General features: G+C 64.0%; 120 protein-coding genes and 1 tRNA gene (1 of these 121 only partly in view). 60 read left to right on the top strand and 61 right to left on the bottom strand.

Annotated features, from left to right (window positions below):
* The first annotated feature begins 48 nt into the window (after window positions 1–48).
* Window positions 49–579 (top strand): multiprotein bridging factor aMBF1, encoded by a 531-nt coding sequence (locus HAH_RS05390; protein WP_023843198.1) that lies wholly within the window; start codon window positions 49–51, stop codon window positions 577–579.
* 1 nt (window position 580) lies between these two features.
* On the opposite strand, the gene HAH_RS05385 is transcribed toward HAH_RS05390, so the two are convergent.
* A complete protein-coding gene (locus HAH_RS05385; protein ID WP_023843197.1) occupies window positions 581–1,186 on the bottom strand; it encodes a response regulator in 606 nt (201 codons plus the stop codon).
* A gap of 98 nt (window positions 1,187–1,284) precedes the next feature.
* Between HAH_RS05385 and tpiA the strand changes: the two genes are divergently transcribed.
* The gene (gene tpiA / locus HAH_RS05380; protein ID WP_014040003.1) at window positions 1,285–1,932 is read left to right on the top strand and encodes a triose-phosphate isomerase; all 648 of its coding nucleotides are present in this window, start codon (window positions 1,285–1,287) and stop codon (window positions 1,930–1,932) included.
* Between the two features lie 27 nt (window positions 1,933–1,959).
* On the opposite strand, the gene HAH_RS05375 is transcribed toward tpiA, so the two are convergent.
* Window positions 1,960–3,897: a helicase HerA domain-containing protein gene (locus HAH_RS05375; RefSeq protein WP_014040002.1), complete on the bottom strand. Its 1,938-nt coding sequence runs from the start codon at window positions 3,895–3,897 to the stop codon at window positions 1,960–1,962.
* Between the two features lie 169 nt (window positions 3,898–4,066).
* On the bottom strand, window positions 4,067–4,738 hold the full coding sequence (bluB, locus tag HAH_RS05370; RefSeq protein WP_014040001.1) for a 5,6-dimethylbenzimidazole synthase: 672 nt from the start codon (window positions 4,736–4,738) through the stop codon (window positions 4,067–4,069).
* Window positions 4,739–4,907: 169 nt separating this feature from the next.
* Between bluB and HAH_RS05365 the strand changes: the two genes are divergently transcribed.
* Window positions 4,908–5,255 (top strand): hypothetical protein, encoded by a 348-nt coding sequence (locus tag HAH_RS05365; RefSeq protein WP_044952195.1) that lies wholly within the window; start codon window positions 4,908–4,910, stop codon window positions 5,253–5,255.
* On the opposite strand, the gene dinB is transcribed toward HAH_RS05365, so the two are convergent.
* The gene (dinB, locus tag HAH_RS05360) at window positions 5,256–6,605 is read right to left on the bottom strand and encodes a DNA polymerase IV (protein ID WP_014039999.1); all 1,350 of its coding nucleotides are present in this window, start codon (window positions 6,603–6,605) and stop codon (window positions 5,256–5,258) included.
* Between the two features lie 394 nt (window positions 6,606–6,999).
* Here dinB and HAH_RS05355 point away from each other — a divergent pair, with 394 nt between their 5' ends.
* On the top strand, window positions 7,000–7,314 hold the full coding sequence (locus HAH_RS05355) for a hypothetical protein (RefSeq protein WP_014039998.1): 315 nt from the start codon (window positions 7,000–7,002) through the stop codon (window positions 7,312–7,314).
* Between the two features lie 93 nt (window positions 7,315–7,407).
* Here HAH_RS05355 and HAH_RS05350 read toward each other — a convergent pair.
* From HAH_RS05350 to HAH_RS05340, 3 genes are all read right to left on the bottom strand, one after another.
* A tRNA-Gly gene (locus HAH_RS05350) sits at window positions 7,408–7,478 on the bottom strand.
* Between the two features lie 201 nt (window positions 7,479–7,679).
* The gene (locus tag HAH_RS05345) at window positions 7,680–8,369 is read right to left on the bottom strand and encodes a class I SAM-dependent methyltransferase (protein ID WP_014039997.1); all 690 of its coding nucleotides are present in this window, start codon (window positions 8,367–8,369) and stop codon (window positions 7,680–7,682) included.
* 12 nt (window positions 8,370–8,381) lie between these two features.
* Window positions 8,382–9,422 carry a tyrosine--tRNA ligase gene (locus HAH_RS05340; protein ID WP_014039996.1) on the bottom strand — a complete coding sequence of 347 codons (1,041 nt, stop codon included), beginning with the start codon at window positions 9,420–9,422 and terminating at the stop codon, window positions 8,382–8,384.
* A 104-nt stretch (window positions 9,423–9,526) separates the two neighbouring features.
* On the opposite strand from HAH_RS05340, the gene HAH_RS05335 reads away from it, so the two are divergent.
* From HAH_RS05335 to asd, 3 genes are all read left to right on the top strand, one after another.
* Window positions 9,527–11,752, top strand: coding sequence for an AAA domain-containing protein (locus tag HAH_RS05335; RefSeq protein WP_014039995.1), 2,226 nt, complete (start codon window positions 9,527–9,529; stop codon window positions 11,750–11,752).
* 58 nt (window positions 11,753–11,810) lie between these two features.
* Window positions 11,811–12,245: a hypothetical protein gene (locus tag HAH_RS05330; RefSeq protein WP_014039994.1), complete on the top strand. Its 435-nt coding sequence runs from the start codon at window positions 11,811–11,813 to the stop codon at window positions 12,243–12,245.
* A gap of 68 nt (window positions 12,246–12,313) precedes the next feature.
* Complete coding sequence (gene asd, locus HAH_RS05325; protein WP_023843196.1) at window positions 12,314–13,351, top strand: aspartate-semialdehyde dehydrogenase; 1,038 nt, start codon at window positions 12,314–12,316, stop codon at window positions 13,349–13,351.
* A 30-nt stretch (window positions 13,352–13,381) separates the two neighbouring features.
* On the opposite strand, the gene HAH_RS05320 is transcribed toward asd, so the two are convergent.
* Window positions 13,382–14,335, bottom strand: coding sequence for a D-2-hydroxyacid dehydrogenase (locus HAH_RS05320; protein WP_014039992.1), 954 nt, complete (start codon window positions 14,333–14,335; stop codon window positions 13,382–13,384).
* A gap of 216 nt (window positions 14,336–14,551) precedes the next feature.
* Here HAH_RS05320 and HAH_RS05315 point away from each other — a divergent pair, with 216 nt between their 5' ends.
* The 4 genes from HAH_RS05315 to HAH_RS05300 all read left to right on the top strand — a co-directional run bounded on the left by HAH_RS05315 (window position 14,552) and on the right by HAH_RS05300 (window position 20,464).
* On the top strand, window positions 14,552–15,073 hold the full coding sequence (locus tag HAH_RS05315) for a response regulator transcription factor (RefSeq protein ID WP_023843195.1): 522 nt from the start codon (window positions 14,552–14,554) through the stop codon (window positions 15,071–15,073).
* A gap of 96 nt (window positions 15,074–15,169) precedes the next feature.
* Complete coding sequence (locus HAH_RS05310; protein ID WP_014039990.1) at window positions 15,170–16,528, top strand: NAD(P)/FAD-dependent oxidoreductase; 1,359 nt, start codon at window positions 15,170–15,172, stop codon at window positions 16,526–16,528.
* Between the two features lie 663 nt (window positions 16,529–17,191).
* A complete protein-coding gene (locus HAH_RS05305) occupies window positions 17,192–18,358 on the top strand; it encodes a TAXI family TRAP transporter solute-binding subunit (RefSeq protein ID WP_014039989.1) in 1,167 nt (388 codons plus the stop codon).
* 45 nt (window positions 18,359–18,403) lie between these two features.
* On the top strand, window positions 18,404–20,464 hold the full coding sequence (locus tag HAH_RS05300; RefSeq protein WP_014039988.1) for a TRAP transporter permease: 2,061 nt from the start codon (window positions 18,404–18,406) through the stop codon (window positions 20,462–20,464).
* A gap of 68 nt (window positions 20,465–20,532) precedes the next feature.
* Here HAH_RS05300 and HAH_RS05295 read toward each other — a convergent pair whose 3' ends face one another.
* The 3 genes from HAH_RS05295 to HAH_RS05285 form a co-directional block, all read right to left on the bottom strand.
* The gene (locus tag HAH_RS05295) at window positions 20,533–22,182 is read right to left on the bottom strand and encodes a PAS domain S-box protein (RefSeq protein WP_023843194.1); all 1,650 of its coding nucleotides are present in this window, start codon (window positions 22,180–22,182) and stop codon (window positions 20,533–20,535) included.
* A gap of 264 nt (window positions 22,183–22,446) precedes the next feature.
* On the bottom strand, window positions 22,447–23,307 hold the full coding sequence (locus HAH_RS05290; protein WP_014039986.1) for a CPBP family intramembrane glutamic endopeptidase: 861 nt from the start codon (window positions 23,305–23,307) through the stop codon (window positions 22,447–22,449).
* Between the two features lie 70 nt (window positions 23,308–23,377).
* On the bottom strand, window positions 23,378–23,926 hold the full coding sequence (locus HAH_RS05285; RefSeq protein WP_008309944.1) for a DUF1684 domain-containing protein: 549 nt from the start codon (window positions 23,924–23,926) through the stop codon (window positions 23,378–23,380).
* Between the two features lie 127 nt (window positions 23,927–24,053).
* On the opposite strand from HAH_RS05285, the gene HAH_RS05280 reads away from it, so the two are divergent.
* On the top strand, window positions 24,054–24,713 hold the full coding sequence (locus HAH_RS05280; RefSeq protein ID WP_014039985.1) for a DnaJ domain-containing protein: 660 nt from the start codon (window positions 24,054–24,056) through the stop codon (window positions 24,711–24,713).
* Between the two features lie 72 nt (window positions 24,714–24,785).
* Here HAH_RS05280 and HAH_RS05275 read toward each other — a convergent pair whose 3' ends face one another.
* Together HAH_RS05275 and HAH_RS05270 are read right to left on the bottom strand one after the other, a co-directional pair.
* Window positions 24,786–25,640, bottom strand: coding sequence for a UbiA family prenyltransferase (locus tag HAH_RS05275; protein WP_023843193.1), 855 nt, complete (start codon window positions 25,638–25,640; stop codon window positions 24,786–24,788).
* A 52-nt stretch (window positions 25,641–25,692) separates the two neighbouring features.
* The gene (locus tag HAH_RS05270) at window positions 25,693–26,064 is read right to left on the bottom strand and encodes a hypothetical protein (RefSeq protein ID WP_014039983.1); all 372 of its coding nucleotides are present in this window, start codon (window positions 26,062–26,064) and stop codon (window positions 25,693–25,695) included.
* 104 nt (window positions 26,065–26,168) lie between these two features.
* Between HAH_RS05270 and HAH_RS05265 the strand changes: the two genes are divergently transcribed.
* Window positions 26,169–26,564, top strand: coding sequence for an OsmC family protein (locus tag HAH_RS05265; protein ID WP_004962584.1), 396 nt, complete (start codon window positions 26,169–26,171; stop codon window positions 26,562–26,564).
* Between the two features lie 53 nt (window positions 26,565–26,617).
* Here HAH_RS05265 and HAH_RS05260 read toward each other — a convergent pair whose 3' ends face one another.
* Window positions 26,618–27,901 carry an FIST signal transduction protein gene (locus tag HAH_RS05260; RefSeq protein WP_011222973.1) on the bottom strand — a complete coding sequence of 428 codons (1,284 nt, stop codon included), beginning with the start codon at window positions 27,899–27,901 and terminating at the stop codon, window positions 26,618–26,620.
* Window positions 27,902–28,077: 176 nt separating this feature from the next.
* On the opposite strand from HAH_RS05260, the gene HAH_RS05255 reads away from it, so the two are divergent.
* Window positions 28,078–28,527 (top strand): DUF5799 family protein, encoded by a 450-nt coding sequence (locus HAH_RS05255; protein WP_044952187.1) that lies wholly within the window; start codon window positions 28,078–28,080, stop codon window positions 28,525–28,527.
* Here HAH_RS05255 and HAH_RS19890 read toward each other — a convergent pair.
* Complete coding sequence (locus tag HAH_RS19890; RefSeq protein ID WP_004962590.1) at window positions 28,524–28,667, bottom strand: DUF7557 family protein; 144 nt, start codon at window positions 28,665–28,667, stop codon at window positions 28,524–28,526. The two genes, HAH_RS05255 and HAH_RS19890, sit on opposite strands and share 4 nt — an antisense overlap.
* Before the next feature lie 119 nt (window positions 28,668–28,786).
* Between HAH_RS19890 and HAH_RS05250 the strand changes: the two genes are divergently transcribed.
* On the top strand, window positions 28,787–29,569 hold the full coding sequence (locus HAH_RS05250) for a class I fructose-bisphosphate aldolase (protein WP_004962592.1): 783 nt from the start codon (window positions 28,787–28,789) through the stop codon (window positions 29,567–29,569).
* A gap of 3 nt (window positions 29,570–29,572) precedes the next feature.
* The gene (locus HAH_RS05245; protein WP_014039980.1) at window positions 29,573–30,700 is read left to right on the top strand and encodes a hypothetical protein; all 1,128 of its coding nucleotides are present in this window, start codon (window positions 29,573–29,575) and stop codon (window positions 30,698–30,700) included.
* 54 nt (window positions 30,701–30,754) lie between these two features.
* Here HAH_RS05245 and pfkB read toward each other — a convergent pair whose 3' ends face one another.
* The 11 genes from pfkB to HAH_RS05190 all read right to left on the bottom strand — a co-directional run bounded on the left by pfkB (window position 30,755) and on the right by HAH_RS05190 (window position 42,160).
* Window positions 30,755–31,663 carry a 1-phosphofructokinase gene (pfkB, locus tag HAH_RS05240; RefSeq protein ID WP_014039979.1) on the bottom strand — a complete coding sequence of 303 codons (909 nt, stop codon included), beginning with the start codon at window positions 31,661–31,663 and terminating at the stop codon, window positions 30,755–30,757.
* A complete protein-coding gene (gene glpR / locus HAH_RS05235) occupies window positions 31,660–32,421 on the bottom strand; it encodes an HTH-type transcriptional regulator GlpR (RefSeq protein ID WP_014039978.1) in 762 nt (253 codons plus the stop codon). Before glpR ends, pfkB begins: the two co-directional genes overlap by 4 nt.
* Before the next feature lie 88 nt (window positions 32,422–32,509).
* Window positions 32,510–33,493 (bottom strand): isocitrate/isopropylmalate dehydrogenase family protein, encoded by a 984-nt coding sequence (locus HAH_RS05230; RefSeq protein ID WP_014039977.1) that lies wholly within the window; start codon window positions 33,491–33,493, stop codon window positions 32,510–32,512.
* Window positions 33,494–33,962: 469 nt separating this feature from the next.
* Window positions 33,963–34,703 (bottom strand): HFX_2341 family transcriptional regulator domain-containing protein, encoded by a 741-nt coding sequence (locus HAH_RS05225; protein WP_014039976.1) that lies wholly within the window; start codon window positions 34,701–34,703, stop codon window positions 33,963–33,965.
* 165 nt (window positions 34,704–34,868) lie between these two features.
* Window positions 34,869–35,513 (bottom strand): 3-isopropylmalate dehydratase small subunit, encoded by a 645-nt coding sequence (leuD, locus tag HAH_RS05220; RefSeq protein ID WP_014039975.1) that lies wholly within the window; start codon window positions 35,511–35,513, stop codon window positions 34,869–34,871.
* Complete coding sequence (gene leuC, locus HAH_RS05215) at window positions 35,510–36,931, bottom strand: 3-isopropylmalate dehydratase large subunit (RefSeq protein ID WP_014039974.1); 1,422 nt, start codon at window positions 36,929–36,931, stop codon at window positions 35,510–35,512. Before leuC ends, leuD begins: the two co-directional genes overlap by 4 nt.
* Window positions 36,928–37,194, bottom strand: coding sequence for a hypothetical protein (locus HAH_RS05210; protein WP_023843192.1), 267 nt, complete (start codon window positions 37,192–37,194; stop codon window positions 36,928–36,930). The genes leuC and HAH_RS05210 overlap by 4 nt, the downstream gene beginning before the upstream one ends.
* Complete coding sequence (ilvC, locus tag HAH_RS05205; RefSeq protein ID WP_014039972.1) at window positions 37,187–38,218, bottom strand: ketol-acid reductoisomerase; 1,032 nt, start codon at window positions 38,216–38,218, stop codon at window positions 37,187–37,189. The genes HAH_RS05210 and ilvC overlap by 8 nt, the downstream gene beginning before the upstream one ends.
* Entirely contained in the window at window positions 38,211–38,798 is a 588-nt protein-coding gene (ilvN, locus tag HAH_RS05200; protein WP_005535182.1) for an acetolactate synthase small subunit, read from the bottom strand. Before ilvN ends, ilvC begins: the two co-directional genes overlap by 8 nt.
* A gap of 14 nt (window positions 38,799–38,812) precedes the next feature.
* Window positions 38,813–40,570 (bottom strand): biosynthetic-type acetolactate synthase large subunit, encoded by a 1,758-nt coding sequence (ilvB, locus tag HAH_RS05195; protein WP_014039971.1) that lies wholly within the window; start codon window positions 40,568–40,570, stop codon window positions 38,813–38,815.
* 345 nt (window positions 40,571–40,915) lie between these two features.
* The gene (locus tag HAH_RS05190; RefSeq protein ID WP_014039970.1) at window positions 40,916–42,160 is read right to left on the bottom strand and encodes a LeuA family protein; all 1,245 of its coding nucleotides are present in this window, start codon (window positions 42,158–42,160) and stop codon (window positions 40,916–40,918) included.
* A gap of 127 nt (window positions 42,161–42,287) precedes the next feature.
* On the opposite strand from HAH_RS05190, the gene HAH_RS05185 reads away from it, so the two are divergent.
* Window positions 42,288–42,590, top strand: coding sequence for a DUF5779 family protein (locus tag HAH_RS05185; RefSeq protein WP_044951757.1), 303 nt, complete (start codon window positions 42,288–42,290; stop codon window positions 42,588–42,590).
* A gap of 110 nt (window positions 42,591–42,700) precedes the next feature.
* Here the strand turns inward: HAH_RS05185 and HAH_RS05180 are convergent, their stop codons facing one another.
* Together HAH_RS05180 and HAH_RS05175 are read right to left on the bottom strand one after the other, a co-directional pair.
* Window positions 42,701–42,979: a hypothetical protein gene (locus tag HAH_RS05180; protein ID WP_014039968.1), complete on the bottom strand. Its 279-nt coding sequence runs from the start codon at window positions 42,977–42,979 to the stop codon at window positions 42,701–42,703.
* Between the two features lie 146 nt (window positions 42,980–43,125).
* Complete coding sequence (locus HAH_RS05175; RefSeq protein WP_044952185.1) at window positions 43,126–43,812, bottom strand: VOC family protein; 687 nt, start codon at window positions 43,810–43,812, stop codon at window positions 43,126–43,128.
* A 121-nt stretch (window positions 43,813–43,933) separates the two neighbouring features.
* Between HAH_RS05175 and HAH_RS05170 the strand changes: the two genes are divergently transcribed.
* Complete coding sequence (locus tag HAH_RS05170) at window positions 43,934–44,614, top strand: hypothetical protein (RefSeq protein ID WP_014039966.1); 681 nt, start codon at window positions 43,934–43,936, stop codon at window positions 44,612–44,614.
* A 47-nt stretch (window positions 44,615–44,661) separates the two neighbouring features.
* Window positions 44,662–45,072, top strand: coding sequence for a hypothetical protein (locus tag HAH_RS05165; protein ID WP_014039965.1), 411 nt, complete (start codon window positions 44,662–44,664; stop codon window positions 45,070–45,072).
* A gap of 19 nt (window positions 45,073–45,091) precedes the next feature.
* Here the strand turns inward: HAH_RS05165 and HAH_RS05160 are convergent, their stop codons facing one another.
* The 3 genes from HAH_RS05160 to HAH_RS05155 all read right to left on the bottom strand — a co-directional run bounded on the left by HAH_RS05160 (window position 45,092) and on the right by HAH_RS05155 (window position 46,976).
* On the bottom strand, window positions 45,092–45,301 hold the full coding sequence (locus HAH_RS05160; RefSeq protein WP_008309988.1) for a ribbon-helix-helix domain-containing protein: 210 nt from the start codon (window positions 45,299–45,301) through the stop codon (window positions 45,092–45,094).
* A gap of 44 nt (window positions 45,302–45,345) precedes the next feature.
* Window positions 45,346–45,510, bottom strand: a complete 165-nt coding sequence (locus HAH_RS19885; RefSeq protein WP_008309989.1) for a hypothetical protein — start codon at window positions 45,508–45,510, stop codon at window positions 45,346–45,348.
* Between the two features lie 290 nt (window positions 45,511–45,800).
* Window positions 45,801–46,976 (bottom strand): M24 family metallopeptidase, encoded by a 1,176-nt coding sequence (locus HAH_RS05155; protein WP_014039964.1) that lies wholly within the window; start codon window positions 46,974–46,976, stop codon window positions 45,801–45,803.
* 134 nt (window positions 46,977–47,110) lie between these two features.
* On the opposite strand from HAH_RS05155, the gene crtD reads away from it, so the two are divergent.
* From crtD to HAH_RS05120, 7 genes are all read left to right on the top strand, one after another.
* Entirely contained in the window at window positions 47,111–48,598 is a 1,488-nt protein-coding gene (gene crtD, locus HAH_RS05150) for a carotenoid 3,4-desaturase (RefSeq protein ID WP_014039963.1), read from the top strand.
* 3 nt (window positions 48,599–48,601) lie between these two features.
* Window positions 48,602–49,486 carry a prenyltransferase gene (locus tag HAH_RS05145; protein WP_014039962.1) on the top strand — a complete coding sequence of 295 codons (885 nt, stop codon included), beginning with the start codon at window positions 48,602–48,604 and terminating at the stop codon, window positions 49,484–49,486.
* A complete protein-coding gene (gene cruF, locus HAH_RS05140; RefSeq protein WP_014039961.1) occupies window positions 49,479–50,360 on the top strand; it encodes a bisanhydrobacterioruberin hydratase in 882 nt (293 codons plus the stop codon). Before HAH_RS05145 ends, cruF begins: the two co-directional genes overlap by 8 nt.
* Window positions 50,361–50,441: 81 nt before the next feature.
* A complete protein-coding gene (locus tag HAH_RS05135) occupies window positions 50,442–51,278 on the top strand; it encodes an RAD55 family ATPase (RefSeq protein ID WP_014039960.1) in 837 nt (278 codons plus the stop codon).
* A 133-nt stretch (window positions 51,279–51,411) separates the two neighbouring features.
* Window positions 51,412–52,284 (top strand): hypothetical protein, encoded by an 873-nt coding sequence (locus tag HAH_RS05130; protein ID WP_023843190.1) that lies wholly within the window; start codon window positions 51,412–51,414, stop codon window positions 52,282–52,284.
* Entirely contained in the window at window positions 52,277–52,912 is a 636-nt protein-coding gene (locus HAH_RS05125; RefSeq protein ID WP_014039958.1) for a hypothetical protein, read from the top strand. Before HAH_RS05130 ends, HAH_RS05125 begins: the two co-directional genes overlap by 8 nt.
* 32 nt (window positions 52,913–52,944) lie before the next feature.
* Window positions 52,945–53,268: a transcription factor S gene (locus tag HAH_RS05120; protein WP_014039957.1), complete on the top strand. Its 324-nt coding sequence runs from the start codon at window positions 52,945–52,947 to the stop codon at window positions 53,266–53,268.
* Here the strand turns inward: HAH_RS05120 and HAH_RS05115 are convergent.
* On the bottom strand, window positions 53,265–54,044 hold the full coding sequence (locus HAH_RS05115) for a winged helix-turn-helix domain-containing protein (RefSeq protein WP_014039956.1): 780 nt from the start codon (window positions 54,042–54,044) through the stop codon (window positions 53,265–53,267). The genes HAH_RS05120 and HAH_RS05115 overlap by 4 nt on opposite strands.
* A gap of 304 nt (window positions 54,045–54,348) precedes the next feature.
* On the opposite strand from HAH_RS05115, the gene HAH_RS05110 reads away from it, so the two are divergent.
* Window positions 54,349–55,176 (top strand): hypothetical protein, encoded by an 828-nt coding sequence (locus HAH_RS05110; RefSeq protein ID WP_014039955.1) that lies wholly within the window; start codon window positions 54,349–54,351, stop codon window positions 55,174–55,176.
* Between the two features lie 77 nt (window positions 55,177–55,253).
* Here HAH_RS05110 and HAH_RS05105 read toward each other — a convergent pair whose 3' ends face one another.
* Entirely contained in the window at window positions 55,254–55,526 is a 273-nt protein-coding gene (locus tag HAH_RS05105) for a DUF7553 family protein (RefSeq protein WP_008310011.1), read from the bottom strand.
* 180 nt (window positions 55,527–55,706) lie between these two features.
* Between HAH_RS05105 and HAH_RS05100 the strand changes: the two genes are divergently transcribed.
* The 3 genes from HAH_RS05100 (at window position 55,707) to HAH_RS05090 (ending at window position 58,525) form a co-directional block, all read left to right on the top strand.
* Complete coding sequence (locus HAH_RS05100) at window positions 55,707–57,074, top strand: phosphoribosylamine--glycine ligase (RefSeq protein WP_014039954.1); 1,368 nt, start codon at window positions 55,707–55,709, stop codon at window positions 57,072–57,074.
* Window positions 57,075–57,165: 91 nt separating this feature from the next.
* Window positions 57,166–57,417 (top strand): DUF7127 family protein, encoded by a 252-nt coding sequence (locus tag HAH_RS05095; RefSeq protein WP_014039953.1) that lies wholly within the window; start codon window positions 57,166–57,168, stop codon window positions 57,415–57,417.
* A 106-nt stretch (window positions 57,418–57,523) separates the two neighbouring features.
* Window positions 57,524–58,525, top strand: a complete 1,002-nt coding sequence (locus HAH_RS05090) for a DUF368 domain-containing protein (RefSeq protein WP_014039952.1) — start codon at window positions 57,524–57,526, stop codon at window positions 58,523–58,525.
* Between the two features lie 6 nt (window positions 58,526–58,531).
* Here HAH_RS05090 and HAH_RS05085 read toward each other — a convergent pair whose 3' ends face one another.
* Window positions 58,532–59,635, bottom strand: coding sequence for an NADH:flavin oxidoreductase/NADH oxidase (locus HAH_RS05085; protein ID WP_044952183.1), 1,104 nt, complete (start codon window positions 59,633–59,635; stop codon window positions 58,532–58,534).
* Window positions 59,636–59,733: 98 nt separating this feature from the next.
* On the bottom strand, window positions 59,734–60,699 hold the full coding sequence (locus HAH_RS05080; protein ID WP_014039950.1) for a beta-ribofuranosylaminobenzene 5'-phosphate synthase family protein: 966 nt from the start codon (window positions 60,697–60,699) through the stop codon (window positions 59,734–59,736).
* 120 nt (window positions 60,700–60,819) lie between these two features.
* Here HAH_RS05080 and ilvD point away from each other — a divergent pair, with 120 nt between their 5' ends.
* Complete coding sequence (gene ilvD, locus HAH_RS05075) at window positions 60,820–62,547, top strand: dihydroxy-acid dehydratase (RefSeq protein WP_014039949.1); 1,728 nt, start codon at window positions 60,820–60,822, stop codon at window positions 62,545–62,547.
* A 176-nt stretch (window positions 62,548–62,723) separates the two neighbouring features.
* On the opposite strand, the gene HAH_RS05070 is transcribed toward ilvD, so the two are convergent.
* Window positions 62,724–62,966 carry a hypothetical protein gene (locus HAH_RS05070; protein ID WP_023843189.1) on the bottom strand — a complete coding sequence of 81 codons (243 nt, stop codon included), beginning with the start codon at window positions 62,964–62,966 and terminating at the stop codon, window positions 62,724–62,726.
* A 326-nt stretch (window positions 62,967–63,292) separates the two neighbouring features.
* Here HAH_RS05070 and HAH_RS05065 point away from each other — a divergent pair, with 326 nt between their 5' ends.
* Entirely contained in the window at window positions 63,293–64,642 is a 1,350-nt protein-coding gene (locus HAH_RS05065; protein ID WP_044952180.1) for a hybrid sensor histidine kinase/response regulator, read from the top strand.
* Here HAH_RS05065 and HAH_RS05060 read toward each other — a convergent pair.
* The 3 genes from HAH_RS05060 to HAH_RS05050 form a co-directional block, all read right to left on the bottom strand.
* The gene (locus HAH_RS05060; RefSeq protein ID WP_014039946.1) at window positions 64,639–65,358 is read right to left on the bottom strand and encodes a metal-dependent hydrolase; all 720 of its coding nucleotides are present in this window, start codon (window positions 65,356–65,358) and stop codon (window positions 64,639–64,641) included. The two genes, HAH_RS05065 and HAH_RS05060, sit on opposite strands and share 4 nt — an antisense overlap.
* Before the next feature lie 50 nt (window positions 65,359–65,408).
* Window positions 65,409–67,994, bottom strand: coding sequence for a heavy metal translocating P-type ATPase (locus HAH_RS05055; RefSeq protein ID WP_014039945.1), 2,586 nt, complete (start codon window positions 67,992–67,994; stop codon window positions 65,409–65,411).
* Window positions 67,995–68,139: 145 nt separating this feature from the next.
* Window positions 68,140–68,403 (bottom strand): hypothetical protein, encoded by a 264-nt coding sequence (locus HAH_RS05050; RefSeq protein WP_014039944.1) that lies wholly within the window; start codon window positions 68,401–68,403, stop codon window positions 68,140–68,142.
* Between the two features lie 145 nt (window positions 68,404–68,548).
* On the opposite strand from HAH_RS05050, the gene HAH_RS05045 reads away from it, so the two are divergent.
* Window positions 68,549–69,634 carry a S1C family serine protease gene (locus HAH_RS05045; protein ID WP_014039943.1) on the top strand — a complete coding sequence of 362 codons (1,086 nt, stop codon included), beginning with the start codon at window positions 68,549–68,551 and terminating at the stop codon, window positions 69,632–69,634.
* A gap of 37 nt (window positions 69,635–69,671) precedes the next feature.
* Here HAH_RS05045 and HAH_RS05040 read toward each other — a convergent pair whose 3' ends face one another.
* The 4 genes from HAH_RS05040 to HAH_RS05025 form a co-directional block, all read right to left on the bottom strand.
* Window positions 69,672–70,103 carry a hypothetical protein gene (locus HAH_RS05040; protein WP_044951753.1) on the bottom strand — a complete coding sequence of 144 codons (432 nt, stop codon included), beginning with the start codon at window positions 70,101–70,103 and terminating at the stop codon, window positions 69,672–69,674.
* A gap of 103 nt (window positions 70,104–70,206) precedes the next feature.
* Window positions 70,207–71,172: a hypothetical protein gene (locus tag HAH_RS05035; RefSeq protein WP_014039941.1), complete on the bottom strand. Its 966-nt coding sequence runs from the start codon at window positions 71,170–71,172 to the stop codon at window positions 70,207–70,209.
* Window positions 71,169–72,347: a DNA primase small subunit PriS gene (gene priS / locus HAH_RS05030; RefSeq protein ID WP_014039940.1), complete on the bottom strand. Its 1,179-nt coding sequence runs from the start codon at window positions 72,345–72,347 to the stop codon at window positions 71,169–71,171. Before priS ends, HAH_RS05035 begins: the two co-directional genes overlap by 4 nt.
* 39 nt (window positions 72,348–72,386) lie before the next feature.
* Complete coding sequence (locus HAH_RS05025) at window positions 72,387–72,866, bottom strand: GNAT family N-acetyltransferase (RefSeq protein WP_014039939.1); 480 nt, start codon at window positions 72,864–72,866, stop codon at window positions 72,387–72,389.
* A 123-nt stretch (window positions 72,867–72,989) separates the two neighbouring features.
* On the opposite strand from HAH_RS05025, the gene HAH_RS05020 reads away from it, so the two are divergent.
* Complete coding sequence (locus HAH_RS05020) at window positions 72,990–74,084, top strand: DoxX family protein (protein WP_014039938.1); 1,095 nt, start codon at window positions 72,990–72,992, stop codon at window positions 74,082–74,084.
* 22 nt (window positions 74,085–74,106) lie between these two features.
* Here the strand turns inward: HAH_RS05020 and HAH_RS05015 are convergent, their stop codons facing one another.
* Window positions 74,107–74,538 carry a type IV pilin gene (locus HAH_RS05015; RefSeq protein WP_023843188.1) on the bottom strand — a complete coding sequence of 144 codons (432 nt, stop codon included), beginning with the start codon at window positions 74,536–74,538 and terminating at the stop codon, window positions 74,107–74,109.
* A gap of 90 nt (window positions 74,539–74,628) precedes the next feature.
* On the opposite strand from HAH_RS05015, the gene HAH_RS05010 reads away from it, so the two are divergent.
* Window positions 74,629–75,480, top strand: a complete 852-nt coding sequence (locus tag HAH_RS05010; protein ID WP_014039936.1) for a translation initiation factor eIF-2B — start codon at window positions 74,629–74,631, stop codon at window positions 75,478–75,480.
* Between the two features lie 174 nt (window positions 75,481–75,654).
* Window positions 75,655–75,876 carry a hypothetical protein gene (locus HAH_RS05005; protein WP_014039935.1) on the top strand — a complete coding sequence of 74 codons (222 nt, stop codon included), beginning with the start codon at window positions 75,655–75,657 and terminating at the stop codon, window positions 75,874–75,876.
* Between the two features lie 13 nt (window positions 75,877–75,889).
* Here HAH_RS05005 and HAH_RS05000 read toward each other — a convergent pair whose 3' ends face one another.
* The gene (locus HAH_RS05000; RefSeq protein ID WP_014039934.1) at window positions 75,890–76,084 is read right to left on the bottom strand and encodes a hypothetical protein; all 195 of its coding nucleotides are present in this window, start codon (window positions 76,082–76,084) and stop codon (window positions 75,890–75,892) included.
* Between the two features lie 125 nt (window positions 76,085–76,209).
* Window positions 76,210–76,944 carry a proteasome assembly chaperone family protein gene (locus tag HAH_RS04995; protein ID WP_023843187.1) on the bottom strand — a complete coding sequence of 245 codons (735 nt, stop codon included), beginning with the start codon at window positions 76,942–76,944 and terminating at the stop codon, window positions 76,210–76,212.
* A 158-nt stretch (window positions 76,945–77,102) separates the two neighbouring features.
* Here HAH_RS04995 and HAH_RS04990 point away from each other — a divergent pair, with 158 nt between their 5' ends.
* Window positions 77,103–78,152, top strand: a complete 1,050-nt coding sequence (locus tag HAH_RS04990; protein ID WP_023843186.1) for a mechanosensitive ion channel family protein — start codon at window positions 77,103–77,105, stop codon at window positions 78,150–78,152.
* On the opposite strand, the gene HAH_RS04985 is transcribed toward HAH_RS04990, so the two are convergent.
* Both HAH_RS04985 and HAH_RS04980 read right to left on the bottom strand, forming a co-directional pair.
* Window positions 78,122–78,568, bottom strand: coding sequence for a universal stress protein (locus tag HAH_RS04985; RefSeq protein WP_014039931.1), 447 nt, complete (start codon window positions 78,566–78,568; stop codon window positions 78,122–78,124). The genes HAH_RS04990 and HAH_RS04985 overlap by 31 nt on opposite strands.
* A 32-nt stretch (window positions 78,569–78,600) precedes the next feature.
* A complete protein-coding gene (locus HAH_RS04980) occupies window positions 78,601–79,959 on the bottom strand; it encodes a bifunctional metallophosphatase/5'-nucleotidase (RefSeq protein ID WP_014039930.1) in 1,359 nt (452 codons plus the stop codon).
* Window positions 79,960–80,031: 72 nt separating this feature from the next.
* On the opposite strand from HAH_RS04980, the gene HAH_RS04975 reads away from it, so the two are divergent.
* The 7 genes from HAH_RS04975 to HAH_RS04945 all read left to right on the top strand — a co-directional run bounded on the left by HAH_RS04975 (window position 80,032) and on the right by HAH_RS04945 (window position 83,852).
* Window positions 80,032–80,271: a DUF5816 domain-containing protein gene (locus tag HAH_RS04975; RefSeq protein ID WP_014039929.1), complete on the top strand. Its 240-nt coding sequence runs from the start codon at window positions 80,032–80,034 to the stop codon at window positions 80,269–80,271.
* A gap of 124 nt (window positions 80,272–80,395) precedes the next feature.
* Window positions 80,396–80,728 carry a DUF7116 family protein gene (locus tag HAH_RS04970; protein ID WP_014039928.1) on the top strand — a complete coding sequence of 111 codons (333 nt, stop codon included), beginning with the start codon at window positions 80,396–80,398 and terminating at the stop codon, window positions 80,726–80,728.
* A gap of 24 nt (window positions 80,729–80,752) precedes the next feature.
* Entirely contained in the window at window positions 80,753–81,286 is a 534-nt protein-coding gene (locus HAH_RS04965; RefSeq protein WP_014039927.1) for a mechanosensitive ion channel domain-containing protein, read from the top strand.
* A 66-nt stretch (window positions 81,287–81,352) separates the two neighbouring features.
* On the top strand, window positions 81,353–82,267 hold the full coding sequence (locus HAH_RS04960; RefSeq protein WP_014039926.1) for a metal-dependent hydrolase: 915 nt from the start codon (window positions 81,353–81,355) through the stop codon (window positions 82,265–82,267).
* Between the two features lie 60 nt (window positions 82,268–82,327).
* The gene (locus HAH_RS04955) at window positions 82,328–82,948 is read left to right on the top strand and encodes a hypothetical protein (protein WP_023843184.1); all 621 of its coding nucleotides are present in this window, start codon (window positions 82,328–82,330) and stop codon (window positions 82,946–82,948) included.
* Window positions 82,945–83,604, top strand: a complete 660-nt coding sequence (locus HAH_RS04950) for a hypothetical protein (RefSeq protein WP_014039924.1) — start codon at window positions 82,945–82,947, stop codon at window positions 83,602–83,604. The genes HAH_RS04955 and HAH_RS04950 overlap by 4 nt, the downstream gene beginning before the upstream one ends.
* Window positions 83,605–83,651: 47 nt before the next feature.
* On the top strand, window positions 83,652–83,852 hold the full coding sequence (locus HAH_RS04945; RefSeq protein ID WP_004593332.1) for a dodecin: 201 nt from the start codon (window positions 83,652–83,654) through the stop codon (window positions 83,850–83,852).
* Here HAH_RS04945 and HAH_RS04940 read toward each other — a convergent pair whose 3' ends face one another.
* A complete protein-coding gene (locus HAH_RS04940; protein ID WP_014039923.1) occupies window positions 83,853–84,227 on the bottom strand; it encodes a HesB/IscA family protein in 375 nt (124 codons plus the stop codon).
* Between the two features lie 100 nt (window positions 84,228–84,327).
* The gene (hisD, locus tag HAH_RS04935) at window positions 84,328–85,599 is read right to left on the bottom strand and encodes a histidinol dehydrogenase (protein ID WP_044951748.1); all 1,272 of its coding nucleotides are present in this window, start codon (window positions 85,597–85,599) and stop codon (window positions 84,328–84,330) included.
* A 77-nt stretch (window positions 85,600–85,676) separates the two neighbouring features.
* On the opposite strand from hisD, the gene HAH_RS04930 reads away from it, so the two are divergent.
* Window positions 85,677–86,603, top strand: a complete 927-nt coding sequence (locus HAH_RS04930; protein ID WP_014039921.1) for a hypothetical protein — start codon at window positions 85,677–85,679, stop codon at window positions 86,601–86,603.
* A 36-nt stretch (window positions 86,604–86,639) separates the two neighbouring features.
* On the opposite strand, the gene HAH_RS04925 is transcribed toward HAH_RS04930, so the two are convergent.
* Together HAH_RS04925 and HAH_RS04920 are read right to left on the bottom strand one after the other, a co-directional pair.
* Window positions 86,640–87,821, bottom strand: a complete 1,182-nt coding sequence (locus HAH_RS04925) for a redox-regulated ATPase YchF (protein WP_011222925.1) — start codon at window positions 87,819–87,821, stop codon at window positions 86,640–86,642.
* A gap of 47 nt (window positions 87,822–87,868) precedes the next feature.
* On the bottom strand, window positions 87,869–88,978 hold the full coding sequence (locus HAH_RS04920) for a Gfo/Idh/MocA family protein (protein ID WP_014039920.1): 1,110 nt from the start codon (window positions 88,976–88,978) through the stop codon (window positions 87,869–87,871).
* Between the two features lie 102 nt (window positions 88,979–89,080).
* Between HAH_RS04920 and HAH_RS04915 the strand changes: the two genes are divergently transcribed.
* Window positions 89,081–89,461, top strand: coding sequence for a CBS domain-containing protein (locus HAH_RS04915; protein ID WP_004962786.1), 381 nt, complete (start codon window positions 89,081–89,083; stop codon window positions 89,459–89,461).
* Between the two features lie 31 nt (window positions 89,462–89,492).
* Here the strand turns inward: HAH_RS04915 and HAH_RS04910 are convergent, their stop codons facing one another.
* Together HAH_RS04910 and HAH_RS04905 are read right to left on the bottom strand one after the other, a co-directional pair.
* Complete coding sequence (locus tag HAH_RS04910) at window positions 89,493–90,206, bottom strand: TIGR00266 family protein (protein ID WP_014039919.1); 714 nt, start codon at window positions 90,204–90,206, stop codon at window positions 89,493–89,495.
* Between the two features lie 93 nt (window positions 90,207–90,299).
* Window positions 90,300–91,268, bottom strand: a complete 969-nt coding sequence (locus HAH_RS04905) for a sugar phosphate isomerase/epimerase family protein (RefSeq protein WP_014039918.1) — start codon at window positions 91,266–91,268, stop codon at window positions 90,300–90,302.
* A gap of 145 nt (window positions 91,269–91,413) precedes the next feature.
* Between HAH_RS04905 and HAH_RS04900 the strand changes: the two genes are divergently transcribed.
* The 12 genes from HAH_RS04900 to HAH_RS04845 all read left to right on the top strand — a co-directional run bounded on the left by HAH_RS04900 (window position 91,414) and on the right by HAH_RS04845 (window position 99,902).
* Window positions 91,414–92,286 (top strand): 3-hydroxyacyl-CoA dehydrogenase family protein, encoded by an 873-nt coding sequence (locus HAH_RS04900; RefSeq protein ID WP_023843182.1) that lies wholly within the window; start codon window positions 91,414–91,416, stop codon window positions 92,284–92,286.
* The gene (locus tag HAH_RS04895) at window positions 92,283–92,882 is read left to right on the top strand and encodes a hypothetical protein (RefSeq protein ID WP_014039916.1); all 600 of its coding nucleotides are present in this window, start codon (window positions 92,283–92,285) and stop codon (window positions 92,880–92,882) included. Before HAH_RS04900 ends, HAH_RS04895 begins: the two co-directional genes overlap by 4 nt.
* A 72-nt stretch (window positions 92,883–92,954) precedes the next feature.
* Entirely contained in the window at window positions 92,955–93,134 is a 180-nt protein-coding gene (locus HAH_RS04890) for an HVO_2753 family zinc finger protein (protein ID WP_004516620.1), read from the top strand.
* A 2-nt stretch (window positions 93,135–93,136) separates the two neighbouring features.
* Window positions 93,137–93,403: an elongation factor 1-beta gene (locus HAH_RS04885; RefSeq protein WP_004593354.1), complete on the top strand. Its 267-nt coding sequence runs from the start codon at window positions 93,137–93,139 to the stop codon at window positions 93,401–93,403.
* 113 nt (window positions 93,404–93,516) lie between these two features.
* A complete protein-coding gene (locus HAH_RS04880; RefSeq protein ID WP_004593356.1) occupies window positions 93,517–93,807 on the top strand; it encodes a 50S ribosomal protein L21e in 291 nt (96 codons plus the stop codon).
* The gene (locus HAH_RS04875; protein WP_008310086.1) at window positions 93,804–94,160 is read left to right on the top strand and encodes an RNA polymerase Rpb4 family protein; all 357 of its coding nucleotides are present in this window, start codon (window positions 93,804–93,806) and stop codon (window positions 94,158–94,160) included. The genes HAH_RS04880 and HAH_RS04875 overlap by 4 nt, the downstream gene beginning before the upstream one ends.
* Before the next feature lie 179 nt (window positions 94,161–94,339).
* A complete protein-coding gene (locus tag HAH_RS04870; RefSeq protein WP_008310088.1) occupies window positions 94,340–94,912 on the top strand; it encodes a DUF655 domain-containing protein in 573 nt (190 codons plus the stop codon).
* A gap of 81 nt (window positions 94,913–94,993) precedes the next feature.
* A complete protein-coding gene (locus HAH_RS04865; protein ID WP_014039914.1) occupies window positions 94,994–95,851 on the top strand; it encodes a 16S ribosomal RNA methyltransferase A in 858 nt (285 codons plus the stop codon).
* 1 nt (window position 95,852) lies between these two features.
* Window positions 95,853–96,485, top strand: a complete 633-nt coding sequence (locus tag HAH_RS04860; RefSeq protein ID WP_014039913.1) for a HemK2/MTQ2 family protein methyltransferase — start codon at window positions 95,853–95,855, stop codon at window positions 96,483–96,485.
* A 62-nt stretch (window positions 96,486–96,547) separates the two neighbouring features.
* Window positions 96,548–97,546, top strand: a complete 999-nt coding sequence (locus HAH_RS04855; protein WP_014039912.1) for a methionine synthase vitamin-B12 independent — start codon at window positions 96,548–96,550, stop codon at window positions 97,544–97,546.
* A gap of 2 nt (window positions 97,547–97,548) precedes the next feature.
* Window positions 97,549–98,622, top strand: a complete 1,074-nt coding sequence (locus HAH_RS04850) for a methionine synthase (protein WP_014039911.1) — start codon at window positions 97,549–97,551, stop codon at window positions 98,620–98,622.
* Window positions 98,623–99,389: 767 nt separating this feature from the next.
* Window positions 99,390–99,902: an HTH domain-containing protein gene (locus tag HAH_RS04845; RefSeq protein WP_014039910.1), complete on the top strand. Its 513-nt coding sequence runs from the start codon at window positions 99,390–99,392 to the stop codon at window positions 99,900–99,902.
* On the opposite strand, the gene HAH_RS04840 is transcribed toward HAH_RS04845, so the two are convergent.
* From HAH_RS04840 to HAH_RS04830, 3 genes are read right to left on the bottom strand one after another with little or no spacing between them, the layout of a single operon-like run.
* Window positions 99,899–101,032, bottom strand: coding sequence for an ABC transporter permease (locus tag HAH_RS04840; protein ID WP_014039909.1), 1,134 nt, complete (start codon window positions 101,030–101,032; stop codon window positions 99,899–99,901). The genes HAH_RS04845 and HAH_RS04840 overlap by 4 nt on opposite strands.
* A complete protein-coding gene (locus HAH_RS04835; RefSeq protein ID WP_014039908.1) occupies window positions 101,022–101,705 on the bottom strand; it encodes an ABC transporter ATP-binding protein in 684 nt (227 codons plus the stop codon). The genes HAH_RS04840 and HAH_RS04835 overlap by 11 nt, the downstream gene beginning before the upstream one ends.
* Window positions 101,702–103,195, bottom strand: coding sequence for a COG1361 family protein (locus HAH_RS04830; protein ID WP_014039907.1), 1,494 nt, complete (start codon window positions 103,193–103,195; stop codon window positions 101,702–101,704). The genes HAH_RS04835 and HAH_RS04830 overlap by 4 nt, the downstream gene beginning before the upstream one ends.
* Before the next feature lie 229 nt (window positions 103,196–103,424).
* Here HAH_RS04830 and HAH_RS04825 point away from each other — a divergent pair, with 229 nt between their 5' ends.
* Window positions 103,425–104,303, top strand: a complete 879-nt coding sequence (locus HAH_RS04825; protein ID WP_044951743.1) for a carbohydrate kinase family protein — start codon at window positions 103,425–103,427, stop codon at window positions 104,301–104,303.
* On the opposite strand, the gene HAH_RS04820 is transcribed toward HAH_RS04825, so the two are convergent.
* Both HAH_RS04820 and HAH_RS04815 read right to left on the bottom strand, forming a co-directional pair.
* Window positions 104,300–105,316, bottom strand: a complete 1,017-nt coding sequence (locus tag HAH_RS04820) for a phosphotransferase family protein (RefSeq protein WP_014039905.1) — start codon at window positions 105,314–105,316, stop codon at window positions 104,300–104,302. The genes HAH_RS04825 and HAH_RS04820 overlap by 4 nt on opposite strands.
* Before the next feature lie 120 nt (window positions 105,317–105,436).
* Entirely contained in the window at window positions 105,437–106,609 is a 1,173-nt protein-coding gene (locus tag HAH_RS04815) for a sensor histidine kinase (RefSeq protein WP_014039904.1), read from the bottom strand.
* Between the two features lie 138 nt (window positions 106,610–106,747).
* Here HAH_RS04815 and HAH_RS04810 point away from each other — a divergent pair, with 138 nt between their 5' ends.
* Complete coding sequence (locus HAH_RS04810; RefSeq protein WP_014039903.1) at window positions 106,748–107,905, top strand: dihydropteroate synthase; 1,158 nt, start codon at window positions 106,748–106,750, stop codon at window positions 107,903–107,905.
* 132 nt (window positions 107,906–108,037) lie between these two features.
* Here the strand turns inward: HAH_RS04810 and HAH_RS04805 are convergent, their stop codons facing one another.
* Both HAH_RS04805 and HAH_RS04800 read right to left on the bottom strand, forming a co-directional pair.
* Window positions 108,038–108,691: a potassium channel family protein gene (locus tag HAH_RS04805; protein WP_014039902.1), complete on the bottom strand. Its 654-nt coding sequence runs from the start codon at window positions 108,689–108,691 to the stop codon at window positions 108,038–108,040.
* A gap of 2 nt (window positions 108,692–108,693) precedes the next feature.
* On the bottom strand, window positions 108,694–109,612 hold the 3' portion of the coding sequence (locus HAH_RS04800) for an APC family permease (protein ID WP_023843179.1). It continues 536 nt past the right edge of the window; the window shows 919 of its 1,455 coding nt (coding positions 537–1,455); the start codon falls outside the window, past its right edge; it ends in the stop codon at window positions 108,694–108,696.

The raw sequence follows: 109,612 nt of genomic DNA, 5'->3' as shown, positions 1-109,612 counted from the left end.
AGCGTGCGCAGGGCAACATTCAAACCGCGCCCCGTCCAAGCCGTCGGTATGGTTCAGTGCGAGATGTGCGGGACGGAGGTTTCGTCTCCGAACCGCGTCAAAATCGAGGGAGCCGAACTCGACGTCTGTGACGAGTGTACCGACTTCGGCACGGAGGTCAAGACGGAGGAGACGTCGTCCACGTCGACGAAGTACTCGACGTCGTCCTCCTCGTCATCGTCGTCGAGTTCGTCCTCCTCGTCGAGTTCCTCGGGTGGTGGCGGGTCCGGTGGCCGCCGTCGAGATATGTTCGACGAGATGGACGAGATCGCACAGGATTACCACGACCGGATCCGCAAGGGCCGGGAGTCCCAGGGACTCAGCCAGGAGGAACTCGCCAAGCAACTCAACGAGAAGGCGAGCCTGATCCGGAAGCTCGAACAGGGTAACTCCCTGCCCAGCGACGACGTCCAGAAGAAACTCGAAAGCGCGCTCGAGATCTCCCTGAGCGCCGGCGGCAGCGCCGACGAGACGGAGTGGTCCGGCGGCAGCAGCGACGGCGAGTACACGCTCGGCGACGTCGTGAAGCGGAAGGACTAGGTTACAACTGGAGGTCGTCTTTCTCGACGTCGAGTTCGTCCGCGAGCGACTCGACGTTCGACGAGATACGCTCGATCTCGTCCTGAAGTTCCTGATACCGGTCGCTGTCCTGCAGTTCCCGGTCGGTCTTCTCGACGCGGAGGACGTTGCGCTTGAGCTTTTTCGACGTGAGTGTCCGGAGTCTGTCGTTGTACTCCCGGATCTTGTACAGTCGGTCGACAACCTCTTGGAGGTCGTCGCGAGTAACGGGTTTGACGAGGTAGTCGTCGACGCGCATCTCGATGATGTCGAAGTCGGGGTCGATAGCGGTGACCATCGCGACGCGGCATCGAAGGCCTTTCTCCTCGATCTGTGCGAGTACTTCGTTGCCGGAGACGACCGGCATCCGGCGGTCGAGCAGCACCACGTCGATGTCGGGCGACAGCAGTTCCAGTCCTTCCTCGCCGCTGTAGGCCGTCTGCACGTGATACTGGTCGGATAAATAATCGGTGTACAGATCGGCCAGGTGTTGTTCGTCCTCGACTATCAGAACGGTCGGTGTGTCGTCATCCCCTGCTGTCACGGCTTGTCTCGTTTCTTGTCTCGGCCGAAGCGTAATAATTGTCATCCCCGAGCGGTGGACCGAGATGGAACGACGGCGCAGTAGTAGGCACGCCAAACGGCGGCTTCGCAACCTATTTCCCGACAGCAGCCGGTGCGTTTCGTATGTTCGTCCTTGTCAATCTGAAGGCGTACCCGTGTGACCCAGTCGAAGTAGCGACCGCCGCCGCTGACGTCAGCGACGACTCCGGCGTTCGCGTCGCCGTCGCGCCACAGGCCGCACAGATCGGCCCTGTTGCGGAGACCGGCGTCGAAACGTGGGCCCAGCACGTCAGCGCCGTCGAGCACGGCAGCCACACCGGCAGTACACTCGCCGAGGCCGCCGCGGACGCCGGGGCCGTCGGGACCCTCTTGAACCACTCCGAGAACCGACTCAAGCTTGCGGACATCGACGGTGCGCTCGACGCCGCCGACCGCGCGGACCTCGAAACCATCGTCTGTGCGAACAACCCCGCACAGATCGGCGCGGCCGCCGCGCTCGACCCCGACGGCGTCGCCGTCGAACCGCCGGAACTCATCGGCACCGGCACGCCCGTCAGCAAGGCCGATCCGGACATCGTGACCGGCGCAGTCGACGCCGCCGCCCGCGTCAACGGCGACGTGGACGTGCTCTGTGGGGCCGGCATCTCGACTGGTGAGGACCTCGTCTCAGCGAGCGATCTCGGCGCGAGCGGCGTCCTGCTAGCGAGTGGCGTCGCGAAGGCCGACGACCCGCGTGCGGCGCTCGAAGACCTCGTCGAACCGCTACTGTAAAATCGCCGTTATCGCGGTACTACCTTTTCAGTCGCCGTTGCCGTCCAGAAACGCCGATTCGAGTCGGGAGACGACCGACTCTACCTCATCGTCGTCGAGTCGGCGGTCGCTCTCTTCTCGAACCAGCGCCGCAATCCGGGAATCGTACTTCCCGCGGCCGACGTGTTCGACCAGTTCGCGGAGTCGGAGTTCCCTGTTTCGCGCGTAGGCCGCCGTCCGGTCGCCGGAGCCGCCAGCCGAGAAGTGGGCGTTCAGCGGCGTTCCAGGGCCCTGCTCGCGGTAGTACGCGAGCATTCGGCGGGTCTTTCGGTCTAACTCCTCGATGTCGGCTCGCAAGTCGCCGTAGACGGCGGGCCCCTCGGAGTCGGATGTGGACTCGTCTTCAGCGGACCCAGTTGCCCCGTTCGACTCCTCGGCTTCGACGGCTTCGGCGATGGCTGCTCTCAGGTCCTCGTCATCAGCCTCAGTAGCGCCGTCCGATTCGGTGTGGTCGTTCGCTGGCACGGCTACCGCACCGGTGTCCGCGCTGGCCCCGTTCGTCGCCGCAGCAGCGTTGTCGGCGTGACCGTTCGACACCGGTTCGGCGTCCGCAGTGCTGGCATTCGTCGCTGAGTCATCGCTGGTGCTGCCGTTCATCGCTGCTCCGGCGTCCGCACTGCTACCGTTCGTCTCCGCACCGTCACTGGCGCTGCCGCCGTTCATCGCGGCCCCGTCCTCGGCAAAGGCACTGAACGCGTCGCCGAACCCGCCGCCGGACGTGGCGTCGGCCGTCTCGTCCGGTTCCGGAGACTGCTCGTCGGGACTGTCAGTGTCCGCCTCACTGTTGGTGTCTGCGTCGCCGTCCGACGTGGGTTGCTCGGCGAACCGTTCGCGCTGGCGGCGCATCTCCTCCTGTGCCGTCCGGCCGGGGTTGTAGTCGTCGGCCTGGTTCAGCATCGCCTCGGTGAACTGCTCGGCCATCCGCGAGAGGTCCCGGGCATCCTGCAGTTCCGCCTCCAGTTCGGCGATGCGGGAGTTCTTCTTGTCCAGTTCCTCGCGGAGTTCCTTGATGCGGTTCTCCGTCGCCTGCTGTTCCTCGCTGATGGTCTCCAGTTCGGAGACGAGGTCGTCGCTGACGGACTTGAGTTCCGGGCGCTCGAAGTCGTCGAGGCCGGGCGTCGCGCCGGCGTCGAACGTCTGTTTGCGGTGGAACTGGACCCGGCTGACCTGCTCGGCCCAGTCGTTCATCATGAACGCTTCCCCGTCGTCCAGGTCTTCGACGGCGTCAGCGTACTTGTTGTCGAGGATACGCCCGACCACTTTCGTGTCGTTGTTCCAGGTCAGGCGGTGCCAGACGAGCCAGTCACACTGGGTGATGTAGTCTTTCTTCACGTCGGCCGGGCGCTGGCTGATGCCGACGATTCCCAGTCCGTGTTTCCGGCCACGCTTCCCGATCTTGATGAGCATCTTCCCGACCTCGCCCATCGACCCCTTTTCTGGCATCCACTCGTGGCACTCCTCGACGAGCATCAAGAACGGCTGTTTCTGCTTTTTCGCCTTCGCGAACAGTTGCTTGGCGACCTCGGTCAGTAGCGTCTCGGCCTCCTCCTCGTCGAGGAACGACGAGATATCCAGAATGATAGGGACGTTCTGTTCCAGCGCCAGCGAGGCGATCTTGCCGGCGTGGTCTTCCGTGACCTGAATGTCGCACTCCTCGTCACCGCCGACGTGGAGGATCTCGTACTCCTCTTTCAGGCCGTAGTACTCGCCGTCGATATCGACGATGAGCAGACCGAACCCGTTGTCCAGCAGCTTCTCGGCGATGACACTCGCCGTGTTGGATTTCCCTGACCCGCTCTTGCCGGTGATGAATCCCCGGCCGGTCAGCAGTTCCACTACCGGGAGATTGACGGTCTCGCCCGGCTCCCCGGTCCCACCCGGCCCTGCGCTCGTCGTCGCGACAGTTATCTGTTCGGTCTCTGCCATGCGTTTCTGTCACGAATGAGACGCGCAGGCCCCATAACTCTCCGTCAGACGCCCATCAGCTGTGGAACAGGTCTGGACGCAGCAAGCAGTTCGAAGCCAGTCCGAGGTTTCGCTCGCTCGGGCTTCAAATTCTCGTGTGCTACCGACGGGGCTTCGGTTACCGACGCCGCTATGACTTCGTTTCGGGCGTCCGACTGGGGTCCCACTCGTCGTAATGGACCAGTTCCGTTCTGTCGATGCGATTACGCCAGCCTTCCCGTTGCAGTACCGGTTCAGCAGGGAAGCCGTCTTCGGGGTAGCCGACACAGAGGTAGGCCACAGGCTGAACGTGGTGTGGAATGTTCAGCACCGCACGGAGTTCGTGGGGATACAGAAACGAGACCCAGCCGACACCGATGCCCTCGGCACGGGCAGCGAGCCAGAGGTTCTGTACGGCGAGACACGTCGAATAGACGTCCATTCGCCGCATCGTGTTCCGGCCGAGAACGTGTGGCGCAGCGCGAGTGGGGTCACAGGTAACACAGATATTCACCGGGGCATCGGTTATCCCCTCCAGTTTCAACTGGCCGAAATCCGATTTGCGCGGCTCCTCGTAGCCTTCGCGTGCGGCGGCTATCGCCCGTTCGGCAATCGCTGCGACCGCTGATTTCGTCTGCTCGTCCTCGATCACGACGAAATCCCACGGTTGCGAGAACCCGACGCTGGGCGCGTTGTGTGCAGCATCAAGGACCCGTGTCAGTACGTCCTCGGGAACGGAGTCCGCGGCAAATCGTCTAATGTCCCGTCGCGAGTAGATGGACTTGTAGACCGCCTCGCGGTCGCGTGGTCCGAACTCGACCATATCTTCCCTGACAAACGACAGTTGTAAACCGGTTGTGCTGACCGACAGTGTCCCGGGTACGACGGGATGCGAACGCGAAACGGACCGTGAGCGGTGCCAGTCAGCCCGAGACGGGGTAACGGCTATTGTGGTGGGACACCTTGACACACTCGTTCGGCTGGGGCTGTCCATGGACAGGTACGAGACGTTCGTCGAGGACGGAACGGTGTACGTCGGGAGTGACGACGGTCCACTCGAAGTGGCACCGCTCGAAGACATCGTCGCGGCTGCCGGCGGCCCGGCCTGGACGATCACCTACTCCGAGGCAGAGAAAGAGCGCTACGCCGGGATGGACACCAGCGACGAAGGACTGGTGGTCGACGTAGTCGATATGTTACACGCGATGACCCACAGCCAGCGGTTCGTCGACACGCTGGCCGCGCATCCGACAGCAGTCCCAGCAGACGACACTATTTCTCCGCGAGCAGGTCTGTTCGTCGGGAAACTGCTGGAGAATCTGGAACACGGTGTCGCCTAACTAGAAATCCGCGAGCGTGGTCTGGCCGGGCGGGAGTGAAATGTGAGTGTCAGCGGGGCCTCCATCTTCGTCCATCGTATCTCCGGCAGCCTCGCTCTCACCGAACGTTCCGAGACCGACCTGTCCTTCCTCGTCCTGTTCTTTAGCCGTCTCCGAGCTGTTGTCGGCGACGGAGCTATCGGTCGTCTCCTCGGTTCCGGAGCCACCGCCGAACCCGTCCAGATTGGCCTGCTCGCCGGCCGAGAAATCAAGGTTCGAGACGCGGACACCGACCTTCCGAACCGGGTCGTCGTCGAACTCGCCGAGCAGGTCGAGCGCGACGCGCCTGACAAGGTCGGGCTCCTCGACCGGGCCGGGGAGCGACCGGGCACGCGTGTTCACGTCGAACGGCGGCGTCACGACCTTGATGCCGATGGTCTGGTAGCGCGCGCCCTTTCGCTGTGCACGGTCGGCGACAGCGTCGGCGAGGGTGCGAACCTGCCGACACTTGGCCTCCATCTCGGCCGTCGCTTCGGTGAACGCGGACTCCCGCGAGAGGCTCTTGGGGTCGCCTTTCGGTGTCACCGACCGCTCGTCCTCGCCGCGGGCGTAGCGGCGTATCTCGCGGCCGCGCTCGCCGAAGCGCTCGGCAAGCAGTTCCGGGTCAGCGGCCGCCAGATCGCCCGCGGTTTCGATATCGAGCGAGGCGAGTTCCCTGGCGGTGACCGGGCCGACGCCGTGGACGTCCTCGACGGGGAGGTCATCGAAGAACTCTCGGACAGCCCCGGGTTCGACGACGATTAGGCCGTCCGGCTTGTCGCGGTCGCTGGCCACCTTCGCGGCGCTCATCGTCGGCGCGACGCCGACGCTCGCCGCCACGCCCACCTCCGATTCGATGGTGTCTTTCAGGTCTTGTGCCCACGACTCGACGGTCTCCCAGGAGACCTGTTCGGTCACATCCAGATACGCCTCGTCGATGCTCACCTCGCGGACGACGGCCGCTTCTGCATGGAGGATGTCCCGGACATCCGCGGCGACGGACTCGTAGAAGTCCATCTCGACCGGGCGGTAGAACCCAGCATCCTCGACATCGAGGGCCGGGTCGTCGACAGCGTCGACCTTCCGTGGGAGCCGTTCCAGCGCCTCAGAGATCGCCATCGCCGACTCGACACCGTACGCCCGGGCCTCGTAGCTCGCTGTCGCGACGGCCCCGTGGGTCGCGCCGTTCTCGTAGCCCATCCCCACGACGAGCGGCTCGCCTCTGAGTGCCGGCTCCCGCCGCTGTTCGCAGGCGGCGTAGAAACAGTCCATGTCGACGTGCGCGACTATTTGCTCGGGTCCGCTGGTTCCAGGGAGCCGCGCGGCGTCCATATCCGACGCTACACGTACTGGCAGAAAACCCCACCGGCCCTCGCCGGCCCTATCAGGTCAACGTTTGGACTACTGTATCGAAACCACCTCGAAAAACGGGAGCAGGGAAAGTGGTGGGGGTGGGGGTGAGGTGTCAGCTGCTCCGTCTGCCGTTAGTTTCAAAGCGATACGTGGCCGGTGGAGTGGCCAGTCTCCACCGGCGATGATCGTCCGCCGATGCCAATCCCGGATGGTACGACGGTCGTTCCCGCCGGGAGCGTAGGAAGCTCCATGTTAACAAAAGTCATGATAATACTTCAATGTTGGCCGAAGTTATGTCTGCCTCACACTTTGAGGTCCCCCGGCCGCGCCCCGCTCGAAACGCTTTCAGTCCTCTCCCCACGACTGCGACGTAATGACCGAACTGACTGACTCACTGCCGGACAGACCGCTCTCGACGAGCGAAATCTCTGCCCTCGAAGCCCAGCACGACGACTACGGGTTCGCGCCAGTCGGGTTCTTCCCCGACCTCGACGTGGTGGCCGCGTTCGTCGTCATCATCGACGGCGACCGCGGCTACAGCCTCGGCTACGACCGCGACGGCGACGGCTGGGTCGTCGTCGAGTCCTTCGAGGACGGCGAGGACTTCGCTGGCGTCACCGACCGCCTGCAGGAATGGATGGGCGACGACTGGCAAGAGTTCGAGCAGGCTGCGGTCGAACCGGAGTGACGGCGTCAGTTGGCTTCAAAGGCGGCTGAGAGACCTCGGCGACGTCCAAAACGTCTGATAACGCCTCGGCTGGTCGTTTTTGTTGCTGTAGAATGCGGCGACCGGGATTTGAACCCGGGCCATGAGCTTGGAAGGCTCAGGTCCTACCACTAGACCACCGCCGCGCATCGCTTCGCGTCTTCGCGGCGTGCCTCGCGATTCCGCTGGAATCGCTCGCCACCGTCGCGCTCTCACTGCGTTCGCGCGCGGCGTCGTTCGCAAATCCGTTGGATTTGCTCACCACCGCCACTCACTCGTGCGGACACAGACCAGATGGACTGTGTTTCGCCCGAGTGCGAACGTACACATCCATAGATGGAAGGCAATTAAGTGCGTTTCCCTTCTGGCTCGACGACCCCGTAACAGTTGCCGCTTGACAGCTCCATCGAGACGAGCCGGAGGTCGCTGTCGGCGACATCGCGCTCGAACTCGGCCGGCGCGTAGATGTGGTAGAACCGCGGGACCGTCTCGCCGCCGGGGAGCGTCCAGTCGACGGTCGTGTCAAAGCCCTCGTCCGCGTCGGGGTCGGCGTCGAAGCGGTCGTGGGCCGTGCTCCACGCGCTGACGAGCGCCCGAGCGCCCGGCGCGAGGACGCGGGCCAGTTCGTCCAGACTGGCGCGGCGGGCGGCCTGCGACGGGAGGTGATGCAGCGTCGCGACGTACACCGCGAGGTCAACGGACCCGGCTGTGAGCGGGAGCCGGGTCGCATCGCCCTGCAGCAGCGCAACGCTGTCGCCGACGCGGTCGGTCGCCGCCCGCAGGAGCGCGCGGCTGGCGTCGAGGCCGACGACGCGGTCAGCGACCCCAGCGAGCAGTTCCGCGTGGCGGCCGTTGCCACAGCCGACATCGAGCGCCGTCCCGACACTGCCGCACTCGTCGACGAACGATTCGACCTCCGGCCAGGCGTACTCGCGGGTCTTCGAGAAGTGGTCGCCGATGTCCTCGTAGGTCCGGCGGACGGCGGCCCGCGAGCGCGCCGGTTCGTCACTGTCGGCGCTTGGGTCGGCGGGTGGCATCGGTCGACCGCGTTACTCCGCGCCGTACTTTTCGGGGTAGGCCTCGGCGAGTAGCTCGTCCTCGTCGGCCAGTCGCTCCCGGACCGGGTCGATAACGTCCGAGATCGCGCTTGCGGCGGACGGCTTCAGGTCGGCAGGGTGGAGTTCGCCGCTGACGAAGTCTGCCTCGACCTCGTCGTAGCTCTCGTAGGTGAGGTCCCCGCCGTACTCCTCGGGGCGCTCGACGACGAAGGACTCACCGCGAACGTCCAGAATCGGGAAGACGAGGTGGTTGAGGTACTCCAGCACGCCGTTCTCCTCGACCTCGCCGGCTGGGCAGTACGCCTGATTGATTTTCTCGTCGACCTCATCGGGGCTGTCGGTGAGGTTGACCTTCGACGCTTCGTCCGAGGCGCTCATCTTGCCGCCGGACAGGCCCGACAGCAGCGGCGCGAACAGACAGATCGGCGACTCGCCGCCGTGGTCCGGGAGGATTTCGCGCGAGAGCATGTAGATGCCGCGCTGGTCGACGCCGCCGTAGGCGATGTCGGCGTCCAGCGCCTTCACGTCAAGCGTCTGCATCAGCGGGTAGATGAGTCCGCCGAGGTTCGGGCTCTCAGATTCGCGGACGACCTCGCTGGCCGCGCGCTGCGTACGAGAGATGGTCGTCTCGGCGGCCATCCGGTACATCTCCAGCGTGTACTCTTCGTCGAGCTGGAAGTCGGTCCCGCGGACGAAGGTCACGTCCTCGGGGTCCGCGCCGGCCGCTTCAATCATGCCCTCGATGGCCGTCTCGTAGTAGGCCGAGCGGGCGTCAAGTAGGTCGAACGGCGATTTGTTGTCGTCAAGATGGGCGTGCAGGTCCGCGATGAGGACCGTCACGTCGACGCCGGCCCGCAGGAAGTCCGCGAGCTTTCGCATCGTCGTGAAGTGGCCGATGTGCATCTCGCCGGTCGGCGCGTAGCCGATGTACGCCGACGGGTCGCTCTCCTCGAACAGCGTTCGCAGTTCGTCCTCGGTGACGACCTCTGTGGTGTGTTGCGTCACCAGATCGAGTCGCTCGGCGGTATCCATACCGATGTGTGGCCGGTCCGGCGATTAAAACGTTCCTGTCCGGTGTGACGGGCTGTCGGGGTGGGCCGTACTGTTTTACGACAGCGGGGCACAATCGGGGGTAGATGTCGCTCCTGTTCGACCACGTCATCGGGTCCTTCGACCTCGACGACGCCACGCTGTGTGTCCCCGATGACGACGCCCTCGACGACCGCGGCGATGTCATCCCCGCACGGCCCGTCGCCGAGTTCGCGAGCCACCACGACGGACTCGCCCACCCCGAGGAGGACTGGGTGTGCATCCCGCTGCACGAACCGGGTTCGGCGCGGCTCACCGGCGAGTTCGTCGCCTTCACCGACCACTCCCTTCACGGCGGAATATTCGTTTTCGAGCGCGACGGCGAACGTGACTTCGTCGACGCGGACGACTTCGGGGCCACGGGACTCGCCGACCGGATCCGCTTCTGGCACTCCGACTACGTCCCGGAGACGTACCCGCCCTCCTACGACTCACCGATAGACGACAGTGAGCCGCCGCGGAACCCGATACCGCGAGATGACCTGATTGCGGGCCTTCACGCACACGTCGAACGCGAACGCGAAGCGACTCGCCAGCACAACCGAGAACGGGCCGAGCGGCGCTCGCCGGGCGAGGTGTACGAGGCCGGTGGCGACGCGGTCCCCGAACTCCACGCACGGGGGAGGGACGACGGAACGTACCGGTTCCGCGTCGACCCGCCCGCCGACGTTGCCGCCGAATGGAGCGGCGACTGGGCCTTCGTCGTGGAATCCGTCTTCGGCATCCACCAGGGGAACGAGGTGCTGGTCCACGACGTGGACGGGTCCCGAGCGACCGGCCCGTTCCCGGTCGCGGCGACGGTCGAGCGTATCCGCGGGCGGTCGGTCTGGCTCGCGGTGAACTGGGCCGAGGTCGACGGGGCGACGACACTGGAAAGCGCGCTCACCGACGGTGACGCCACCTACGGACTCACAGCATTGCTCAACCCCGTTCCGTTCGACCGCGAACGGGAGGCGGTCGAGGCCTTGTCTGACCACCGCTTCCGGGACGTGCTCGCCGGCGACCGGCCGATAACTTTCTCGAACGGGGCGGCCGCCCGGAGCGACCAGTTCGACGCGGAACTGAATCAGGAGCAGCAACTGGCCGTCGAGCACGCGCTCCTTGCCGACGACCTGTTCTGTATTCACGGCCCGCCGGGGACCGGAAAGACGCGGACGCTGGTCGAAATCGTCCGACGGGCCGCACAGGCTGGTGAGGACGTGCTAGTGTGTGCCGACTCGAACCAGGCCGTCGACAACCTCGTTGCGGGGGCGTCGACGCGCGAGGCGGCGGACCCGCAGTCGCTGCACGCGTACGGCCAGCACGGCGACGGCGACTACACCCTCGACCGCGTGAACGCGGGCCAGTCGTCGAACGGCGTCGTCCGGCGGGCCTACGGCGACGTACCCGGGCGGGCCGACGTGGTAGCGGTGACGAACAACAGCGCCGCCACGCTCGCCCGGGAGTTCGATCTGGTCGTGCTCGACGAGGCGACGCAGTCGACCTGTGCGGCGTCGTGTATCCCGCTGGTCCGGGCCGACCGCGCCGTGCTCGCCGGCGACCACCGACAGCTCCCGCCCTACAGCGCGAGCGACGAACCGCCGGCGTCGAGCTACGGCCACTCGCTGTTCGAGCATCTCTACGCTGACGGCGGCGTCTACGATGGTGTCGGCCTCCAGCTCCAGACCCAGTACCGGATGCACCGGGACATCGCGTACTTCCCGAACCGGCGGTTCTACGACCGAACGCTGCGGAACGGGCGGGCCGTCAACCCGCTCTCCGACCGACCAGCGATAGAGGGGTACAACGTCGGCGGCCGGGTCGAGACCGTCGGGCACTCCAGGACGAATCCCACCGAAGCCCGCCTCGTCGCGCATCTCGTTCAGGATCTGTTGTCGGACGTGCCCGCCGAGGAGATCGGCGTCATCACGCCCTACAGCGCGCAGGTGTCGAAGATCCGTGAAATACTTACCGAGCGTACTGACGCCGCTGACGGCGTCACCGTCGACACCATCGACTCGTTTCAGGGCGGCGAACGGACGGCCATCGTGCTGTCGCTCGTCCGGAGCAACGCAGACGGGAACGTCGGGTTCCTCGGGCGACCGGTCGACGGCCCCCGGCGGTTGAACGTCGCGCTCACGCGGGCGAAGCGCTACTGCGCCGTTGTCGCCGACTGGCACACGCTCCGCTACGACGCCGACGGGAAGTGCACGGACCTCTACAGCGACCTGTATCAGTTCGTCTCGAACACCGACCGCCTGAACGACGTTGACCCCGAGTTCATCCCGGTATAGCCGGCCAGCTACGGTCCGACTGCGATGGGTCCAAATACGTCCGGCCCAACTGTCTCACATGTACACGGGGAAGACGGAGAAGGCCTGCTGTCTGTGCGGGAATCCCGACACCGCGACCCGTCTGGACCTGCCGCCGCGGGCGGTCCCACTGCTCAAGCACGCCGACCCCATCGCCTGGCAGGACATCGTCGGCGAGGTGTCCATCTACTTCTGTGACTCCGATTGGGAGACGGTACGTGACCTCGTGTTAGAGACCGGGATGAGCCCGCTGTCCCGGTGTAACGCCGCTCGCGCTTCCTTCGACCTCCGGGAAGACTTCGAAGCGCTGCTGAACGACATCCGGGACGAGCCGGACCACACGGAGATCGAATCGGAGATGCGCGCCGAAGCCGAGGAGACGCTGGCGAACCGCGACGACCCCTACGTCGAAGAGCGGGACCTCGTGGAGGCTCGCGTCATCGAGTGGGTCTTCGAGGACACCGAGGGTGAGTAATCCTACGAAGGCAGCGGTATCGCTCCGTATCCAAACTGTTTTGACCACCCACAGCCGTGTGTCAAGCGATGACTGTACGCGTAGGTGTGCTCGGTGCGACTGGCGCAGTCGGGCAGCGACTGATCCAACTGCTCGACCCCCACTCCGAGTTCGAGATTGCAGCACTGACGGCCAGCGACGCAAGCGTTGGCGAGACATACAAGGACGCCGCCAAGTGGCGCGTCGACTCCCCGATTCCCGAGGACGTGGCCGGGTTAGAGGTCCGCGCCACCGACCCTGATTCGGTACCCGACGACGTCGATCTCATCTTTTCTTCGCTCCCGTCGAGCGTCGGCGCGGAGGTCGAACCGGAGTTCTGCGAGGCCGGCTACACTGTCTCCTCGAACTCCTCGAACGGCCGGATGGACGAGGACGTGCCGCTCATCATCCCCGAGGTCAACGCCGACCACGTCGACCTCCTCGAAGTCCAGCGCGACGAACGTGGCTGGGACGGCGCGCTCCTGAAGAACCCGAACTGCTCGACGATTACGATGGTCCCGCCGCTGGCCACCCTCGACCGAGAGTTCGACCTGACCGACGTACGTGTCTCGACGCTTCAGGCCGTCTCCGGCGCGGGCTACTCCGGCGTCTCGTCGATGGAGATCATCGACAACGCCATCCCGCACATCGGTGGCGAAGAGCAGAAGATGGAGACCGAATCGCGCAAGCTCCTGGGTTCGTTCGACGGCGCGGAAGTCCATCTCAACGAGATGGACGTGGCAGCCTCCTGTAACCGCATCCCGACGCTCGACGGCCACCTCGAAAACGTTTGGGCCGACACCACGGAGGACATCTCCACGGCTGATGCCGAGGCCGCGATGGAGTCGGCTACCGGTATCGACCTGCCGTCCTCGCCGGAGAAACTCATCACGGTGTTCGAGGAACCCGACCGCCCACAGCCGCGACTGGACCGCAACGTCGAGGACGGCATGGGCGTCGCAGTCGGTGGGTTCCGCGAGACGACCGACGGCGTCCAGTTCAACTGCCTCGCGCACAACACGATGCGCGGTGCTGCCGGTGCGAGCGTGCTGAACGGCGAACTGCTGAACAAGCGCGGCTATCTGTAAGGGCTATCGCGTTCGGTTCAGCGATAGCCCTCACAGCGCAATCTGGTTCCTGAGCCCGTCCCACTCGCCGGTTCGCTCGGCCCGCTGGACGTTCTCGGCGACGATATCGGCCAGCCGCTCGTAGTAGCTCGGCGTGTGGCCGGCGTTGTGGGGCGTGATGAGGACGTTCTCGAAGTCCCACAGCGGATGGCCGCTGGGCAGCGGTTCGGGGTCGGTCACGTCCAGCGCCGCGCCGTCGATGTGGTTTCGCTGGAGCGCACTGACCAGCGCGTCGGTGTCGACCACCGGGCCGCGAGCGACGTTGGTGAGCACCGCGTCGGGAGGCATCGTCTGGAACGCCTCCTCGTCGATGAGGTGGCGCGTCTCGTCCGTGAGCGGGCAGGCGAGCCCGATGTACTCCGCGTCGGCGACCGCCTCGTGAATTTCGTCGAAGCCGTACACCTCGTCGGTCGGCCCACCCTTTTCGGGCGAGTAGCGGACACCGACGGTCTCCACGTCGAACCCGGAAAGCCGGTCGACGATGGCCTCCCCGATCTCGCCGAGGCCGACGACACAGGCGCGGCTGCCGGCGAAATCGTCGGTCTGGAACGACTGCCAGACGTGGTCGCGCTGGTGGCGGCGAGCGGTGAAAAAGCCCCTAGCGAAGGCGAGCCACGACCCGACGACGTTCTCAGCGACGTTCGGACCGTGGACGCCGGAGGCCGTGGTAAGCGCGATGTCGCGGTCGGCCAGTTCCGAGAGCGGGAGGTGGTCGTATCCAGCGTATGTCCCTGCAAACAGCTTCAGCGAGTCGGCAGTATCGACCAGGTCCGGCGAGACATCGTTGCCGGTCAGAACCGTTGCGTTCGCAATCAGGTCGCGCTCGGCTTCGGGCGTCTCCGCGATGGCGATGTCCCACTCCGGCAGTCGCTCCCGGAGCGCTGCCGCGTACTGGTCGACCGGCATTCCGTGAACGTCGTATCGGGTCACGACGATGTCGGCCATTGAACCCCTCCTGTGACGTGCGGAGTCATACCGGCTGTTCCACGCGGGGGCCTCAAAACGGTGCCGGCAGTCCGTCGATCGCATGCCGAGAATAGTATTGGTTTAACAATAGTTAGAGAACAGGAGAAATACCATCCTGAATTAGTAAAATTTGTAGTAATAGTACGCCGATATCTTAGCATATTTGTAGGATGACCAACGTAGAACTTCGAAGGAATGGGGAGACCGACGAGCGTTGCGGTGATCGATGACGATACGGACTATAGACAGCTCTACAAACTTTGGCTTCCGGAAGAATACGAGGTTATAGAGGCCGGTGACGGCCGTACAGGGTTACAGCGGATTGACGACTCAATCGATGCGGTACTGCTGGACCGGCAGATGCCGAAACTGAGCGGCGAAACGGTCGCCGAAAAGCTCCGACAGCGGTCAGTTACCCCTGCGGTCGTAATGATCAGTAGCGTCAAGCCGGACGTGGATATTCTGGACATTCCCGTCGATTCGTATCTCAGAAAGCCTGCCGACCGGGATACCCTGGTGTCGGTACTCTCGGCAGTTCAGCGCCGGTGCGAATACGAGACGGAGCGTCGGGAACTCCTGGGACTTGCCGACCGACGAGACACAGTCGCTGACGCTGTCCGAGCGACAGCGCTCGCGGAGAGCGACGCGTACAAGCGGGCCGTCGAACGGCTGGAACAACACGACGTGTCACTCGCCGACGCAGCGTCCGAACCGTAGCGCGCAGTGCATTCCAGTTCAGACACAGAGGGTCGTCAGACCGCGGATTCGATGCAAGACAATAGGTTTTAGCGGGCGCGGGACACCGTAGCGGGTATGGAACACGTAGACGTCGCCATTGTGGGTGGTGGCCCGGCCGGGTCGTCGGCGGCCGAGGCTGCAGCCGACCACGGGGCCGACGCCGTCCTTCTCGAAAAGGGGGTCCCCAGAGCCGACCGCGAGGGGGCGGGGCCGGACTCGACTGATGCCGCCGGGCTGCTCGATTACTGGTTCGACATCATGGACATTCCACGGTCGGAGTTCCCCGAGGATGTTGTGCTGAGCGAACTCGACGGGGCGAAGTTCTACGGCCCCTCGACGGAGATGACGCTCACGGAGACCGGTATCAGCGCCAGCGCCGACGGCTTCGGCATCACGTTCCACCGGGCGCGGTTCGACGACTGGCTCCGCGAACGGGCGACGGAAGCGGGCGCGGACTACCGCGTCGGCGTCAGCGTCACCGGCGTCGAGACCGACCTGGGGAGTTCGCCACGACACACCGTTCGGCTGGCCAACGGTGAAGATATCGCCGCTGAGTACGTGATCCTCGCGGATGGCCCACAGCGGACCGTCACTGGCGGGACGCTCGACCAGGTCCTCCCGGCCGGACAGACGATGGCCGACATCATGCCCTCGAACAAGGCCAACCACATCGCCTATCAGGAGCACCGACGGATGCCCGAGGAACTGTTCACGCCGGAGTTCATCGAGTTCTGGTGGGGCATCATGCCCGGCCACACGGCGTATCCGTGGATTTTCCCGAACGACGCCCCCGTCGCCCGCATCGGCCTCACGATGCCCATCGGGTTGGACATCGACGCCTACGACCGCAGCGAGTGGGACCTGCTCAGAGAGAGCGACGAGAGCATCCCGCAGGGCCGGCAGTACATCGAGCGACTGCTCGAACAGGAGTTCCAGGCGTACGATCTCGAGGACTTCCCGCTCGTCGAGGACCGCGGGAAATCGAAAGGGACGGAGACGTACCCGATCTCCTCGACCCGACCGATAGAGTCCCCGGTGGGTGCCGGCATCGCTGTGGCCGGCGGGGCAATGGGGACCACCTCGGCGTTCCACGAGGGCGGCGACCACGTCGCCGTTCGCACCGGGAAGATAGCCGGTCGCCTCGCCGCGAACGACCGCCTCGAACGGTACAACGACGCCTGGCACGACGCCATCGGCGACGAAATCCTCCGGAACGTTACCTTCGCGGACATGGTCCGGGACTGGCGGCCCGGCGACTGGGACCGGGCCTTTACCACCGCCAACGACCTGATGGACGCCCGTGGCATCAAGGCCGACGCGGCGCTCCGTGGCGGCCTCAACGGCATTAAGATGGTCCTCGGGTACAAGTGGGGGAAGTTCTCCTACCGCAACGGCAAGTACGTCCAACTGCGCGAGGACGACTACGCCGTCTGAACGTCACCCTTAGGTGTGCGACCGGCGAACTGCTAGTGCGTGCCTTCAATCCCCGACAGAGACCCGTCACCGGGACGATGACGACCCGGAGAACCCGGGCACGCGACATGACCGCGGTTCATACCGCACTTGGTCGTCTATCGACGACCCGCCAGACGGTTGCACCGTCTGGGCGTTCGGTGATTACGCCATAATCACCCGCGCTCGCGGCTACCACCGCTCGCGCAATCGGTCGCCGTATCCGGCGACCCGCCCGGCACGAGGGTTTGCCGGCTGACGTGGCACACCGCCGAGGATGATGCCGGACGTTAGTGTTCCGGGCGTACATTTCGAGTCTACTAGTGGCAATATTTGACATGATACGGACAGAGCCACAGTGGCTCTGCTGTGTCACTGAGACGAATTTCTCCGTGATGGTACCCTGTTAGCCGGATCTTCGGGAACCGTTGATAGTGGTATTCCCAACAGTAGGGCTGTCGAGTTGAGTCACATCTCTCAGATTTTCACAGTCTCGATAATGCGGCTGAGTGGCCACTATTGCCCGAGATTTGAAAATTTGCTCGGGGTGCGTTGTCTGTTTCCGCAGCCGATGTCTGTATGATAAAGATATTTGCAGTAACATTTAAATATAGATTGGTTGACAGCATAGTTGTAGCTTAGATAATGTTCAGAAACGATCAGGATGGTTCGATTTCCGAGCGGCGTAGCTTCTTGAAAACGGTCAGTGCCGCTGGCCTCGCATGTCTCGCTGGCTGTAGTGGAGACGGCGGTAGCGGCGCTGGTGGTGACGGGGATAGTGGCAGCGACGGCAGTGGCAGCGACGGCAGTGGTGGAGACAGCGGCGGCAGCGACGGCAGTGGCGGCAGTACAAATTGGACAGTTGGAACGTCAGGGCCGGAGACGGCGACTCACGCGTCGGGGGTAGCGATGGCACAGCTGCTCTCGGAAAAGTCCGACGACATCAGCATGAGCGCCCAGACGACCGGCGGGACCGCCGCAAACCCTCGGTTGATCGCTCAGGGAGACATCGATATCGCCCAGAGTACCGACTGGGCAGTCGCGCGCTCAAACAGCGGCGGAGACCCGTACGGGGAACCGGTCGGGAAGACGATGACGCAGGTGTTACCGTTCATGACTCTGGAGTACTACCTCGTCAGGCGGACTGACGATGCACTCGAAGGCATCGAGTCGGTGTCGGACATTCCCCAAGACGGGTCGGTCTCGATGGCGTTCGGTCAGCGCGGCGGGACGAACTACTTCGCGGGCCTTGACGGGTTCCGACTGTCCGGGATCGACAACGTCGAGGACAAGTACGACCTCCAGTCGATGAGCTGGGGAGACCAGGGGGCACAGTTCGCTGACGGCCGTCTCGATATGATGATGGTCTACGGAGTCAGCCGTGAAGTACTGACCGGGTGGGCGCAGGAGGCCGGCGCACAGGCCGACGTCGCGGTCGTCAACTGGGAGTTCGACGAGTCAGATTTAGCCAACTCCGATCTGCCCTACACGTACATCGAAACGCCGGCCGGCCTCTGGGACGGGCAGGACATTCGAATGGACTCCATTCCGGCAGTTGGCGTCGGCTATGAAACTATCTTCCCGGCCGAGGTATCTGAGGAGTTGGGCTATGAGTTCGTCCGTACCGTCATGGAGGACATCGACGCGGTCCGTGAGGCGAGTTCAGTGCTCTCTCGCGCCGGTCCGGACTTCGCGCAGGAATTCATACTCCCCTCGCCGAACGCACCCGTCCATCCCGGCGCTGAGAAGTATTACAAGGAGCAGGACCTCTGGAAGGACGGACTGACCACACTTGAGGAGTATGAGGGGTAACGCGAGCGACCCGTCTCTCGTCCGCCCACCCCATCAACGCCAGCCATGACGGGGGAACACACAACCGGGAGCTGGGTCGACCCGTCCCGGGTACGCATGGCCAAGTACGGGTTCCTGATAGCCTTGGGAGTCGCCTCGACGGTCTATCACCTCTGGTTCACCCAGCTGTTCCCGTTCGAACAGGACCAACACAAGATCGCCCACCTCGGATTCATGCTCGTCGGGGCGGCTGTCCTCGCGTATACCCCCGAACCCGAGACGCGCCGGGAGCGGTTCGGAAACTACGCGACGCTATTTGAGGCCGCTCTCTCGGCCGTCGTCGCCGTCTACCTCTTTACGGCCTTCAACCGCATCGTCTACGAGCAACTCGGGATATACACCGACCTCGACTTGTTCATGGGGCTGTTGATCATCCTGCTGTTGTTGGATGTCTGCAGGCGGGTTTACGGTCCGATGCTGTCGCTGGTCGGCGTAGCTGGCCTTGTCTATGCGCTGTATGGCCCGTATTTCCCGGGTATTTTGAACCACAATGGAGTTCAGGCCGAACGACTGGTGCAGGGTCTGACAGTTGAGTTCGGCAGCGGCGTCTTCGGCGTCATTGTCGAGGTTTCGGGGACGTTTATTATTATCTTCATGATCCTCGCGGGGCTGTTGGAAGCGTACGGCGCGCTGGAGTATTTCGTCCAGGTCGGAACGCTGATCGGCAAACGGGTCCGGTCCGGATTGGCGCAGATGACGACGGTCGCGAGCATGGGTATGGGGTCGGTCAACGGCAGCGCGGCCGCCAACGCGGCGACGACGGGCGCGTTTACCATCCCGTTGCTCAAGCGTCACGGGCTCGATAGAGATACCGCAGCGGCCTACGAGGCGGTGGCCTCCAGCGGCGGCCAGATTATGCCACCGATCATGGGTGCAGCGGCATTCATAATGGCCGAGATCACCGGGACGAGCTACCTGAAGATCATCGTCATCGGGTTCCTGCCGGCACTCCTGTTCTACGGAACGGTCGCTATCGGTGTTCATCTGACAACCGTCAAAGAAGGGCTCACGAGCGAGATTGACGAGGAAGAACTGACCGACGTAGAGACGGTCGACAGGGATCGGAAAAACGCACTCGATAGGATCTTCGGCCGAACGACAACCGCTGTTTCCTTCGGTCAGATATCGGTTCGTAACCTGCTCGTCGAGGGGCTCGCGCTGTGGGTCCCGCTGGCCGTTCTCCTGTACGCACTGGTCGTTCTCCTGTACGATCCGCTGTACGCAGGGTTCCTCTCGATAATGTCCGCGTTCCCGGCCGCGTTCGTCCAGGGGATCTTTTTTCGCGATGGCTACGGAATCCGCGACTTCTTCGTGGACACTATGGACGGCCTGGGCCGCGGGATGGAAAACGCAGCCCCGATTGCGGTGTCGCTGGGCGTCATGAACATCTTCGTCGGTGTGTTGAACCTCACCGGGTTCACGCAGGTGTTCGCCTCCAGCCTCGTTGAACTCTCGGGAGGCGTGCTCGCGCTGTTGCTCATGTTCGCGATGATCGCGGCGCTTCTCTTTGGTCTCGGGATGCCGACCGTCGCGGCCTACATCACGGCCGTGCTGCTGATCGCACCGGCACTGACCGAGGCCGGTGTCGACCTGCTCGCCGCGCACTTCTTCGTGTTCTACTTCGCGATTCTCTCGGCGCTGACGCCGCCGGTTGCCATCGCCTGCCTCGTCACAGCCAGGGTCGCAGGCGGGAATTTCTGGCGGACTGCCGGAAAGTCGCTCGTGCTCGGGGCGCCGCTGTTTGTTCTTCCGTACATCTTCGTCGTCAACGATAGCCTGTTGTTCTGGTCGGTTCCGGCGACACCGATTACGTTCGTCGTCGTGGGAATCGGTCTCGTCGCCGCCGTGGCAGCCATTGTCAACTACTTCTCTGGCCAACTCAGGATTCCGAGTCGCGCCGGGCTACTGGTGGCTGCGGGAGCAGCGATGTTCGCTCCGCTGGCGCCGATGACCGCTGCCGTACAGACCGTCGCAACACTCACCATCTTCGCGTTGCTGTACATGGAGGTGAGATACGATTCCGGATCCGAAACCGGACAGTCCGAACAGGCCTCAGTCGACGACTGACCTGCCCGCCATAGGTCAGGTCTTAGGTCAGCCCGAGACGCTGACCGACACGGTATCGTTCCCAGATTCTAGGGTTTTAGCGGCCACTGAATCTGTCCGTCGCGTCGGCTCAGTTCGTACTTGAGCCAGCGGGTGAGTAGTTCGACGAAGGCCTGTTCGTCCTGTCTGAACTGGCCCGACCGGGAGTCACGAGCAACGAAACAGACCGTCCCGAACAGCTCACCGTCGACTTCGATTTTCGCACCGAGGTAACAGCCGATACCGTACCGCTGGTATGCGGGGTCGTCACCCAGACCCTGCTGCTCGGCGTTGTAGACTGAGAGAATCCCGTCGGATTCGACGGTTCGTCGGCAGTAGGTCTCGGAAAGCGATGTGATGTCGCCGGGGGCGGTGAGAGACGGTTCGCCGCTGGTAGCGATTATTTCATGCGTGCCCGCCTTGGGATCGATTGCGACGAGATGGCCCTGATCGACGGCAAGATACTCGACACCGAGTTCCAGTACGTCGACTAACCGCTGTTCGAACCGGCGGTCTGTATCGTTCGTGACCTCGTAGAGTTTCTCTCGGTAGCGTTCGGCCGTCGCCTGTAGCCGCTCCCGTTCGATCTCCTCCGTGATGTCCTTGACCACTTTCGCAAAGCCACGGGAGTCGCCGTTTTCCCGGAGTTCAGTGATGGCCACATCTGCCCAGAATGTGCTCCCGTCCTTCCGAACGCGGAGCCCGCGGTCGGTGGCCTTGCCGCATTCCCCGGCTTCTCGCAGCAGTTGGTCGGGAATGCCGTCGGCCACCTGTTTCTCTGTGTGAAACGTCGAGAAGTGCTCGCCGAGGATATCAGATTCCTCGTACTGCATGAGCTGTTTCGCACCGGCGTTCCACGACTGGATGAGGCCGTCGGGGTCGAGCAGAAACATCGCGTAATTCTCGACCGCATCGACGAGTAGCCGGAACCGCTCGCGCTCGTGTCGCAGTTGTTTGTCGAGTTCTTCGCGGTCAGTCCGGTCACGGACTACGCAGACGGAGCCGTCATTTGCGATACTCGCGACGGTGTGCTCGCCGATGAACTGTGTCCCGTCGGCGCGTTCGAGCAGTGTCTCACCCGTCCACGTCCCGTTCTCGTTGACAGCCGGGAGTATTTCATCATCGACCGTTTTGAGGCTCTCTGCCGAGTGGATTTTCTGCCAGTGTTCGCCCAGAAGCTCGTCGCGCTCGTAGCCGAACGTGGCTGCGTAGGCGTCGTTCAAATAGGTGAACCGACCCTCGTCGTCCAGTGTGCTGATGCCGTCCCAGGCCGCGTTCATTGCGCGGTGACCACGCGTGACTTGCAGTTCGTCTCTGCGGGCTTCGACCGCGTTTTGCACCCTGTTCGCTAGCACCGTGTACTGGGACGTTCCCGGTTCCTTCTGGATATAGTCCGTGACACCTGCGGAGATTGCCTCGGCCGCGATCTCTTCGCTGCCCTTCCCAGTGTAGAGGATGAACGGAAGCTTCGGTGCGTCCTCGCGAATCCGTTCGAGGAACTCCAGCCCGTTCATGCCAGGCATATCGTAGTCGCTGATAATACAGTCATACGTGTCCTGCGGGCGGTCCGTGATGACCTCGTCGACCCGCATCGCGGTGTCGACGCTGAATGAATCCATGGCCCGCTCGAGATATGCCGCAGTTAGATCGGCAAAGTCCGGTTCGTCATCGATATGTAAGACGCGCACTGAACCAACCATCTGTTTGAATGTTGTACAAAAACGCTAATAAGACGTTTGTCATTTCAAAGTAATATCTCCGATTCAGGTTCTGCTACTGGGTAAAAAGTCGAGAGCGTGATAAAGTGGTAGTTCGGACATAACGCCACTGTAAGCCCCGTTAGCACTGCTTTAGAGTTCACACGATCATAAAAAAACACCAGCTCCCTTGCGTGTGCAAGCCAGGCAACCAATCACATGATTTACAAACGTACTATAGTATGGGCCTGCTGGGGCAGGGGCCGGTCAGAACCCGCTGTTACTGAGGACACCCGCGGCGGACGAGAGTTCACCACTGAACTTCACGGTGACGTAGAGGCCAGTAAACAGCGTGGCGTTGTACGCGCCGTGGATGAGTGACGGAACGACGATGTTGTCTGTGTACTCGTAGGTTGCACCGAGGATGAGCGACGGAATGAGGAGGGCACACACCCCGACAAGTTTGCCCGTGACCGATCCGCCGCTGAGGGCGGGGTAGTGAATGCCGGCGAAGATGACGCTCGCGATGGTGACGCCCGAAATCGGGCCGAAGTAGTCCCGAATGCGGCCCTGAACGACCCCGCGGAACAGCAGTTCCTCGCCCGGACCGATGAGGAGGAACGAGGCGGGAATCAACAGGAGGAGGACATCGGGGTTCTCCATGCCGATCTCCGCGGCCTGATTGGTTGCCGTTTCGATTCCGAACATCGAGACGAGCGTCGTGATGATGACGGCTACTACCACGAGTCCGACCATCGCGCTGGCGTAGCCCAGCACGACGATGGCGGCCTCGCGGAAACTCGGCACAGAAACACCGATATCGAACTCGCCGCTGTCCGCAGAGTAAGAGAACACCTCGCGGAGCTTCGTTCTGATCACCGGTCTGAGCTTGATGTACGTGTACGCGATGACCGGGCAGCCGATTCCCTGGACCGTTATCAGCCCGAGAACCAGCGTCTGTACTTGCGTTATCTGTACTCCTGCACCGAGTGACAGCGAAAATGCGATGGTGAGAAGCAGGATCGATCCGAATCCCAGGCCAATCACCCCCAGCGAGAGCGCAGAGAAGAGCGTAAACCCGTACTGGAAGGCCTGCAGAATCGGACTGTCGCGGGTCGCGGTTGCCATACACTGCTTTGGTCGTGGCGATGTGTAAACAATTCGTTTGGTGTTGGTCGTGACTGCCGGCGGAGATGCCTCAGTCGATCCGCTCTCCGGCCGTCACCGCGGTGTCGAGCCAGTTCGACTCCGGCGGGAGCGGACAGGAGAAGGTGTCGCTATAGGCACAGAACGGCGAGTACGCGAGGTTGAAATCCAGCGTAATCTCGTCGCCGTCGCTCAGGTCGCGGTCGGGTTCCAGTTCCATGTATCGGCCGCCGTCGTAGCTCTGCTGTCCGGTGGTCTTGTCCCGGAACGGAACAAAGAGCGTCCGGGACTCGTCGGCGGCCTGCCGGAACGCGTGGAGTTCGCGGGACTCGCCGTCGAGGTCGAACGACAGCGTCGCGACGTGGAGATAGCGCACCGTTCGGTCGTCGCTCGTCTCCAGATCGACTGACTCCGGCGTCTCGTGGACCGTAACCGTCGCCTCGACCCGATAGTCGTGGTCCGGGTCGAAGTAGCTGAGTCCGTCGAAGTCGTCGCGGTCTTCCGGCGGAATCGGGGATTGGCGGTGCTCCGCGAAGAACCGGTCTTTCTCGTCCCGATTCGCTTGCAACTGTGTCTCCCAGTCTTTGGTGTCTTCGTCCATACAGAGACGGTGGCGGCCACGCAGTTTCAGTCCGGCGACTCGGCGACAGACGAGCGATATCGCAGCGTGAGGGAGTGGGTACCTTATTATACGCCTAGTCCAACTGGATAAATACACAGGGGTGTGTATGGAAGCGACGTTCTACGGTATTCTGGGGGTGGACCCAGATGCCACCGAGGAGACGATAGTCCGCGCCTACCGGGAACAGACGAAAGCGCATCACCCGGACGTGAGTGACGACCCCGCCGCGGGAGAACGGTTCAAGCGACTCACGCAGGCGAAGAACGTGCTCACGGACGAGGCCGAGCGAGCGCGATACGACCGGCTCGGTCACGACGCATACGTCAACAGGCACGTCGACAGCGGCGCGGACGGCGGAACAGCCACGGGCGGTGTCAGTGACATCGCACAGCAGTACGTCGACCAGCGGGTCGACACAGGGACGACGGGCGGGGCAACGGCGAAAGCGACACAGCGGCCCACCCAGACTCGTGGCGGAAGCACGGGCTACGGGACTGCCACAGAGTACTACAAGCCCGGCCAGCGAGTCCGGCCGACACAGCCGTCGGGAGTCGAGACGCTGCTCGATTCACTGCGACGTATCGGTCCGTGGCTATTCGTCCATCTGGCCCTGCTGGTCTGTACGATCATTGCCGCCGTGCTGCTCGCAGTCGGTGGCCTCACCGGGGACCTCTCGCCGGTTGTCGCCAGCGTCATGGCCGTCTCGATGGTGACGATATCGCTGGTCGTCTCAGCGACCCACATGCTCACACACATTTCAGGCTGACCGACGAGGTGTGGTTCGAGCGAGTGCAGTTGCGGCTAGCTGCGAGGCGAGCGACTTGCAGAACAGCCACACTCACGCTAGCGGTCGGAACCAGACAGCAGTGACGAGGACGGCCAACAGGAGATACGACCCGCGAATCAGCAGCATCGTCGCGGTTTCGGGGTCGCCTCGTTGGGCGATAGCCGCAACCGTCCCGAAGACGAGCGCAGCCGCCGCGGCGCTCGGCGGAACCCCGGGCAATGCCACGGACAGCCCGACAATTCCAAGGAGGCCCGCGCCGAACAGGCCGAACGCGAGCCGCCGGGCGCGTTGGTGGCCCAGGACAACGGCGACGGTCCGTTTCTGTATCGACCGGTCGTAGTCGTAGTCCTGCTCGTCGTCGATAATCTTGATGCCGGTCAACAGCAGGAGGAACACGGCCGCGAGACCGAGTGCTCGCGGTGTCAGCGTCGTCACCTGAGCGTAGTAGCCGCCTAGCAACGCCAGCGCGATGCCCGTCGGGTAGCCCATCGTCGCGCCGACGGGGTTCATGTCCAACTGCGGCGCGTGGGTGTACCCGATGACCCAGGTCGGAAGCGTCAACAGCGCCGCGCCGGGACCGACCAGCAGCCAGATGGCCGCCGTACAGAGCGCGAAGCCGAGGGCTGCGCCGATCAGCGCCATGCGACAGCCCGAACCAGTGAGCGGGTGGTCGTCGTCCTCGCCGCGGACGTGGAAATCGACGTAACCGTCCTTGACGTGAGCCGTGTAGACGGCGAAGAACATCGCACCCGCGTGGAGCGCGGCCACCGGCGGCCAGAACCCACCGGAGAGCAACCCACCGAACAGCGAGGTCGCGAGTGGTGGCAGCATAAACACCGGATGGACCTGCGAAGCAAGGGCACTCACGGCCGCGAACGGACCGGTTTCGTGTCGGGCGACTGCCATACGAACTCAAGGCACGGCTGTGGGAAAAATCCCCATCCGCGTTGTTTCGGTACTACCGCCAGTTCGACCGGTCCAGCACGAACCCCGAGATGTGCGAGGCCAATTCTCTGGCAGCCCGTTCGGTACCCGCGTGGAGTTCGCCGGACACCGGGCCGGCCTCGCCGCCGACGCCCTCCGTCTCCGAGATCGGGTCCGTCGTCGTCGGGTACGGTCGGCGGGACCGCACACGGTCCCGAAGCGCCTGAACGGTGGCGTCAGAGAGCTCATAGGACAGGTGCTGGAGGTCGTACCGGACGATGAATCCCCGCGTCGCCTCTCTGACGGCGAGGACCGGGTGTCCACGGTCCCGACAGCGCTCCCAGATCTCGCGCTGGTGTTCCCGCGTCGCGTACACCGGCACGTTCGACGGTGCGAGGTGTTCCATTGCCTCTTTGTACGGGCTGGAAGTGTATTATCCTTCGGCAGTGCCCCGCACAGAAATGCCATGCAGGAAACGTTTAGGGGGAGGGCCGTGTCCACAGGATTGCTATGGCAGATATCGAAGTCGAGAGCACCTGCGAGGAAGGATACACAGTAGAGAGTATTATCAACGGCGAGTGGGAGCTTATCGTCGATGCGCTGAGCGAGAACGGCCCGTCGCCGAACGAGATTCTGGCCGCCGACTACGCCTCCTGTTATATCCCGGCACTGCGCGTCGCCGCCGACAAGTACGGCCACGAGGACATCGGCAGCGTCGATGTCGAGGTCGCTGCGGGTCTCGATGAGGACGACGACTTGGAATACATTGACTTCCACGTCGAGGTCGAGGCGTCACTCGCCGACGAAGAGCAGGATATCGTGGAACTCGCCGAGGACATCTGTCACGTCCACTCGGCGCTGCAGGATGAGCTACACGCCGAAATCACCATCGAGTCCGGCGTCTGAGGGACAGGAACAAGAGTGGCGTTTATTCTTCGCTGGTCGCAGTCCCGTAGTCGTCACTCCGGGAACAGCAGGATGACTGAGGAAGTGTTGTGATAGCCAGTGTAATCCTCGTCGGCCGAGCAGACTTCACCGTAGGTTTCGAAGCCGGCGAAGGGCGCGTCGATAGCGCTGTGAATCGTGTCGACGGCGTCATCGAAATCCTCGCCGAGAATCATCGCACGGCAGGCACAGTCGTAGACGAACCCACCCGCGACGCTTCCGCCGCGGAGTTCATTGACAGCGTTGTTGGCGGCGTTCCGGACCGCATACACCTGGTCGGATTTATTGCTATGTGTCACCACCACTTCCGTTCCTTCGGAGACAGTGACAGCGAAGTCCAGCGGCCCCTCGGTGTCGGTTGTATGGCCCGGCCATCGGATGTTGTATCCCGTCGTCGAGATGAGTTTACTCTCGATGAAGGTCTTGATTCGGGAAGCGAGTCCGTCCGCGTCAGATTCTGGCTCCGACTCGATACCGAGCTCGTAGCGACCGAGCAACATGACAAGGTCTTCCGACCCCGCCTCCAGCTCGTCGACATCGATATCGTATGTCTCCATCGCGTCCTCCCGAATCGCGTCCCGCCAGGCTTCGAAGGCAGGTCTGCCGTCGAGTTCGTACACAGTGCTTCCCTCTGCACGGGTTACCGTCATCGCCTCGGAGATCGGTTCGTGGCCGTGATTGACGGTCACCGGGAGCGCGTCCTCTGCGGCGATGAGCGTGAGGACGACGGCGTCCGTCTCGACGCGGTCGTTCCGGAAGACGTGGGTCTGCTGTAACTGGAGGTCGTCACCCGCAGACCCGCCGACGACCGGCGTCTCCTCGTCGTCGAGGTACTGCTCGGTGAGTCGCGTGACCTTGTTTCCGATTCCGGCCATGCCGTCGTGGAGGTTGATGATCGTCCGATGCGGATACCCATCGACAGCAGGGTCGCCGCTCGCGGGGAGGTCATGAACGGCTTCGAACAGACAGCGTTCGGGATCAGCACTGAGTTCAGTCGAAATGCTGGAGAAGAACCGCATCGAGTCCGACGAAACGACGCCGACTGTAACAGTTCCGTTCCCCGAGCCGGTTTCAGTGAACTCCCCGGAAGACGAACAGCCAACGATTTCGGTATCTGAACCGACAACACTTCGCGCACCCCACAGTACCGCATCGTAATCATATGCCGGGGAGCAGAAAATCTGACAGAAGTCCGGTTCGCTGGCCGAGATGTCGGCCATAGCTTCCCGTATGGCGTCCATCGCTGCTGCATCTCCCGAGTCCCCCGTCGCCTGCCCTGTCCCAAACTCAGTAGTCATTGAGATACAAGTATATCGTGAGCTAACTTAACATATTGGAACCGTTTTGGAGACAATAATACGTAGCGGTCGCGGCAGTCAGCGCCGTAACAGTCGGCCCGGACACGATACTTTTTACCGTAGAACACCGCATGGAGCAGGAAACGCTCATACCGCCGGCCCGCAAACACCAGTTTATGAGCGATTCAAACTGGACCGACCGCATCGCCGGCGAACGGATGGCGGTCGACCAGCGGTTCAACGAACAGGTCAAAGCGTCGTCGTTCTCAAGCCAGCAGTGGGGGCTGGTGATGACTGCCGTTGAGTTCGAGATCGAGAACCCGGGTGACCCAGACGCCGCTCGAATCGTCGCCGATACGTCGAAGCTCTCTAGCGTCATGCCCGAGATGGAACGGGTCGCCAATCAAGGGCCGATGGGCGGTCCCGGCGGTGACAAGTCCGGAGGCTCAGGCGGCGGTCTCCTCTCAGGTGTCAAGGACGCGCTTGGAATAGGTGGGTCCAGTGGCGGGAACAAACAACAGGAGGAAGAGGCGGCACGGCTCGCACAGGCGTACGCTGAGCAACTGCAGGAGAAACTGGAGTCGAACGGGCGCTGGAAGTCCGTCTGTGAGCAGGCCCAGGGTTAGTCGCCGCTGTGAAACAGTGTTAGCTCCTCGGCCTCGTAGATGTTGATGAGTTCCGTCACGATTTCGTCGTACGACTCGTCCTCGACACGGAGGTCGTCAAGGCGCGCCACTGTTTCGGCGTCCAGTTCCACGGATGGCATACCTGAACCTTTCACTGGAACACACTTAATTCCCGCCCTCGGTCAAAAACAAACGCGAACAGTAGTAACAAATCAGAACCGAAAACGGTTAATGGTCGTTCTGGGTAGAAACATGACACATGCGACCACTGGGTGACTCACCGCTCGTACGGAACGACAAGACGCTGGTGCTAGCACACGACCACGGGCTGGAACACGGTCCCAAGCAGTTCAGCGGCGTCGAGGAGCGCCTCGACCCGCGTGAGGTGTTCGAGATGGCGACCCACGACGCCGTGACGGCGCTAGCTGTCGGGAAGGGCCTCGCCGAAACGTACTACCCGAGCTACGAAGACGACGTGAACCTGCTGGCGAAGCTCAACGGCGGTTCGGACCTCTGGATGGGCGACCCGTACTCGCCCCAGAACTGGTCGGTCGACTACGCGGCCGAACTCGGTGCTGACGCCATCGGCTACACCGTCTACCCGGGTGTCAACCGCGAGACCGATATGTTCGAGGACTTCCGCCCGGTGCAGGAGAACGCCCGCGACCACGACCTGCCGATTGCGATGTGGTCGTACCCGCGCGGACAGGCCATCAAGGAGCACCGCAGTCCGTCGACCATCGCCTACGCGGCCCGAATCGGGCTCGAACTCGGGGCTGACTTCACGAAGGTCAAGTACCCGCGCGACAAGGAAGCGATGGCCCACGCCGTCCGCTCGGCCGCAGACAACCGCGTCCTGCTCTCCGGCGGGTCGAAGACCTCGGACCGCGACTTCCTCGAACTCGTCGAGGACTGCATGGACGTCGGCGTCGCCGGCCTCGCGGTCGGCCGCAACGTCTGGCAGCGCGACGACCCCTACGACATTCTGGACAAACTCGAAGGCGTCATCTTCGAGGACGCGACAGCCGACGACGTCCTGTAGGCCATGGACGAGGAGACGCGCCGAGCCGTCGCCACAGCGGATGAGGCGTTGCCCACCAGCGACGCGCTCCCCGACGCTATCGATACCGGGCGGGTCGTCTTCGGTTTCGACGGCTACCTCGACCGCGTCCGAGAGGTCGTCGCTGACCGCATCGACCCCGAGAGCCACGAGCGCCTCGCTACACTGGAGAGTTTCGGCGACCGTATCGACCGCTCCGTTGCCGCCGACAGTTCGCTCTCCTTCGAGTGGCTCCAGCAGGGCAGCCGAACCGGCGGCCACACCAGCCACCTCGCGCGGGCCTTCGGCGGCTGGTCGTTCGACCCCGTGATGGTCGGGATGTACGGCGACCCGGTCCACGACGCATTCGAGACGGAGTTCGGCGAGTACGAACTCCATTCGCTGGGTGAACCCGGCGTCACCGACGCTGTCGAGTTCGACGACGGGAAGCTCATGCTCACGGAAATCGGCGACACGATGTCGCTTGACTGGGCCGAACTCGACGCGGCCTTCGGCCACGACCGATTGGCCGAGAAACTCGACGGCGCGAGCCTGTTAGGAACTGGCTACTGGTCAGAGACGCCAGACCTGCCGACGGTCTTCGACGGCCTCCGTACCCTGTGGGATGGTATTGACGACCCGCCCAAGACCGTGCTGGTCGACCCCGGTGACGTACGAAAACTCGACGCCGACCGGCTGCGCGCCGGTCGGGAGGCCATCGGCCGGCTGGACGAAGTGACCGACGTGGTGGTCACGTCGAACCGTGCCGAAACGGGTGTCCTCGCGGACGCCTACGCCGGCGACGCCGAGCGGTCGTTCGCCGACGACGCCGAGGCAGTGTTCGAGGCGCTGGAACCGACCTGGTTCGTCGGCCACGGTGTCGAGCAGTCGGTCGTCGTCACCGCCGCGGGCACCGACAGCGTGGCCGTGCCTTCGGTCTCGGACCCGGAGCTGACGACCAGCTCCGGCGACCACTTCAACGCCGGACTGGGGCTGGCCCGCATCGCCGACCTCTCGCCTGCGGCCGCCGTCGTCGTCGGCAACGCCGTCGCCGGCTACTTCGTCCGGACCGCGGACCAGCCGTCGCTGGCCGACGTGCGCGCGTTCGTCGACGAGTATCTGGAGAAGTTCTGAGCGGTCCGCACCGTTTCTGATTTTTCGACTGCCGCCAAAACCAGTTTCCGCCTGCTACAGCTGTCGGACCGTCACGCCATCCCGGAGTGAGCCGATATCGTTCAGGTCCGGAACGGCCGTGCCGGCCCGCTGGACGACCTGCGATGAGACGGCCACGCCGGTCCGGAGCGCCGTCTCGTCGTCCGCGCCGGCTTCCCAGGCGCTCAGGACGCCAGAGAGGAGCGCGTCGCCGGCCCCGACGGTGTCGACAACATTGATGTCGAGCGCCTCCGCGTACAGTCGGCCTGTGTCGCCGACAAGGACCGCGCCGTCCGCGCCGAGGGAGGCCAGCACCCGGTCGAAGCCCCGGTCCCGGAACGCGTCCGCCGCGTCCGCACACCCCTCGACGGTAGAGACGTCGGCCCCGGTCGCGTCCCCGAGTTCGGCGCGGTTCGGCTTGCAAAGTCCATACTGCGCGTCGAGCTCTCGAAGGACATCGCCGCCGGTGTCGACGATGGTCTCCCAGTCGCCACCGGCCGCAATGCGGTCGATAGCGTTGGGGGACAGCCCCGGCGGCAGGCTCCCACCGATGAGTACGCGGTCGGGGGACTGCGCTCGCACCTGTTCGAGCAGCGCGTCGACAACCGACTCGCCGACAGTCGGTCCGGCCTGATTTAGCTTGTACTCCCCCGCGGCTGCGATAGCGGTGGTGTTGAGCCGCGTTGTCCCGTCCACGTCGACGAAGGCTGTCTCGACGCCGTCGTCTTGCAGCGTCTCTCTGATGAACGACCCCGTGAACCCACCTAGCAGTCCCGTCGCAACGCAGGGCCGGTCCATCGCGGTGAGGAACTGCGCGGCGTTGATGCCCTTCCCGCCCGCGTCGAACTGCGCCTCGTCGGCCCGCATCACACGGTCGGGAGCCATCTGCTCGTCGAACTGAATCGTCTGGTCGACGGCGGGGTTGTAGGTGACGGTGACGATCATGTGCTGACCTCCTCGACGGTCACGTCGGCGTCCGCGAGTGCCGTGGCGAGCGCCCCTGACGGGCTGGCGTCAGTGACCAGCAGGTCGACCTGGTCCAGATCGGCGAAGCTGACGAAGCTCCGGTCGCCGAACTTCGACGCGTCGGCGACCAGCACGACCCGGCGGGCGCGCTCGACCATGATTTCCTTGACGGCCGCCTCGTCTTCATTTGGCGTCGACAGCCCGGCGGCGCTGTCGAGGGCGTTCGTCCCCAGAAACAACAGGTCGAAGTTCATTCGCCCGATGGCTCGCTCGGCCATCGGGCCGACGAGCGCCCGGGTCCGCGGTCGGAGACTTCCACCGGTGAGTTTCGCATCGACGTCTCGCTCGGCCACCTCGGTGGCGAGTTCCGGCATATTCGTCGCCGCGACGTAGTCGGTGTCCGGAATCGCACGAGCGACTTCCATCGTCGTCGAGCCCGCATCGAAACAGACCACATGGCCCTCACGGACTTCCTGTGCGGCTCGCTCGCCGATGGCCTGTTTCTCCGCGTAGTGGTCAACCTCGCGCTGGCCGTACGGTCGTTCGGTCCCGGCGGAGGACGCCGGTACTGCGCCGCCGTGGGACCGCTTGATGCGGCCTTGCGACTCCAGGTCCCGGAGGTCACGGCGGATCGTCGCCTTCGAAAACTCGAGTTCCGCGGCCAGTTCCGACACTGAACAGCCGTCTCGCTCTGTCACCAACTGGACGATAGTGCGCTTTCGCTCGGCCGGGAGCATTCTCTCTGCTGTGATTGTTTCGCTTCGGTTTTACCTCTTTCTATCGGACCGTGCTTGTTTCTGCCCGGATAGAACGCGAGAAAACTGCCTACAGCTCGTCGATTACCGCGGCGGTCACGTCCTCAGTGGATGCGTCGCCGCCCAGATCCGGCGTTCGGGGACCCGAGTCGAGCACGGACTCGACGGCCGACCGGACAGCATCGCCCTGCTCGTCGTATCCGAGGTGGTCGAGCAGCATCGCGGCGGAGAGAATCATCGCCGAGGGGTTTGCGATACCCTCGCCGGCGATGTCCGGCGCGGAGCCGTGAACTGGCTCGAACAGCGCGTTCTCCTCGCCGATGTTGGCCGAGGGCAGCAGGCCGAGGCCACCGACGAGGCCCGCGGCGAGGTCCGACAGCATGTCGCCGGCGAGGTTCGGACAGATGACGACGCCGTAGTCCTGCGGGTTCATCACGAGGTGCATCGCGAGCGCGTCCATCAGCGCGGTGTCGTAGGACGCGTCCCGGTCCTCGCCGACCGCCGAGGCCGTATCGAGGAACAGGCCGTCCGTGGTGCGCATGACGTTGGCTTTGTGGGCAATCGTCACGTCGTCGTACCCGTTCCCCTTCGCGTAGCTGAAGCCGTACTCGGCGATTTTCTCGGAAGCGTCCTCGGTGATGACCCGGGTGCAGGTGGTGACGCCCTCGGAGATTTCGCTCTCGATGCCCTTGTAGACGCCCTCGGTGTTCTCCCGGATGAACACGATATCGGTGTCGGGCTGGACGGCGTCAAGCCCCGGATACGAGCGGGCCGGGCGGACGTTGGCAAAGGAGCCGACGACCTGCCGGAGGGGCAAGATGACGTCGGCCGCCGTCTCGCCGGCCGCGCCGAACAGCGTCGCGTCGGCGTCGGCCGCCAGATCGCGCGTTTCTTCGGGCAGCGCCTCGCCGGTTTCTGCCTTCACTGCGTCGCCGGCCGCACCTTCGACGAAGTCGAAGTCGACGGCGTCGATGGCCTCAAGCACTTCGACCGCGGCGGGTGTGACCTCCTGTCCGATCCCGTCGCCGGGAATAACGGCTATCTCGTGTGTCATAGCAGGAGGCACGTAGTCGGCCGGTGAAAGTGGTTCGGTTCGCCGTCTCACACGTAGCGCTCGGGCGGTGGCAGCGTCCGTCGAGCGGGAGTTTCCGGAGCGGATCCGAAGCGGTTGACTCCGGGGTCCGCCATACTCGTGGAACGCGTCAGCGGTGGACCGTCTCGACCCGGCGAGCCGGACGATGGCTCGGGGCCGAGACAGGGATGGCAGCGCGGTGGCACGGCTCCCCAGCGAGCGCATCGAACTGCTGGAGGGCCGAAGCGACGGGAACAGCGCGTCGCCAGGGACCGTGCGCACCCGAGTATTGTGGTGGTTAATATGTATTTACTACCACAACACTATGGAAACTACTGATACCGTAGATACTACAGATACAAAGTATACTATCGATACTATCGGTCCAGCAGGGACCACTACTGTCGAAACAACGATACCAAGCGCCGGTCACGGCAGAGGGTGGCTTAGCTCAGAGTTTGTGTCGGAAGGCGTGGAGGACGTTCTCGCCAGTCTCGGTCAGTTCCACCTGTTTCGTCCGGCCGACATCGTTGACTTCGATGTAGCCGTCCTCGACCAGTGGGTCGACGATGTTGGCGTTCAGCAACGCGAACTTCGCCTTCTCGTTTGCCGGGTCCGCGTCGTCGATGAACGAAAGCCCGGCGTCCTCGGCGAACCCGATGAGGTCCGATTTCTTGGCGGTGTAGGTGTCCGTGTTGGTCCGCTTGAGATAGTCCAGTACTGCAACCTGGTCACGGGAGATCGCTTCGATGGGGTACGACGGGAGGACCTCCGCGCGCTCCATGCCGCGAGTGAGTGGCTCTGCTGAAATCGGCGGGACGTGTTCCTCGGGATGGACGTAGTAGGCCGTCGCCGCCGTCGCCATACACGCGATAGCGCTTCCGATAGCCGCCACTTTCGGCCCGCTGGAGACGTTGACGCGCACGATATCTTCCGGATGGTCGGCGGTCAGCGTCGTCACGACCGCCAGCACGTCGTAGAGGTCGTGTAGATCCGCGCAGTGCAGGTCGACACTGACGCCGTTGGCGTCCAGTTCTTCGACGAGTGCCTGCTGGTACGGCGTCAGCCGTGACGGCTCCGTCGTCGCTGTGAGGAGGTACACGTCGTCAGCGTTGTGCTGGTGAATCGGTTCGGCGATCCGGTCGCGTTCGTGCCCCAGCGGCGCGATGTGTATCTCCCGAATCTGGTCCATGCAGGAAGAACGCGCCCCGCACAGCTATTGGTCTTGCCATCTCCGGGACAGACCTCTCCTGTGGCACGACCGTCGGATTACCGACCTGGCCGTGAACGGAAAATGATCGCGCTGCGCTCACGGCACTGCCGTTCGCGCATACCGAGGTCGCGGGGCGACCTCGCGTTAATCGTCCGCTTCGATATCTGACCGCGTCTGGTCGAGGTACGGCAACTGCGAGGCCGTCTCCTCGATAGCGTTCCGGTTGGCCTTCATCAGCGCCGTCGTGTCCCAGTTGCCCTCGACGAGGGCTTCGCGCTGGGCGCGGTCGACGCTGACGTTGATCTCGTTGTCGCCGTAGGTGACTGTCTCCGCCCGCACGTCGACCTCAATCTCGCCGTCGGGGTTGTCATCAACCCATTGCTGGAGCGCGTTGATCGTCTCGTGGTCGGCAGTGACCGTCGGGATGCCAAGCGCCAGACAGTTCCCGGCGAAAATCTCGGCGAAGCCCTCACCGATGATCGCGTCGATGCCCCAGCGCATCAGGGCCTGGGGCGCGTGTTCGCGCGAGGAGCCACAGCCGAAGTTGTTGTTGACGACCATCACGTTCGAGTCCTGGAACCGCTCCTCGTTGAACGGGTGGTCCTTCTCGTTGTCCTCGTCGTCGAACCGCAGGTCGAAGAAGGCGAACTCGCCCAGCCCGTCGAAGGTGACGACCTTCATGAACCGCGCCGGGATGATCTGGTCCGTGTCGATGTCGTTCCCGCGAATCGGGATGCCAGACCCCTCGACGTAGTCGACCGACGGGATGTCTTCAGTGGGGTCGCTCATGCCAGAGCCACCTCCTCTAGGTCGCGCACGTCAGACACTTCGCCGGTGATGGCCGCAGCGGCCACCATCCGTGGGTTCATCAGGACGGTCCGGCCGTCCTTGCTGCCCTGTCGGCCGACGAAGTTCCGGTTGGAGGAGGAGGCACAGGCCTCGTCGCCCTCCAGTTGGTCCTCGTTCATGCCCAGACACATCGAACAGCCGGCGTTTCGCCACTCGAAGCCGGCTTCCTCGAAGATGTCCTTCAGGCCTTCTTCCTCGGCGGCGCGCTGGACGCGCTGGCTGCCGGGGACGACGAACGCTCGCACGTCGTCGGCGACCTCGCGGCCCTTGACGATGCGGGCCGCCCGTCGCAGGTCAGGCAGCCGAGCGTTGGTACAGGAGCCAAGGAAGGCAACGTCGATGTCGTAGCCCTCCATCGTCTCGCCGGGCTCGACGCGCATGTGTTCCTGAGCGCGACGGGCGGTGTCGACCTTGTCGTCGGCCAGCGACTCGGGTTCCGGGATCGGATCGTCGATACCGATGCCCTGACCGGGCGTGGTTCCCCATGTGACGACGGGGTCCAGTTCGCTCGCGTCGATCTCGACGACGTCGTCGTATTCGGCGTCGTCGTCCGAGCGGATAGACTCCCAGTACGGCTTGAGTTCCTCGAACTTCTCGGGGTGCTCCTGGAAGTAGTCCGTGCCTTCGAGCCACTCGTAGGTGGTCTCGTCGGGGTTGACGTAGCCCGCGCGAGCGCCGCCCTCGATGGACATGTTACAGATGGACATCCGGCCTTCCATGTCGAGGTTCTCGATGGTCTCGCCGGCGTACTCGTAGACGTAGCCGACGCCGCCCTCGGTCCCGAGCCGACGGATGATCTCGAGGATGATGTCCTTGGCCTCGACGCCCTCGTCGAGTTCGCCGGTGACCTCGATCTTGCGGACCTTCTGTTTCTCCATCGCGATGGTCTGGGTCGCCAGCACGTCCCGAATCTGGCTGGTCCCGATACCGAACGCGAGCGCGCCGAAGGCCCCGTGGGTGGAGGTGTGGCTGTCGCCACAGACGATGGTCTTGCCGGGCTGGGTGATACCCTGCTCCGGGCCGATGACGTGGACGATACCCTGGTCGCCCGTCGTTGGGTCAGAGAACTGGATACCGGCGTCCCGGACGTTCTCTTCGAGTTCGGCCATCATCGTCTCGGCCGCGTCGTCGCTGTAGGGCCGGTCCTGATTGGCGGTCGGCACGATGTGGTCGACCGTCGCGTGAGTCAGGTCCGGGCGCGCGACCTCAAGCCCGCGCTCTTTGAGCATCCCGAAGGCCTGCGGGCTGGTGACCTCGTGGATGAGGTGCAGGCCGACGAACAGCTGGTCCTGGCCGTTCGGCAGGGTCGTGACCTTGTGCTGGTCCCATACCTTGTCGTACAGCGTTCCCTGGCTCATACTGTCTCGTCCCGTCCTTCCGTTCCGCGCTCGTACGCCCGGGTGACACCCTCGTCGGGTGCTTCGTGGTCGATGTCTTCCATCGTCTCGTCAGTCTCCTCCTCCGCGTCGCGTTCGCCGCCGTCGGCGGCCACGACCGGGCCGCGGCGAAACACCGCGCCGAAGGTCCCGTTCGTCTCGGGGTGGGTGTGCTCGATGCTGCCCATCGTCGTACGCGATTCGCTCTGTTCGCCGTCCATCGTATCCGTGTGTTCCTTAGTCATCTGCTGGGGCTTCTGTCTTCTCTGCGTCGGCGTCCTCTCCCCACGCGAACAGGTCGCGCAGGTTCTCGCCGACGGCTTCGATCTGGTGGTTCTGTTCTGCGTCGCGGTACTGCTTGTAGGCGGGCCGGTTGGCCTGGTTCTCGTTGATCCACTCGCGAGCGAACTCGCCGTTCTGGATCTCTTCGAGGATTTTCTCCATCCCTTCGCGGTCGATGACCTCTTCACCGCGGGTGAGACCGCCGTACTCGGCGGTATCGGAGACGGAGTTCCACATGCCCATGTGGCCGCCCTCGTACATGAGGTCGACAATGAGCTTCAGCTCGTTCAGACACTCGAAGTAGGCCATCTCCGGCGCGTAGCCGGCGTCGACCAGCGTCTCGAAGCCGGCCTTGACCATCTCGGTGACGCCGCCACAGAGGACAGCCTGCTCGCCGAAGAGGTCCGTCTCGACCTCTTCCTGGAAGGAGGTCTCGATGACGCCAGCGCGGGTACAGCCGATGCCCTTCGCGTAGGCCAGCGACTCTTGCTTGGCGTTGCCGGTCGCGTCCTGATAGACCGCGATGAGACCGGGCGTCCCCTCGCCGCGCTCGTAGGTCCGGCGCACGAGGTGGCCGGGCGACTTCGGCGCGACCATCGTCACGTCGACATCCTCCGGCGGTTCGATCTGGCCGTAGTGGATGTTGAAGCCGTGTGCGAACTGGAGCGTGTCTCCGGCGTCCAGTTCGTCCTCGATGGCCTCGTAGACGGCCGGCTGAATCGTGTCCGGGACGAGCATCACGACGCGGTCCGCCTCGGCAGCGGCCACGTCGGGCGTCTCGACGCGGAGACCCGCGTCCTCGGCGTCCGCCCAAGACGACGAGTCCTCGCGGAGGCCGACAATTACGTCGACGCCGGACTCGTGGAGGTTCAGCGCGTGGGCATGGCCCTGTGAGCCGTAGCCCAGCACGGCTACGGTCTCATTGTCGATAGTCGATACGTCAGCGTCCTCGTCGTAGTAGACTGTTGTGGTAAGTTCGTCAGACATCTTTCTCTAGTGTTTTCGGGCCGCGTTCCAGTGCGGCGGCCCCGGTTCGCACGATCTCCTGCACATCGAACTGCTTGAACGCCTCGATGGCGGCGTCGATCTTCTGCTTGCTGCCCGTGATCTCGACGGTGACCGAGTCGGTCGACGCGTCGACGGCCTGGCCGTCGTACATGTCGGCAACGGCGTTGACGTCGTCTGGCTTCTCGCCGCTGACTTTCACCAGTGCGAGCTCCCGACGGACGGCCTCGCCTTCGAGTTCCCTGACCGAGACGACGGGCACGAGCTTCCGCAGTTGCTTTTTCGCCTGATCGATTCCCGGTTCCGGTTCCTCGATGAGAATCGTCATCCGGGCTGTGTCGTCGTCGACCGTTGGCCCGACGGTGAGGCTTTCGATGTTGAACTGCCGTCGGCTGAACAGCGCTGACACTTCCGACAGCACGCCCGGTCGGTGCTTGACCAGCGCGGACAGCACCGCCTGGCGCGGTTCGTGGGTCACTTCGGCCTCGGGATCGACGCGGATTCCCTGCGTGTTGCGTCGGCCCTTCGGGCGCATCCGTTCGTCCGGCGCGGGGCCTGGCATTCCTCCAGTCATTGTTAGATCATGTCCAGCTGGTCTTCGTTGAGCGCGAACAGGCCGTTGTCACCGCCGCTGGGGACCATCGGGAAGACGTTCTCCCCGGGGTCGATGTGGGCGTCGATGACGCTCGGGCCGTCGTAGTCGCGTGCTTCCTGTATCGTTTCCTCGACGTTGTCGTAGGATTCGAGCGTGAACCCGCGCGCGCCGAAGGCCTCGGCGAGCTTGTCGAACTGCGGGATCCACGGGTACTCGGAGGCCATCCGGCGGCCCTCGTAGAAGCCGTCCTGCCACTGGCGGACCATCCCGACCGCCTCGTTGTTCAGGACGACGTAGGTGATATCGAGTTGCTCCCGAACGGCGACCGAGAGGCCCTGAACGGTCATCAGGAACGAGCCGTCGCCGTCGAAGCAGACGACCTCCTGGTCCGGCGCGGCGAGTTTGGCACCGATGGCGGCTGGCACGCCGTACCCCATCGTCCCGAGACCGTGGGACGACACCCACGTCCGGGGCTCGGTGTACTCCCAGAACTGGGAGGCCCACATCTGGTGCTGGCCGACGCCGGTACAGACAATAGTGTCGTCCGGCGTCATCTCCGAGAACTGCTCGACGACGTACTGCGGCTTCAGCGGCTCGTCGTCGGGCGTGTCGTAGTCCATCGGGTACTCATCTTTCCAGGTCTGGCACTGGTCGCGCCACTCGTCGGCGTCCGGCGCACGCGGCATCGCGTCGAACAGCTGCCGGAGCACGTTCCGGGCGTCTCCGATGAGTGGGTAGTCAGCGTAGACGTTCTTGCTGATTTCGGCCGGGTCGATGTCGACGTGGATGACCTCCGCGTCGGGGGCGAAGGAGTCGACGCCGCCGGTCAGGCGGTCGTCGAAGCGCGTCCCGATGGCCAGCATGCAGTCGGTGTTGCTAATCGCCATGTTGGCGTAGCCGGTGCCGTGCATCCCGGCCCACTCAAGCGAGAGTTCGTGGTCCTCGGGGAAGCTCCCGATGCCGGGCATCGTCGTGATAACCGGGATCTCGTACTCCTTGGCGAACTCCCGGAGCGCGCTCGACGCGTTCGCCTTGATGACGCCGCCGCCCGAGAGGATGACCGGACGGTCGGCCTCGGCCAGCGCCTCGACGGCCTCCTGGACGTCCTCGTCGTCGGCTTCCTCGGGCACCTCGTAGGTCTCCGGCGTCTCCGGCCTGCCGGGTTCGACCTCGGTTTCGCCCTGGGTCACGTCCTTCGGGAGGTCGACCAGCGTCGGCCCCTGCCGGCCGGCGTCGGCGAGCGCGAACGCTTCGCTGACGTCGTCGCCGACGGTGTCGGAGTCGGCGGCGAAGTAGCTCTCCTTCGTGATCGGCTGGGTGATGCCGACCGTGTCCGTCTCCTGGAAGGCGTCGTTGCCGACGAACTCCGTCGGGACCTGGCCGGTTAGTGCGATGACGGGGTCCGAGTCCATGTTGGCGTCGGCGATGCCGGTCACGAGGTTCGTCGCACCGGGGCCGGAGGTGGCGAAACAGACGCCGGGGTCGCCGGTGACGATTCCGTACGCGTCCGCCGCGTGTGAGGCCCCCTGTTCGTGGGCCATCGTGACGTGGTTGATGTCGGAGTCGTACAGCGCGTCGTAGACGGGCATGATCGCGCCGCCCTGGACGCCGAAGACGTAGTCTGTCCCGGCGTTTTCAAGCGCACGGATGACCGATTGCGCGCCCGTCGTGACCGGCTCCTGTTCTGTTTCTGACTCCGTTTCTTCCGCTTCCTTGGGGACGGATGCACGTTCGCTCATCGTGTCATCCCTCCGTCTGTTCGTGTTCGGGGTCGATACCGCGGTGATGTGTATGCTGCGTGCATGACTGGTGACTCTGTGGTGTTCAGGCGAATCGATTCGGACGGGGGTGAAAATGTGAAATGAGGGGCTATAGTGCCCCTACAATACGCACGCCGAGAATAGCGGTCGCGGTGCTGGCGGGTGGTCGAACCTGACGCCCAGCAGCCGCGGTCATCACATCCAAATGCAGTTCGTCCCGAATAATAAACGTTCTGTGATAGCTGTTGGCGGACAGCCACTCGGAACCGGGTACTCACCGGTAGCTGCTCACTCGTAGTGACGGCCGGAAGCGAGGTCATCGGCCTACGCCCGGACCTCCTCGCTTTCCTCGGTCACGCCGATCTCCTCGGCGAACCGTTCGAGCACCGACATGGTGACCTGTTCCTCCGCGCCGTACTCCTTGACGCGGCGGGTCACTTCTCTGACCTCCGCCTCGGTCGGGTCGTAGCCCGCGTCGACGAGCCGTTCCCGGACCGAGTGGGCCCCGGTGTGCTTGCCGAGCACGAGTTCGCGGGTGGCCCCGACCATCTCGGGGGTCATGACGCCCGGCTCGAACGTGTCGGAGTTCTCGATGACACCGGCGGCGTGGATACCGCTCTCGTGGGAGAAGGCGTTGCGCCCGACGACGGGCTTGTTCGCCGGCACCCCGATGTCGGATTTCTCCTCGACGATCCGCGATAGCTCCGTGATGCGGGTGGTGTCAATTCCGGTGTCGACGTCGTAGAGCGACTCCAGCGCCATCACGACCTCTTCGTAGGCCGCGTTGCCGGCGCGTTCGCCGATCCCGTTGACCGACACCTGCGCCTGGCTGGCTCCGGCCTCGAAGCCGGAGATGGCGTTGGCCGACGCCAGCCCGAAGTCGTCGTGCGTGTGCACGTCGATGTAGGCGTCGGTGCAGTCGTCGACGATCTCGATGAGGTCGTAGAACCGCCGCGGCGTGGCGACCCCACAAGTGTCCGGAATGTTGATCCAGTCCGCCCCCGCCGCGGACGTAGCCTCGATGACTTCGACGAGGAAGTCCTCGTCAGTCCGAGTCGCGTCCATCGGGGAGAACATGCACTCGACGCCCGCGTCTTTGATCATCTCGACACAGTCGACTGCAGTGTCGAGTGCCTCCTGACGGGTCGCATGCATGGAATCCTGCAACTGTACGTCCGACGTCGAGACGAAGGTGTGGACCATGTCCACACCAGAATCCAGAGCCGCCTCGATGTCTTTCTCGACCACACGCGCCAGTCCGCAGGTCGTCACTCGCGTGGACTCGGCGATGTCGCGCACTGCCTCGAACTCTGCATCGGAGTTGACGGGGAACCCGGCCTCGATGACGTGGGTGCCCATCTCGTCGAGCAGCGCAGCTATCTCGCGTTTGTCCTCGTAGTTGAACGACGTACGTGGTGACTGCTCACCATCGCGCAGCGTGGTGTCGAAAATCCGTGCGTCTGTTATCTCAGACGTGGAATCCAGTGTGCCCTGGAAGAACTCGATCCGCCGGAGATTCCGACGTGCCCTCGTTGTTGGACATAAGCACCCGTAACTGGATGCTTCCACTATTTATACTTGTCCATAGGGCGGTGATATGTGCACACGACACACGGTCACGGCCGCCGCCGGTGCGACTGCCGCGCGTCAGACGGTTTGGGGAGGATTTTTGCTCCGTCCGCGCATGGATGTGGCTATGAGCGATTTCGAGGGGCTGGACCTGCAGGCCGTGGAGGACCAGATGGACGAGGACCGTGACGGGGCCGGCAGCAACCGCGTCGTGCTGGGCGTCCTCGACGGGTCGGAACCGCCCGAGCAGTGGATCAACACCATCGAAAACGGGTCGGTCCTGGTTCTCAACGTCGAAGGCGACCTGAACGAACTCGCCGCCGGGTTCGCCCGGCCGGTCCGGGAGGCCGGCGGCGAACTGATGCACTTCCGCGGCTTTCTGGTTGTGACGCCGCCGGGCGTCAGTATCGACTCCGAGCGGCTGGATTGAGCCGCAGAACGCGCTGTGGCCTCTGGACAGCCCTATTCTGGGCGATACGGTTCTATGGGAAATAGCGGGAGGAACGGTTTTCCTGACGCCGCAATATCTGGCCAGGCCGCTCACGGAGGGAGAAATCGCTGCAGCAGTCCATGCCACACGCGGATACCCCGGTCCCACGCTTGCCAGTAGGTGTCGAAGAACCGGGGCGAACCCCTGTCAGTGTGGCTCGGTCGGGTCGTGATCTGGGCGTGGCAGTCCGGACAGCGGTAGTGCGTGCCGCCGTGGTGCTCGACCACCATCCAGTCGCCGTCGTACCTGCTCCGGTGCCCACAGTCCGGACAGAACAGCGTCGCCTTCGCAGGGGCTTCCTGTTCGGCCCGGGAGTCAGTCGGGGACATCCTCGGGTGAAACGTGGCCGCCGACACGAAAAGAACCTGCCTATGAGGTGTCTATACAGCTACTAATACGGGGGTGGTCATTATATTCGCTTCCGGCGGATTCACCCCCGGTACCACTGGCCCGCTACGCCGACACCGGCGGTTGTCTACGCCGACACCAGCGTCAGGTAGTGGCCGTCCCGGTCTCTGATTCGGACGCCGTCCTCGACCGAGGTGACCGAAAGCGCGTCGTCAGCGACTTCCCTGGCCGTCGATTTCGGGTCTTCGGCGACGACGCCGAAGTCGACGTGAACGCCGCCGCGGGCGTCAGCGATGCCGAGCCGCGGTGACCACAGTTCCAGGTCGAGGTCGCCGGTCGAGAGCCGAACGCGGCCTTCGTCGCGGCCGTCGTCGACCATGTCGAACCCCAGCGAGGTGTAGAACGCCACGGCCGAGGACAGGTCCTCGACTTCGAGGACGAGTTCGAACAGGCCGGTGACGCCATCGCCGTCGACCGCCCGCTCGCCGAGTTCCACGCAGTTGCCCTGCGGGTCGTAGAAGTACAGCGAGCGCGCGTCCCCGAAGGTGTGTTCGACCAGGTCGAAGCGCTCGTCCAGCCGGCCGTACCAGTCGTCGTACTCCCGCTCGGGAATGGTCAGTGCGTAGTGGGTGTGGAGCCCGCCGCGCGGAACCGTCCCCGGCGCGCGGAGCCTGAGTTCGGTGTCGCCGGCCGCGAGCACGGCCTCGTCTGGGCTCTCTGAGAGTACGTCGAGTTCCAGAAAGGCCTCGTAGAACGCCGTTGCACGGTCCGGATACTTCACCTCCAGTGTGAGCCAGGCGGGCGAGGAGAGCATATCGGCACTTCGGTCGCCACCGACAAAGCCGCTGTGGACGACGTTTCGGAGGCGAAACAACCCCAGCACGCGAGTTTCCCGTTCTCGACCATTTATTCACGTCAGGCCCGTACTGAGGCGTATGCCAACCAACACGCAGGACGAAACGGCGGCGTGGCTGGAGACGAACCGCTGGGAGCGCGGCGTGAGCTACATTCCGTATCCCGACGAAATGATGGTCCGGGCGAGTCACGTCCTCAAGACGGATGCCGGCGTGTTCGTCGTCGACCCGATAGACGTCGACGGTATCGACGACCTGTTCGCCGAGTTCGGCGACGTGGCCGGCGTCGTCATCCTGTTAGACCGGCACAAACGCGACAGCGCCGCCGTTGCGAACCGACACGACGTGTCGGTGTACATCCCCGAGTGGATGTCGGGTGTCGAGGAAGACATCGACGCGCCGGTCGAACGCATGCACCGACAACTGCCGGGCACGGACTACGGCGTCCACAAGATTATCAAGAACACGTTCTGGCAAGAGGCCGCGCTGTATGGCGACGAGGACGATACGCTGGTCGTTCCAGAAGCGGTCGGGGCGGCGGACTACTTCCTCGCCGGTGACGAGCGACTCGGTGTCCACCCAATGTTGCGCCTGTTCCCCCCGAAGAAGCTCTCTCGGCTGGACCCCGAGCGGGTCCTGGTCGGACACGGGGAGGGCGTGATGGAAGGTGCCGCCGAGGACATCGCGTACGCGCTCCGCGGGTCGCGAGGCCGGACGCCGGGCCTGTACGCGAAGAACCTCAAGTCGCTCGTGCTCGGCTAAACCGACGGAAGCGACGCTGTTTTACCCGGCCCGTGCGAAGGTGTGGCGTGGTCTACGTCACACGCGGACTCGTCGAGACGCTGTTACGGCTCGCCAGCGAGGCCGAACCTGACGACGTGACGATTTCGCTGGCCGTCACGCCGGCCGGAGAACTCCCGGATGCTGACTTACCGGACGAGACACCGGTGTTCACTGACTTCTATCTCCCCTCAGCCGGGGCCTCGGTGAAGGCGGTGTTCGGCGTCGACCTTGGAACGCCGGCCGGCCAGACACAGGGCCGATTCGTTTCCCACCCCGACGGGTACATGGGCGTCAGCAAGACCGACGACCTGCACGAGGTGATCTTCGTCGGCATCCCGCCGTGGGATATCGACGCCTTCGGAGCCTTCGACAGATCCGGGCAGGAACAGGAGGTCACGGTTCTCGACGTCGAGCCTCCGGAAAAGTATCCGCAGTAGCGTTCCGTCTCCGGAGCGGTTACTCCAAGTAGCCCAGGTCCCGCAACTGGTCGGTGATATCCTGGAACTGCGCTTCGGTCAGTTCGCCTTCCCGCTGGTGCTGGACGACGATACTCCGGAGCAGGAACCGAACGAGGTCAGAGGTGCTGGAGAAACTCGTCCCTTCGATTGTCTCTTCGACGCGCTCCGCGAGGTCCTTCGGAATCGATACTGTGGTGTAATCGGACATATCGGCACGGAAGCGTGCCGGCGGGATATGCGTTGTGTCCCAGCTTACCGCGGGTCCGTGGCCTCAGTGTCGAACTGGCCCATCGTGGCGTGATTGGTCGGCGAGAACATCTTCGGCGCGCGGCGGGACTTGCTCTCCGCGTCGTCGAAGGGCAGCGTGGTTGTCGGGTACGAGTCGTCGTTTCGGGGGGTCGTGATTCGTGTTGTCATCCTGGGGGTCGTGTCGGCCGGCGTCTGTGGTTTGTGGGCAGTGCAGTGTGAGGGTCGCGTGAGGGGCGTACATCGGATACAAGCATTGAGTATCACCACCTTTTGCCCCATCCATAATAAATGTTCATGATGGAGCCGCGGAATATAATGTGTCATGGTAACGAACATCTTGATAGAAGATAACGCAGTCACCAACGGAGGCCAGGATAAAACTGCTTCCCAGACTGGAGACGCTAACATGGCCTGTCTGTCCTGTGGCGGCCAGATGGAACGGCGCTGAAACGACCGGCTCAGACGACGAACTGAATCTCGTACTCAGTCAGGTTCTCGTAGCCATCGGCAGTGACGACGGCGATATCTTCGATTCTGACCCCGCCGACATCGGGGTCATAGAGGCCGGGCTCGATAGTGACGATGTGTCCCGGTTCGAGTTCGCCGCCATTCGGTGCCAGCCGTGGAAGCTCGTGGACGTCCAGCCCGACGCCGTGGCCCGTGCTGTGGATGAACCCTGTCTCCGTTCGGTCGTCGTCACGCAACGTCGGCTCGCCGGCGTCCTCGTACACGTCACAGACAGCGTCGTGTACGTCTTTGCCGGTCGCACCGGGTTCCAGCGCATCGAACGCCGCTTCCATCGCCCGCTCGGTGAGGTCGTACCACTCCCGCACCGTCTCGCTTGGCTCGCCTTTGACGAACGTCCGCGTCATGTCGGCGTGGTACTTCGTCGCCTTGTCCTTCGGGAAGATGTCGATGATAACCGGCTCGTGGGCGACGAGCGGCCCGCTCCCAGAGTCGTGAGGGTCCGCAGCGTCCGCCCCGCAGGCGACGATAGTCTCGTCCAGTGAACAGCCGTGCCGGAGCAGCGTCACCTCGATCTCCTCTTTCACCCGCTCGCTCGTCAGCGTCTCGCCGTCAATTTCGAGCGTGTCGTCCTCGGCAATCTCTGACGCCTCAAGCAGCGATTCGGCCGCCTGCATCGCCGCCTCGTTGGCCCGCTGTGCCGTCCGGACGTAGTCGACTTCGGTCTCGGTCTTCGTCGCGCGGATCTCCGTGACGATGCCGTCGGTGTCGGCCGTCACGTCGACACCACGTTCGCGCAGGCCGTCCGCAGTCCGGAGCGGGAACCGCGGGGGTACGGCCACGCTGTCCACATCGTAGGACGCGAGGAAATCCGCGAGGACGTGCGAGACTGCCTCCTCGGGACCGTACTCCTCGACCTTCTTCTGGTGGTCGAAGTCCACGTACCGTTCGACGGTCTCGGCTCGCGATTCACGCTTGGCGCGACCGAACTCCAGACTCCGCGGGAAGAGGAGATGTGTGTCGCCGTCGTACAGCGTGATGAACGGGTCCGGCGCGTCGAAGCCAGAGAGGTAGTACTGGTCTGACACCTCGGAATCCGCATCGAGGAGGTAGCCGTCGACGCCGGCGTCATCGAGATATGCGTCCAGTGCTGCGAGGTCAGGTTCCATACGTGTCAGTCTGGCCCCCATCCCCATATACGTCTCCCACTGAGCCGCTCGGCGGCCCGACATATGGCCACGAATGGCATACCGATGCAGTTTGGCCGCTCATTTATTGACGGTCCAGCCCCTCAATACTAGTAATGAGTGACTTGTCCGGTGAAGACGTAACTGTCGTCGGTGGCGGCATCGGTGGCCTCTCCGCCGCGTGCTATCTGGCGGACGCAGGCGCGGACGTCTCGCTACTGGAGAAAAACGAGCAACTCGGGGGCCGCGCCTCCCGGCTGGAGGTGGACGGGTTCCGGTTCGACATGGGTCCGTCGTGGTATCTGATGCCCGACGTGTTCGAGCGGTTCTTCGCGTACTTCGGGAAAGAGCCACGCGATTACTACGACCTCCAGCGGCTCGACCCGCACTACCGCATCTTCTTCAAGGACGGCGACCGGATCGACGTGACCGGCGACAACGCCGAGATGGCCCGGAAGTTCGAGGAGTACGAGCCCGGCGCGGGCGAGGCGTTCGAAGACTACCTCGCGACGAGCGAACGTCACTACGAGACGGCGATGAACAAGTTCGTCTACGAGGACCGCTCGGAGCTGCGCGACTGGATTGACCTCGATGTGATGACTGCCGCGCCGGTCGGCCTCCAGCTCATCGGCACGATGCAGAGCCACGTCGAGGACTACTTCGAGCACCCGAAGCTCCAGCAAATAATGCAGTACACGCTCGTCTTCCTCGGCGGTTCGCCCCGGACGACGCCAGCGCTGTACAACATGATGAGCCACGTCGATTTCAACCTCGGCGTCTACTACCCCGACGGCGGCGTCGGCGCGGTCGTCGACGGCCTCGTCGAACTCGGCGAGGAACTCGGCGTCACCTACGAGACCGACGCCGAAGTCGACGAGATTTCCCGGCGGAAGGATGGATTCCTCGTGGAGACAGTCCACGGCGACACGACCCACCCCGACGAAGTGGTCGTCAACGCCGACTACGGCCACGCCGAACGGGAACTCCTGCCCGACCACGAGCGCCAGTACGACGACGATTACTGGGACGACAAAACGTACGCACCGTCCGCTTTCCTCATGTACATGGGTGTCGAGGGCGACGTGGAGCCCCTGAAGCACCACACGCTCGTCCTGCCGACGGACTGGGACCCCCACTTCGACGACATCTTCGACGAGCCCGCGTGGCCCGATGACCCGGCGTACTACCTCTGTGTGCCCTCGAAAACCGACGACACCGTCGCCCCAGACGGGCACTCGAACCTGTTCGTTCTGGTCCCAATCGCGCCGGGCCTGCACGACGGCGACGAGATCCGCGAGGAGTACCGCGAGAAGGTGCTTGCCGACATCGCTGACAACACCGGCGTCGACCTGCGCGACCGCATCGTCTACGAGAAGCAGTTCGCCGTCTCCGACTTCGGCGAGCGGTACAACGCCACGGAGGGCACAGCTCTCGGGCTGGCACACACACTCCGCCAGACCGCCCTGCTGCGACCCAACAACCGCTCGTCGGCCGTCGACGGCCTCTACTTCACGGGGTCGTTCACGACGCCCGGCATCGGCGTGCCGATGTGTCTCATCAGCGGCGAACACACCGCAGAGGCGCTCATCGAGGATATCGCCTGAGTAATGCCCGAACTCCCGACCGACCGCATCACCGCCGTCATTCCGCCGGAGGAGACGCTGGTGGGGTACCTGTTGCGGCTCTCCCGGCCGCGGTTCTGGCTGTACCTCGGCGGCCCGGTCATCGTCGGCGTCAGCTACGCGGCCGACGGCCCGGGCGAACTGTTCTCGCCGCTGGCTATCGCGCTGTTTCTGTACTTCACCATTCCCGGGAACGTGTTTCTCTACGGGGTCAACGACATCTTCGATGCCGACATCGACGAACACAATCCCAAGAAAGACGAGGGCCGAGAGGTCAGCTACCGCGGTGACAGCGCCGTCACAGCCATCGTCGTCGCAAGCGGCGCGCTCGCGTTGGTGTTCGTCCTCGGGCTGCCGATGCTCGGGGTCGTGGCCCTGCTCGCCTGGGTTGCGCTCTCTGTCGAGTACTCGGCCCCGCCGCTGCGGTTCAAGACGACGCCGTTCCTTGATTCCATCTCGAACGGGCTGTACATCCTGCCGGGCGTCATCGGCTACGCCGCTATCGAAGGAGCGGCCCCGCCAGCGACCGCCGTCGCCGGCGCGTGGCTCTGGGCGATGGGGATGCACACCTTCTCGGCGATTCCGGACATCGAACCCGACCGTGAGGCCGGTATCCAGACGACGGCGACGTTCCTCGGGGAGTCAAACACCTACTACTACTGCGTGATGTGCTGGCTCACGGCCGCGTTCGTATTCACCTACACGCACTGGGTATTCGGCCTGCTACTGCTCGTCTACCCCGGCCTCGTCTTCGGGATTCTCGGCATCGGCGTCGACATCGACGAGGCGTACTGGTGGTATCCTGCGATCAACACCGTCGTCGGCATGGTGTTCACACTCATCGCGCTGTGGGTGATGCTGTATGGGTAGCGGCGAGGACCGGACCATAGCGGGCTGGACGCTCCCCGAGACAAGGACCGACGCGACCGCGCAGTTCGACCAGTTCGTCACCGAGAACCGCTTTACCATCGCCGTCGTTTTCCCGCTCGTCGGCGCTGTCACCCTGCTTGCCAGCGCCGAGGGACTGTTGCCCGACCCGCTCGCGTTCAACCCCTACTTCGTCCTGTTCGGAACGTTCGTGATGCGGTTGCCTCTCGTGGCCGGTGTCTTTCCGCTCGTGGACCGCCGGGCCGGGCTGGCGCTGGTCGCGCTGACGCTCTACTCCTACGGCATCGAACTCGTCGGTGTCCGGACCGGCTGGCCCTACGGCGAGTTCACGTACGGCGTCGACCTTGGCCCGATGCTGCTGGGCGAGGTGCCGTTCGGGCTCCCGGTCTTCTTCTTCCCGCTGGTCCTGAACGCCTACCTGCTCGTCCTGCTGTTGCTCGGCAACAGGGCGGCGTCAACCGCGGTTCGGCTGCTGGCGACGCTGGCGACGGTCATGCTCGTCGACCTCGTGCTCGATCCGGGTGCCGTGGCAATCGGTTTCTGGACCTACGAGATGCCCCAGTTCTACGGCGTCCCGTGGCAGAACTACACCGGCTGGCTCCTCTCTGGATCGGTCGCCGTCCTGCTGTTCGACCTCGGGTTCGACCGTGCGGGGCTCCGACAGCGACTCCGGGATTGCCCGTTCATGCTCGATGACCTGGTGAGCTTCGTCCTGCTGTGGGGCGGTATCAACCTCTTTTATGCGAACTGGGTGCCTGTCGGCCTGGCCGCGCTGCTGGGGGCCGGCCTGCTGTGGACGGACCGCTTCGACTTCGACCTCTCGGAGACGCGGCTCGGTCGGGCCGTCTGGCGGTAACCTCCGGGCTCGCTGTCGCTCTCCCGACCACGATAGTGAGACAGGCCAAGCGTTTAAGCGACCGCGTAGGTAGGTGGACGTATGGAGCGAATCCCGTTCGGAATCCGGCAGCTCGACTCCATCATCAACGGTGGAGCGCCCGCCGGGAGCGTCGTCCTGCTGTCCGGCGAGGCCGGCGCTGGCTCCCGGGAGTTCATGCATACGAGCGCACTCATCAACGGGCTCGAACAGGTGGACGGGGAGTTGCACGACCTCTACTACGGCGACCGCTCGGCCGACGCTGTTGCCCCGGACGAAGTCCACTACATCTCCTTTACAACAAGCGAGTCGCAACTGGTCAGCGAGATGCGGCTGGCGATGGACGACGACGTGGTCGACAAGGGAAGCCAGGCGGTCGAGTTTCACGACCTCTCGGAGCGGTACTTCCACATCAGTCCGGTGCCGCGAGAGTGGTACGCCAGGGAGACCGCGTCAATCACCGACCTCCGGGCGCGCCACGAGCGGGATGACCTGCTCGGCACGCTCGGGATGGTATTGAACGACGTGGCGGCGAACAATCTCGTCGTCATCGACTCGCTGTCTGACCTCGTTAGCGCGACGGACGAGGAAGTCAGCTGGTCGGACGTCAGCTCGCTCGTCCAGGGAATCCAGAAGGCAGCCCACCAGTGGGGGGGCCTTATCCTCTTGCACGTCAATCCGGAGACGATATCGTCGACCCGACACGGGCAGCTCGTCGACGCATCCCACGGCACGATGGAGTTCGCGTGGGAGTCCGGCGGTTCCACCCGGGCCCGGACCCTCGTCGTCCAGCAGTTCCGCGGCGTTCTCTCGCAGATAGAGGACGAGGACATCGTGCAGTTCGAGACCGAACTGGGCGATGCCGGCTTCGATATCAGCGACGTGCGCAAGATTCGGTAGCGATAGTCGGCAGCAGAGATGCCCGTAACTGTCGGAAAAGGACAACGAGCCGCGTGCTGACGGTTCGCTCCCGCTCTCGGTATCTGAAATCGGCGACAAACCCTTATCAGTCTTGTTCGTCAAGGGTGTCGTAATGTCCTCCGAGTCGACTGATGACGGAGGAGTGTACGTCGAGCTATCTGCAGATCTAGACGAGTGGCTGACCGAGCAGGCCGAGACGCTCGGCGTGCCTCGCGACGCCGTCATGGAGCAACTGCTGGCCGCATATATGACAGCGGCCGACTCGGACGATGGGATGGACGACCTCATTCAGCCATCGGCGGACGAGTTGGATGCCGTCGTCGCCGCAACCGTGGACGAGAAGCTGAACGGCTCAGTCGAAGCAGCGACCGAGAGCGCTGTCAGTTCCCAGCTCCCCGATATCGTCGACACGGTGGAACGCCAACTCGCAGAGCGGTTCGACGCGCTCGAAGCGGACTTTCAGACGAAGATCGAAGACGTCCGCGAGCGCGTCGTGCAGGTCAAACGGGAGGCCGACGCGAAAGCGCCGGCCGACCACGGCCACGAAGAGTTCGACCGCATCGATGCACTCACACAAGAGATCGAAGATATCGAGGCGGAACTCGCCGCGCTTCGGGGCGACGTGACCGAGTCGCTCGAAACAGAGAACGAGCGAGTCGCTGACATCGACAGCCGACTCGACGATGTCGAAGACAAACTCACCCGCGTCGCCTGGGTCGTCAGCGACCTCCGCGACGACCAGGGCGGCCGGGACCAGAATCAGAAAGCGGTCGACCGACTGAAACGCGCCGCGGCCCAGGAGAACATCTCGACGGCACGCTGTTCGAACTGTGACAAGCAGGTCGAGATCGGACTGTTGACCGAACCCCAGTGTCCACACTGCAACACGACGGTGTCGGACGTCCGGCCTGAGGGCGGCATTATCCGCTCGAAGGCGCGGCTAGTGGCCGCAGCACAGCTTGAACCGGGAGAGACCAATGAGTGACGACGAGCGAGACCCCTTCGAAGAGCTCGACCCGGATGACGACCGCGAGGGCGACCCGTTCGAGCGCCTCGGTGCGGGGCCTGACGACGCGGACGGCTCGGCAAACGCACGCCAGCCACCCGACGACGGTTGGCCGGGCAGCGAATCGAGCGACGAACCGGCCGACGGTGCGTCCGAGGCGGAACCCGATGCAACCGATGCTGACGACCTGCTCTCGGCTGTCGACACGGAAGAGTTCCGTTCAGATTCGGCACCTGAATCGGACAGTCACCTTTCGGGGTCATCACCCGACCCGGACGACCCCTTCTCGGGAATGGACGAGCGCGGCGAGGACCCCTTCGGGAGCGGCGAGAGCGCGTTCGAGCGGGTCGACGTCGATCACATCGACGCGGACAAGGTGTGGGCGGAAATCGCCGAGGACGGCGACGACAAGACTTCACCCGAGAGCCGCTACGCGGAGGTATCGAAACACCGCTACTGTGAGCAGTGTGAACACTTCTCCGCACCGCCGAACGCGCACTGCACGAACGAGGGGACCGAGATCATGGAGTTCCTCGACATGGAGACGGTCCGGCTACTGGACTGTCCGGTCGTCGCCGAGCAACACGAGATCGAGGACGAGCAGTAACGGCTTTTTGCCTCGGTGTCCGACGGGCGTGTATGCAGTTCTGCGACGACTGTGGTTCGATGATGCACGCCGACGGTGACGAGATGGTCTGTCAGTCCTGTGGTGCGCGAGTTACCAAAGACGAGGACCGCGCGGCCGAGTTCGTCAGCACGGACGAACAGAGCGGCGACGAACTGATAGAGACCGAGGAGGGCTCGAACTTCGAAGGGAAGCCCACGGCTGACGACGTGACCTGTGAGGAATGCGGACACGGGAAAGCGTGGTACACCATCAAACAGACCGGGTCGGCCGACGAACCGCCGACGCGCTTTTTCAAGTGCCAGGAGTGTGGCCACCGGTGGCGGGAGTACAACTAGAGCAGCGAATCCAGAATCCGGAGCTCTTCCTCCTCGGATATCTTGTCGGAGTCCATACACGCGTGGACGACCTTGTGAACGAGTTCGGGCTCCTGAAACGGCTCTGGCGAGCCGCCGCCGTCCGTGACGGTTTCGACCTGTCCTTCGAGTTCAGCCAACTGTGCGGAGAGGTCCTCGACGGTTGACTGGAACGTAGTCAGCGTGGTGTTCACCTCGCCGGCCGCTGTCTCGACTTCCGTTGGCGAGCGGTCGCCGTCGTCGGGCGCAGTATCAGGGCCTGACGCTTGACTGTCGGCTCCGTCGGGGTTGTCTGTTGACTCCGGCGATTGGGTATCGGGTGTCTGGGTTTCTGCCTCGTCCGAGATCGTCGCTGATTCGGCTTCTCCGTCGCTGAACACGGCGTTTGCGAACGCTTCTCGGTTCGCCCAGTCGAACCCGTCGATCCCGTTGACGCGGTTGCTCACCGTCGAGGCAGTGACGCCGAGCTTCTCCGCGAGGTCCCGCTGGGACGCGGTGGGGTGTTTCTGGATTGCGCGGATCGTCTCACGTTCTGTCGACGAGAGGTCCGCAGGGGCTGGATATGACTGTGACTCCGTCGACGGTTCACTCTCTGACTGGGCGGCCGTTTCCGTCTCGTCGGCCTCAGCCGGGTCGCCGTGTTCCTCAAGAACTCGCTCGACCAGTTCCGCTGTTGCACTCGGTACTTCGGCCGCAAGCTCTGCGATGGATGCCTCGGGGTTCTCAGCCGCTACATCGAGTATTTGCTTGTGACGCATCGATTTAGGGGCCGTTCGGCCATTCGTTGATTTGCTCATTGATATCACCACGTAGGGATGGTACCGCCACCCGATCCCCCAACCTGATACACATTTGACTGAAACCAATGGAATTGTCAAAAGCTTTTGGTTAGTCACAAACATTAATTAAGATGTTATTTAATCTGACATCACCTGCCTCATCAGCGACACAGACTACCCAGATCGAGGAGACAGGTCTATTCCGGCCGAACTGGAATCAGTCGGTCAAAACTGAACCCGTACCTTCTGAAAGCATTTATCCGGGGCAGGGCAACGCAGAGCCATGTACCGCCGTCGCGTTCTGGCACTCTGCGGACTGGCTATCACCGGTGCAGGATGTCAGGGTGAAACCGAGGACACCGGGACAGTGACGCCGATGCCGTCACCAAGCGGTAGCGAAACCGACATTGGGTCGCCGCCCAGTGTGACCGTCACGGACGCCGTGGTGGCGCCAGGCGTCGTGATTCCTCGCACTGACTCTATCAGCGTTGAACCGACAGGCGGCCAGTTTCTCGTGCTCACGACGACCATCGAGGGCTCGGGAGTGGACCGGGGCGCGTTCTCGCTCAGATTCGATGGGTCGACGTACAGCCCCGAGACGTTCAGGAACGGTCTGTATCGCGACGGCGAGTGGGGCCGACAGTTCACCGAGGCCGGTGGGCCGCTGGTCTTCGACCTGCCCGAAACCGGCTCAGCTAGCGACGCCCGACTGTCTTGGCCCGGCGGGGAGTGGACGATGCCGAAGACAGTTCAGAACAGACTCGAAGCACCGTTGCCGTCGTTCGACGTTACTCTCGACGGACCGGAGCGTGTCACTGAGCCAGCCATGCCGACGCTTGAGATAACAGTCACGAACACGGGCGACACCGCAGGTCGGTACGTCCTCGCACTCAACCGAACCGGCCCACGCGTCGCCTACGCGCCTGTCGGCCGATTTGATAGGGTACTGGAGCCAGGAGAAACAGCGGGTATCACGCACGACGCTAAGACACCGTACGTCGACGATACGGAGCCGCGTGAAGTCACGTATCATCTGCGGGCCCCGGACGATAACAACGACGCGACACACCGGATCAAGCCGGTCGACGAGGAAACCGCGACCGAGTCGTAGCGACTCATCGGTTCGAAAGCCGTCTTTCCGTCGCAGAAAGTCACCGGACAGCCGTGTGTTGGCGCAGGAGCGCCGCCTCAGACCCCTTCGAGGTCGGACCGGTACTCGTTGATCTGGTCGTCGGCGTCGTCGATGGCTTCGGTCACGTCTTCCGCGTCGCCACTGCTGAGGTCGTTGAGCGCCGACTGGATGCGGGCGAGTCGGCCGTGGTCCGGGCCGCGTTCGTCGGTCGCGAGGGAGTCGAGCTGGGCAGCGAGTTCGGCGAGGCGCTCGCTCGCCTCGTCGCTGTCAGTGTCTTCGGCCGCTGATTCGAGCAGTTCACTCGCGGACGCGAGTTCGTCGCGTGTCATACGTGGGGATTTACAGATGGGGACTAAAACGGTTCGGCTTACGGAAGTGGGTTTATTTAAATAGATCAGTGGGCATCGAGCAACCGGGCATGACTGGCCGGTTCGCTGCCATCGCGATAGCGATGACCTGTGGTCGACAGGACAGGAAACGTTTACCCCGCACCCGCCCGCAGACGCGCCATGGCGAATTTCCTCTTTTGTTCGTTAGACGCGGCGCTCATCGGTGACATCGCCTGGCAGGTCAGCCGGGAGGGACACGACGTCCGGTACTACATCGAAGCCGACAGCGATCAGGAGATCGCCGACGGGTTCGTACCGAAGACCGACGACTGGCGGGGCGACCTCGGCTGGGCCGATGTCGTCGTCTTCGACGACATCTGGGTCGGCGGCGACATCGGCACCGGCGAACTCGCACAGGAACTCCGGGCCGAAGGCCACGCCGTCGTTGGCGGGACACCCAACACAGATGCGCTCGAAGAGGACCGCGGCTACGCGATGGAGGTCCTCGAAGACCACGGTGTCAACACTATCGAGCATCACGTCTTCGAGGACTTCGACGCCGGCATCAAGCACGTCCAGGAGAACCCTGCGCCGTACGTCATCAAACCGCTCGGGGAAGTCCAGAACGTCAAGCGACTGCTCTACGTCGGGAACGAGGATGACGGCAGCGACATCGTCGATGTGCTTCGAGCGTACAAGAAGGCGTGGGGTCACCGGATGAAAGGGTTCCAGCTCCAGCGGAAGGTCGAGGGCGTCGAAATCGCCGTCTGTGGTTTCTTCAACGGCGAGTCGTTCGTCGAACCGATCAACTTCAACTTCGAGCACAAGAAGCTGTTTCCGGGCAACATCGGTCCCTCGACCGGCGAGATGGGTACTTCGATGTTCTGGGCCGGCCGGAACGAACTGTTCGCGGAGACACTCGGCAAGGTGGAAGGCTGGCTCGCCGACGAGGGGTACGTCGGCAGCATCGACATCAACTGCATCGTCAACGAGGACGGTATCTATCCGCTGGAGTTCACGCCGCGGTTCGGGTACCCCACAATCACGCTCCAAGAGGAGTCGTTCGAATCAGAAACAGGCCAGTTCTTCCTCGATCTGGCGAACGGGCGCGACCCCGAACTGGAGGTCCACCGCGGGTATCAGGTCGCGGTTCGGGTCGTCCTCCCGCCGTTCCCGTTCGACGACCAGAAGACGTACGACGAGAACTCCCGCAACGCCGCGGTCGTCTTCGGATCCGACAGCCGCGAGGGCATCCACATCGAGGACGCGAAGCGCGTGCCCGTCGAGGGCACGGACCGCGCGACCGGCGAGAGAAGCGAGTCAGGAGCGGCGGTCGACGGGCAGTGGCGCGTGGCTGGCGAGAGCGGGATGCCGCTGGTCGTCACGGGCAAAGGCGATACGATGCAGGGGGCGCGGGAGCAGGCTTACGGGCGCGTCGACGATATCCTCATTCCGAACTGTTACTACCGCGACGACATCGGCGAGCGGTGGATAGAGGGCGACGGGGACCGCCTGCAGGCATGGGGCTATCTCGGCCCTGCTGTGTAGCGACGTGCAGGATAGCGTTCCTGTCTGACCGAGCTTTGGCACGCGCCGAACGTGGACCTTTATGTGTGTAACACATACCCATGATTGACGAATGGACGCACAAACTGAACGGTCGCCGCTACACGTCTCGCACACCGACCACGACGACGGCTGGACGGTCGCCGTCGACCTCGACTCGCTTCAGGTCAGCGACGAGCATGTGACAGTCGATATCATCGGGACGGAAGCCATCGTTGCCGTCGACGCCCCGCACCTCCAGACGGAGTTCGACGTCGACCTGCCGGCCGCCGGCGCGGTCCAGACACTCAGAAACGGCGTGCTCACGCTATCGAAGCGGAGCTAGCGCTGTCGCGGACCACTTGTTCAGCCGCAGTCTCGCAGTTGTGACAGCAGCACAATACGACGTGACTCCACAAGGAATTTGAGCGTGATGCTGGAAGCGTTCAGTGATGACCACCCCTCCCGACCAGGACCCGCCGACGGTTCTGGGCTCGGTGCCACCGCTTCGTGCGTGGATTCGAACGTTTCTCATCGGCCTCTGTATGGGCAGCGCGGACGGGGTCCCCGGTGTTTCCGGGGGCACAATCGCGCTCATCGCCGGGGTCTACGAGCGACTCATCGCCGCGATTACCGCCGTTACGCCGGGCCGCGTAATACGGTTCGTTCGCGCTCTCACACCGCTAGACGGCGGTGTTGATTTGCGCGGTGCGTTTGCCGAACTCCTCGAACTCGACATCTGGTTCCTCCTCGCGCTGGTCGCCGGCGTCGGTACCGCCGTCGTCATCGTAACACACATCGTCACCGTCGCCAGCCAGGAGACGCCGGCGTTGCTTTTCGGCTTCTTCTTCGGCCTCATCGCCGCCTCCGCGGTGGTGTTGCTGCGCAGTCTCACGGTCGAGTCGCCGTTCCAGATAGGGGCCGGCGTCCTCGGGTTTCTGCTTGCGTTCTACGTGTCCGGCGTCTCGAACACCGCCGCCGACGGCGGCAGTCTCGCACTCGTCTTCATCGCCGGCATGATCGGCGTCAGCGCGATGATTCTGCCCGGCATCTCGGGATCGCTGTTGCTCGTCATCCTCGGGCAGTACGACAGGATGTCAATGGCGCTCGCCGACTTCGTGGACGCGCTCATTGCGCTCGCCACCGGCGGGCCAGCCGAAGACGTGACAACGACCGCCGTGCCGGTCGTGACGTTCATCGTCGGCGGGCTGGTCGGCCTGTTCACCATCGCACGCGTCGTCCGTCGGGCACTGGAGTACAACCGCCGGGCAACGCTGGCCTTCCTCGTCGCGCTCGTCGTCGGCGCACTCCGCGCTCCGGTCGTGAAGGTCCGGAGTGAAGTCGGCTTCTCGACGGACGTTCTCATCGCGTTCGTCGCTGCCGCCGCTATCGGCGCGGCCTTCCTGCTCGCGCTCGACTGGTACGCCGTCGACCTCGACCTGGATAAGATCTAAACAGGTTCAGAAGCCCCAGGCACGGCGGTACTGCGGCGGCCCCTCTATCTCGTCGGTCGCGTCGAGTTCCCTCGCGGCATTCATCGTGAAGTACGGGTCCCGGAGGTGTTCGCGGCCGACGATAGCCATATCGGCCCGGTCGTTGGCGATAACGGCTTCGGCCTGTTCGGGGGTCGTGATGCCGCCGACAGCGCCGACGGCGATGTCCGACTTCGTTTCCTCGCGAATCCGCTCGGCGTACCGGAGCTGGTAGTTCGGGCCGGCGTAGTCGGGGCGGGATTCGGGGTGGATGCCGCCGCCGCTCACGTCGATGAGGTCCACGCCGATGTCGGCGAGTCGGTCCGACAGTCGCACGGAGTCCTCGACGGTCCAGGAATTGCGGTCGGGAAGCCAGTCCGTCGCGGAAATACGGACGAACACCGGCTTGTCGTCGGGCCAGACCTCGCGGACGGCGGTCGTGATTTCACGGACCAGTCGCGTGCGGCCCTCGAAGTCGCCGCCGTAGTCGTCCTCGCGGTGGTTCGTCACCGGCGAGAGGAACTGATGCAAGAGGTAGCCGTGGGCGGCGTGGACCTCTGCGACCTCGAAGCCGGCGTCGAGCGCGTGCTCGGCGGCGGCGCGGAACGAATCGATGACTGCCTCGATGCCGTCCTGATCGAGCGCTGTTGTCGGCGGAGCCTCACCGTCTTCGTACGGCCAGGGGTCGTCACTCGGTCCGACGACTTCCCAGCCGCCGTCGTCGGGTTGGAGCGGGTCGTGGCCGTCCCACGGTCGTTCGATAGAGGCTTTCCGCCCGGCGTGGGCCAACTGGATGCCCGGCACGCTGTCCTGTTCAGTGATGAACTCTGTAATCGGTTCCAGCGCCGCCGCGTGCTCGTCGCTCCAGATACCCAGGTCCTCCGGCGAGATACGGCCGCGAGCTTCGACGGCGGTCGCTTCAGTCATGACCAGACCTGCACCGCCGACGGCACGAGAGCCGAGGTGGGTGCGGTGCCAGTCGGTGGCGAGGCCGTCGCGGGCCTCACAGGAGTACTGGCACATTGGAGAGACCATGACGCGATTCGGGACTGTCGTCTCACGGAGTTCCAGCGGTGAGAACAGTGCAGTCATCGACGGGGGTTTGCTGCCGAGACTGATAACCGCACTGGCGGCTGCAAGCATCGTCGTTAGTTCTGGCGACTGGTACTGAACGGCCCGCCGCTTGGTCCCTATTCAGTCAGCGACGCACCGGTGTTCCGGGGCGCGACAACGCGAACCGTTCCGTCGACATCGGCCGCATCGAGTGCCAGCACACCCGCGTCACGGGCCTCCGATTCGTAGTCCGCTGTCGTCAGTCCCCAGACGGTTGGCCCCCAAGAGCTCTGGCCGGCCCCGGAGATGACCGGGGCGCTCGCCAGTGACTCGACGAGTGCGCCGGCTGGCGGGCGGTAGACGCCGCCCTGTTCGTCAGCGTACCACGCGCCGTTGAGTCGGCCCAGCCGCGCCGCGGCCTGCCCGAAGTCGTCGTGGTCTCTGGTGGCAATCGCGGGGAGCAGCCGCCGGGTCAACAGCGTCGAGATCTCGTCGGCGATGCCGGGGTCGGCGCGCTCGACGGCCTGCCGCATGCTCTGGTCCTCTGCTGCTCCGCTCTGGCCGGGGTCGGTGTCCGGGACGACGATAACAAAACGCCAGTGTGCGGGGACGTGGTGATGGGCCAGCACTGGCGGCACATCCCAGTCGCCTTCCGCTGGGGGTTCGGCCGTGAACCGCTCCGTTGGGTGACCGCCGTCAACGATGAATCCGCCCGACTCGAACGCGGCTACGCCGACGCCGCTTCGGCCGCCCCGTCCCAGTTGCGGCGCGTAGGTCCGTGCGTCAGCGGTCCGGTCGTAGGCCCGAACGACGGCGATGAGCGTCGCCAGTGAGAGCTGCGTGCCGCTCCCGAGGCCGACGTGTCGCGGGAAGCGCTCCTCGACGGTGACGGCCGCGCCGGGTACGTCGAGTGCGTCGACGACGCGCCGGACGTACGGTTCGGTCGCCGGGTCGTCACACTGGACCGTCTCGGCCCGTGTCGCTTCGACGGTCAGCCGCGGCTCGTCGAGTGCGAGCCCGACGCCGCCGTAGAGGCGCTCGTGGGCGAGCGAGAGGTTCTGAAACCCGAAATGGAGTCGCGCGGCGGTCGTGACCGTCGGCATACGGCGGCGGAAGTCCCCGACGGAAAAGAACCTGCTGTCACCGGTGGGTTTCGCCGTGCTCCACGTGGGACGTTACCGCGAGTACAAGTTATTTAAGGTTGCTCACGGCGTCGCTCACATATGAGCAAGCAGGAACGGCAAGAACGGCCGGAGAAGGACCCGGACCTCCGGAGTACCGAGGTGACGGAGGGATACGAGAAGGCACCCCACCGCGCGATGTTCCGCGCGATGGGCTACGACGACGAGGACCTGTCCTCGCCGATGATCGGCATCGCCAATCCAGCGGCCGACATCACGCCGTGTAACGTCCATCTCGACGACGTTGCGGACGCCGCCTACGACGGCATAGACGACACCGAAGGGATGCCAATCGAGTTCGGGACCATCACCATCTCCGACGCCATCTCGATGGGGACCGAGGGGATGAAGGCGTCGCTCATCTCCCGCGAGATAATCGCCGACTCGGTCGAACTCGTCACCTTCGGCGAGCGCATGGACGGCATCGTCACCATCGGCGGCTGTGACAAGAACATGCCCGGGATGATGATGGCCGCCATCCGGACGGACCTGCCAAGCGTCTTCCTCTATGGCGGGTCGATCATGCCCGGCGAGCACGACGGCCGCGAGGTCACCATCCAGAACGTCTTCGAGGGCGTCGGCGCGGTCGCCGACGGCGAGATGAGCGAGGGCGAACTCGACGAGATGGAACGCCACGCCTGCCCCGGTGCGGGCTCCTGTGGCGGGATGTTCACCGCCAACACGATGGCGTCTATCTCCGAAGCGCTCGGCTTCGCGCCGCTGGGGTCGGCCTCTCCGCCGGCCGAACACGAGTCCCGCTACGAGGAGGCCCGCCGGGCCGGCGAACTCGCCGTCGAGGTGGTGCAGGAACGCCGCAGCCCCTCGGATTTCCTCACCCGCGAATCGTTCGAGAACGCCATCGCCCTGCAGGTCGCGGTCGGCGGGTCGACCAACGCCGTTCTCCACCTGCTCGCGCTCGCGGCGGAGGCCGGCATCGACCTCGATATCGAGACGTTCAACGAGATCAGCGCCCGCACGCCCAAGATCGCCGACCTCCAGCCCGGCGGCGAGCGAGTCATGAACGACCTCCACGAGGTCGGCGGCGTCCCGGTCGTGTTGCGGGCGCTGCACGACGCCGGCCTGCTCCACGGTGACGCGCTCACCGTCACGGGCAACACCATCGCGGAGGAACTTGAACAGATCGACCCGCCAACGGTCGAAGACCTCGACGTGGACTATCTCAACACGGTCGACGACCCGATCCACGAGCGCGGCGCGATCCGCATCCTTTCGGGCAACCTCGCGCCCGACGGCTCGGTCATCAAGATCACGGGTGAGGACCACCTCCATCACGAGGGTCCGGTCCGCGTGTTCGAACAGGAGGAGGGGGCTATGGAGTACGTGCAGGAAGGCCGCGTCAAGTCCGGCGACGTGATCTGTATCCGCAACGAGGGGCCACAGGGCGGCCCCGGCATGCGCGAGATGCTGGGCGTGACCTCGGCCGTCGCCGGCCAGGGTCACGCCGAAGACGTGGCGCTGTTCACCGACGGCCGCTTCTCCGGCGCGACTCGGGGCTTCTCTATCGGCCACGTCGCCCCCGAGGCGTTCGTCGGCGGCCCCATCGCCGCGCTGGAGGACGGCGATACCGTCACCATCGACATCGACGACCACGAACTGTCGGTCGACCTCACCGACGAGGAGATCGAGCAGCGCCTCGAAGACTACGACCCTGAACCGACGTACGACAGCGGCGTGCTGGCGAAGTACCACAGCGACTTCGGCTCCGCGGCGAACGGCGCGGTGACGAACCCCGGCGCGAAGTGGGACTGAGACTGTCCCGAATTTTTCCACCACGAACATCGTACAGTAGTCACAGCCAACAGTGTGAGAAACCGACGACAGTGACGTCGGGTAGCGGGTCGACTGACGAACGCCGCCGAAGCAGGTCGCTGGCAGAACTAGGCGCCGTCAGAACCGAACGGAGTCGTCAGCGTGGCGGCACAGACTTACGTCCGTGTGACCGTGATGAGCCCCTCTTTGAGCGCCGCTTCGAACCGCTCGTCCAGTGTCATCTGATCCCAGCCGTCCGGCTGGTCCTCTGTGGCGATCTCGGAAAGTGACTCGACCAGCGACCTGTGGAGGAACCGACCGTTCTCGCCGCACTCGCTGCAGGTCCTGATGATCGACCGAACCTCGAAGTTCCGCTCGACGGCGTCCTGGCATCGGGCGCACACGTACGTTTCGGACACACCTGACTATACGCCGCCCGGATACTCGGATGTTGTGAATCCTTTCAAGTGTGTGTCAGTATTGACTATCGACTGCCCCGTCAACGGCCCGTTGTCTCGAATATCACGCCACTGTTCTCTGGTCGGGAGACAACCATCGTGACATGAGATGGGCCTATAGCGAGCATTTCAGTTCACGTAACGGGGCAATCCGGAAGTCGGCTGGTTGCTTCGGGCAGCGGTGTCCAGTATCGGCCGGAGGGGTCGTTCCGCTGTTGTATCCTGTTTTATTTTCAACATGACTGCTAAACTTATTTACAATCCCGGGACAAATCATGGGCGTGTTGATGTCCCCGCCGACAGTCCTCCTCATCGCTGCCGAGACTACTGCCGGAGAGCAGTTACGGGCGGCACTTGAACAGGCAGCAATCGACGCAACGGTCGAGACGACAGAGCCCGAATGCGTCGATACGACACTGCTACGTACCGCGGTTGACTGCCTCGTCGTCCCGGTGACGTGTGGAGGGATGGCGGGCGGTCATCTGGCGGCGGCAGCCACCGGGCTCTACCCGAACCTCCCGGTGATCATGTACGGCAGTGAGGCGGACCGTGGTGACCACATTCGGACGGTCGACGGCGATCTTGGGTCGCCGGAACTGGCAGCCGCAGTCGGTGCAGCACTCGAAGACAGTGAGACGATGGCCGCCCGACCGGCTTCCCGGCCGGAGACGATTCTCGCCACGATGTTCGAACGGTACTCCGAGCACCTGTACGTGAAAGACGATGACCGGCACTATCTGTTGCTCAACGATTCGTCGTACGCCCCGCCGGAACTGCTCGGCCGGCGGGACGAAGACGGACTCCCCGCCGGGGCGACGTATCTGGATGCAGCACGCGGCGACGACCTGCAAGTCATCAACGACGGGGCCGACGTCCTCGACGTCCACGAGTTCTCGCCGTCGATGGGGAAACACCTCCAAACGTCGAAGATCCCCTGGTACGACGAGACCGACGAGCTAATCGGCCTCATCGGTATCACGCAGGATATCACCGACCAGAAAGAGCGCGAACGTCTCCTCAGACAACAGAACGAACGTCTCCGGAAGGTGGCGCTGCTGGCCGCACACGAACTCCGAAACGAACTCCAGGTGTCGACCGGCCATCTCTCGCAGGTCGAGGCCGACGACGAACACATCGACGCTGTGGAGCGTTCTATCGACCAGCTCTCCGGTATCGTCGACAAGGTCGTCTCGCTGGCGTCGAGCGACTCGCCAGCGTTCGAGCCCGAACAACAGTGGCTCTCGACGGTCGTCTGGGACGTGTGGAGTTCGCTATCGCTCGAAGCCGCATCGCTCGAAGTGACATCGGACAGGAGACTGCTGGCGGACGCGGAGTCGATGCGCCTGTTTCTCGAGATTCTGCTCTCGAACGCCGTCGAACACGGCGGCCCCGACGTCGCGATTCGCGTCGGTGCCACGTCTTCGGGCTTTTTCGTCGCGGACGACGGGCCTGGTGTCGACGTCTCGCCACCGGAGCGGGTGCTCGAAGCGGGGTACGCATCAGAGAAACAAAACAGCGGGTTCGGGCTCTACATCGCCAACCGGATCGCGAAAGAACACGGCTGGTCGCTGTCCGTCGATGACAGCGAGGCGGGCGGCGCGCGGTTTACCGTGACCGACGTGGAACGACCGGACTAGAGTTCGAACGTTTCGTCGCCGTCGAGGACGTGGACCTCGGCGTCGCTACCGGTGCCTTTGACCTCGTTCACGAAGTCTTGCGTTTCGATTTCGATTGGTGGGAACGTGTCGTAGTGCATCGGGAACGCGTGGTCGACGTCCAGCCAGTCGACGGCGACGGCGGCCTGCATCGGCCCCATCGTGAAGTGGTCGCCGACCGGCACCGCCGCAGCGTCCGGTTCGAGGAACGGCCCGATGACGTCGCGCATCTCCGTCATGAGACCGGTGTCGCCGGCGTGGTAGAACGTCGTCGACTCTGCGTCGCTGACCTGTGTCGGCTTCGTATCGGAGATGATGAACCCGCCCGGCATCCCGCCGCTCGCGCCGTAGCTGGTTTCCATGCCGTTCGTGTGGTCAGCCCGGTGCATCGTGACGAACGCGTCGCCGATTTCGACGGTGCCGCCGAGGTTCATTCCCATGCCACCGACGGCGTCGAAGTCACCGAAGTTGTCTTCGCAGTACTCGACGATTTCCGGCGTGGCCACGAGCCCACAGCCCTCGTAGCGGTCCACGTCGCCGATGTGGTCGGCGTGGCCGTGGGTCAGCAACACGTAGTCCGGGTCCAGTTCCTCGGGGTCCGTGTCCGTCTTGGGGTTATCGAAGAACGGGTCGATGAGCAACTCGGTGTCGTCGACTGTTACGTGCCACGTCGAATGGCCGTACCATGTGAGTTCCATGTCGGATGCACGCTACTCCCGGCGCATACTTAATAGTACACCGGGCCGGGTTAGGATTCGTCGTTTTCGTCCGGGCGGATTCGCGAGAGCCGCATCGCGTTCCCGGTCACGGCCGTCGTCATGCCGGCGTCGCCCGCGAGCACGGCGACCCAGATGGGGACGAGGCCGAACGGTACAGCGAGTGCAAGGCCGGCCTTGACCGCGAGACTGGCCCAGATGTTCTGGCGGATGACGCCGTTGGCGTCGTTGGCCAGTTTGTACAGGTACGGGAGCTTCGAGAGGTCGTCGCTCATGAGGGCGATATCAGCCGTTTCGAGGGCCGTGTCTGTTCCGGCGGCCCCCATCGCGACGCCGACGGTCGCGCTCGCCAGCGCCGGGGCGTCGTTGATACCGTCTCCGATCATCGCTACCCCCTCCTCGTACTCCTCGACGAGGCCGTCGATAGCGGCGACTTTCTCGTCCGGCAGGAGTTCCGCCCGGTAGTCGTCGACACCCACTTCCCGAGCGATAGCCCCAGCAGTGCGCTCGTTGTCGCCGGTGAGCATCACCGTCCGTTCGACGCCCAGGTCGCGGAGCCGGGAGACTGTGGCCTCCGCTTCCGGGCGCACCTCGTCGGCGACGGCGATGATCCCCTCGATCTCGTCTTCCGTGCCAACGATGACGACCGTCTTCCCCTCGGCCTGGAGTTCGGGAACAGTGTCTTCCAGCAAGTCTATGCAGTTGTTGCGCTCACAGAGCTGCTGGGCCGTTTTCGTGACGACACCGCCATCGGTAGTGGCGTGGACGTGTGAGAGATCGAAGCCGAGGTCGTCAAACAGCCCCGGCTTCCCGGCGTAGTGGGGCGTCCCGTCGAGGTCTGCCCGGACGCCCTTGCCAGTGATACTCTCGAAGTCATCGACCTCGGCGCTTTCGACGCCGGTCGCTCCCGCCTCCGCGACGATGGCCTCGCCGATGGGATGTTCGCTCCGCTGTTCGAGCCCACGGGCACACTGCAGGACTTCATCCTCGGTGTTCCCGTTCAGCGGAATCACGTCGGTGACGGTCAGTTCGCCTTTCGTCAGCGTGCCCGTCTTGTCGAACGCGACCACGTCGACCGCGCCCATCGCTTCGAGGTGATTGCCGCCCTTGATGAGCACGCCGTTCTTCGCGGCGCTGGTGATGCCCGAGACGACCGAAACGGGCGTCGAGATGACGAACGCGCAGGGACAGGCCAGCACAAGCAGGGTCAGGCCGTACACGACGGCGGTCGGCCACGCCACGCCGAGCACGGCGGGGGTCGTCAGCGTCACGAGGACGGCGAAGGCGACGACGACTGGCGTGTAGTACGCCGAGAAGCGCTCGACGAACTGCTCGCGCTCGGTCTTGTTCGACTGGGCGTCCTCGACCATCTGGACGATGCGTGAGAGGGTATTGTCGCTGGCCGCCGCCGTGACCTGTACTTCCAGATATCCCTCCTCGTTGATTGTCCCGGCGTACACCTCGTCGCCCTCGGTCTTGTCGACTGGGACGCTCTCGCCGGTGATCGGAGCCTGATTGACCGCGCTGGTCCCGTCGATGACCTCGCCGTCCATCGGTATCTTCTCGCCGGGCCTGATGACGACGACATCGCCGACCCGCACCTCGTCGACGGAGACCGTCACCTCCTCGCCGTCCCGCAGGACCGTCGCCTCGTCGGGCGAGAGATCCATCAGTTCCGCAAGCGAGTTTCGGGCGCGGTCCATCGAGTAGCGCTCCAGCAGTTCCGCGACGCTGAACAGGAACGCAAGCGTCGCGGCCTCGAAGTACAGCGCCTCGCCGAAGGCCAGACTGGCGGTGAGCGCGCCCAGGATGGCGATGGACATCAGCAGGTCGATGTCCAGGTTCCGGTTTTTCAGGGAGTAGTAGCCGCCACGCAGGATTTCCTGGCCGCCCGTCGCGACTGCGATGAGAAACAGAATGTCGGCGACGTGCAGTGGCGACCCGAAGACGCTTCCGACCTGCGTGTTCGCGCCGGCCAGCAGGAACTCGAAGAGGAGGCCGACGGCGACGAACACGCCGCTGACCCACGTCTTCAGCGCCCGCGAACTGGTCCAGAGCGAGCCGTTTTCGTCCGTCTGCCCGGTCGCCGTGTCGTCCTCGCCTGTCGTCTCCGTGACCTCGTACCCGGCGCTCTCGATTGCCGCCACGAGGTCGCCCTCCGTCGTCGCGTTCCGGTCGTACGTGACGACGGCCGTCCCGGTAGTCGGACGCGTTTCGACGGCTCTGAGACCGTCAACCCTCCCCAGCGCGCTTTCGACCTTGCCGGCACAGGATGCACAGTCCATCTCCGGGACGCCGAACCGGAGCGTCTCGCCGCCGTCGTCTGCGACGCTGTAGCCCGCCGCCTCGACGCGCGCCGCTATCGCGTCCACGTCCGTCTCGGCCTCGTCGTACTCGACGGTGAGCCGACCCGTCGCTACCTGCGGGTCGACGGCCTCGATGCCCGCCAGTTCGCGGACGCTCGACTCCACCTTTCCCGCACAGGAGGGACAGTCCATCTCCGGGACGGACAGCTGTGCGATGTGGCCCCCATCGTGCGAGTCCGTTGCTGTCGGGTGATTATCGGCATTTGAGCAACTACATCCATCGCCATCCGAACAGCCGCCGGACTCCGTCATTACCGGTGCTAGGCTACCCGTTCTTATTAATTCAACTGCTAAAACCTACGCTCTAAGTGGGATTGATTAATAAATAAATTCGGTTTTGTTATTAATCCGGCCGGCATCGACCGCACTGTTGGCCGGCCTGGCTCAGACACTTCCCTCAGTCGAACGGCGTCGTCCGGGTCGGCTTTCCCTGTGCGTAGCGGATCCAGCGTCGCATATGTCGGCCGACCGCCCAGAACAGTACCACAGTCATCGCCAGTAGGGCCGACAGGAAGACGATTCCCAGCCGTATCGGCTCCTCGGTCGGGAGGCCGATGAGCAGTACGATTGTCCCGACGAGTGCCATCTCGACACCACATCGCAGACCGGGCAACACGAACCCCGGCGTCGGCGTTTTCGTTCCCGATGAATCCTCTGCCATGCCCCCCCGTATGCTATCGGGACGATTGTAGTTTGTGCCCGTCTTCGGGGCCGAACTGAAAGTCACGACACACCGCAATCGAGCACCCGGGTGCGGTAGAGAGACCTGACCGTGCCTTTTTCGCAGCCCAGGCCTACGCCCCAGTATGAAACAGTCTTTCACGCGCCGGGCGATGTTAGGGGCCCTCGGGACGGCCGTCGCGGCCACGGCTGGCTGTCAGAGCCCCGGAACCAGCAGCAATTCGGACGGTACCGCCCCCGACCAGTCGGGGTCGGCCGACGCGGTCGTGCAGTCCGACAGCGTCTACACCGACGTCTATCAAGAGGTCGCTGATGCCGTCGTCTCGATCAGGGTGTACGCCGAAGACTCGCGTGGTGGGCAGGGGAGCGGCTTCCTCATCGACGACGAACACATCGTCACAAACGAACACGTCGTCGCGGGCGGGGACGAGTACTACGTCCGCTTTGCCGACACCGGCTGGCGTTCCGCTTCCGTCGTCGGCGCGGACGTGTACAGCGACCTGGCGGTCCTCCGCATCGGCGCGACACCGGACGTGACACCTCTCTCGTTTGTGGAGACCGAGCCGACGGTCGGGACCGAAGTCGTCGCTATCGGGAACCCGTTTGGCCTCTCCGGCTCGGTGTCCGCGGGCATCGTCAGCGGCGTCGACCGCACGCTCCAGAGCGCGAACAACTTCTCCATCGCGGACGCGGTCCAGACCGACGCACCGGTCAACCCGGGGAACAGCGGCGGGCCGCTGGTCACGCTTGAGGGCGACGTGGTCGGTGTCATCAACTCCGGCGGCGGCGACAACGTCGCCTTTGCCATCTCGGCCCCGCTCGCCCAGCGTGTCGTGCCGTCGCTCATCCAGACCGGCGACTACGACCATCCGTACATGGGTGTTGGCCTCCAGAGCGTGTCGCCGCGGATCGCCGAGGCGAACAACTTAGACCCCGGGTCCGGGGTGTACATCACCCGTGTCGTCAGTGGTGGGCCAGCGGCGGGCGTCCTACAGGGAAGCGACGGGGAGACGACGATTTCGGGGACGGAGATTCCCACTGGCGGTGACGTGGTCAGACAGATGAACGACACGCCGACGCCGACGCGGCAGGCGCTGGGGAGCTTCTTGGCGCTGGAGACCAGTCCCGACGAGACCGTCGACGTGCTGGTCGAGCGCGACGGGACACAGGAAACAGTCGAACTCACGCTCGGCTCGCGCCCGGAGCCGTAACGAGCGTCGGCGGCCGAATCTGCTGCTCCGACCGTGGTTACCGCGTCCGGAGCCCGCCCTGTTCGTTACGGCTGCCACCGGCCAGGACGTAGCTGACGGCGGCAGCGAGGGGCAGTGTCACCGGGAGCCCCGCGACGAGCAGGCTGATACCGAGGCCCCTATTGCCGAACACGTAGAGCGCAACGCCGGCCGCAGTGACCACGACGAAGTCCGCGATGGTCGCCAACGCGGCCAGTCGGAGGCGGGCCGCGCGGTCGGAGAGTTCGCCCGCCGCCGCTCGGTCGCGGTGCCACAGCAGGACGTAGCCGGCGAACAGTCCGGTCAGACCGGCCGACACGCCTACCGGGAGGCCGATGAGCAGTGAGAACTCTATCTGCGGTTCGAAGCCGGCGGTCACCGAGACGGTCGTGACGGCAAACGCAAGGACGCCGAGGAGCAGCGCGACGACGATGCGGACGTGCGTGTTCATACGTATCAACTGCACGACTGTCCACAAATAGTCCATCGCTGTCACAGAACAGAGTGTCGGGCGGTACTTCGCACAGCGGCCTGTTCCAGCCCATCGCGTCGGCTTATTCTAACGGTTCGGCGGCGTCCTGTTCGACCAGCGGGTCGGCGTTGTCGGCCGGCAGCGTCACCACGTCGTCCGTCGAGAGGTCGTACTCACGCTGGTCGACGCCGAATATCTCGCCCACGTCGTCCGTGATGCGGACCGTCCGTCGGTCCACGTCGGCGGTCCCAGCGGTGTCTGAACCGGCTGGTGACTGCGGTCCGCTGTCGGCGTGCGCCGGGTCCGCCGCCGGGCCGGGGTCGGACTCAACGCCGGGCTCGGCCGGAGGAACCGGCACGTCGTCACCGGCGGCCGGCACGTCTGCTTGGTCGGGCTGACTGTCGGCAGTGGGATTGCTGCCCGTATCCAGGTCGGGCGGCGGCGTCGGTGTGTCGGGTTCCTCCGCGGGCTCCGACTGGTCCCCGCCGCTGCCCATCATGTCAGCCGCGTCGACACCCGTGTCTGGCGTCGATGGCGGCTCGGGCGGGTCGGCCGTGTCGGCCGTGTCGGCTGCCGGTTCGTTCGCCGTTTGGCGTGGCTCCGGGTCGGGGGCCTGTCGCTCGTCGGATTTCGGCTCGTCGCCGACCGCGCCGGTCGGGGCCTCTCCCGCGATGACGTCAAGGACGTGGCCCCGGTTGGACTCGATAGCCTCGACCATCGTCTCGAACAGGTCCCGCTCCTCGCGTGTGAGGCCGTCGTCCTCGGTCGGCATGTCCGCCGCGGCCAGCGACGCCATCTTCACGATCTTGCCGACGCGCCGTTCGTAGACGGCTTCGACGGTCTGTTCGGCAGTCTTAATATCGTCAGTCAGGCGGTTGACCTCGGGCGAGTCGAACGGGTCCTCGGCGCGCTCGGCCGCGCGGTCGCGCTCCGACCGGAGCTGTTGAATGAACTGGCCGGCGTCCTCGTAGAACGTCTCGCGCAGCTGCTGGAGCTGGTCGGTCTGGCGTTCCCGCGATTGGACGGACTGGAGTTCGTCTACGTTCATTCTTTCCCCTTCTCGGCGCGGCCACGGGCCATGAGAAACACGCCCACGTGCTCTGGTACAGTCTGATTACCCGCCTCCAGTGTAAAGCTATCGCCATCCAGTTCGACGAGGCCGCCGTCGGTCACCTCGACGGTGATGTCGTGGCCCCGGAACGTCTCCGGGACAGTGTCGACCAGCGGGTCGAACGCGTCGATATCCCCGCGGTCGATGCGCTGGACTTCCAGCCCGCTGCCGCCGTGCAGCGAGCCGGGCAGGCGAATGAGCCGGTTCGTGTCCGTCGTCACCGGTTCGTCTATCGGCGCGTTGTCCGCCGCGACAACTTCGTGCAGGAGAATCTTCGCCAGCTGGTAGAACGCGGGGTGGACGTCGATGTTGCCGGCTTCCAGCTGTTCGTAGTTCGACCGGGCCGCGTTCAGCGCCGCGGTCGCCTTCCCCTCGCCGATGCCGTCGTACTCCTGCAGTTGTTCGAGGGCGTCCGCCTCGTCCATCTCGAGCAGGTCGTCGACGACGGCAAGCATATGCCGGTGCGCGCGGGCGCTCCAGCCGCCCTCCGTCGAGAGCGTCCGCTTCTGTGCCGGACTGGACCGGCCGGCCGTGCCGGCGACGGACTCCTCGTCGACCAGTTCGTCGAACTCCAGGCCGATACCGCGGACGTAGTCGACGATCTCCCGGCGCGCGTCCCGTTCGAGGTGACGGATGCGCTCGTCGCGGACGTGGACGTGGTAGCCACGACCGCCGGAGAACACGACCGTCAGGTCTTCAAACCCGAAATCGTCCTCCAGAAAGTCGAGCAGCCTGAGTAGTGCGTCCTTGCACTTAGCGAGCATCTCGGCGTAGCTGTCCTCGCCAAGCACCACGGAGGGCAGGTGGTCGGCGTCGAGGTCGAACACGAGGTCCGAGGAGCGCCAGCCCTTGTCCGACATCGTCGAGGCGCTCGGTTCGTCGTAGCGGCCCGCGGAGAAGTAGACGTGGCGGGGCTTCCGGCGACCGAGGAAGTCCTCGATCTCGCCGAGGTCCAGCAGCGAGCGATGGCGGACCATCGTCTCGCCGGGGCCGTCGGTCCAGGGAATGAACCCCCATTCACGTTCGTTCGCGGCCGGCGGCGGCGTTACGGACGCCTGTCGGTAGTGATCGCCGAACCGGCCACGGAGGTACGCGCGGGTCCGCTCTTCCATCGGCTACCTCGTTGGGGAGGTCCCTTGAAAAGCGTTCGCTTAGCTACGCAGGAACTTCGACAGTTTGTCCGTAATCGAGTCCTCGCCGAGCTTGAGGTAGTAGGCGTCGCCGCCGTCCTCGTAGTAGTTGTCGATGCGCCGCCGGATCTCGAAGCCGATGTGTTTGTAGAAGCCGATAGCCTCCCGATTCGTCGCCCGGGCGTGGCAGGTCACGCTGCCGTAGTCCTCGGCGACGCGGGCGACGAGTCGCTTGCCGAAGCCGTGGCCCCTGTACTCCTCGTCGACTGCGAGAAAGAGAATGTAGCCGTCGCGTCGAACCGCGGCGAAGCCGATGAGGCGGTCCTTGGACCGGTCGATGTAGAGATAGGTGGTCGACCGTCGGTAGGCGTCGCGAAAGAACCCCCGCCGCTGTCGCAGGACCCCGTCGGATTCGCGGATGTTTTCCTTGAGCCGCCACGCCGCGTCGACGTGTTCGTCGTCCCCGCGTTCGACGATCTGTGTCTCGATGTTGACGCTCACTGCCGTATAAGTAGTGGAGGCGTAGATATAATTCCACCGCCTACAGAGATGGGCCACCAGTGAGTTGTCGGAGCGGCAGGGACCGGACGAAGGATTAGGTAGCTAGCCCACGAATTGTCAGGTATGAAGACGCGTATTCCGAGTGTCGTCGGAACTGCCGCGCTCGTTCTCACTCTCTTTCCGCGACCGGCGGCGGCACACGTCGACTACGTGACCGAGGGGCCGGGAGAGGCCCTCAATGCGGTGGCGTTTGCGATATCTGTGCTGTCGAACCCGGTGAACGCGGCCGTTTTCGGCGTCTCGGGGTTGGCCGTGACTGTCGGCCTCGCGGCATATCTCTGGGTCCGACCCACGATTGCGGACATCGTTATCCTCCGGAACGTACTCGCCGGGTACGCGGACCTCGTCCCGTGGATGCTCCGACTCAGCGTGGGGCTGCCGCTCGTCGGCGCTGGCTTCCAGGGATACCTGTTCGCCCCGACGGTGACGTTTGACCCCGCAACAAGCCCGGTCGTCCGCATCCTGTTTATCGGGCTGGGGTTCACACTCCTGTTCGGGCTCGCGACCCGTATCGTCACGACTATCGGGCTATTGACTTACGGGTGGGCACTGACCGTCGACCCGGGCGTCGTTCTCGCTATGGAGTACGTCCCGGCCTTTCTGGCACTGTTGATTCTGGGCGGTGGTCGCCCGAGCGCCGACCACATGCTCCAGCAGGTCGCCAGCACCGACGGGACCTACTACGGCCGTGTCGACCCGGTCCACTATCTCAAGGGCTTTCTCGACTCGGCGACGGCACCGTACCGCGAGTACGTCCCGGTCATCGTCCGGGTCGGCATGGGTGTGACGTTCATCTACCTCGGACTGTTCCAGAAACTCGCCGACCCCGGCCAGGCGCTCTTGGTCGTCGAAAAGTACGACCTCACCGCCGTCGTCCCCGTCGACCCCGGGATGTGGGTGCTCGGGGCCGGCCTGACCGAGATGCTGGTCGGTCTGGTCTTGATCTTCGGGTTCATGACTCGCGGGGCCGCGGCCGTCTCCTTTGTCCTGTTCACCACGACGCTGTTCGGCCTGCCGGACGACCCGGTACTCGCGCACATCACGCTGTTCGGAATGGCCTCGGCGGTGTTCACAATGGGCGCCGGGCCGCTCTCCTTCGACGACTGGTTCGGTCGGCCGGCACAGAGCGACCGTGAGACCGTCGCTTCGGCGGACTGACTGGTCTACAGCAGTACCGCCGTCAGTTCGCGCCGTCCCACTGGTCTAGCTGGGTCCGGTTCCCGCTCGCGTTGTGGTATATCGTAATCGTGTCCCGGGCACCCACCCGCCGCTCGTAGGCGTTCCCGCTGCTTAACTGTGCGATATCGCCCCGGCCAATCATCGCGTCGGGCTCCCGGTTCGCCACCTGCGCCCAGGTGACCGTTCTGCTCGGCCCTTCGAATTCGACGTTCCCCGCCTCGAACTCGTCGCCGCGAGCGTGTGTGACGATGAGCAGTTCGTTGTCCTCGACGTAGTCGTAGCTGAAATTCGCCTGCGGGCCACCGCTGTCGTCGTCCTCGATGACGAGGACGTTCAGCCCGACGATAGCCGTCACGAGTAGTGTCAGTCCGATGAGTACGGCGACGCCGATGCCCTCTGTCATTCCGGCTGTGTCAGTGCTGAACCGTCCCATGACCGTCTATCACCCCTAATGTGAGACGGCGTTAAATGCTGTTCGACGGCGAGGGGAAGACACATATCGGTTCAACTCACAGCCACCGGTATGATAGACGAGACTGTCGAGGAGATCTCGGAGATGCAGACCCACAGTTCCTCCGTGGTCGCAGTCAAAGCCGCCCAGGCGCTCCGGGACCTGACTGACAGGGAGTACCCGACGGTCGAGGACTACCTCCGCTCGCTCGACCGGAACAGCAGCGCCCTCCGGCGGGCGAACCCCTCCCATGCCTCCCTCCATACCACTCAGCACAAAATCGTGACCACTGTCTCGGATGCGGACCCCGACGATGTGGCGACTGCCAAGGAACTGACTACCGAGGCTATCGACGACGTTGTCGAGTCGGTGGAGTCGTCGAAAGACCGCGCCGCTGCACGCGCCGTGTCGGAGATCGCTGACGACGACGTGCTGTTGACCCACGACTTCTCCTCGACGGTCCTTGCGGCCATCGACGACGCCATCGAGGCCGGCCACAGCTTCGAGGTGTACGTGACGGAGTCGCGACCACGCTTCCTCGGTCGAAAGATGACCCGCCACCTCTCTGACCGGGACGGCGTCGACATCACGCTCATCGTCGACAGCGCCGCCGGGCACTTCATGCCAGAGGTCGACCGCGTGCTCGTCGGCATGGACTGCATCGTCGACGACACGCTGTACAACCGCATCGGCACCTATCCGATTGCGACGGCGGCGGCGGACAACGACGTGCCGGTGACGGTCGTCGGGGCCGCCGCGAAGTACGTCGACGGGGCCTTCGCCTTCGAAAACGAGATCCGGTCACCATCTGAGGTACTCCGGGAACCCGCGGAGGGGTTCGAGGTCGCAAACCCGGCCTACGACGCCACGCCGACGCACCTGCTTGATACGGTCGTCACTGACGACGGAATCCACGAGTACTGATACTGTCGGCTGTAAGTCTGTGAAGAATTTCGCCACCCGGGGTGGCGAATATCTTAAAATAGTCACAGCCAACAGTATGAGGCGGACTACTGTTTTCCGCATCCGGCAAGGCGAGTCCCCGGCAACGGAAATCGGGGTCGAAGGTTCTTGTTGCTGGCAGTGAAGAAGCCACGTATGGACGACACTGCCCTCCTCCGCCAGACGATCCGTCGGTGTACCGCCGTACTCGTTGCAACGCTCGCCACCCTTGGAGTGAGTCTGCAGAGTTCTTCAGAAGCGGGTTTCTTGCTCATACTGGCCGTCGTCTCAGTGGTGTATCTCGTCGTTGAGTTCATCAAAGTGAATCCGCCCGCTGAGAGTCTTGACGGCTCCTCGTCTACAGAGGATGAGGAGTAATTACGTAGTGGTCCTACCGCTGTTGGACGACGGTGTCACAGTCCGGACACCGGAGCTGTAGACTGTGTTCCGTTGCTTCGGCTGTCCAGTCGCCCGTTACTGCGCTCTCGTGGCCGCAGTTGGGGCAAAACAGCGATGTCTTGGACCGCGTCTGTGGCGGTGGGTCTGAGTCGACCGCGCTAGTGGTATAGATTTCGGTGGAGGTCATCAAGGAAAGGAACGCGCTGTACGCTGAAAAAGGTGTCGGCGAAATGTTTTATTGTTCACGCACAATGTGGAATTGATATAGTTTTAATCCATAGGAATATGGACGAACGTTCCAAATTTTAGCAATTACATATACATTCGGTCATCCGGCAGTAGGTCGGTATCGGCAGCGTCCAGCCGTTCTGCGAGCGCCTGGTAGTGGGCCTCGATGTTTGCGGCGAAGGCCTCCAGCGGACCGGTGTCGATCTGGATTGCATGGGTCTCTTTCAGCGCGGTGAGCAGTCTGATCGCGGCCGCGGCGTCGGGCGCTTGCGGATGCGTCGGCGTCGTGAACACGCCTGTCGGAAACGACTCATCGATACCTCGGGTGACAAGCTCCGCACTCAATCCGTCGAGGAACCCGTTCCCCATCGGTCTGATGGCGGTGTCGTCGAGATACGTTTCCTGGTACGCCGGCGTTGCGATGTAGAATGGGGCGTGGTCGTCCGGGCCGTGTGCGATGGGGACACCGGTGAGCATCGTCATGTTCGAAGCGTCCAGTTTTTGCCCAGCCGTCACGATTGCCTCAGCGAGCGACACAGCCTGGGCCGGCGGCACGAACCGCTCACCGACTAAGACGGCAAACGACGCTGCTTCGTCGACATACAGCCGCGTGTGATGTCTCGGCGTTCCGTTCTCGAATGGGGTGATGAACGGCGGTCCCGGCGTCCGCAGATGGCCGACTTCGCGCATCGAATGCTGGTCGGCGAGATAATCGACGGCTGTGAGGCCGGCCAGACCGTACTCCGAGACGCCGACTGCCAGCGTATCGACCGGTGGTCGGTCGTCCGAGAGGACCACCGAGATGTCATCGGAAGACATGTTTTTTCAGACGGGCCGCGCGGGGTAACACTGTCGGCTGTACGTCTGTGAAGAATTTCGCCACCTCGGGGTAGCGGATGTCTTGAAATAGTTACAGCTGACAGTATACGTAGTTCGGGAGGGGAACCCTTTTCTCGGGGCGGTGTCGATTCCATGGCATGCGTTTTGGCCCTGTCTGGCCCTTGCAGACACCCACTCCGACACCGACCGAAACCGCGACCGAAGTGGCTACCGACATCGGTGGGCTGTTGCCCTTCGATATTCCGATGTGGGTGGTGAACATCGGGGAGTCCCTGATCGTCGTCGGGCTGGCAATCGTCGTTTCAAGGCTTCTCGTCCGCCTACTCGGGCGACGTGTCGCCCAGCAGTTCCGGCGGCCAAGTCTCACCCGAACGGCACTGCGCGGCATCCGTGCCAGTGTGTATATCTTCGCGTTGTTGACCATTCTGAACATCTACGGCTTACGGCTAACGGATATCGGTCTGTCCGTCGCTATCTTCTCGGCCGTGGTTGGTGTCGTGCTCGCCCCGATCCTCGGCAGTTACATCTCCGGCATGTTCCTGCTGGCCGACCAGCCCTACGAGATCGGTGATATGATCGAACTCGCCGACACTGGCCAGCGAGGCTTCGTCGAGGACATCACGCTCAGACACACGAAGATGTTCACGCTCGACAATACGTTTCTCGTCATCCCCAACGGGGAGATCCGCCAGCGGGACGTTATCAATTACTCGGCGGAGGACTCACGGACACGGCTGTCACTCGACGTCCTGGTCACGTACGAGAGTGACATCGCCGCCGCGCGGACCCTCATCGAAGCGGCGGCTCGGGAAGTTGACAACGTTATCTCCGGCGGGCCGGACATCCGCGTCGGCGCGGCTCGATACCCCGCCTCGCCGACTGTGTACATCAACAACTTCGCCGACCACGGCGTGTTGCTGACGCTCCGGTACTGGGTGACTGAACCGTACAAACTGCTCGCTGCCCGCTCGAAAGTCCAAACGAACGTCTGGCGACGGCTCGAAGACGCAAGCGTCGAAATCGCCTACCCGCACTCGCACCTGTACTTCGACGACACCAGCGGGGAGATGAACGTCTCACTCAACGACGGACTGAGCGGACTGAACAACGGTGGCCGGAGCCACACGGCCACTGGTGACTCTCCCGTCCCGCCGCGTCAGGACCCCGACGACCTCGCCGACGAGTGACGGCTAGACGGGGTATCCGGCTCGACGGTGACGATTTCGCAGTCGAGTTCCTCGCGAAGGAACTGTTCGACATCGGGGTCGTCAACCAACCGACGGATCATCTGTCGCCAGCGACTCGCCTGTTTGCTCCCGATGACGACAATGTCGGCGTCCTGTGCGGCGACCTCATCGAGAATCGTCTCTTCGACGAGCATCCCCGACCGGACGACGTACCGCGTCCGCGGGACGTGGCCGAACGACTGCTCGACGGCACGTTTGAGTTCCGTCCGGTCGACCCGGTGGCTGTTCTGGTAGAGATTAACGTGTAAGACGGTGAGGTCCGCGTCCTCCTCGTCGGCGATCTGAATGGCCTCCGCAAGCGTGGCTCGGGAGTTCTCCGAGAGCGGGTATCTGACTGGGACGACGACCTGTGGCATCGGCGAGATGTACCGTGCCGAGGTTTAAATCGCTAGCGACGAGTGAGTCGCCCGTCGACGGTCGGGGCGATATCCGTCTGGCGGACGTAATCGGCCAGCGCCTCGTACTGCACGTCGGCGACGCTGACACGGTGGGACTCGGTCAGGACCGGGAACTCCCGCTCAGTGTAGTAGAGGTAGTTGCTCGTCGCGAGCGTGTACGTCTCGGCCTCGCGGACCGGTCGCCCGTCCACCCGCAGTCGCTCGATAGTCTGCGTGTCGTCGTTCCAGATCAGTTCGACGCCGCTGAGGTGGGCGTGCCACCAGTCCGGTTCTCCGAACTCGACCTGTCTCCCGCTGCCCTGTCGACACAGCGTCCGGAGTTCCGAACCCGTCAGTTCAGCGACTGTCAGGGGTTCCTCGAAGGGGACGACCGAGACCATATCGCCGACCGTCAGCGCCCCGTCCAGCGGGACCGTGTCGTTCCGGAGGCCGCCGCTGTTCTGGAGGCCAACGTCCGCGCCCGTCGCCCATCGGTACGCGTCCGCGACGAGGTTGCCGAGGCGGCACTCGCCGCCGTAGGTCGTCGCCCTGCTCCGGTCCAGCGGTTCCTCGACGTGCCCGACGACCTCGTCGAGTCCTGCCGCAGAGAGTCTGTCCTCGATAGCCTCCGCGACGCGGTCGTCGACGGGACCGTCGGCAGTCTCGCGGAACTGCGCAGTCGGTTCCGGCCCACCGAGGTCGACCTCGACGACGGTCTTGCCGTTGGCTCCCGGTCTGGTGAGCAGCGTGCCGGCGACGCGGTCGATGCGGCGCTCGTGGACGTGCCCGCCGAGGATGACGTCCACGTCGCAGGTGCGGGCCAGTTCCTCGTCGGTCCGGCCTAGGTGTGAGAGCACGACAATAACGTCGGCCCCGTCCGCTCGAAGCGCGGTGGCCGCCTCGGCGACGGCTTCGAGCGGGTCCGTGAACGTCAGCGTCGTCGCCTGTGGATTAGCTGCGGCCGTGTCGGGGTCGGTCACGCCGACGAAGCCGAGCTGTTTCCCGTCGACGGTCCGGCTCGCCCACGGCCGGGTCAGTCGTCGGGCGAACCGCTCGCCGTCCTGTTCGACGTTCGCAGTCAGCCACGTCTGGGGCGACCTGGCGATGATGTCCCGCGTCGCGTCGAGCCCGTGGTCGAAGTCGTGGTTGCCAAGCGTCTCGAACGCGGGTGTCAGCGCAGTAAAGAGGTCCAGCGACTGCTCGCCATCGGTGACCAGCGATAGCACCCCCGGACCGGTGTTGTCCCCAGTGCCGACCACCAGCGCATCCGGGCCGTCAGCGGCGGCCACTGTCCCCGCAAATCGCCCGATTCGCTCGGGTGTATCGTACGCTTTCTCCACGTCGGAGTACTGGATGATCCGGGGACTCACACCCACAGTTCAGGGGAACCAGTCATTAATGGTTTCCGCAGTGATTTAGCCGCTGGCCCGTCATGCGTACGTATGGACGCACTCGAAGGTCCCGACGGCGAGACGCTGTACGTCGACAGGAGCGACGGCGACATCGGCACGAAAGGCGCGTTTCACGTCGTCTACCGCGACGCCGACCGCGAGCGGCGCTGGGGCTACTTCTGTAGCAACTGTGAGACGTTCAACAACGCGATGGACTCGATGGGCCGCATCCGCTGTAACGACTGCTCGAACCTCCGCAAGGCTGAGGAGTGGGACGCGGCCCACGAGTAACAGTCGGGTCCGGGTGACAGACCCGTGCTGTTCCGCGTTTTTCGACGGCTGTGTCGCCGGCCGAACTGTCAGCCACATAGCTAGTGGGAACGTTTATCAGATAGCCGGTGGTACTGACTCTCAGATGGGGGCCGTTACCACATCACTCGACGAGCAGGCCCGGTCGATATTCGACGACCTCGGATACACCGTGTCGCGCACTGGCACCGAACTGCGAGCGGAACGCGACTGGCGCGTCGTCACTATCTCAGTGCTCGACTCGCAGGACCCGATACCCGAGAGCGGCGATTTGCGCTGTTTCGTCACACGAACGGGCGAGGCAACGCACCTCAGCCGCCGTCTCACTCGACGAGACGTATCCTATGACTGGGCCGTCATCGGTATTACCGAGGACGGTGACTACGAGGTGGTCCGTCACCCCGGCGACACAACAATGTCGGCTGACGCCAACACTTAGGGGGCTCTCCGTCCACCATCCGGCGTGCAAGTCGGTGTCATCAATCGAGCGCTCGAACAGCTAGTCACGAATGTCGTCGACGCGCTCCCGCGTCTCATAACTGGGTTCGTCTTTCTCGTAATCGCCGCAGTGGGCATCAAAGCCATCATGGTCGTCGTCCGGGCGGTTCTGAAGCGGTCGCTGCCCGGCGAGTCACCCGTCTATCGACAGTTTCTCGGGGTCATCGTGCTCGTGTTCCTGTGGTTCGGCGTGGCGCTATCCTTCCTCTCTATCGTCGGCCTGACCGCCATCGCCGCGTCGCTGGGCACGGCGACCGGCTTCCTCGCGCTCGGCGTCTCCTACGCGCTCTCGGAGATGATCAAGGACGCCGTCGCTGGCGTCTACCTCCTCCGCGACCCCGACTTCAACCCCGGCGACACGATCACAGCCGGCGACACCACCGGTGAGGTGGCCGCCATCGAACTCCGGAAGACGCGGTTCCGGGTCGACGGCGATACTGTCGTCAGGGCTAACGCGGCCATCGAAGAACGCTGGACGAAAGTCGATTCCGAGGCCTGAGCGGGCCGAGGCCCGCGCTATCCCGTCACACATGGAGTTTAAGCGTATTGCCGTCGTACTCGGCGTATGTTCGTCGGGCACGCGCTGTTCGCGTTCGCCCTCGGAGGCCTCGCCGCGTGGTGGCTTGGACTCTCCCGCGAGCGTGCGGTCCAGTTGGGCGTCATCGCTGGCCTGTTCGCCGCGGTTCCCGACGTCGACATCGTCTACGCCCCCTTCGGGCTGCTCGTCGGAGCCGCCGAGAATCTGACGGCGGACGGCTTCTGGGAGACCGCGAACGTCGTCCACCGCGGGCCGACGCACTCGCTCCTGCTGGGGGCGGCACTCGCTGTCGCGGCCGGTCTCTGGGCGACCGAATCACGGCCCGCCCGAATTGCATCGCTGGCAATCGGCGTCGCAGCGACTGTTCTCACAGGCGTACTCAGCGGCCCCATCGCAGGACTCGTGATGCTCGTGTTCGTCCTGGCCGTGCTCGGTGTCGTCACGGTCGCACAGTCCCGCGATATCAGCCCCCGAACGGTGGCCGGGCTGGCCCTACTTGGACTGCTCACCCACCCGTTCGGTGACCTCTTCACTGGCGGCCCGCCCCCGTTCTTCTACCCCTTCGACGTGACCCTCGTCGCCGAGCGGGTGATACTCCACCCCGACCCGACCACGCACCTCCTGGCGGCGTTCGCTATCGAACTGGCGACGGTCTGGCTCGCCGTGTGGACCTACGTCCACCTCCGTGGATACACGCTGACCGAACTCGTCCGCCCCCGGGCAGCGCTGGGAATCGGCTACGGGGCGGCCGTCCTGTTCTTGCCCGCACCGACGCTCGAACGGTCGGCGCACTTCGTGTTCAGCGTCCTCGCACTGGGCGTCGTCGGAGCGCCGACCCGGCCGTTCAGTGACGGCGTCGACTGGCTGGAGACCGTCGTGACGGGGCTGGCGGCGGTGACCATCGCTGCGCTCGCGTATGCCATGGCGTATGGGGCTATCTGAACAGCCCACGCCGCCGGCATCGGTCGATAGGGTTTTTCGAGTCGCGGCTCACCTGACACTATGAGCCGAGACGTAGCGCGGTTGCTCCGGGACAGGCGCGTCAACGCCCTCGCGGCGTGGTGCATCGTCGCCATGCTCGCCGCCGTTTCTGTGACGAGTGCTGTTCAGGCCGACGTGCTGTGGGCCGGGTTCGCGGCTGCCGTCGCGGCACTGGCGCTGTTTCCGCCGGTTCTATTGCGTAACCGGGACGCCATGCTCCCCTGGGAAATCCTCCTGTTGGCGGCGTCGCCCGTCGTTGGCCGTCTGTTTGCGACGCTCTCGCTGACCGGTAATCTCGCGACCTACCTCTCGGTCGCCGCCATCGCGCTCATCCTCGCCGTCGAACTCCAGCTCTTTACCCCCGTCCGGATGACGCCCCGGTTCGCCGTCGTCTTCGTCGCCATCACCACGATGGCCACCGCCGGCGTCTGGGCGGTCGTCCGCTGGGTGGCCGACCAGTTCTTCGGGACCACCTTCATCCTCGATCCGACGGTGTCAGAACACGTCATCGAGGAAGCGGTGATGTGGGAGTTCGTCGCGTCGACCATCGCCGGTATCGGCGCTGGCGTGGTTTTCGCGTACTACGTCCGACAGCAGGCCGGGACCAGTCGCGTCCCCGAGGAGGTCCAGCCGGACGTATGAAGGTCCGTGACCGCCTCCGAATCAGTCCGGCGACACAACAACTGCTCTCGCGAGCCCTGTCACTCGCACTCATCGGGCTCCTGGCGGTCGGTATCGAGCGGGGCAACGTCGGCATCATCGTCAATTCGGGCGTCGCAATCCTCGTCACACAACTCCCGGCGCTGCTGGAACGGGACTACGGCATCACGCTCGACCCCGCGCTGACGCTGTGGATTACGTCGGCGGCGTTCTTTCACGCACTCGGAACTGTCGGGTTGCCTGGGTCCGAAGAGAACTTCTACGTCACCATCTGGTGGTGGGACCACTTCACCCACGCCCTCTCGTCGTCGGTCGTCGCCGCGGTCGGATACACGACGGTCCGTGCGCTCGACGAGCACACCGACGAGATATCGATTCCCTCGCGGTTCATGTTCGTGTTCCTCCTCCTGTTCGTGATGGCCTTCGGCGTGCTCTGGGAGGTCATCGAGTTCTCAATTACGCTCGCCGCGTCGGCGACCGGGAACGACACGATTCTGACACAGTTCGGTCTCAGCGACACGATGCTCGACCTCGTGTTCGACGCTATCGGTGCCATCATCGTGGCAATCTGGGGGACCGCACACCTCACCGGCGTGGTCGGTCACGTCGAGACGTTGCTCGACCGGCAGTCTCAGTGACCTGTCCGTACTTTTATGACATGGACGTGTGAATCAATCTCACGCATATGGTTTTCAAGAAAATCACGCTGATCGGGACCAGTTCGGAAAGCTTCGACAAAGCCGCTGACGACGCCATCGAACGCGCGGAGGCGACACTTGACAATCTCAAGTGGGTCGAGGTGGAGGAACTCGGCGTCGAGATCGCCGGCGTCGAGGGCCGCGAGTACCAGGCCGAAGTCGTCGTGGCGTTCGAACTCGAAGAGTAGCTACGTCCGGAAGGACTCGCCACAACCGCATTCGCTGACCACGTTCGGGTTCTGGACGTGGAACCCGGCCCCCTGCAGGCCGCCCTCGTAGTCCAGTACCGACCCCTCGATGTAGTCGATGCTAGCGTCGTCGACGAACACGCGGAGCCCGTTGCGCTCGAACACCTCGTCGTCTTCTTCGGGTGCATGCTCGAACCGCATTCCGTAGGAAAGTCCAGCACAGCCGCCTTGCTGGACATACAGGCGGAGTCCGGATTCGTCGACGTCCATCCCCTCGCTTTCGAGGAGGTCCAGTGCCTCGCCCGCTGCCTGCTCGGTGACGGCTACGTCCTCGCCTCCGAGGTTCGGATCGCCGTCGTCCGCTGTGCTGCTCATACACAAGTATCCACGCCCGAACGTGTTAACAGTGACGCCGGTGGAACGGCTCGGAGGGATACGTCCTGAGTTGACCTGCGAGAAAGTCCCAGGAACCGCTTTACTCCTCGAACCGTTTGCGGACGCTCTCGGCGTGGGCTTCCAGCCCTTCGGCTTCGGCGAGAGTCGTAATCGTGTCCGAAATATCGCTCAGCGAGTCCTCCGAGAGGCGCTGGACAGTCGTCGACCGGACGAACGTGTCTACGGAGAGACCGCCGGTGACCCGCGCGTTGCCGCCGGTCGGCAAGACGTGGTTCGTCCCGGTCGCGTAGTCGCCGGCTGCAACGGGGCTGTACGGGCCGAGGAACACGGACCCGGCGGAGGGAATCCGTTCGAGGAGCGATTCGTCGTCAGCGGCCTGAATCGAGAGGTGTTCGGCGGCGTACTCCTCGGCGAAGAGGACGGCTTCGCTCATCGAACGAGCGAGGAGGACGCCAGATGCGTCGTTGTCCAGTGCGGCGCGGATGACTGCCTCGCGCTCCCGGCCGTCAGCCTGCTCGTCAACGGCATCGACGACCTGCTCGGCGAGGGTCTCGTCGTCGGTGACGGCGACGACGGAGGCGTTCTCATCGTGTTCGGCCTGTGCGACGAGGTCGGCCGCGACCAGTTCCGCGTCCGCGTCGCCGTCGGCGACGACCATGATTTCGGAGGGGCCGGCGAGGAAGTCGATGGCAACGTCGCCACGGACCTCGGCCTTCGCCGCTGTGACCCAGCGGTTGCCGGGGCCGACGACGATGTCCGTCGCGCTGACCGTCTCGGTCCCGTAGGCCAGCGCCGCGATGGCCTGTGCGCCGCCGACCTGGTAGACGGCGTCAGCGCCAGCGACGTGGATGGCCGCCAGCGTGACGGGGTTGACCTCCTCGGCTGGCGGGGTGGCGACGGCGACGTGCTCGACGCCGGCGACCTTCGCCGGGATGACGCCCATCAGCGCGCTGGAGGGGTACGCCGCCGTGCCGCCGGGCGCGTACACGCCGGCGCTGTCAAGCGGCCGGTACCGCCGACCGAGTTCCCGCCCCTCGAAGTCGTCGCGCCAGTCCTCGGGGACCTGTCGCTCGTGGAACGCGCGGATGTTCGCCGCGGCGTCCTCGATAGCGTCGCACACGTCGTCGTCGATTTCTTCGTAGGCTCGCTCGGCGGCGTCCGTGATGTCGATGTTGCCCACCGACACGTCGTCGAACTCCTCGGCGAAGCGCCGGAGCGCCACGTCGCCCTCCTCGTGGACCTGCGAGACAATATCGCGTACATCGTCTCTGACGGCGTCGACACCGGCGTCGCGGTCGAAGAAAGCGGCCCGCTCGTCGGGCCCCAGGTCGGCTATCGTCCGTACGTTCATACCCCTGGTTCGGGACGGGGCAAAAAACGGGTTTCCCTTCTCGTCAGCGTTTTCCGGCACTCGGGCCTACACCGTCTATGGCCTCACTCGACGACCACCGTCGCCGGACGACCGACCTCCCCCCAGCGACGACCGAGTATTTCGCGCCCGAACTGGCGACTATTGATAGCTATCTGGAGACCGTCCCACCAACTATCGACACGGCGGCCGGCGACGCCGCAGTCGGCCCAATACACACCATCCCGTGGTTCTACGTGGCCGACCTGACCGGCTGGCGCGGCGGCACGCTCGCCCGGCTGCTGGCTGCAGAGCGAGACGCCGTCTGCTACGAACTCTCGGCTGGCGCTGCGGACGCGCTTCCGGCCCTGTGGTCTCTCATCGACGAGAGCGGCGACGGTCCCGTCGTGCTCCATCTGGAACTCCAGGGCGACGGCGGGCGGATTGTGCGCACGCTTCGGGAGGCGCTCCGGCGCGGCTACGAGCACGTTCCAGACGGCTGGGACGAGCCGGTGCGCGGCGAACCGGCGAACTTCCACGTCGTCTTCACCGACACGGACCCCTCGAAGCGCCTGTCTGTACCACTGCCCGCTGCAACCACGCCCACCACCGGCGCGGTCCTCTCGTATGCGCCCCGCCGGAGCATGCTCCCGGAACGGCCCGACGGGACGACGATGCTCTCGGACCCGCCGGCGCTGCACGACCGCGAGGCCGAACTGGAGGGGTTCCTGCTGGCTGCGCTGGCTGGCTACGGTGACGACGACGCCAGACAGCAGTACGTCGACAACGCCGTCGAAATTCTGTCGATAACCCATTCGCTCATCGGGAAGCGTGACCTGCTGTTCGACGTGTCGCCGCGACTGGCGCTAAAATACGGGTCGCTCTTGGACAGGCTTTCAGTCGGTGCGACGACAGAGCGACTCGGTCAGGACGTGCTCGGGCAAGTGCCACAGAGTCCCGGGAGCGAGGATATTCGGGCAACGCTTCGGGACCTGCTGCCGAAATAGGTGGCCGAGATGGCGGTTGTAGCGCCGTCCGCGCGCTCAGTTCGCGTCGCTGACGATTTTGATGACCGCTCCCTCCTCAAGTTCCGTCTCATCGCTGATGCGCCGGTTCTCGCGGGCGTCGACGGCGTGGATGTACCCGTCGCCGATGTCGGAGTGGACGGCGTAGGCGAGGTCTTTGGGCGTTGCGCCCTGGCGCAGCAGGAACGCGTCGGGGAGGACGTTCTCCTGGCCGTCGGTCCAGTGCGTTTCGTTCTGGACGGGGTAGGCCGTCAGATGGTCGAGCAGGTCGTAGACGGCGGTGTCGAGAGCGCCCTGAACGCCGGTGCCGCCCCAGTCGTCCATCACGCCACGGATGCGGTTCAGCCCCTCTCGTTGCTGGTCGCTCACGTCGCCGACGATATCGAAGTCCGGGTCGCCCGGGTCGTAGTCGATGACGCCAGCCTGTGCGGCGTTGCGCAACGCGAGTTCGCCGTCGGCGGTCGCGGGCACGACCACGTCGGCGGCTTCCTGCAGGGCTTCGATGTTTCCCTCCGGAGCGATATCGGCCTTGTTCGCGACGACGACGAGCGGCTTCGTCCGCTGGCGTATCTCTGTCGCCAGTGCTTCGCGGTGCTCGTCGGTCCAGGCGATGGGGTCCTCGGGGTACTCTAGGTCACGGAGCGTCCGTGCCACGTCGAGTTCGGAGGCCCCGACACCGGCCAGCATATCCACGAGCGACTCGTCGAGTTTGAAATCCGGCGAGCGGGACTGCCGTTCGATGGACTCCCAGTTTCGCTCGACGATGCTGGCGAGCCACAGGTCCATCTCCTCCTCGACGAAGTGCACGTCCTCGACGGGGTCGTGCTCGCCGACCTCGACCGGTTCGCCCTCGGCGTCGGTCCCGCCGGAGGCGTCGACGACGTTGAGAATTACGTCGGCGGTCGACAGCTCGTCGAGGAACTGGTTGCCGAGGCCGCGGCCCTCGTGTGCGCCGGGGACGAGGCCGGCCACGTCGATGAGCTCCACCGGGACGTAGCGCTTGCCGTCCCGGCAGTTATCGTCACCACAGCGTTCCTCCCGGTCGAGACAGGGGCAGTCCGTTCGGACGTGGCTGACGCCGCGGTTGGCGTCGATGGTCGTGAACGGGTAGTTGCCGACGTCGACGTCGGCCATCGTGGCCGCCTTGTAGAAAGTAGACTTGCCGGCGTTCGGTTTGCCGGCCAGCGCGATAGAGAGCATGCCAGGACCTACCAGTGGCCGCCGAAAGGGGGTTTCGGTTCGCGGCCCTACAGGCTGACCCGCTCGCCGCGGTCGTCACTTTGTTCGATGGCGTCGAGGACTCGCTGTGCGGCGAGGCCGTCGGCGAAGGACGGCTCCTGTTGCCTGCCATCGGCCACGGCCGAGAGGAACTCGTAATTCTCGTGGACGAACGTGTGCTCCCAGCCGATGACGTGGCCGGGGGGCCACCAGTGGTCGACGTAGGGGTCGTCTTCGTCGGTGATAAGCACCTGCTGGAAGCCGCGGTCGCCCTCGGTCAGCACCTGCAGTTCGTTCAGCCGTTCGAGGTCGAACTTGATCGCGCCCTTCGACCCCTCGATTTCGATGGTGTGGGCGTTCTTGTGGCCGTTGGCGACGCGGGAGGCCTCCAGCGTTCCCATCGCGCCGCTGTCGAACGAAAGCTGTGCGCTGTAGGCGTCATCGACAGTCACCTGTCGCGTCTCGTCGCTTCCCTCCACGGGGCGCTCCTCGGTGAACGTCTGGAGGTGACCGCTCACATCGGTTATCTCGCCGGCGGTGTCGCCAAGCAGGAACCGGGCCAGGTCGATGGTGTGCGACCCGAGGTCGCCGAGCGCCCCGCTGCCAGCCATCTCCGCGTCGTTGCGCCAAGACCACGGCGCGTCGGAGTCGACCAGCCAGTCCTGCAGGTACTGGCCGCGGAAGTGGTGAATCTCGCCGAGTGTGCCGTCGTCGATGAGTCCCTTCGCGTACTGGATGGCCGGGACGAACCGATAGTTGAACGCCGCGCCCGCGGGCACGTCGGCGTCCGCGGCGGCCTCGGCCATTTCCTCAGCCGTATCGAGCGTGGGCGCAAGCGGTTTCTCGCAGAACGTCGGCGTACCGGCCTCTAGCGCCGCGATGGACGGCTCGGCGTGGACGTGGTTCGGGCCGAGATTGTAGAACACGTCTACCTCGTCGACGATAGCCCGCCAGTCTGTTGCAGTCCGGTCGAATCCGAACTGGTCGGCCGCGTCGGCCAGCGCGTCCTCGTCGCGGCCGACGAGCACGTCCTTGTTGACGGCGGGCGCTTCGGGGAAAAACATGGGCAGGCGGTCCAGCGCGTTTGCGTGGGCCTTGCCCATGAAGCGGTAGCCGAGCATACCGATATCGAGGGTCATAGCTGGCTGTTCACTCGGAGCCGAAATAACGCTCATGGTGACGGCAGGGCAGCGGGCCGCCCCGAGGGAAAAGCCAAAACCGGATGCCCGTGTTGATACTCCATGGCCACTGAAACGACCGTTCGTATCGAGGATATCATGTCGACGCCGTTAGAGACGATTTCTGCCGACGAAACCGTCAAAGCGGCCGCGACGCAGATGCAAGCGCAGAACATCAACGGCATCTTCGTGCCGGGGGCAGAGGCGGGTATCATCACCACCACCGACATCGTTGATGCCGTCGCAAGCGGGAAGGACCTCTCGTCGGCGACCGTCGGCGACGTGATGACGTCGCCAGTCGAGCGGGTGACGACCTCGCTCGAACTCGGCGAGGCCGCAGCGATGATGACGACCTACGACATCAAGCACCTCCCCGTCATCGACGAGCATCAGGACTACGTCGGCATGGTGTCGTCGACGGATATCACGCAAGCACTCTCCTGAACGCGGCTGTTCTCCAGCGGACTTCCGACAGTCAGATGAAGTCGTCCAGACCGGACGCGTCACCGTCGTTATCACCCGTCCCGGGCAGCGCGTCAGCGATAGCCGAGGTGAACGAGTCGAGACCGCGCGTCTGATACCAGACCGTTCCGGGACCGGTGAAGTCCATCACGAGCCCCTCACCGCTGAGTAACGTCGACTTCAGCCCGCCGACGCGGTGGGCGTCAAAGTTGACTGACTCCTCCCAGGCGACGACGTGGTCGTTGTCGATTGTGTAGGACTCGCCGGCGTCGAGTTCGACGGTTTCCAGCCCGCCGAAGGCCTCGATGAGGACGTTTCCGGTCCCTTTCAGCGCCAGCGGCGTGATGCTCGCGCCGGCCAGCATCGACTTGATGCCGCCGAACTCCGAATCGATGTCGATATCCGGGTCGGCTGCGAGGAACGCCCCGTCGACGGCGTACAGCGTCTCGCCAGTGAGTTCGTGATGGTGTACGTCGCCCGGTGTCGGCGGCGCGAGGGTCAGGGTGCCCGAACCGCCCTGCGCGGTGAACTCGTTCGCTAGGAGCGACTCACCGCCGAGCATCGACTTCGCGGAGCTGAGGAGGCCGTCCCGGCTGGTCGTCGTCTCGATCTCGATGGTCGGCGAGTGGCTGACCATCGCGCCGGGTTCCGCGAGTATCGATTCGCCGCTGTCGAGCGCAACGCGGACGTGCGTGTACGAGGGCTTGTGTGTGAGTTCGATGTCCATAAGTGTCACTGGATACGGTAGTCCAGTCGTAGTATCACACAGACACTATATAAGCGTAAGTGCCAGAAACGGTCGTGCTGGTGGCCGTATCGGCTACTCCGCCCAGTAGGCGTCGCCGGGCTGGGTCTCGAAGACGGCGCGGTCGAGCACGTCGACGGCCTTCTCCAGTCCCTCGCATGCGCTAGTGAGTGAGTCCTCGTGTTCGATGGAGAGCGCACCGTCGTAGCCGACCATCCGCAGCGTCGACACCACATCCTTCCAGTGGGATTCGTCGTGCCCATAGCCGATAGAGCGGAACAGCCACGACCGGTCCGCTTCGTCTGTGTACGGCGCGGTGTCTAGCACGCCCTTCTCCCGGGCGTTTGACTCGTACACCTTCGTGTCCTTGGCGTGGAAGTGGTGGATGGCGTCGTGCTCGCCGAGCAGGCGGATGGCCTCGGTCACATCGATGCCCTGCCAGTACAGATGCGACGGGTCGAAGTTCGCGCCGATTCGGTCGTTCGTCCGCCTGCGGAGTTCGAGCAGCCCGCGGGGTTCGTACACCAGCATATTGGGATGCATCTCGATGGCGATGTCCACGTCGTGTGCGCCGGCGTGGGCCGCGAGGTCCGACCAGTACTCGTCGGCGACGCGCCACTGATACTCGTGGGCGTCGGCGTGTTCGGTCGGCCACGGCGCGGTGATCCAGTTCGGCACCTCGTCGTTCGGGCCGCCGGCAGGCAGGCCAGAGAACCCCGTAACGGTGTTCACGTCGAGCTGGTCGGCCAGCCGGATCGCTTCCCGGAGTTCCCGGTCGGCCTCGGCGGCCTGGTCGTCGTCGGGATGGAGCGGATTGTTGTGGGTCGCCAGCGCGCTCACCCGAAGGTCGTGCTCGTCGAGCAGGTCGTGCAGTTCGGCCTGTTTGTCCTCGTTGTCGAGATACGCTTGCCTGTCGAGGTGGTCGTCGCCGGGCCAGCCGCCACAGCCCAGTTCGACCGCATCGACGCCTAGGTCGCTGAGATACGCCAGCGCCTCGTCGAGTGGCTGTCCGCCCAGAGGGACCGTCAGTACACCGATATCCATGGCCGGCGATACAACCGGTGTTGTAAAAAAACGCACCGCCGGCCCCACGGCCCACCTGTCTGGTCAGCAAGCGACACGGACCGGAGACGGGACCATGACAGACGGTGGCGTAAAGGCTTAACCCGGAGCGTACAGTGGTTTAGTCATGATTGTGGCCGTACTCGGAACCGGACGGCGGGGGCGGGATATCGCACAGCGATGTGTCCGTGCGGGCCACGAGGTACGTCTACGGGGGACGGATGCGACGGACGTGATGGACCGCGTCGACGAGATCCGGCACGCACTCAACGGGGATGTTTCGGCCGGTATCGACGGAACCACGGGACTCGAAAGCGCCGTCAGCGGCAGCGGTATCGTCATCGACGCGACCGACGGTGGGACGGACAGCCACCGAGAAGTGGTCGCCGAAACTGAGACGATGGTCGAGGATGAGACGCTCATCGCCGTCAGCGACACGTCGATGTCGGTGACCGCAGTCGCGACCGGCCTGCGGAGCCCGAACCGGGCCGTCGGCCTCAACCTCGTTGACCCGCCGGACGGCGCTATTGTCGAGGTGGTCATCGCCGAACAGACGACGGCGGCGACCCGCGACCGAGTCACCGACTTCGTCGAGAGCCTGGACGCGTCGCCGGTCGTCGTCCGCGACACGCCGGGATTTGCCGCGCTACGCCTCGAACTCGCTACCATTGCCGAAGCCGTTCGGATGGTCGAGGACGGCGTCGCGGGGATTCGAGATATCGACCGCACGTTCGAGCGTGGCGATTCAGACCGCGACGGGCCACTCGTCCGGGCCGACCGCCACGGGCTGGAAACAGTGCTAACCGCGCTCGAAGACCTCGCCGACCGGCTCGACGAGCGGTTCGAACCACCAGCGTTGCTCCGCCGGAAGGTCGAGGACGGACAGCGAGGCGCTGTCACCGGCGAGGGGTTCTACGTCTGGGAGGAGGGTACCCCGACGGCCGGTGCCGACCCGGACCCGGACGTCCCAACGCGAGATAGCGAGCCCGAGTTCAGATGAGCCAGTCGAACCGCCCTCCGGTCGAACCGGATGGAGATGACGACGAATTTGCGGCCCTGTTCGACGAACTTCAGGAGCTGGAACAGCTCGTCGACTCCGAAGACGAGCGACGGCAGGTCCGGGACGCGATGCGCGCGGCCGCGGATTCCCAGGACCACGAGCCAGCGACCTTCGGCCGGGTCGTCTGGGGCTTCGGCCGGTCCGACCTCGCGGAGGCGCTGCTCGGCTCGCTGCTGTTCGGGATTCCCATGGCTGTCGAGGGCGGGACAGTCGACGCCGGGCTACACATCGCCCAGCACCCGCTGTATCTCGCCGCGACAGTCGCTATCGCTGTCGGGCTAGTCATCTCCATTCTGTACGTGGCCGAGTTTCAGGACGTTCGGGTGGCGAACCCGATTTTCGGATTCATCCCGCGGCGACTCGTCGGCGTCACCGGGACGGCACTCGTCGTCTCCGTCGCGCTGCTTACTGGCTGGGGGCTGGTCGAGTGGTCGACCGAGCCTGCGGTCGTCTACGAGTCGGCCTGCATCTGTGCCGTGGCGTTCGTCCCCATGGCAATCGGCGCTGCGCTCGGGGACATCCTGCCCGGGAACTAGGGCCATGGCAGTCACTCGCGGTGGCGGTCGCGTTTGGCAATCGTTAAAAGCCGCGGTCGGATACGGAGTGGTATGAGCGAGAGCCAACAGAAACAGGCGCGCAAGTGCGTCTCGTGTGGCATCAACATCGCCGGCACGAACGCCGCCGCGTTCAAGTGCCCGGACTGTGGACAGCAGATCTACCGCTGTGCCACCTGCCGGAAGCAGAGCAACCTCTACAAATGCCCGGACTGCGGCTTCATGGGGCCATAACAATGGGGAAAGTAGCAGCCAAGATCAAGGTCATGCCGGAAAGCCCCGAAGTCGACCTCGACGACCTGCAGGAGCGTCTCGAGGGCGTGCTTCCGGAAGGAACGAAGATCAACGGGTTCGAGCGCGAGGACGTCGCGTTCGGCCTCGTCGCGCTGACGCCGACAGTCATCGTCCCTGACGACACCGGCGGGACGGAAGCCGTCGAAGAGGCCTTTGCGAACGTCGATGACGTCGAGTCGGTCTCCGTCGAGAGCACCGGCCGCCTGTAATCGACTCACCGCTGTAGTTTTCCACTCGGGTCTGTAGCGACTGCAAGAGCGTGACCAGCGACGGTCGCGGAACGCACGTTTTATTAGGGCGACCGGATTAGCGAGGAGCAAGAATGCCTAGTTCAAACGGACCCCTCGAAGGAACACGAGACAAGCTCAAGAACAAGCCCCGCGACCGCGGCACCTCGCCGCCACAGCGCGCCGTCGAAGAGTTCGACGACGGCGAGAAAGTCCACCTCAAGATCGACCCGTCAGTGCCGAACGGCCGCTTCCACCCGCGGTTCGACGGCCAGACCGGCACCGTCGAAGGGAAGCAGGGTGACGCGTACAAGGTCGACATCGTCGACGGTGGCAAGGCGAAGACCATCATCGTCACCGCTGCGCACCTGCGCCGGCAAGAATGACGATATTCAAAGAGAAGGTCAGTGAGGAGTTTCTGACGGTCGCGGAGACCAAGGAGATACTCGAAGACCTCGAGATGGAGCGGGCGGCCGAGGAGGACCGCGAGATGCGCTACGAGCTCAAGCGGGCTATCGAGCACGTCAACCGCTTTGCCGTCCTCGACCCCGAGGAGTCGCTGCAGCTGGTCGAAGACCTCGAAGAACTCGAAAAGGTCGACACGCCGACGGCCTACAAGATCGCGAACCTGCGGCCGCTGGACCGCGACGAGCTCCGCGCCGTGTTCGCCAAGGAGCGGTACACGCTCGATGGCGACGAACTCGACGAGATTCTCAACATCGTCAAGCAGTACGCGTAGCGAGGACAATCGTCAGTTCGGCTCTTCGCCGCTCTATCCCTACTTTCACGGACGACCAGCTACGCGGTCGAGATCTAGTTTCCGCTGCCGCTGGACCGAAGCGAAAATAGCGACGGCGCTCCGTGTCGCGGTTCGGGGCATCCACCGGCATTAAGTGTGCTGTGGTCGTACTGCCTGGCATGACTGAATCGGAGAGCGGCGGCGACTCTATGATGGCGGCTGTCCTCGATGTCCTCCCACACGGGCGGCCCGGAGACGACCGGCCACAGCACCAGAAGGAGCCGCTCGCGTACGCGCTCGACGTCGAGGAGTTCTACATTTACGAGCTCCAGCTCGACGACAAGGACGTTGATATTGCATTCGGTGACCGCGTCGACCTGACGGAGTTCGGCCGCGTGACGGAAGTCGAGTTCGAGGATATCCCGAGCGGTGCCCGCTCGGAGCTTGACTACGCCGTCGAGGAAATCGTCGAAGCGAACGAACAGCGGTTCGTCGACTTCTACAACGACGCCCAGCCGATCACGCTGCGGCTCCACCAGCTGAACCTCCTGCCGGGTATCGGGAAGAAGCTCCGGAACACGCTTCTCGACGAGCGGAAGCGAAAGCCTTTCGAGAGCTTTGAAGACCTCGAAGAGCGCGTCAGCGGCCTCCACAGCCCCAAAGAGACACTTGTCGAGCGGATACTCGAAGAGCTACAGGACGACGACCTGAAGTACCGGCTGTTCGTCCGGCGCGAGGAGCAGTCCTCGTAACACTGTCGGCTGCAAGCAGCGAAGCTGACAGCCACCAGTATAAGGCGACCCTTTTCTACCGCGACCCGCTACGGCCAGCTAATGACCACGACCGAGACAGGGGCTCGGGACCCCGACGCGCTCGTCCGGCGGGCCGGCAAGCGGGCCGATACCCGGCAGGACCAGCACTTTCTCGTCGACGACCGGGTACTGGACCGCATTCCGCAATACGCGACAGACGCGGACGTTGACCTCTCGCATGTACTGGAGATCGGTGCAGGCCCGGGTGCGCTAACGGACCGATTGCTCGCGGCGGCCGAGACGGTGACCGCAATCGAGCGGGACCCGGACTTCGCGGCCCATCTCCACGAGGAGTTCGCCGAGGAAATCGCGGCGGACCGCCTCACCGTCGTCAAGGGCGACGCGCTCGATATCGGCCTGCCTGAGTTCACCGCCAGCATCTCGAATCTACCCTACGGCGCGTCCTCAGAGATCGCCTTCCGACTGCTGCCCGAGCAGCGCCCGCTCCTGTTGATGTTCCAGCGGGAGTTCGCCGAGCGCATGGCCGCCGACCCCGCGACGGACGACTACGGGCGGCTCTCGGTCACAGCAGGCCACTACGCCGACGCGGAGATTGTTGAGACAGTGCCGCCGGAAGCGTTCGACCCGCAACCCCGCGTCACCAGCGCGCTCGTCCGGACGACGCCGAGGCAACCCGACTACACCGTCCCCAGTGACGAGTTCTTCATGGACTTCCTGAAGGCAGTGTTCACCCAGCGCCGGAAGACGATGCGCAACGCCGTCCGAAACACGGCCCACATCTCCGGGCTGGGCGACCCCGACGCGGTAGTCGAAGCCGCCGATGAGGAGCTTATGAGTGCCCGTGCCGGGAAGCTCACGCCGGCCGACTTCGCTACGCTGGCGACACTCGCCTACGAAGTCGGCCAGCCGGAGGTCTGAGATGGGTGAGGAGTCCGACGCCGGAGGAGCGGGAGAGACAGCCGAGGAGAGCGGCACCGAACGCCCGTCGCTGGCCAACCAGCGCGGCGTCGAATCGGTGTACCAGCCCGCAGAGGACTCGGACCTGCTGGCCCGGACGGCCCGCGAACGAGTCGAAGCGGGCGACACCGTCCTCGACGTGGGGACGGGCTCCGGCTACGTCGCCGCGACGCTCGCCGACGCCGGAGCGCGGGCGGTCGGCGTCGACGTGAGCCCGCTGGCCTGTCAAGAAGCGGCAGAAAACGGCGTCCCGGTCGTTCGTGGCGACCTCGTCGAGCCGTTCCGGACGGACGCCTTCGACCTCGTAGCGTTCAATCCGCCCTACTTGCCGACGCCGCCGGAACAGGAGTGGGACGACTGGATGGAACACGCGCTGTCTGGCGGCGACGACGGCCGTCGACTCGTCGACCCGTTCCTCGAAACTGTCGAGCGCGTGCTGGCCCCGAGCGGCGAAGCGCTCATGCTCGTCAGCAGTCTCACGAACCCGGAGGCAGTGCGAGCGTACGCGGCTGAGCACGGCCTGGCGAGCGAGCAGCTTGCGAGTGAGAAACACCCATACGAAGCGCTCGTCGTCCTGCGGTTCTATCGAGAATGATTACTGCTGGGCATTTTATTGAATAGGAAATATTAAAGCCCGTCATTTCCTACTCCACGGCAATGACACAGGTAATCGCCACGACCCCTGGGCTCTTTCCGCTCCCGGACTGGGCCAAGGACGAACTGGCAGATCTGAAAGGCCATCAGAAGACCGACCTCATCTCGGGCGACGAGTCCGGCGAGGTCGTCGCGGCCTACGACCAAGCGCGCGAGGAAGTCATCTCCATCCAGCAGGACGCCGGGCTCGACCGCGTCGTCGAGGGCCAGTTCCGCTGGGATGATATGCTCGCGCACCCGCTCGCGGTCCACGACAATGTGGAGACCAAAGGTATCGTCCGCTACTACGACAACAACAACTTCTACCGAGAGCCGGTCGTGCAGGGCGACCTCGGTGCTGACGGCGGCGACGTCGCCGCAGACCTCGGTGCCGCAGCCGACCACGTCGACGACGGCCTGCAGGCTGTGCTCCCTGGCCCGTACTCGCTTGCGGACCTGGCGACCGACGAGCACTACGGCGACGACGCCGAGTTCCTCGACGCCATCGCCGACTTCCTCGCCGAGGAAGTGACCGCGTTCTCCGATATTGAGACGCTGTTCCTGCTTGAGCCGTCGCTCGTCGAGAACACGCCCGCCGACGGCGAGGACGAACGTGCTGCCGAGGCAATCGACGCCGTCGCCTCGGCCGCCGACGCCGATGTCGTCGCCCACACCTACTGGGGCGCAATCGAGGAGAAGGCCTACGCGCACCTGATGGACGCTGACGTGGATGCCATCGGCTTCGACCTCGTTGCGAACCACGACCAGACCGTCTACAACGTGCAGGAGTACGGCACCAAGGACGACGTGGCGCTTGGCGTCGTCGACGGCCAGAACACGCTGGTCGAGGCCCCCGAGACGATTCGGGACCGCATCGACTGGTTCGAACAGCAGACCAACACCGCCTACGACACCGTCTACGCGACGGCGAACACGGAAACGTTCTATCTCCCGGTGAACAAGTTCGAAGACAAGCTCGAAGCGCTCGCAAACGCCGCGGGTCTGGAGGCGGCGGAGGCATAACGATGACAGGACCACGAGACCAGTTCAAACCGGCGGACCACCCGAACGACCACTTCCTGCTGACGACCGTCGTCGGCTCCTACCCCAAACCCAAGTGGCACGACCGTGCCCGCGAGCTGTTCGAGGACGAGGACGCCGACTTCGGCGAGGACGAGTGGGAGGAATCGAAAGACGACGCCTCGCGGCTCATCACCCACGAGCACGAACGCGCGGGTCTCGACGTCATCTGTGACGGCGAGATGCGCCGCAACGAGATGGTAGAGTACTTCGCCCACCGCATCGACGGTTACGAGTTCAACGGCCGCGTGAAGGTGTGGGGCCACAACTACTTCGACAAGCCAAGCGTCGCCGACGAGGTCAAGTACGGCGAGCAGTGGCTCGTCGAGGAATTCGAGTTCACCGACGAGGTCGCCGAACGGCCCGTCAAGGTTCCGATTACGGGACCGTACACCCTTGCGAACTGGTCGTTCAACGAAGTGTACGACAGCGAAGAACAGTTGGCATATGAACTGGCCGACCTCGTCAACGAGGAGATCGAGGCGCTGGTTGAGGCCGGCGCTCGCTACATCCAGATCGACGAGCCCGCGCTGGCCACGACGCCAGACGACCACGCTATCGTCGGCGAGTGTCTTGAGCGCATCGTCGACGAGATCCCCGACGATGTGCGGCTGGGCCTGCACGTCTGTTACGGCGACTACTCGCGCATCTACCCCGAGATTCTGGACTACCCGGTCCACGAGTACGACCTGGAACTCGCCAACGGCGACTACGACCAGCTCGACGTGTTCAAAGAGCACGAGTTCACGAAGGACTTCGCGATGGGCGTCCTAGACGCACACACCGCCGAAGTCGAGTCCGTCGAGGAGATCAAGGAGAACATCAAGAAGGGGCTGGAGGTCGTCCCGCCGGAGCGACTCACCGTCTCGCCGGACTGCGGCGTGAAGCTCCTGCCCCGCGAGGTCGCCCGCGGCAAGATGGAGAACATGGTGCAGGCGGCTCGCGAAATCGAAGAAGAGCTGGACGCCGGCGAGCTAGAGGTCGTTGCGAGTGGTGCGGAAGCGCACGCTGACGACTAGCGAGATTCGAGCGGAGCGAGAATCTCGGATAGCGAGCGGTGAAACCGCGAGCAGCGCGGTTTGAGCGACCAGCGGAAGCGAAAACTGCGAGACGTGAGCGGCGAACGGGGTGAGCCGCGAACAGCGAGAGGCCGAACGTAGTGAGGGCTCTCGAATAGCGAGCGGGGAGAGCGAGGCGCACTGCGCCTCGAAAATGAACGGCGGAGCCGTGAACGTAGCGACCCGCGAGCAGCGCGGTTGGAGCGGTCAACAGGAGTCCAAATGCGGCGTGGACGCGACTACCCGTATTTTCGACGAAGGTGGGCTGCGATTTCGGCAGCTATCGAATATTCTCAGGCGCACCGGTCACGGAACCGGCAAATGTAGCGGACACGTATGCGACCATCCCCGGTGCGGGATCGAGCAAGACATGTGGAACCTCTGGCCAGCGAGCCCTCGAACAGGTCATCACGGGAATGCTTGAACACCAAAGTCCCGAATAGACAAGTATACGATTCCTTATAAATTTGTGAATTGATCGTCACAACTGAAAGGAACAGGCCACTAATTTGTTCGACAGATATCGAAACTAACATCGACCTAAGAGGAAAATAATTGTTGACGTACTAATAATATAAGGGGCTTCCGTATTCAGGTAGATACCCCATATTATGTATATAGAGACACTCATACCACTGATTCTCTATTCCAAGATTATGTTATATGCTAGCATGTAAGTCTGGGAAAGAGTTTTGAGGGTCTCTGGAGAAGCTAGCGATGTGAAAGCTATGACAGGGGACACACATCTTCGGGCAGAACTGTATCTTCGCGGAGATACCTACGGCACGTTCGACGCTCAACAGCAGGTGCTCAATCGGGTCAAGCGACTGGAGGCCAATGGCGTGTTCAGCGAGTCGATGGTCGCCGGTGAGTGGCAGCGGATCAGGACGATGGCGGAGGACAAGCGGTCGGAAGCCATCCAGACTTACGAGGAGTTCACAGACTGGGCAGGCCAGAACGGCCACTCGCTCGAACCGGCCTTCGAACGACGGAATCGGAGCTACGTCGGGATGGACCGCGTCGACGACGTCGTCGTGTTCCCAGTCGTCTCGCTGGCGATCTACGACGGCGACGACCTGGAGGGCGTGTTCCCGTGTTCGGACAACGAACGGACCTACACCGTCGGTGACGCGCTGGAGGCCTTCGAGCGCGGCGACGAGCACTGGCTTGCACAGTTCGACTCGCTGTCGGTCGACCGAACCGACCCGTTGCTGGAACCGGGCGTCGACGCGACGATTTAACCGCGTAGCGCGTCGACCGGTTCTTCGCTCGCTGCTTTCCAGGCCGGATACAGGCCGCTGACGATGCTCGTCAGCACCCCAAAGGTGAACGCTGCGCCGACGTACCAGGCGTTTGGCAGCCTGAAGACCGCCATCGCATCGCCGACGGCGTAGTGGTTTATCGCCAGCCCGGCTCCGACACTCAGAATGACACCAGCGATGCCGCCGAGGAACCCGAGCAGCGTCGCTTCCATCAACATCACTTTGAGGACGTCCCGCTTCTGGTAGCCGACCGCTCTGAGGACGCCGATTTCCTCCCGGCGTTCGACGGTGGACATCAGCATGACGTTGAGAATCGAGATACCGGCGACGAGCAGCGAGATCGATGCGATGCCGGCGAGGACGGTGTTGATTATCTGGAACTGCTCCTCGATGGTATCGACGAGAGAGCCCAGTTCCTGAACGAAGACCCGCTCCTCGCGGTCGTTGAGAGAGTTACGTATCCCCATGGCTGTTTCGTTGGCCTGCGTCCCAGTGGACTCGATAACGTACACTTCCGAGTAGCCACGCTGGCTGAACGACGTAGCCGGCATGATGATTCGGTTGTCGGGGTTCGTCGAGGAGAACGGGTCGCCTTCTTCGAGCACGGCCCGGATGCGGACGCTGGTCCCGTTGACAGTGATCTGGCTCCCGGGATGCAGGTCGTGCTCCTCCGCGACGTCTGACCCGACGAGGGCACCGGACCGGAACGGCGAGACCCGTCCCTCCTTGGCCTCGTACAACGCCGCCGGGTCCTCGACGCCGTATATTTGTTCCCTGACTGCGTCCTCGCGGTTGTACGACACCGGCTCAATGCGAGTCTTTACCGGCGAGACAGTCGCTGTCGGGCTTGCCTCTCTGCGGATCGTACGGATATCGCGTTCGGTGAGTTCAGTGATGTTTTCGCCTGAGTTCGGGTACACCGTGAGCTGGTTGCCGACGTTGCCGAGGTTCTGGGTGAACGAGTACTGGAGCGCGACGCCGAACATCCCCAACGAAGCGATGGCGACGACGCCGATGACGATACCCAGCGACGCCAGCAACGACCGCATCTTCGTCCGCGTGAGGTTGCGACGCGCCATCAGTGCGGCCGGGAAGAACCTACCCGCCATTCTTCCGTTCCCTCCCGATGGTGCCGTCGACCAGATGGACGGTCCGGTCGACGTATTCGTTGACCAGGTCGTCGTGGGTGACTGCGACGATTGCCACGTCGTCCTCGTCGGCGATGCGGCGGAACTCGTCGAGTATCTGCCGTCCGGTTTCGCTGTCGAGGTTACCCGTCGGCTCGTCGGCGAGTACGACCTTCGGGCTGTTGATGAGCGAGCGCGCGATGGCGACGCGCTGCTTCTGGCCACCGGAGAGTTCGTCGGGCTTGTGGTCGAGTCGGTCACCGAGTCCAAGCCGCTCCAGAAGCGTTCTGGCCCGTTTTGTGACTTTCGGATCACTGTCCAACAGCAGGGGCACCTCGACGTTCTCGACGGCAGTCAGCGTCGGCAGGAGATAGAAGTGCTGGAACACGAACCCGATCGTTCGCTTGCGGAGCGCGGTCCGCTTGCTGTCGCCGAGTCCGGTCACGTCCTGCCCCTCCAGCAAGACGGTCCCTTCCGTCGGCGTATCAAGTAGTCCGAGGATGTTCAGTAGGGTCGTTTTGCCACTGCCGCTGGGCCCCATAATCGAGACGAACTCGCCGGCTTCGAGGGCGAAGTCGATACCCGCCAGTGCGTAGAGGGTCTGGCCGCCGGTACGGTAGCGCTTGACCAGTCCCTGTGCGTCGATGACCGTCATACCTCGATATCGTCGTCACCGCGGCGGTAGCGACGCACGAGGACACCGACGACGACCAGTAGCGCCAGACCACCGGCGACGAACACCGGCAGCATGCTGTTCTGGTCACCACCTTCGCTGTCACCGTCCTGCTCCGGCTGTGGTGCCATACCGCCCATCCGGTCGATGTTTACGTCGAACGTCTGTCGCTTCCGCGTGTCGTCGACGAGGTACGTCACTTCCAGTGGCACCGACGTGACGTTCCCCTCCGTCCGTGCGTACACGTCGAAGGAGACGAAGTCGCTGGCCGGGACCGTGCCGACGAAGTAGTCGCGGTTCGGCGTCGCCGGAGTGACGGTTTCAGTATTGACGACACTCACGAGGACGCTGTCCGCATCCGTCGACCCGACGTTGCTTGCACTTCCGGAAATCTGCAGTCGACCGCCCTGTCTGACCACGTCCAGACCGGTAAGATCTATCGTTCCCGGGACGGACCGGAGCGTCGTTTCGGTGGTCGTCTGCTCCGTTTCGGTTCCGAGTTCGTAGTTGGCCGTGACGGTGACGTCCGCCCGGGGCTCGTCCATCGTGGCGTTCAGCCGCACCTGCCGGGTCGTACTGGCCGAGATGTTCTCGAGCAGTACGCGCTGGAACGACGCGTTCTCGGACGTTGCACTGATCATGACATCAGAGAGCGGAGCGTTGCCCCCGTTGGAGACGGCGACCCGTAGCGCGCGGTCGGTGCCGCTACCGACTGCAGTCGTATCGAGTTCCACGCTGTTCCGGAGCGGGTCCGACTCGATGACTGTCGTCCGAGTCGTGTTGCGAGTGGTATCCCCGTCAACGGTGTAGCTGATCGTTGCAGTCAGCGAGTGTTCGCCGGCGGATTCAGGTCGGAACCGGAACGGGGCTGTAATCGACCCGTTCTGTGCGACGCTGGACCGGACCGTCCGGCTCTTTGTCATCTCGACGCCGTCGCCCTCGACGACGACTTCGACGTTCGTTATCTGGGTGTCGAGCCCGTTGGCGACAGTGACTTCACCGGTCGATTCGACGCCCGCGACGGAGTCGTTGGCCGTGATATCTACCTGCGGGTGACGCTCTTTGACGTTTAGCTTCACCGGGTATCTGAGTTCGACGTTCTCGCCCGTCCCGCGGTCACGGCCGTACACGATGACGCGGAGGTCTTTGCTGCCGGACGAATCAAACGATGCAGTCAGGGGTACTTCCAGCGTACTGCCCGGCGCAATCGAGCCCAGATTCGAGACGCGCTCGTATTCTGTGATTCCTCTGCCGCCCGACTTCCGGATCGCGATGTCGTTGATTTCGAGGGGCGCGTCGCTACTCTCTAGGTTTCGGACAGTCGTGTCGAACGTGACGGTTTCACCCGGTGCTGGTGACGACGGCGACACCTCGACGTTCGATATCGACGCGTTGACGCTCGCGCCGGCGACTGAAAGCGGAAGCGAGCCGACGACGACTAAGCAGGCGAGTACAGCCACACCGTGGCGCATCACGCAGTCACCTCTACCTGCAGTAGTCGTATGCCGGTCCAACCACTCCTCGGGAGGATGCTATCGGGGACCATTACCATGTGCGCCGGTCTGTTCCGGTCGATGTTAAATATGCTGCATATCTCTCGTACGGGCTGGTGTCGCTATGTCCCTCCCGGGAGTGGGAAGGGGCGACACCAGCCCGTATCAGTGGGAAACTGCTATCACAACGCCACCCCCAGCGGTGGACATGCGCGTCATCTGTGCCGGCCACGTCAACTGGGACGTGACGCTCCACGTCGACCACTTCCCGAAGCCCGACGGCGAGGGGCGCATCACCGACCGGTCACAGTCCAGCGGAGGGAGCGCGTCGAATGCGGCCGTCGCACTCGCCGGGCTTGATGCGGACCCGCTGGTCCTCGGGAGCGTCGGCCGGGATGACCACGGTACCATGGCTCGGCGCGAACTGGCGGCGGCCGGCGTCGAGACGCTACTGGTCGAGTCGGACGAACCGACGGCGGTGAAATACCTCATCGTGGACGAGAACGGCGGCGTCGCGGTGCTTGGAAACGACGGGGCCAACGAGGCGTTCTGTGCGTCAGATCTCCCGGCCGAGACCCTGGCCGAGGCAGACCACCTCCATCTGACCGGCCAGGACCCCGCGACGGCTGCGACGCTCGCCCGCGACGCCGCGGCCGCGGACGTCCCGGTGAGCTTCGACCCCGGCCGTCGGCTCCCGTACCGCGATTACTCGGCGGTGCTCTCACACGCGGATCTCCTGTTTTGCAACGACCGGGAGGCCGACCACGCCGAGGACAGCGGCCTTTTCGACACAGTGCCGACGGTCGTCGTCAAACACGGGGACTGCGGCGCGACAGCCTATATCGACGACCGGACAGTCACGAACGCCGGGTATCCCATAGAATCTGTGGACACCGCAGGCGCGGGGGACGCGTTCGCCGCCGGGTACCTTCTCGCCAGTGCAGAGGAGACCAATCCGGAACGGGCGCTCGCAGTCGCCAACGCCTGTGGCGCGCTCGCAGCGCAGTCACCCGGCGCACAGACGACACTCGACTGGGAGTCTGTGTGGGAGCTTGTCGACAGCGGGCAATCGCCCGAGACGGCCTAATCCGCCTGTATCTCCTCGACGAGCCGCTCGAACTGCTGGCGGTACTGGGCTTCGGCACGAGCGGCGGCGAGGCCGGACTCGTCGGCGAAGACCGCCTCGAATCCGGCCATCCGCCACAGGAGCGTCGAGAGCTGGTAGAGGGGCCGTCGCCGCTCGTAGCCCTCGTCGAACTCCATCGGGCGCATCTCCTGATACCCCTCGTGGAACACCGTCCGGAGCGAATCGCGCAGCTCCGGGTCCTGAAACGACGAGTCGATGAAGAGGAATTCGGTCTGTGCGAGGTTGTACTCCGGCAGCGCTGCGAGTACGTCCTGCCAGTCGAGGACAGCTGTAATCGGCGATTCCTCCGTCTGCTCGAACATCAGATTTGCCGGCCTGAAATCGTCGTGTACCAGCCGCGGAACGCCGTCCTCGGGCACCATACTCAGGGCCGGTTCGATACAGTCCCACGCCCGGTCTGTCATGTCCTCGAAGGGCGTCCCGTCGAGATGAGAGAGGTGGGATCTGGTGAGACTCTCGAAGTACTCCCGCCAGTTACCCATCCAGTCACTCACGATGATCCGGTCGTCGTGGAGCGTGAGTCGGCCGAACGCCTCGAATCCGATCTCAGAGTGCATATCGCCGAGAATCCGACCGGACTGGGCTAGCACCCGCCGTCGGTCCTCGGTCGAAAGCCCGGCGAACTCTTCGGCCAGGTTCTCGCCGTGGATGCGTTCGGTGACAAAATACGGCGGCACGTCGGCGTCGGGGTCGTCCTCGTAGACGAGGATGCGTGGAACAGGGACGTCGGTCCGGGCGGCGACGAAGTCGTGGAGACAGGGTTCGACGGCGAACGGGACATCGCCCTGTGGCTTGAATTTCACGACCACCTCGTACGCCTCGCCCTTGTGGCGTAGCGTTACCATGTAGACATCGCTCTGGTGGCCCCCACCCGGTGTCTCGAACTGAAACCCCTCGTAATCCGGGCCCGACTCTGTCAGCACGGCTTCGATGTCCTGTTCCGGAGTCTGCACTGGCGTACCATATAGCGGGCGAGCAAATAAATCTGTCAATCCCGTCGTGGACAGCACTGATACCCGATTCGGGCGTTGTCGGTCGACCCGGTTCGGACGCTGTCAGTCGCCGTCTCCGCGCTACCAGGAGTGGAACGGTGAGACTGGTTTCGTCCCGTCAGTCACTTCGAATCGTGCGCCGCCGGCCCTGCTCTCTGTCACCGAGATGTCCCAGCCGTGGGCGTCGATTATCTGCGTTACGATAGACAGGCCAAGGCCGGTGTCACTCCCTGAAAAGCTGTCTACCGAGAGAAGGGAGTCTAGTTCATCGGAGGGGATGCCGGGCCCGTCATCAGCGACGTAGAAGCCGGTCACGCGGCCCTCGGTTCGCTCGTCTGCAGTGTCTATCTCGGCTGTCCCGTCGTCGAGAATCGGACCGACCCAGACGGTCACGTCGTCGCCCGCGTGGTCCGCCGCGTTCCGAAAGAGGTTCTCGAACACCTGTTTGAGGCGGTTCTGGTCACCGAACACCGGGGCGGACCCTTCGACCCGCAGCGTTGCGTCAGCCGTTCTGGCCATCTCCCAGGTCTGTTCGACAATGGTATCGAGCGAAATGGCGGTTCGGTCTTCGACCGCATACCCCTTCTTTGCGAGGGTCAGCAGGTCGTCGATGAGCGCTTCCATGCGAGCCACACCTTCCTCCGCATCTTCGAGATGGGACAGGTCGCCGGTCTCTCGCACGAGTTCGAGTCGCCCCTCGACGACGTGGAGGGGATTTCTGAGGTCGTGGGAGACGACGCCGATGAACTGTTCCATCCGGTCGCGCTGGACGCGGAGGTCGTGCTCGCGCTCGGCTTTTTGCAGTGCTGCCTGGACGTGCGTCGCGTACATCCGGGCGAGTCGAAGCGTTTCGCCGTCAAACGTAACGGGGGCGAGGGACCCGATGTTGATAACGCCGTACTCGGCAAGCGGCAGGATGATCTCGCTGCTGACGGGCGAGTTCTCGTTGTACTGGCGCTGCTCGTCGTCGAGTTCCGAGTACGTCCGAACTTCGTCCTGCTCGAACGCCTCCCACGAGAGACTGTTGCCGGGCCGGTAGGTGACCGGCCAGTCGAATACCTCGTCCGCCCGCTCCGTCGACGCCGCCAACTGCAGTTCCGACGCGTCGCTGTCATACAGCCACAGCGCTCCGAGTGGCACGTCGAACACAGACGAAATCCCCGACATTGCGATCTCGCATATCTCACGCTCGGACTCCGCAGCCATCAACTGCTGTGTTACGGCCTCGAACGAATCGAGATCGAATGCGACCATTAACTCCCCACCCATCCCGTATAATTCATGCAACCGTATATATAAAACGCGGTGATCTCGTGTCAGTGATACGTAGCATAGCGTCGTCGGTCCGCCGATGTCGCGGGACCTTTGTATCCACAGTCCTCAGGGAGCGGTATGCGAACGGTCGAAATCGACGGCCTCCCGGTGGGTGATGGGCACCCGACACGCGTCATGAGCGTGTTGAACATGAGTTCGAACTCCGGGTACAAGCCGAGCGTGTATCTGGACCCCGCGGAAGCCGCCGACGCAATCGAGGAGAACCTCGTCCCCGCCGGCGCAGACATCATCGACGTCGGCCTCCAGTCGGCCAACCCCAAGTACGAGTCCAAGCCGGTCGAGATGGAGAAAGACCGGCTCGAAGAGGTCGCGCCGCTCGTCGACGAACTCGACGCCGACGTGCCGCTGTCGCTCGAAACTCGGTACGCAGAGGTCGCCGAGGAGGCCATCGGCCACGGGTTTGACCTTATCAACGACGTGTGTGGCTTCGCCGACCCGGAGATGAAAGGTGTCGTCGAAGACCACGACATGCCGGTCGTCAAGATGGCCAGTCCGCCGGACCTGGCCCGGCCCGGCGCGCTGAAGAGCATCGACGACATCTTCGAGGCGCTCCAGCGGGACGGGTTCACGGACAAGACAATCATCGACCCGGCATTCGGCGGCTGGTACGACGGCAAGGAGTTCGAGGACAACTGGGAGATGTTCCGCCGCCTCCGAGAGTTCCGCGCCTTCGACAGACCGATGCTCACGGCGACCAACCGCGAGGACTTCCTCGGTGACCTGGCCGACCAGCCCGAGACGGAGAACCAACTCGCCGTGTCACTGGCTGCGGCGACGATGGAAGTCGAACGCGGGGCCCACATCATCCGAACGCACGACACACGCGAGACCCACGACGTGGTCAAGGTGGCCGACGCGCTCGGCGACGAGCGGACGACGCGTGCCGAAACTGAGCCCGGCCCCACCGTGGCGGAACTGACCGACGTGACGCTGCGGGAGGTGGCCCGGCATCAGGCCCTCGGCGAGACGGTCGCCGGCGGCACCGACGACGGCGCGACGCTGACGTTCCTGCTCGGTGACCTGACCGACGACGCACGGGCAAGTCTCCGGGCCGTCGCCGAGGTGACCGACGTGGTAGTCGTCGAGAAAGACAGCGGCAGCCTCTACGTCGGCGGCGCCGCGGTAGCACTGAAAGTGGTCGCCGACAGCCTCGCCGAAGACGGCCACCGCGAACTCGCCGGCGAGTTGCGAGCGTCGCTATCGCGGCGTGTGTAGGTGGCGCGACTGGGCCGACTGCAGCGATGCCCACACAGTCCGGTGCAACAATACTGGCCGTCGGTGGCTGTTCATCGGAACGAGGAAATCACGCGGCTCTCTCCATCAGGGAATAGGACCGACCACGGGTCACTAGCCACGCATCAAATGCATGACCTCATCGACCACAGCAGGTTCGACAGCGACGACGTAGCTGCTCCCCGGTGTCAGGATCGTGTCAGCACGAGCGATTCGCTCACCGTTCGCGTCGGACACGACGAGGGTTCCCTCGGGAAAGCGGACATTTGAGAGGGGTTTTCCGGCGGCCGGGGCGTCGTCAGCAACGCGGATGAGCATGATATCAAGGTTGCCCGTCACGTCGGCGAGCGTCTGGACATCACTCCCTATGATTTCGTTGGCTGCCACCCTCGAGCCGGCCCGTTCGGGAAAGACCACTGCGTCGACAAATCGGGTGTATGACTCCCCGCCAGTGCGGTCGATACGGGCGACCGTTCGGATGTCGGGTGTCAACTCTGCAGCAGCTAAACAGACCGCGAGGTTTAGCCCTGTTTCACCCGTAAGCGCGGCAATTACGTCCGCTCGCTCAAGGCCTGCCTGTTCGATGATATCCGGATTTGTCGCGTCACCCTGGATAACAGTCGCTATCCATTGATCGGCGATATCCGAGACAATCCGGTCATCGCGTTCGATTATCGTCACGTCGTGACCGCGGTCAGCGAGTATCTCGGCTGTTTGGAAACCGACGCGTCCACCGCCAGCGATGATAATGTCGAGGTCACTAGTCATGGTTAGTCTTCAGCTTCAGGTGTTATTTCAGTGGCGGCAGCCGCCTGTTCGCGGTCCGATTGCTCTCTCACACGTTTAAGCGCGAAATACACGAGGGCTCCGAGCAGAATCCACGCCATGCTGAGTGCCAACGCCAATGGATCTGTTCGGAGCAGGTACTCCACGAGCACCCCTGTTAGAAGCAGATTGAGCGCGATACCAATCAGTGGCGGCGCCGGGTAGAACGGCATCTCGTACGGCCGGTTCATGTTCGGGCGCTCCCTGCGGAGTCTGATGACGGCGACGTTGACGATGACGAACGATAACAGGAAAAACAGGCTCGACATGTTGCCAGCACTTTGTGTCGGCAGTGCCACTGACCCGAGCATCACGACTGCGCTGGCGAGGATTGCGACGAACGGCGTCCCGTAGCGGTGGTGAATCTGACCGATCGACGGGAGCAACTGTCCCTCACGTCCCATCGAGAACGCCACGCGTGACGACGCGATGACGACTGCGTTGAGGGCGGTGAGTGTCGAGAACACGGCCCCGAAAACAATGAGTGCACCACCGTTCTGGATAATCGGTAATCCGGTCGGCATGAACGATGTGGCTGCCGTGGCGATGCCCGCCTCGCCGGCGTCGGCGAGTCCTTGAGCCCCGAGCGTGCCGACGGCGACGGTCACAACTGCCAGATAGACGACAACCGTAACAGCGAGACTGATGAATATCGCCTTGGGGATGTTTTCACGCGGGTTCTGTACCTCCTCGGTGACGGTGGTGATGAGGTCGTACCCCTCGAAGGCGATGAAGGTTAGCCCCATCGCCGGCAGAACCGCGGCCGCCCCGCTGCTCTGTGGAAACAGCGGCTGGAATTCGGCCCCGGAGAACATCGGAGACGCGAGTCCGAACGCGACGAACACCACCAGAATGGAGACTTTG

The organism is Haloarcula hispanica ATCC 33960 (assembly GCF_000223905.1).
Taxonomy (GTDB): domain Archaea; phylum Halobacteriota; class Halobacteria; order Halobacteriales; family Haloarculaceae; genus Haloarcula; species Haloarcula hispanica.
The sequence above is the reverse complement of the archived record's forward strand: the minus strand, read 5'-3'. Positions and strand labels throughout refer to the sequence as shown.

Bases quoted from the DNA above. Each gene is read 5' to 3' on its own strand.
- HAH_RS05390 (WP_023843198.1), top strand. From the start codon at position 49: ATGGTTCAGTGCGAGATGTGCGGGACGGAGGTTTCGTCTCCGAACCGC.
- HAH_RS05385 (WP_023843197.1), bottom strand. From the start codon at position 1,186: ATGACAATTATTACGCTTCGGCCGAGACAAGAAACGAGACAAGCCGTG.
- tpiA (WP_014040003.1), top strand. From the start codon at position 1,285: ATGTTCGTCCTTGTCAATCTGAAGGCGTACCCGTGTGACCCAGTCGAA.
- HAH_RS05375 (WP_014040002.1), bottom strand. From the start codon at position 3,897: ATGGCAGAGACCGAACAGATAACTGTCGCGACGACGAGCGCAGGGCCG.
- bluB (WP_014040001.1), bottom strand. From the start codon at position 4,738: ATGGTCGAGTTCGGACCACGCGACCGCGAGGCGGTCTACAAGTCCATC.
- HAH_RS05365 (WP_044952195.1), top strand. From the start codon at position 4,908: ATGGACAGGTACGAGACGTTCGTCGAGGACGGAACGGTGTACGTCGGG.
- dinB (WP_014039999.1), bottom strand. From the start codon at position 6,605: ATGGACGCCGCGCGGCTCCCTGGAACCAGCGGACCCGAGCAAATAGTC.
- HAH_RS05355 (WP_014039998.1), top strand. From the start codon at position 7,000: ATGACCGAACTGACTGACTCACTGCCGGACAGACCGCTCTCGACGAGC.
- HAH_RS05345 (WP_014039997.1), bottom strand. From the start codon at position 8,369: ATGCCACCCGCCGACCCAAGCGCCGACAGTGACGAACCGGCGCGCTCG.
- HAH_RS05340 (WP_014039996.1), bottom strand. From the start codon at position 9,422: ATGGATACCGCCGAGCGACTCGATCTGGTGACGCAACACACCACAGAG.
- HAH_RS05335 (WP_014039995.1), top strand. From the start codon at position 9,527: ATGTCGCTCCTGTTCGACCACGTCATCGGGTCCTTCGACCTCGACGAC.
- HAH_RS05330 (WP_014039994.1), top strand. From the start codon at position 11,811: ATGTACACGGGGAAGACGGAGAAGGCCTGCTGTCTGTGCGGGAATCCC.
- asd (WP_023843196.1), top strand. From the start codon at position 12,314: ATGACTGTACGCGTAGGTGTGCTCGGTGCGACTGGCGCAGTCGGGCAG.
- HAH_RS05320 (WP_014039992.1), bottom strand. From the start codon at position 14,335: ATGGCCGACATCGTCGTGACCCGATACGACGTTCACGGAATGCCGGTC.
- HAH_RS05315 (WP_023843195.1), top strand. From the start codon at position 14,552: ATGGGGAGACCGACGAGCGTTGCGGTGATCGATGACGATACGGACTAT.
- HAH_RS05310 (WP_014039990.1), top strand. From the start codon at position 15,170: ATGGAACACGTAGACGTCGCCATTGTGGGTGGTGGCCCGGCCGGGTCG.
- HAH_RS05305 (WP_014039989.1), top strand. From the start codon at position 17,192: ATGTTCAGAAACGATCAGGATGGTTCGATTTCCGAGCGGCGTAGCTTC.
- HAH_RS05300 (WP_014039988.1), top strand. From the start codon at position 18,404: ATGACGGGGGAACACACAACCGGGAGCTGGGTCGACCCGTCCCGGGTA.
- HAH_RS05295 (WP_023843194.1), bottom strand. From the start codon at position 22,182: ATGGTTGGTTCAGTGCGCGTCTTACATATCGATGACGAACCGGACTTT.
- HAH_RS05290 (WP_014039986.1), bottom strand. From the start codon at position 23,307: ATGGCAACCGCGACCCGCGACAGTCCGATTCTGCAGGCCTTCCAGTAC.
- HAH_RS05285 (WP_008309944.1), bottom strand. From the start codon at position 23,926: ATGGACGAAGACACCAAAGACTGGGAGACACAGTTGCAAGCGAATCGG.
- HAH_RS05280 (WP_014039985.1), top strand. From the start codon at position 24,054: ATGGAAGCGACGTTCTACGGTATTCTGGGGGTGGACCCAGATGCCACC.
- HAH_RS05275 (WP_023843193.1), bottom strand. From the start codon at position 25,640: ATGGCAGTCGCCCGACACGAAACCGGTCCGTTCGCGGCCGTGAGTGCC.
- HAH_RS05270 (WP_014039983.1), bottom strand. From the start codon at position 26,064: ATGGAACACCTCGCACCGTCGAACGTGCCGGTGTACGCGACGCGGGAA.
- HAH_RS05265 (WP_004962584.1), top strand. From the start codon at position 26,169: ATGGCAGATATCGAAGTCGAGAGCACCTGCGAGGAAGGATACACAGTA.
- HAH_RS05260 (WP_011222973.1), bottom strand. From the start codon at position 27,901: ATGACTACTGAGTTTGGGACAGGGCAGGCGACGGGGGACTCGGGAGAT.
- HAH_RS05255 (WP_044952187.1), top strand. From the start codon at position 28,078: ATGAGCGATTCAAACTGGACCGACCGCATCGCCGGCGAACGGATGGCG.
- HAH_RS19890 (WP_004962590.1), bottom strand. From the start codon at position 28,667: ATGCCATCCGTGGAACTGGACGCCGAAACAGTGGCGCGCCTTGACGAC.
- HAH_RS05250 (WP_004962592.1), top strand. From the start codon at position 28,787: ATGCGACCACTGGGTGACTCACCGCTCGTACGGAACGACAAGACGCTG.
- HAH_RS05245 (WP_014039980.1), top strand. From the start codon at position 29,573: ATGGACGAGGAGACGCGCCGAGCCGTCGCCACAGCGGATGAGGCGTTG.
- pfkB (WP_014039979.1), bottom strand. From the start codon at position 31,663: ATGATCGTCACCGTCACCTACAACCCCGCCGTCGACCAGACGATTCAG.
- glpR (WP_014039978.1), bottom strand. From the start codon at position 32,421: ATGCTCCCGGCCGAGCGAAAGCGCACTATCGTCCAGTTGGTGACAGAG.
- HAH_RS05230 (WP_014039977.1), bottom strand. From the start codon at position 33,493: ATGACACACGAGATAGCCGTTATTCCCGGCGACGGGATCGGACAGGAG.
- HAH_RS05225 (WP_014039976.1), bottom strand. From the start codon at position 34,703: ATGGACCAGATTCGGGAGATACACATCGCGCCGCTGGGGCACGAACGC.
- leuD (WP_014039975.1), bottom strand. From the start codon at position 35,513: ATGAGCGACCCCACTGAAGACATCCCGTCGGTCGACTACGTCGAGGGG.
- leuC (WP_014039974.1), bottom strand. From the start codon at position 36,931: ATGAGCCAGGGAACGCTGTACGACAAGGTATGGGACCAGCACAAGGTC.
- HAH_RS05210 (WP_023843192.1), bottom strand. From the start codon at position 37,194: ATGACTAAGGAACACACGGATACGATGGACGGCGAACAGAGCGAATCG.
- ilvC (WP_014039972.1), bottom strand. From the start codon at position 38,218: ATGTCTGACGAACTTACCACAACAGTCTACTACGACGAGGACGCTGAC.
- ilvN (WP_005535182.1), bottom strand. From the start codon at position 38,798: ATGCCAGGCCCCGCGCCGGACGAACGGATGCGCCCGAAGGGCCGACGC.
- ilvB (WP_014039971.1), bottom strand. From the start codon at position 40,570: ATGAGCGAACGTGCATCCGTCCCCAAGGAAGCGGAAGAAACGGAGTCA.
- HAH_RS05185 (WP_044951757.1), top strand. From the start codon at position 42,288: ATGAGCGATTTCGAGGGGCTGGACCTGCAGGCCGTGGAGGACCAGATG.
- HAH_RS05180 (WP_014039968.1), bottom strand. From the start codon at position 42,979: ATGTCCCCGACTGACTCCCGGGCCGAACAGGAAGCCCCTGCGAAGGCG.
- HAH_RS05175 (WP_044952185.1), bottom strand. From the start codon at position 43,812: ATGCTCTCCTCGCCCGCCTGGCTCACACTGGAGGTGAAGTATCCGGAC.
- HAH_RS05170 (WP_014039966.1), top strand. From the start codon at position 43,934: ATGCCAACCAACACGCAGGACGAAACGGCGGCGTGGCTGGAGACGAAC.
- HAH_RS05160 (WP_008309988.1), bottom strand. From the start codon at position 45,301: ATGTCCGATTACACCACAGTATCGATTCCGAAGGACCTCGCGGAGCGC.
- HAH_RS19885 (WP_008309989.1), bottom strand. From the start codon at position 45,510: ATGACAACACGAATCACGACCCCCCGAAACGACGACTCGTACCCGACA.
- HAH_RS05155 (WP_014039964.1), bottom strand. From the start codon at position 46,976: ATGGAACCTGACCTCGCAGCACTGGACGCATATCTCGATGACGCCGGC.
- crtD (WP_014039963.1), top strand. From the start codon at position 47,111: ATGAGTGACTTGTCCGGTGAAGACGTAACTGTCGTCGGTGGCGGCATC.
- HAH_RS05145 (WP_014039962.1), top strand. From the start codon at position 48,602: ATGCCCGAACTCCCGACCGACCGCATCACCGCCGTCATTCCGCCGGAG.
- cruF (WP_014039961.1), top strand. From the start codon at position 49,479: ATGGGTAGCGGCGAGGACCGGACCATAGCGGGCTGGACGCTCCCCGAG.
- HAH_RS05135 (WP_014039960.1), top strand. From the start codon at position 50,442: ATGGAGCGAATCCCGTTCGGAATCCGGCAGCTCGACTCCATCATCAAC.
- HAH_RS05130 (WP_023843190.1), top strand. From the start codon at position 51,412: ATGTCCTCCGAGTCGACTGATGACGGAGGAGTGTACGTCGAGCTATCT.
- HAH_RS05125 (WP_014039958.1), top strand. From the start codon at position 52,277: ATGAGTGACGACGAGCGAGACCCCTTCGAAGAGCTCGACCCGGATGAC.
- HAH_RS05120 (WP_014039957.1), top strand. From the start codon at position 52,945: ATGCAGTTCTGCGACGACTGTGGTTCGATGATGCACGCCGACGGTGAC.
- HAH_RS05115 (WP_014039956.1), bottom strand. From the start codon at position 54,044: ATGCGTCACAAGCAAATACTCGATGTAGCGGCTGAGAACCCCGAGGCA.
- HAH_RS05110 (WP_014039955.1), top strand. From the start codon at position 54,349: ATGTACCGCCGTCGCGTTCTGGCACTCTGCGGACTGGCTATCACCGGT.
- HAH_RS05105 (WP_008310011.1), bottom strand. From the start codon at position 55,526: ATGACACGCGACGAACTCGCGTCCGCGAGTGAACTGCTCGAATCAGCG.
- HAH_RS05100 (WP_014039954.1), top strand. From the start codon at position 55,707: ATGGCGAATTTCCTCTTTTGTTCGTTAGACGCGGCGCTCATCGGTGAC.
- HAH_RS05095 (WP_014039953.1), top strand. From the start codon at position 57,166: ATGGACGCACAAACTGAACGGTCGCCGCTACACGTCTCGCACACCGAC.
- HAH_RS05090 (WP_014039952.1), top strand. From the start codon at position 57,524: ATGACCACCCCTCCCGACCAGGACCCGCCGACGGTTCTGGGCTCGGTG.
- HAH_RS05085 (WP_044952183.1), bottom strand. From the start codon at position 59,635: ATGACTGCACTGTTCTCACCGCTGGAACTCCGTGAGACGACAGTCCCG.
- HAH_RS05080 (WP_014039950.1), bottom strand. From the start codon at position 60,699: ATGCCGACGGTCACGACCGCCGCGCGACTCCATTTCGGGTTTCAGAAC.
- ilvD (WP_014039949.1), top strand. From the start codon at position 60,820: ATGAGCAAGCAGGAACGGCAAGAACGGCCGGAGAAGGACCCGGACCTC.
- HAH_RS05065 (WP_044952180.1), top strand. From the start codon at position 63,293: ATGTCCCCGCCGACAGTCCTCCTCATCGCTGCCGAGACTACTGCCGGA.
- HAH_RS05060 (WP_014039946.1), bottom strand. From the start codon at position 65,358: ATGGAACTCACATGGTACGGCCATTCGACGTGGCACGTAACAGTCGAC.
- HAH_RS05055 (WP_014039945.1), bottom strand. From the start codon at position 67,994: ATGACGGAGTCCGGCGGCTGTTCGGATGGCGATGGATGTAGTTGCTCA.
- HAH_RS05050 (WP_014039944.1), bottom strand. From the start codon at position 68,403: ATGGCAGAGGATTCATCGGGAACGAAAACGCCGACGCCGGGGTTCGTG.
- HAH_RS05045 (WP_014039943.1), top strand. From the start codon at position 68,549: ATGAAACAGTCTTTCACGCGCCGGGCGATGTTAGGGGCCCTCGGGACG.
- HAH_RS05040 (WP_044951753.1), bottom strand. From the start codon at position 70,103: ATGAACACGCACGTCCGCATCGTCGTCGCGCTGCTCCTCGGCGTCCTT.
- HAH_RS05035 (WP_014039941.1), bottom strand. From the start codon at position 71,172: ATGAACGTAGACGAACTCCAGTCCGTCCAATCGCGGGAACGCCAGACC.
- priS (WP_014039940.1), bottom strand. From the start codon at position 72,347: ATGGAAGAGCGGACCCGCGCGTACCTCCGTGGCCGGTTCGGCGATCAC.
- HAH_RS05020 (WP_014039938.1), top strand. From the start codon at position 72,990: ATGAAGACGCGTATTCCGAGTGTCGTCGGAACTGCCGCGCTCGTTCTC.
- HAH_RS05015 (WP_023843188.1), bottom strand. From the start codon at position 74,538: ATGGGACGGTTCAGCACTGACACAGCCGGAATGACAGAGGGCATCGGC.
- HAH_RS05010 (WP_014039936.1), top strand. From the start codon at position 74,629: ATGATAGACGAGACTGTCGAGGAGATCTCGGAGATGCAGACCCACAGT.
- HAH_RS05005 (WP_014039935.1), top strand. From the start codon at position 75,655: ATGGACGACACTGCCCTCCTCCGCCAGACGATCCGTCGGTGTACCGCC.
- HAH_RS05000 (WP_014039934.1), bottom strand. From the start codon at position 76,084: ATGACCTCCACCGAAATCTATACCACTAGCGCGGTCGACTCAGACCCA.
- HAH_RS04995 (WP_023843187.1), bottom strand. From the start codon at position 76,944: ATGTCTTCCGATGACATCTCGGTGGTCCTCTCGGACGACCGACCACCG.
- HAH_RS04990 (WP_023843186.1), top strand. From the start codon at position 77,103: ATGCGTTTTGGCCCTGTCTGGCCCTTGCAGACACCCACTCCGACACCG.
- HAH_RS04985 (WP_014039931.1), bottom strand. From the start codon at position 78,568: ATGCCACAGGTCGTCGTCCCAGTCAGATACCCGCTCTCGGAGAACTCC.
- HAH_RS04975 (WP_014039929.1), top strand. From the start codon at position 80,032: ATGGACGCACTCGAAGGTCCCGACGGCGAGACGCTGTACGTCGACAGG.
- HAH_RS04970 (WP_014039928.1), top strand. From the start codon at position 80,396: ATGGGGGCCGTTACCACATCACTCGACGAGCAGGCCCGGTCGATATTC.
- HAH_RS04960 (WP_014039926.1), top strand. From the start codon at position 81,353: ATGTTCGTCGGGCACGCGCTGTTCGCGTTCGCCCTCGGAGGCCTCGCC.
- HAH_RS04955 (WP_023843184.1), top strand. From the start codon at position 82,328: ATGAGCCGAGACGTAGCGCGGTTGCTCCGGGACAGGCGCGTCAACGCC.
- HAH_RS04950 (WP_014039924.1), top strand. From the start codon at position 82,945: ATGAAGGTCCGTGACCGCCTCCGAATCAGTCCGGCGACACAACAACTG.
- HAH_RS04945 (WP_004593332.1), top strand. From the start codon at position 83,652: ATGGTTTTCAAGAAAATCACGCTGATCGGGACCAGTTCGGAAAGCTTC.
- HAH_RS04940 (WP_014039923.1), bottom strand. From the start codon at position 84,227: ATGAGCAGCACAGCGGACGACGGCGATCCGAACCTCGGAGGCGAGGAC.
- hisD (WP_044951748.1), bottom strand. From the start codon at position 85,599: ATGAACGTACGGACGATAGCCGACCTGGGGCCCGACGAGCGGGCCGCT.
- HAH_RS04930 (WP_014039921.1), top strand. From the start codon at position 85,677: ATGGCCTCACTCGACGACCACCGTCGCCGGACGACCGACCTCCCCCCA.
- HAH_RS04925 (WP_011222925.1), bottom strand. From the start codon at position 87,821: ATGCTCTCTATCGCGCTGGCCGGCAAACCGAACGCCGGCAAGTCTACT.
- HAH_RS04920 (WP_014039920.1), bottom strand. From the start codon at position 88,978: ATGACCCTCGATATCGGTATGCTCGGCTACCGCTTCATGGGCAAGGCC.
- HAH_RS04915 (WP_004962786.1), top strand. From the start codon at position 89,081: ATGGCCACTGAAACGACCGTTCGTATCGAGGATATCATGTCGACGCCG.
- HAH_RS04910 (WP_014039919.1), bottom strand. From the start codon at position 90,206: ATGGACATCGAACTCACACACAAGCCCTCGTACACGCACGTCCGCGTT.
- HAH_RS04905 (WP_014039918.1), bottom strand. From the start codon at position 91,268: ATGGATATCGGTGTACTGACGGTCCCTCTGGGCGGACAGCCACTCGAC.
- HAH_RS04900 (WP_023843182.1), top strand. From the start codon at position 91,414: ATGATTGTGGCCGTACTCGGAACCGGACGGCGGGGGCGGGATATCGCA.
- HAH_RS04895 (WP_014039916.1), top strand. From the start codon at position 92,283: ATGAGCCAGTCGAACCGCCCTCCGGTCGAACCGGATGGAGATGACGAC.
- HAH_RS04890 (WP_004516620.1), top strand. From the start codon at position 92,955: ATGAGCGAGAGCCAACAGAAACAGGCGCGCAAGTGCGTCTCGTGTGGC.
- HAH_RS04885 (WP_004593354.1), top strand. From the start codon at position 93,137: ATGGGGAAAGTAGCAGCCAAGATCAAGGTCATGCCGGAAAGCCCCGAA.
- HAH_RS04880 (WP_004593356.1), top strand. From the start codon at position 93,517: ATGCCTAGTTCAAACGGACCCCTCGAAGGAACACGAGACAAGCTCAAG.
- HAH_RS04875 (WP_008310086.1), top strand. From the start codon at position 93,804: ATGACGATATTCAAAGAGAAGGTCAGTGAGGAGTTTCTGACGGTCGCG.
- HAH_RS04870 (WP_008310088.1), top strand. From the start codon at position 94,340: ATGACTGAATCGGAGAGCGGCGGCGACTCTATGATGGCGGCTGTCCTC.
- HAH_RS04865 (WP_014039914.1), top strand. From the start codon at position 94,994: ATGACCACGACCGAGACAGGGGCTCGGGACCCCGACGCGCTCGTCCGG.
- HAH_RS04860 (WP_014039913.1), top strand. From the start codon at position 95,853: ATGGGTGAGGAGTCCGACGCCGGAGGAGCGGGAGAGACAGCCGAGGAG.
- HAH_RS04855 (WP_014039912.1), top strand. From the start codon at position 96,548: ATGACACAGGTAATCGCCACGACCCCTGGGCTCTTTCCGCTCCCGGAC.
- HAH_RS04850 (WP_014039911.1), top strand. From the start codon at position 97,549: ATGACAGGACCACGAGACCAGTTCAAACCGGCGGACCACCCGAACGAC.
- HAH_RS04845 (WP_014039910.1), top strand. From the start codon at position 99,390: ATGACAGGGGACACACATCTTCGGGCAGAACTGTATCTTCGCGGAGAT.
- HAH_RS04840 (WP_014039909.1), bottom strand. From the start codon at position 101,032: ATGGCGGGTAGGTTCTTCCCGGCCGCACTGATGGCGCGTCGCAACCTC.
- HAH_RS04835 (WP_014039908.1), bottom strand. From the start codon at position 101,705: ATGACGGTCATCGACGCACAGGGACTGGTCAAGCGCTACCGTACCGGC.
- HAH_RS04830 (WP_014039907.1), bottom strand. From the start codon at position 103,195: ATGCGCCACGGTGTGGCTGTACTCGCCTGCTTAGTCGTCGTCGGCTCG.
- HAH_RS04825 (WP_044951743.1), top strand. From the start codon at position 103,425: ATGCGCGTCATCTGTGCCGGCCACGTCAACTGGGACGTGACGCTCCAC.
- HAH_RS04815 (WP_014039904.1), bottom strand. From the start codon at position 106,609: ATGGTCGCATTCGATCTCGATTCGTTCGAGGCCGTAACACAGCAGTTG.
- HAH_RS04810 (WP_014039903.1), top strand. From the start codon at position 106,748: ATGCGAACGGTCGAAATCGACGGCCTCCCGGTGGGTGATGGGCACCCG.
- HAH_RS04805 (WP_014039902.1), bottom strand. From the start codon at position 108,691: ATGACTAGTGACCTCGACATTATCATCGCTGGCGGTGGACGCGTCGGT.